At 43.9% G+C, this 115,343-nt stretch carries 97 protein-coding genes and 8 tRNA genes (2 of these 105 cut by a window edge); 46 read left to right on the top strand and 59 right to left on the bottom strand.

Going from position 1 to position 115,343, the window contains the following annotated elements; genetic code table 11:
* The 3 genes from MHM87_RS04250 to MHM87_RS04260 all read left to right on the top strand — a co-directional run.
* On the top strand, positions 1-824 hold the 3' portion of the coding sequence (locus MHM87_RS04250; RefSeq protein ID WP_239257846.1) for a LysR family transcriptional regulator. 82 nt of this gene lie to the left of the window's left edge; only the last 824 of its 906 coding nucleotides appear in the window; the start codon falls outside the window, past its left edge; it ends in the stop codon at positions 822-824.
* A gap of 103 nt (positions 825-927) precedes the next feature.
* Positions 928-1,725 (top strand): UDP-2,3-diacylglucosamine diphosphatase, encoded by a 798-nt coding sequence (locus MHM87_RS04255; RefSeq protein WP_075177070.1) that lies wholly within the window; start codon positions 928-930, stop codon positions 1,723-1,725.
* A 165-nt stretch (positions 1,726-1,890) separates the two neighbouring features.
* Positions 1,891-3,678 carry a lysophospholipid acyltransferase family protein gene (locus tag MHM87_RS04260; RefSeq protein ID WP_275443139.1) on the top strand — a complete coding sequence of 596 codons (1,788 nt, stop codon included), beginning with the start codon at positions 1,891-1,893 and terminating at the stop codon, positions 3,676-3,678.
* Between the two features lie 76 nt (positions 3,679-3,754).
* Here MHM87_RS04260 and dapE read toward each other — a convergent pair whose 3' ends face one another.
* The 15 genes from dapE to MHM87_RS04335 form a co-directional block, all read right to left on the bottom strand.
* Positions 3,755-4,930 (bottom strand): succinyl-diaminopimelate desuccinylase, encoded by a 1,176-nt coding sequence (gene dapE / locus MHM87_RS04265; RefSeq protein WP_239257847.1) that lies wholly within the window; start codon positions 4,928-4,930, stop codon positions 3,755-3,757.
* Positions 4,931-5,462: 532 nt separating this feature from the next.
* Positions 5,463-7,355 (bottom strand): SurA N-terminal domain-containing protein, encoded by a 1,893-nt coding sequence (locus tag MHM87_RS04270; RefSeq protein WP_239257848.1) that lies wholly within the window; start codon positions 7,353-7,355, stop codon positions 5,463-5,465.
* 313 nt (positions 7,356-7,668) lie between these two features.
* Positions 7,669-7,941 (bottom strand): nucleoid-associated protein HU-beta, encoded by a 273-nt coding sequence (hupB, locus tag MHM87_RS04275; RefSeq protein ID WP_012518978.1) that lies wholly within the window; start codon positions 7,939-7,941, stop codon positions 7,669-7,671.
* Positions 7,942-8,263: 322 nt separating this feature from the next.
* Positions 8,264-10,615, bottom strand: a complete 2,352-nt coding sequence (gene lon / locus MHM87_RS04280) for an endopeptidase La (protein ID WP_039228334.1) — start codon at positions 10,613-10,615, stop codon at positions 8,264-8,266.
* Positions 10,616-10,956: 341 nt separating this feature from the next.
* On the bottom strand, positions 10,957-12,231 hold the full coding sequence (gene clpX / locus MHM87_RS04285; RefSeq protein ID WP_014950146.1) for an ATP-dependent protease ATP-binding subunit ClpX: 1,275 nt from the start codon (positions 12,229-12,231) through the stop codon (positions 10,957-10,959).
* A gap of 74 nt (positions 12,232-12,305) precedes the next feature.
* Entirely contained in the window at positions 12,306-12,935 is a 630-nt protein-coding gene (gene clpP, locus MHM87_RS04290) for an ATP-dependent Clp endopeptidase proteolytic subunit ClpP (protein ID WP_014950147.1), read from the bottom strand.
* Between the two features lie 98 nt (positions 12,936-13,033).
* The gene (tig, locus tag MHM87_RS04295) at positions 13,034-14,338 is read right to left on the bottom strand and encodes a trigger factor (protein WP_239257849.1); all 1,305 of its coding nucleotides are present in this window, start codon (positions 14,336-14,338) and stop codon (positions 13,034-13,036) included.
* A gap of 346 nt (positions 14,339-14,684) precedes the next feature.
* A tRNA-Pro gene (locus tag MHM87_RS04300) sits at positions 14,685-14,761 on the bottom strand.
* A gap of 42 nt (positions 14,762-14,803) precedes the next feature.
* Positions 14,804-14,888, bottom strand: a tRNA-Leu gene (locus tag MHM87_RS04305).
* A gap of 7 nt (positions 14,889-14,895) precedes the next feature.
* Positions 14,896-14,971: transfer RNA gene (locus MHM87_RS04310), tRNA-His, on the bottom strand.
* A 169-nt stretch (positions 14,972-15,140) separates the two neighbouring features.
* Positions 15,141-15,217, bottom strand: a tRNA-Pro gene (locus MHM87_RS04315).
* Positions 15,218-15,259: 42 nt separating this feature from the next.
* Positions 15,260-15,344 (bottom strand) — tRNA-Leu (locus tag MHM87_RS04320).
* Positions 15,345-15,351: 7 nt separating this feature from the next.
* A tRNA-His gene (locus MHM87_RS04325) sits at positions 15,352-15,427 on the bottom strand.
* 88 nt (positions 15,428-15,515) lie between these two features.
* A tRNA-Arg gene (locus MHM87_RS04330) sits at positions 15,516-15,592 on the bottom strand.
* A gap of 24 nt (positions 15,593-15,616) precedes the next feature.
* Positions 15,617-15,693, bottom strand: a tRNA-Pro gene (locus tag MHM87_RS04335).
* Between the two features lie 345 nt (positions 15,694-16,038).
* Here MHM87_RS04335 and folD point away from each other — a divergent pair.
* The 6 genes from folD (at position 16,039) to MHM87_RS04365 (ending at position 22,368) form a co-directional block, all read left to right on the top strand.
* Entirely contained in the window at positions 16,039-16,893 is an 855-nt protein-coding gene (gene folD / locus MHM87_RS04340; protein ID WP_014950149.1) for a bifunctional methylenetetrahydrofolate dehydrogenase/methenyltetrahydrofolate cyclohydrolase FolD, read from the top strand.
* A 105-nt stretch (positions 16,894-16,998) separates the two neighbouring features.
* On the top strand, positions 16,999-17,577 hold the full coding sequence (locus MHM87_RS04345; RefSeq protein ID WP_239257850.1) for a DUF1415 domain-containing protein: 579 nt from the start codon (positions 16,999-17,001) through the stop codon (positions 17,575-17,577).
* A 238-nt stretch (positions 17,578-17,815) separates the two neighbouring features.
* A complete protein-coding gene (tsaA, locus tag MHM87_RS04350; RefSeq protein ID WP_014950151.1) occupies positions 17,816-18,535 on the top strand; it encodes a tRNA (N6-threonylcarbamoyladenosine(37)-N6)-methyltransferase TrmO in 720 nt (239 codons plus the stop codon).
* 182 nt (positions 18,536-18,717) lie between these two features.
* Entirely contained in the window at positions 18,718-20,436 is a 1,719-nt protein-coding gene (locus MHM87_RS04355; RefSeq protein WP_239257851.1) for a proline--tRNA ligase, read from the top strand.
* 37 nt (positions 20,437-20,473) lie between these two features.
* Positions 20,474-21,316, top strand: a complete 843-nt coding sequence (locus MHM87_RS04360; RefSeq protein WP_239257852.1) for an MBL fold metallo-hydrolase — start codon at positions 20,474-20,476, stop codon at positions 21,314-21,316.
* 35 nt (positions 21,317-21,351) lie between these two features.
* Positions 21,352-22,368 (top strand): phospholipase A, encoded by a 1,017-nt coding sequence (locus tag MHM87_RS04365; RefSeq protein ID WP_039231566.1) that lies wholly within the window; start codon positions 21,352-21,354, stop codon positions 22,366-22,368.
* 82 nt (positions 22,369-22,450) lie between these two features.
* On the opposite strand, the gene MHM87_RS04370 is transcribed toward MHM87_RS04365, so the two are convergent.
* The 4 genes from MHM87_RS04370 to guaB all read right to left on the bottom strand — a co-directional run bounded on the left by MHM87_RS04370 (position 22,451) and on the right by guaB (position 28,437).
* Positions 22,451-23,353 carry a histone deacetylase gene (locus MHM87_RS04370; protein WP_239257853.1) on the bottom strand — a complete coding sequence of 301 codons (903 nt, stop codon included), beginning with the start codon at positions 23,351-23,353 and terminating at the stop codon, positions 22,451-22,453.
* Positions 23,354-23,484: 131 nt separating this feature from the next.
* Positions 23,485-25,107, bottom strand: a complete 1,623-nt coding sequence (locus tag MHM87_RS04375) for a methyl-accepting chemotaxis protein (RefSeq protein ID WP_239257854.1) — start codon at positions 25,105-25,107, stop codon at positions 23,485-23,487.
* Between the two features lie 212 nt (positions 25,108-25,319).
* On the bottom strand, positions 25,320-26,897 hold the full coding sequence (gene guaA / locus MHM87_RS04380) for a glutamine-hydrolyzing GMP synthase (RefSeq protein ID WP_014950157.1): 1,578 nt from the start codon (positions 26,895-26,897) through the stop codon (positions 25,320-25,322).
* Between the two features lie 70 nt (positions 26,898-26,967).
* Positions 26,968-28,437, bottom strand: coding sequence for an IMP dehydrogenase (guaB, locus tag MHM87_RS04385; protein WP_014950158.1), 1,470 nt, complete (start codon positions 28,435-28,437; stop codon positions 26,968-26,970).
* Between the two features lie 100 nt (positions 28,438-28,537).
* Between guaB and xseA the strand changes: the two genes are divergently transcribed.
* On the top strand, positions 28,538-29,890 hold the full coding sequence (gene xseA, locus MHM87_RS04390) for an exodeoxyribonuclease VII large subunit (protein ID WP_239257855.1): 1,353 nt from the start codon (positions 28,538-28,540) through the stop codon (positions 29,888-29,890).
* A 15-nt stretch (positions 29,891-29,905) separates the two neighbouring features.
* Positions 29,906-31,063: a hypothetical protein gene (locus tag MHM87_RS04395; RefSeq protein WP_239257856.1), complete on the top strand. Its 1,158-nt coding sequence runs from the start codon at positions 29,906-29,908 to the stop codon at positions 31,061-31,063.
* Here MHM87_RS04395 and MHM87_RS04400 read toward each other — a convergent pair.
* The 23 genes from MHM87_RS04400 to trmJ all read right to left on the bottom strand — a co-directional run bounded on the left by MHM87_RS04400 (position 31,060) and on the right by trmJ (position 54,740).
* The gene (locus MHM87_RS04400; protein ID WP_239257857.1) at positions 31,060-31,239 is read right to left on the bottom strand and encodes an exodeoxyribonuclease VII large subunit; all 180 of its coding nucleotides are present in this window, start codon (positions 31,237-31,239) and stop codon (positions 31,060-31,062) included. The two genes, MHM87_RS04395 and MHM87_RS04400, sit on opposite strands and share 4 nt — an antisense overlap.
* Positions 31,240-31,598: 359 nt before the next feature.
* Complete coding sequence (der, locus tag MHM87_RS04405) at positions 31,599-33,044, bottom strand: ribosome biogenesis GTPase Der (protein WP_014979823.1); 1,446 nt, start codon at positions 33,042-33,044, stop codon at positions 31,599-31,601.
* A 290-nt stretch (positions 33,045-33,334) separates the two neighbouring features.
* Positions 33,335-34,594 carry an outer membrane protein assembly factor BamB gene (gene bamB, locus MHM87_RS04410; protein ID WP_080752359.1) on the bottom strand — a complete coding sequence of 420 codons (1,260 nt, stop codon included), beginning with the start codon at positions 34,592-34,594 and terminating at the stop codon, positions 33,335-33,337.
* 44 nt (positions 34,595-34,638) lie between these two features.
* The gene (locus MHM87_RS04415) at positions 34,639-35,259 is read right to left on the bottom strand and encodes a tetratricopeptide repeat protein (RefSeq protein ID WP_168463256.1); all 621 of its coding nucleotides are present in this window, start codon (positions 35,257-35,259) and stop codon (positions 34,639-34,641) included.
* 12 nt (positions 35,260-35,271) lie between these two features.
* Entirely contained in the window at positions 35,272-36,555 is a 1,284-nt protein-coding gene (gene hisS / locus MHM87_RS04420) for a histidine--tRNA ligase (protein WP_075177060.1), read from the bottom strand.
* Between the two features lie 82 nt (positions 36,556-36,637).
* The gene (gene ispG, locus MHM87_RS04425) at positions 36,638-37,756 is read right to left on the bottom strand and encodes a flavodoxin-dependent (E)-4-hydroxy-3-methylbut-2-enyl-diphosphate synthase (protein ID WP_014950167.1); all 1,119 of its coding nucleotides are present in this window, start codon (positions 37,754-37,756) and stop codon (positions 36,638-36,640) included.
* Positions 37,757-37,764: 8 nt separating this feature from the next.
* Positions 37,765-38,802, bottom strand: coding sequence for a RodZ domain-containing protein (locus tag MHM87_RS04430; RefSeq protein ID WP_239257858.1), 1,038 nt, complete (start codon positions 38,800-38,802; stop codon positions 37,765-37,767).
* A gap of 6 nt (positions 38,803-38,808) precedes the next feature.
* Positions 38,809-39,999, bottom strand: a complete 1,191-nt coding sequence (pilW, locus tag MHM87_RS04435) for a type IV pilus biogenesis/stability protein PilW (protein WP_239257859.1) — start codon at positions 39,997-39,999, stop codon at positions 38,809-38,811.
* Positions 40,000-40,023: 24 nt separating this feature from the next.
* Positions 40,024-41,142: a bifunctional tRNA (adenosine(37)-C2)-methyltransferase TrmG/ribosomal RNA large subunit methyltransferase RlmN gene (locus MHM87_RS04440; protein WP_239257860.1), complete on the bottom strand. Its 1,119-nt coding sequence runs from the start codon at positions 41,140-41,142 to the stop codon at positions 40,024-40,026.
* A gap of 313 nt (positions 41,143-41,455) precedes the next feature.
* Positions 41,456-41,887 (bottom strand): nucleoside-diphosphate kinase, encoded by a 432-nt coding sequence (gene ndk / locus MHM87_RS04445; protein WP_012519000.1) that lies wholly within the window; start codon positions 41,885-41,887, stop codon positions 41,456-41,458.
* A 272-nt stretch (positions 41,888-42,159) separates the two neighbouring features.
* Entirely contained in the window at positions 42,160-42,570 is a 411-nt protein-coding gene (locus MHM87_RS04450) for a SufE family protein (protein WP_014950170.1), read from the bottom strand.
* Positions 42,571-42,629: 59 nt separating this feature from the next.
* Positions 42,630-43,163, bottom strand: coding sequence for a putative Fe-S cluster assembly protein SufT (gene sufT, locus MHM87_RS04455; protein ID WP_239257861.1), 534 nt, complete (start codon positions 43,161-43,163; stop codon positions 42,630-42,632).
* A 50-nt stretch (positions 43,164-43,213) separates the two neighbouring features.
* Positions 43,214-43,570 (bottom strand): iron-sulfur cluster assembly accessory protein, encoded by a 357-nt coding sequence (locus tag MHM87_RS04460; RefSeq protein ID WP_014979828.1) that lies wholly within the window; start codon positions 43,568-43,570, stop codon positions 43,214-43,216.
* Positions 43,571-43,579: 9 nt separating this feature from the next.
* Positions 43,580-44,797 carry a cysteine desulfurase gene (locus tag MHM87_RS04465; protein WP_239257862.1) on the bottom strand — a complete coding sequence of 406 codons (1,218 nt, stop codon included), beginning with the start codon at positions 44,795-44,797 and terminating at the stop codon, positions 43,580-43,582.
* Positions 44,794-46,050 carry a Fe-S cluster assembly protein SufD gene (gene sufD, locus MHM87_RS04470; RefSeq protein ID WP_039228366.1) on the bottom strand — a complete coding sequence of 419 codons (1,257 nt, stop codon included), beginning with the start codon at positions 46,048-46,050 and terminating at the stop codon, positions 44,794-44,796. The genes MHM87_RS04465 and sufD overlap by 4 nt, the downstream gene beginning before the upstream one ends.
* Positions 46,047-46,808, bottom strand: coding sequence for a Fe-S cluster assembly ATPase SufC (sufC, locus tag MHM87_RS04475; RefSeq protein WP_014979831.1), 762 nt, complete (start codon positions 46,806-46,808; stop codon positions 46,047-46,049). The genes sufD and sufC overlap by 4 nt, the downstream gene beginning before the upstream one ends.
* A gap of 3 nt (positions 46,809-46,811) precedes the next feature.
* Positions 46,812-48,248: a Fe-S cluster assembly protein SufB gene (sufB, locus tag MHM87_RS04480; protein WP_239257863.1), complete on the bottom strand. Its 1,437-nt coding sequence runs from the start codon at positions 48,246-48,248 to the stop codon at positions 46,812-46,814.
* A gap of 394 nt (positions 48,249-48,642) precedes the next feature.
* Entirely contained in the window at positions 48,643-49,809 is a 1,167-nt protein-coding gene (locus MHM87_RS04485; protein WP_239257864.1) for an IscS subfamily cysteine desulfurase, read from the bottom strand.
* A gap of 18 nt (positions 49,810-49,827) precedes the next feature.
* Positions 49,828-50,313 carry a Fe-S cluster assembly transcriptional regulator IscR gene (iscR, locus tag MHM87_RS04490; RefSeq protein WP_014950178.1) on the bottom strand — a complete coding sequence of 162 codons (486 nt, stop codon included), beginning with the start codon at positions 50,311-50,313 and terminating at the stop codon, positions 49,828-49,830.
* 248 nt (positions 50,314-50,561) lie between these two features.
* Positions 50,562-51,473, bottom strand: coding sequence for an alpha/beta hydrolase (locus MHM87_RS04495; RefSeq protein WP_239257865.1), 912 nt, complete (start codon positions 51,471-51,473; stop codon positions 50,562-50,564).
* Between the two features lie 49 nt (positions 51,474-51,522).
* The gene (locus MHM87_RS04500; protein WP_239257866.1) at positions 51,523-52,977 is read right to left on the bottom strand and encodes an NAD(P)/FAD-dependent oxidoreductase; all 1,455 of its coding nucleotides are present in this window, start codon (positions 52,975-52,977) and stop codon (positions 51,523-51,525) included.
* Between the two features lie 168 nt (positions 52,978-53,145).
* Positions 53,146-53,970 carry a serine O-acetyltransferase gene (gene cysE / locus MHM87_RS04505; protein ID WP_239257867.1) on the bottom strand — a complete coding sequence of 275 codons (825 nt, stop codon included), beginning with the start codon at positions 53,968-53,970 and terminating at the stop codon, positions 53,146-53,148.
* Positions 53,971-53,975: 5 nt separating this feature from the next.
* The gene (gene trmJ / locus MHM87_RS04510) at positions 53,976-54,740 is read right to left on the bottom strand and encodes a tRNA (cytosine(32)/uridine(32)-2'-O)-methyltransferase TrmJ (RefSeq protein ID WP_014950182.1); all 765 of its coding nucleotides are present in this window, start codon (positions 54,738-54,740) and stop codon (positions 53,976-53,978) included.
* Between the two features lie 255 nt (positions 54,741-54,995).
* On the opposite strand from trmJ, the gene suhB reads away from it, so the two are divergent.
* Positions 54,996-55,772, top strand: a complete 777-nt coding sequence (gene suhB, locus MHM87_RS04515; RefSeq protein WP_014950183.1) for an inositol-1-monophosphatase — start codon at positions 54,996-54,998, stop codon at positions 55,770-55,772.
* Between the two features lie 147 nt (positions 55,773-55,919).
* Here the strand turns inward: suhB and MHM87_RS04520 are convergent, their stop codons facing one another.
* Positions 55,920-57,197 (bottom strand): acyltransferase family protein, encoded by a 1,278-nt coding sequence (locus MHM87_RS04520; RefSeq protein ID WP_239257868.1) that lies wholly within the window; start codon positions 57,195-57,197, stop codon positions 55,920-55,922.
* A gap of 109 nt (positions 57,198-57,306) precedes the next feature.
* Here MHM87_RS04520 and MHM87_RS19955 point away from each other — a divergent pair, with 109 nt between their 5' ends.
* Positions 57,307-58,203, top strand: a complete 897-nt coding sequence (locus MHM87_RS19955) for a LytTR family DNA-binding domain-containing protein (protein WP_239257869.1) — start codon at positions 57,307-57,309, stop codon at positions 58,201-58,203.
* A gap of 74 nt (positions 58,204-58,277) precedes the next feature.
* Here MHM87_RS19955 and secF read toward each other — a convergent pair whose 3' ends face one another.
* The 6 genes from secF to MHM87_RS04555 all read right to left on the bottom strand — a co-directional run bounded on the left by secF (position 58,278) and on the right by MHM87_RS04555 (position 64,531).
* Positions 58,278-59,219 (bottom strand): protein translocase subunit SecF, encoded by a 942-nt coding sequence (gene secF, locus MHM87_RS04530; RefSeq protein ID WP_014977044.1) that lies wholly within the window; start codon positions 59,217-59,219, stop codon positions 58,278-58,280.
* Between the two features lie 9 nt (positions 59,220-59,228).
* Positions 59,229-61,073 carry a protein translocase subunit SecD gene (secD, locus tag MHM87_RS04535; RefSeq protein WP_014950187.1) on the bottom strand — a complete coding sequence of 615 codons (1,845 nt, stop codon included), beginning with the start codon at positions 61,071-61,073 and terminating at the stop codon, positions 59,229-59,231.
* A 55-nt stretch (positions 61,074-61,128) separates the two neighbouring features.
* Complete coding sequence (gene yajC, locus MHM87_RS04540; RefSeq protein WP_014999069.1) at positions 61,129-61,464, bottom strand: preprotein translocase subunit YajC; 336 nt, start codon at positions 61,462-61,464, stop codon at positions 61,129-61,131.
* Between the two features lie 24 nt (positions 61,465-61,488).
* Positions 61,489-62,601, bottom strand: a complete 1,113-nt coding sequence (gene tgt, locus MHM87_RS04545) for a tRNA guanosine(34) transglycosylase Tgt (RefSeq protein WP_014950189.1) — start codon at positions 62,599-62,601, stop codon at positions 61,489-61,491.
* A 173-nt stretch (positions 62,602-62,774) separates the two neighbouring features.
* Entirely contained in the window at positions 62,775-63,821 is a 1,047-nt protein-coding gene (queA, locus tag MHM87_RS04550; RefSeq protein ID WP_049588006.1) for a tRNA preQ1(34) S-adenosylmethionine ribosyltransferase-isomerase QueA, read from the bottom strand.
* A 434-nt stretch (positions 63,822-64,255) separates the two neighbouring features.
* On the bottom strand, positions 64,256-64,531 hold the full coding sequence (locus tag MHM87_RS04555; RefSeq protein ID WP_014950191.1) for a DUF6471 domain-containing protein: 276 nt from the start codon (positions 64,529-64,531) through the stop codon (positions 64,256-64,258).
* A gap of 268 nt (positions 64,532-64,799) precedes the next feature.
* Here MHM87_RS04555 and MHM87_RS04560 point away from each other — a divergent pair, with 268 nt between their 5' ends.
* The 12 genes from MHM87_RS04560 (at position 64,800) to MHM87_RS04615 (ending at position 76,770) form a co-directional block, all read left to right on the top strand.
* Entirely contained in the window at positions 64,800-65,189 is a 390-nt protein-coding gene (locus MHM87_RS04560; protein WP_014950192.1) for a DUF2170 family protein, read from the top strand.
* Positions 65,190-65,212: 23 nt separating this feature from the next.
* Positions 65,213-65,893, top strand: a complete 681-nt coding sequence (locus MHM87_RS04565; RefSeq protein WP_014950193.1) for a PspA/IM30 family protein — start codon at positions 65,213-65,215, stop codon at positions 65,891-65,893.
* A 148-nt stretch (positions 65,894-66,041) separates the two neighbouring features.
* Entirely contained in the window at positions 66,042-67,097 is a 1,056-nt protein-coding gene (locus tag MHM87_RS04570; RefSeq protein WP_170826512.1) for a potassium channel family protein, read from the top strand.
* A gap of 11 nt (positions 67,098-67,108) precedes the next feature.
* Positions 67,109-67,753: a YjfK family protein gene (locus MHM87_RS04575; RefSeq protein ID WP_014979843.1), complete on the top strand. Its 645-nt coding sequence runs from the start codon at positions 67,109-67,111 to the stop codon at positions 67,751-67,753.
* Between the two features lie 16 nt (positions 67,754-67,769).
* Positions 67,770-68,186, top strand: a complete 417-nt coding sequence (locus MHM87_RS04580; protein ID WP_014950196.1) for a DUF350 domain-containing protein — start codon at positions 67,770-67,772, stop codon at positions 68,184-68,186.
* Positions 68,187-68,196: 10 nt separating this feature from the next.
* Positions 68,197-68,865: a DUF1190 family protein gene (locus tag MHM87_RS04585; RefSeq protein ID WP_014977050.1), complete on the top strand. Its 669-nt coding sequence runs from the start codon at positions 68,197-68,199 to the stop codon at positions 68,863-68,865.
* 2 nt (positions 68,866-68,867) lie between these two features.
* Positions 68,868-70,034: a glutathionylspermidine synthase family protein gene (locus MHM87_RS04590; protein WP_168463599.1), complete on the top strand. Its 1,167-nt coding sequence runs from the start codon at positions 68,868-68,870 to the stop codon at positions 70,032-70,034.
* Between the two features lie 19 nt (positions 70,035-70,053).
* Complete coding sequence (locus MHM87_RS04595; RefSeq protein ID WP_014950199.1) at positions 70,054-70,593, top strand: rhomboid family intramembrane serine protease; 540 nt, start codon at positions 70,054-70,056, stop codon at positions 70,591-70,593.
* A gap of 46 nt (positions 70,594-70,639) precedes the next feature.
* Positions 70,640-71,341 (top strand): VC0807 family protein, encoded by a 702-nt coding sequence (locus MHM87_RS04600; RefSeq protein WP_014950200.1) that lies wholly within the window; start codon positions 70,640-70,642, stop codon positions 71,339-71,341.
* Positions 71,342-71,690: 349 nt separating this feature from the next.
* Positions 71,691-72,413 (top strand): ABC transporter ATP-binding protein, encoded by a 723-nt coding sequence (locus MHM87_RS04605; RefSeq protein WP_239257870.1) that lies wholly within the window; start codon positions 71,691-71,693, stop codon positions 72,411-72,413.
* Positions 72,414-72,484: 71 nt separating this feature from the next.
* Entirely contained in the window at positions 72,485-75,409 is a 2,925-nt protein-coding gene (locus tag MHM87_RS04610) for an ABC transporter permease (protein WP_239257871.1), read from the top strand.
* A complete protein-coding gene (locus MHM87_RS04615; RefSeq protein ID WP_239257872.1) occupies positions 75,406-76,770 on the top strand; it encodes a lipocalin-like domain-containing protein in 1,365 nt (454 codons plus the stop codon). Before MHM87_RS04610 ends, MHM87_RS04615 begins: the two co-directional genes overlap by 4 nt.
* Positions 76,771-76,810: 40 nt before the next feature.
* On the opposite strand, the gene glsB is transcribed toward MHM87_RS04615, so the two are convergent.
* The 3 genes from glsB to MHM87_RS04630 form a co-directional block, all read right to left on the bottom strand.
* Positions 76,811-77,719 carry a glutaminase B gene (gene glsB, locus MHM87_RS04620; protein WP_014999079.1) on the bottom strand — a complete coding sequence of 303 codons (909 nt, stop codon included), beginning with the start codon at positions 77,717-77,719 and terminating at the stop codon, positions 76,811-76,813.
* Positions 77,720-77,820: 101 nt separating this feature from the next.
* Positions 77,821-79,299 (bottom strand): alkaline phosphatase, encoded by a 1,479-nt coding sequence (locus MHM87_RS04625; RefSeq protein ID WP_239257873.1) that lies wholly within the window; start codon positions 79,297-79,299, stop codon positions 77,821-77,823.
* A gap of 234 nt (positions 79,300-79,533) precedes the next feature.
* The gene (locus MHM87_RS04630; RefSeq protein WP_239257874.1) at positions 79,534-80,493 is read right to left on the bottom strand and encodes a chemotaxis protein CheV; all 960 of its coding nucleotides are present in this window, start codon (positions 80,491-80,493) and stop codon (positions 79,534-79,536) included.
* A 439-nt stretch (positions 80,494-80,932) separates the two neighbouring features.
* Between MHM87_RS04630 and MHM87_RS04635 the strand changes: the two genes are divergently transcribed.
* The 4 genes from MHM87_RS04635 to MHM87_RS04650 all read left to right on the top strand — a co-directional run bounded on the left by MHM87_RS04635 (position 80,933) and on the right by MHM87_RS04650 (position 87,339).
* A complete protein-coding gene (locus MHM87_RS04635) occupies positions 80,933-82,528 on the top strand; it encodes an isocitrate lyase (RefSeq protein ID WP_239257875.1) in 1,596 nt (531 codons plus the stop codon).
* Positions 82,529-82,810: 282 nt separating this feature from the next.
* The gene (locus tag MHM87_RS04640; protein WP_014950208.1) at positions 82,811-83,755 is read left to right on the top strand and encodes a LysR family transcriptional regulator; all 945 of its coding nucleotides are present in this window, start codon (positions 82,811-82,813) and stop codon (positions 83,753-83,755) included.
* A 98-nt stretch (positions 83,756-83,853) separates the two neighbouring features.
* Positions 83,854-86,049 (top strand): malate synthase G, encoded by a 2,196-nt coding sequence (locus tag MHM87_RS04645; protein ID WP_239257876.1) that lies wholly within the window; start codon positions 83,854-83,856, stop codon positions 86,047-86,049.
* 396 nt (positions 86,050-86,445) lie between these two features.
* Positions 86,446-87,339 carry a patatin-like phospholipase family protein gene (locus tag MHM87_RS04650; protein ID WP_076010962.1) on the top strand — a complete coding sequence of 298 codons (894 nt, stop codon included), beginning with the start codon at positions 86,446-86,448 and terminating at the stop codon, positions 87,337-87,339.
* A 24-nt stretch (positions 87,340-87,363) separates the two neighbouring features.
* Here the strand turns inward: MHM87_RS04650 and MHM87_RS04655 are convergent, their stop codons facing one another.
* The 5 genes from MHM87_RS04655 to MHM87_RS04675 all read right to left on the bottom strand — a co-directional run bounded on the left by MHM87_RS04655 (position 87,364) and on the right by MHM87_RS04675 (position 92,418).
* Entirely contained in the window at positions 87,364-88,380 is a 1,017-nt protein-coding gene (locus tag MHM87_RS04655) for an NAD-dependent epimerase (RefSeq protein WP_239257877.1), read from the bottom strand.
* 3 nt (positions 88,381-88,383) lie between these two features.
* The gene (locus MHM87_RS04660; RefSeq protein WP_239257878.1) at positions 88,384-89,475 is read right to left on the bottom strand and encodes a nucleotidyltransferase family protein; all 1,092 of its coding nucleotides are present in this window, start codon (positions 89,473-89,475) and stop codon (positions 88,384-88,386) included.
* Positions 89,468-90,334: an HprK-related kinase A gene (locus tag MHM87_RS04665; RefSeq protein ID WP_239257879.1), complete on the bottom strand. Its 867-nt coding sequence runs from the start codon at positions 90,332-90,334 to the stop codon at positions 89,468-89,470. Before MHM87_RS04665 ends, MHM87_RS04660 begins: the two co-directional genes overlap by 8 nt.
* A gap of 224 nt (positions 90,335-90,558) precedes the next feature.
* Positions 90,559-91,449: a hypothetical protein gene (locus tag MHM87_RS04670; RefSeq protein ID WP_239257880.1), complete on the bottom strand. Its 891-nt coding sequence runs from the start codon at positions 91,447-91,449 to the stop codon at positions 90,559-90,561.
* A 180-nt stretch (positions 91,450-91,629) separates the two neighbouring features.
* Complete coding sequence (locus MHM87_RS04675; RefSeq protein ID WP_239257881.1) at positions 91,630-92,418, bottom strand: serine protease; 789 nt, start codon at positions 92,416-92,418, stop codon at positions 91,630-91,632.
* A 175-nt stretch (positions 92,419-92,593) separates the two neighbouring features.
* Between MHM87_RS04675 and MHM87_RS04680 the strand changes: the two genes are divergently transcribed.
* Entirely contained in the window at positions 92,594-93,337 is a 744-nt protein-coding gene (locus MHM87_RS04680) for a YdcF family protein (RefSeq protein ID WP_239257882.1), read from the top strand.
* A gap of 2 nt (positions 93,338-93,339) precedes the next feature.
* Here the strand turns inward: MHM87_RS04680 and MHM87_RS04685 are convergent, their stop codons facing one another.
* Positions 93,340-94,158 carry a PEP-CTERM/exosortase system-associated acyltransferase gene (locus tag MHM87_RS04685; RefSeq protein WP_239257883.1) on the bottom strand — a complete coding sequence of 273 codons (819 nt, stop codon included), beginning with the start codon at positions 94,156-94,158 and terminating at the stop codon, positions 93,340-93,342.
* 125 nt (positions 94,159-94,283) lie between these two features.
* Here MHM87_RS04685 and MHM87_RS04690 point away from each other — a divergent pair, with 125 nt between their 5' ends.
* Both MHM87_RS04690 and MHM87_RS04695 read left to right on the top strand, forming a co-directional pair.
* Complete coding sequence (locus tag MHM87_RS04690; protein WP_239257884.1) at positions 94,284-95,141, top strand: ThiF family adenylyltransferase; 858 nt, start codon at positions 94,284-94,286, stop codon at positions 95,139-95,141.
* Between the two features lie 208 nt (positions 95,142-95,349).
* On the top strand, positions 95,350-96,465 hold the full coding sequence (locus MHM87_RS04695; protein WP_239257885.1) for a PEP-CTERM sorting domain-containing protein: 1,116 nt from the start codon (positions 95,350-95,352) through the stop codon (positions 96,463-96,465).
* A gap of 158 nt (positions 96,466-96,623) precedes the next feature.
* Here MHM87_RS04695 and prsT read toward each other — a convergent pair whose 3' ends face one another.
* On the bottom strand, positions 96,624-99,386 hold the full coding sequence (gene prsT, locus MHM87_RS04700) for an XrtA/PEP-CTERM system TPR-repeat protein PrsT (RefSeq protein WP_343213312.1): 2,763 nt from the start codon (positions 99,384-99,386) through the stop codon (positions 96,624-96,626).
* Between the two features lie 247 nt (positions 99,387-99,633).
* On the opposite strand from prsT, the gene MHM87_RS04705 reads away from it, so the two are divergent.
* The 14 genes from MHM87_RS04705 to MHM87_RS04770 all read left to right on the top strand — a co-directional run.
* Positions 99,634-100,761 (top strand): PEP-CTERM sorting domain-containing protein, encoded by a 1,128-nt coding sequence (locus MHM87_RS04705; protein ID WP_239257886.1) that lies wholly within the window; start codon positions 99,634-99,636, stop codon positions 100,759-100,761.
* A 192-nt stretch (positions 100,762-100,953) separates the two neighbouring features.
* Positions 100,954-102,072 carry a GNAT family N-acetyltransferase gene (locus MHM87_RS04710; RefSeq protein ID WP_239257990.1) on the top strand — a complete coding sequence of 373 codons (1,119 nt, stop codon included), beginning with the start codon at positions 100,954-100,956 and terminating at the stop codon, positions 102,070-102,072.
* Entirely contained in the window at positions 102,059-103,537 is a 1,479-nt protein-coding gene (locus tag MHM87_RS04715; protein ID WP_275443156.1) for an oligosaccharide flippase family protein, read from the top strand. Before MHM87_RS04710 ends, MHM87_RS04715 begins: the two co-directional genes overlap by 14 nt.
* Entirely contained in the window at positions 103,524-104,090 is a 567-nt protein-coding gene (gene gmhB / locus MHM87_RS04720; protein WP_239257888.1) for a D-glycero-beta-D-manno-heptose 1,7-bisphosphate 7-phosphatase, read from the top strand. The genes MHM87_RS04715 and gmhB overlap by 14 nt, the downstream gene beginning before the upstream one ends.
* A gap of 1 nt (position 104,091) precedes the next feature.
* Complete coding sequence (locus MHM87_RS04725) at positions 104,092-105,870, top strand: ATP-grasp domain-containing protein (RefSeq protein WP_239257889.1); 1,779 nt, start codon at positions 104,092-104,094, stop codon at positions 105,868-105,870.
* A 33-nt stretch (positions 105,871-105,903) separates the two neighbouring features.
* Positions 105,904-106,878 carry a hypothetical protein gene (locus MHM87_RS04730; protein WP_239257890.1) on the top strand — a complete coding sequence of 325 codons (975 nt, stop codon included), beginning with the start codon at positions 105,904-105,906 and terminating at the stop codon, positions 106,876-106,878.
* A 288-nt stretch (positions 106,879-107,166) separates the two neighbouring features.
* The gene (locus tag MHM87_RS04735) at positions 107,167-107,979 is read left to right on the top strand and encodes a hypothetical protein (protein WP_239257891.1); all 813 of its coding nucleotides are present in this window, start codon (positions 107,167-107,169) and stop codon (positions 107,977-107,979) included.
* On the top strand, positions 107,972-108,961 hold the full coding sequence (locus MHM87_RS04740; RefSeq protein WP_239257892.1) for a glycosyltransferase family 2 protein: 990 nt from the start codon (positions 107,972-107,974) through the stop codon (positions 108,959-108,961). The genes MHM87_RS04735 and MHM87_RS04740 overlap by 8 nt, the downstream gene beginning before the upstream one ends.
* A 9-nt stretch (positions 108,962-108,970) precedes the next feature.
* On the top strand, positions 108,971-109,957 hold the full coding sequence (locus MHM87_RS04745; RefSeq protein WP_239257893.1) for a glycosyltransferase family 2 protein: 987 nt from the start codon (positions 108,971-108,973) through the stop codon (positions 109,955-109,957).
* A complete protein-coding gene (locus MHM87_RS04750) occupies positions 109,957-111,174 on the top strand; it encodes a glycosyltransferase (RefSeq protein WP_239257894.1) in 1,218 nt (405 codons plus the stop codon). Before MHM87_RS04745 ends, MHM87_RS04750 begins: the two co-directional genes overlap by 1 nt.
* On the top strand, positions 111,171-112,160 hold the full coding sequence (locus tag MHM87_RS04755) for a glycosyltransferase family 4 protein (protein WP_239257895.1): 990 nt from the start codon (positions 111,171-111,173) through the stop codon (positions 112,158-112,160). The genes MHM87_RS04750 and MHM87_RS04755 overlap by 4 nt, the downstream gene beginning before the upstream one ends.
* Entirely contained in the window at positions 112,157-113,290 is a 1,134-nt protein-coding gene (locus tag MHM87_RS04760) for a glycosyltransferase (protein ID WP_239257896.1), read from the top strand. The genes MHM87_RS04755 and MHM87_RS04760 overlap by 4 nt, the downstream gene beginning before the upstream one ends.
* A gap of 1 nt (position 113,291) precedes the next feature.
* Positions 113,292-114,434 carry a glycosyltransferase gene (locus tag MHM87_RS19960; protein ID WP_239257897.1) on the top strand — a complete coding sequence of 381 codons (1,143 nt, stop codon included), beginning with the start codon at positions 113,292-113,294 and terminating at the stop codon, positions 114,432-114,434.
* Between the two features lie 236 nt (positions 114,435-114,670).
* A protein-coding gene (locus MHM87_RS04770) for a DegT/DnrJ/EryC1/StrS family aminotransferase (protein WP_239257898.1) crosses the window boundary here: on the top strand, positions 114,671-115,343 show its 5' portion. Its footprint extends 410 nt past the window's final position; the window shows 673 of its 1,083 coding nt (coding positions 1-673); its start codon is at positions 114,671-114,673; the stop codon falls past the right edge of the window.

The raw sequence follows: 115,343 nt of genomic DNA on the forward strand, positions 1-115,343 counted from the left end.
CACTGCATATCACTCAGCCTGCGGTGAGTCACGCCTTAGGTCGTCTGCGAGAGAAATTTGATGATCCGCTGTTTATTCGTCATGGACGACAAGTCGTGCCTACCCCATTTTGCCAAGGCATTATTGCATCGGTTGTGAAATCAATAGAAACCCTTGAAAGTACGTTAAAAGGTAAAGTGGGCTTTGATATAAGTGATAAACCCCGTCAGGTGAACCTTGGCTTAAGAGATATTTTAGAATCTATATTTTTTCCCGTGCTTATTCCTCAGCTTGTTAAACATACTCCCAATATCACGGTGAATAGCAGACAGGTTACCTGGCCCGAGCTTGCTCCCTCGTTAGCCGCCAAAGAGCTTGATATCGTAATTGACGCATTAGTTCCCACCAGCCGTGACATTCGTTCACAGTTAATCTGCGAAGAAACGTTTGTCGTGGTATGCGCGCCTAGCAATAGCTACGTAGATAACCCGAGTATCAAGAGCTACTCAGTTGCACAGCATGCGCTTGTATCTTTAAAAGACTCTAAATTAGATACGGTAGATCTAGCCCTTGCTCAGCACAATTTACATCGCAACATCGCATTGCAGTGTGAACACTACTTTGCCGCCGTTAACGTAGTTAGCCAATGCGATCTTTTGCTGACCATGCCAACGCGATTCGCCCAACAATTCAGTAATAAATTCGATATCGAAATTCTGCCCCTTCCATTTGACGTCCCCCCACTCCCCGTGCACATGTACTGGCACAAACACGCCGATGAAGACTTAGTGAATGTATGGATGAGAGAGAAGCTTTTAGACGTGGCGAATAAGTTGGGGTTGTAGCGCGTATTTGTGTTGCTGTAACACAATGGTCAAGCAAGCGTCACGGTAGTGTCAATTTGCAAACCTATAGTGGCGATCCAAGGCATCGCTTTGGGAAACCGCTATGAAAAAGACACACTATCGAACACTTTGGCTTTCTGATATCCATTTAGGAAATCGCGACTGCAAAGCTGAATACTTACTTTCCTTTCTGGATAGCATAACCGTAGACACCCTCTATTTGGTGGGAGATATCGTTGACATGTGGCAAATGACCAAGCAATTTCGCTGGCCACAGGCGCACAATCAAGTCATGCACAAATTCATGCAAATGAGCCAAGACGGCACGCGTGTGGTGTACTTACCCGGCAACCACGATGAACCAATTCAGTCTTATTCTGGTATGGCATTCGGTGATATAGAAATAGAACGAGAGTTGGTTCACACCACAGCACAAGGGAAGCGTTATTTAGTCTTACATGGCGATCAGTTCGATGGCGATGTAACTATGGGCAAATTCCATGCGTGGATTGGCGATAAAGGTTACGACCTTTTGCTTTTTCTAAATAGAGAGTTTAATCGCCTACGCGCGTGGCGCAAGCGAGAATATTGGTCACTTGCGGGCTATATTAAAAAACACATTAAGGGAGCGAATGAAGCCATCGCCCGTTATCGAGAAGCATGCTGCAGGCGCGCCGATGAAATGGGGCTCGACGGTGTTGTGTGTGGCCATATTCATCACCCTGAAAGCAGCTTTGAAAACGGCATTCACTACATTAATGATGGGGACTGGATAGAAAACTGCAGTGCATTGTCAGAAGACGTGAACGGTAACTTATCTCTTATTCATTACCTTGATTCATTAGAGTCAGCCACCGTAACACCAATTACAACCAAAACCTCTCGCTCAGAAGCAGCATAGCTGACATTACACAAATGGGGCTGTAACGGCCCCTGACTTTTGCTACTCACCAAGCAACAGGTGAATTCCAACCCCGTCCATCAAGGTTAGGGCCTGCTGACCTGTGCCTCATAGATTGGTCAGCAGGTCATAGTTACAACTTTTTAACACTGTCAAATAACTGCCATGAAACTGTGTGAAAAGCGTCACATTGCCCTGCTATTGTTCGCCAAAACCGGAAGAGAAACAGGTTCTATGTTTACTGTAAACGACGTACTGAACAAGCATTACCCTCAAGTAGCAAATAACCCCATTCTATTTAAGTCGCTGTCTTTCGTATTAAGGCACCTTCTTCACGAACGTGAAATTACCGAATTTGGTGAAACCTATCCGCATTACGAAGATATCGATTTCGTAGAGCAAGTGCTTGAATATTTTAATATCAGCTACTCCACGCGCGATGTAGAAAAAGAGCGCATTCCAAGTGAAGGTAGAGTGGTGATTATTGCTAACCATCCGATTGGCTCACTCGACGCACTTGCGCTTATAAAGCTGGTTAGTGAAGTACGTCACGACTTGAAAGTGGTCGCCAATGAAATGCTTATGGCCATTGAACCGCTTCACGATATGCTGTTACCTGTAAACAATATGCAGGGAGGCACACCAAAACAGCATTTATCGGCAATTCAAAAACACCTTAACAGCGACGGCGCCATACTGATTTTTCCTGCCGGTGAAGTTTCTCGATTACGCCCACAAGGTGTTCGCGACACCAGATGGCACACGGGTTTTTTACGCATTGCAAAGCAAGCAAAAGCACCGATATTGCCGGTTTATATAGACGCGAAAAATAGCCCGCTTTTTTACGGCGTGTCCATGGTGTACAAGCCATTAGCCACCGCGCTGCTCGTTAAAGAGATGTTCAAACAGCGTAAGAAGCATTTACCTATGCGCATTGGCGAACTTATTCCATTTGAAGCGTACCAGCAAACCAATATACCGTTAAAAGAGCAGGTAAAGCTGTTTAAGCGCCACTTGTATCGCATTGGCAGTAACAAGAAAGGCGTATTTGAAACCCAGGCTTCTATTGCCATGCCAGAAGACAGAAAAGAACTGGCCCGCGCTATGCGAGACTGCGAACATTTAGGTGAAACTGGCGACGGAAAATCTATTTACCTATACCAACACAAAAGCTGTTCACCGATTATGCGAGAGATTGGCCGCCTGCGCGAAGTGGCGTTTCGAGCCGTGGGCGAAGGTACCAACAAGCGTAGAGACATCGATCAATACGACTCCCACTATTATCACCTTGTACTTTGGGATGACAACGATTTAGAAATTGTGGGCGCCTACCGCTTTGGCGATGCTGAGCTTTTGACAGCGCCAAACCACCCTACCGGGCTCTACTCTGCGACCTTATTTAATTACGGTAAGGACAACGATAAACTCTTCAAAGAAGGCTTAGAGCTAGGGCGAAGCTTTGTCCAGCCTCGCTATTGGGGAAAGCGTAGTTTAGATTATTTGTGGTTTGGTATCGGGGCATTTTTAAGCCGCTACCCAAAGTATCGCTATCTGTTTGGTGCGGTGTCACTCAGTAATGCCTACCCTGAACCCGCTAAAGATTTATTGGTACAATTCTATTCCACGTACTTTCCTGCCAAGTTTGGCGAAGCGACCTGCAAGCGACCTTATCAAATGGCGAACGACGCGTTACATCAATTTACAGGTAACGATTACAAGGCAGAATTTACGCAGCTAAAGCATTTACTGGCTAACATGGGCGTAAACGTACCAACGCTGTATAAGCAGTATTCTGAAGTGGCTAAAGACGGCGGGGTGGCATTTTTAGGCTTTAATGTCGACCCAGATTTTAACGACTGTATCGACGGACTGGTGGTGGTTGACATGCAAACACTTACTGAGAAAAAGCGCAAACGCTATCTAACCGATATTCAGCTTAAAGCCACAGCCTAAGCGAAGAGGGAGCTTCTGACAAACGCTCCCTTTCTCATTTTACGGCCTTCCGCTTTACTGAAAATTTCAGAAGTCGTTATCGCTCGCCGACATACTTAAGAATGTCGGTATAAATATCTTCAAGAGTGAGCAAATCAGACACATGAATGTGTTCGTTTATTTGGTGAATGGTGGTGTTTGGCACACCCACTTCAACCACTTGTGTGTGCTCACTAGCAAAAAAACGCCCGTCAGAAGTACCACCAGATGTACTGATAACAGGGTAACGCCCTGTAGCGCCCTTTATCGCTTTTTCTACGCAGGCAATTAAGCAGTGCTCCGCATTACTGTTAGGCTTGCTCAAGTAAGCTTCACAGGGTCTTGAAAAGCTAACTTCGGCTTCTGTATCAATGCTATTGATAATACTGCGCAGCAATACCGATAAACTGTTTTGATTAAACTGCCACGAATATCTGACATTAAACTCTATACGAACAGCACTAGGCACTATGTTATCAGTGAAGCCTCCCGTGTCCATATGTGTTATTTGAAGCGAAGTACCAGGGAAATCATCACTCCCCTCGTCAAATGGGTGCTGTGTTAGCGCATTAATCACGTTACTCGCTTTGTGGATAGCATTTACCGCTGTCTTTGGATAAGCCACGTGACCTTGTTTTCCTGCAATATGGATAGTGCCGGAAAGTGAGCCTCTGCGTCCAATCTTAATCGTATCGCCGGTTGATGCAGATGCAGAAGGTTCACCGACTAGGCACATATCAAGCTGGACATTTTTAGATGCCAAATACTCAGCTATCCATTTAGAGCCCCACTCCGCCTCCCCTTCTTCATCACTGGTGATTAGCCACCAGAAAGAGACCTTTTCCTTATCTAACGAGGTAATGGTTCGCTCTGTGGCCGCTAGCATGGCTGCGATGCCTGTTTTCATATCGGCAGCACCACGTCCATATAATTTATTTTTGCTAATTACGGGACTAAAAGGCGGTGACTTCCACTTATCAAGAGGACCTGGGGGCACTACATCAGTATGGCCGCTAAATGCAAAGTGATTCGGGCCCTTCCCCCACCTGGCGATGAGGTTGCTCACACCATTAATTGTGTATTTTTCACAAAAGAAACCGAGCTTTTCGAGCTTGTATATCAGGTAACTTTGGCAACCAGCGTCCTGTGGGGTAATCGACGCTCTTGCCATAAGCACTTCGGCAAAATAAATACTGCGAGCTGGCGCTATGGAAGGTAAAGGCTGAATTGACATGCATAAGAAACCTTTATGAAACGTGAGTCTATTACACAAATGTAAAGTGACACGGCAATAACAGATTTACGACAATGCCATGACAGCGGACAAAGTAACCTGAAGCTAAAAATAATAAAGGGTGATAACAAGGAAGGCGACAATGGGTGAGTTGGCGACTAGGACTGGCTCGTTAAGATTTGTCTAAATCAACGCGCGTTGTTATAACTAGAACATAACTTAAAGAAAGGCATTACTGTGTTAAAAATCATTGTTTTAATACCCCTTATTTTGTCACTACTCTGGTTTGGCTATTTACAAGCCAACAAATACACTCTGGAGCAAGGCAAGCAAGGGTTTCTGTACATATTTGTGTTATCTGGTGTTATTGCGGCATTTTATACACTGATGCTGTTCTTAACGAACTAACGCACTTCAAATAAATAGCCAATCACTGTGTTGTAAAAAAAGCCAGCATCTATGAAAGAGGCTGGCTTTTTTGTAATTACCGGTGTCACTGTTAGTCGCAGCGACAGCTTTTATGCAGCAGTGCTTATAGCGTCTGTGAGATAGTCACTTCTGCATTTGCGCGAAGCGCATCAATATATTGTTGATAAACGCGCTGACCTTGTACCTGAGCAAGGCGCTGCTTCAGGCTTTCACCCAACTCATTCTCAAGCTCTGGTGCTGCGTTAACGTTTTCAAGCATAACAACAGCAACGTCACCGTTTACCGTTGTTGCAACATCAACTTTATCTTCGCCTTCAAGGGCAAGAGAGAAAAGCGTGTCAACGAGTGCACGTGCAAGTGTACCGCCCGCTCTCGGAACAGCAGCTGCTGTCTCCCAAGACACAGACTTTTCAGCTAGCTCGCCTTCAACGCTTTCTCCAGCACGCACTTTTTGTGCGATATCAAACGCCCAAGCTTCTGCAGCTTCTTTTGACTTTTCAGCCTTAACAGAGGCTTCGATGCCTTCGCGTACTTCTTCAAGAGATTGAGTACGCTGAGGCTGATGCTCAATAACACGCGCAACAACAACGGTTTCGTCGTCTAGTTCTATAATATCGCTATTAAGCCCTTCATCAATAAGTTCAGAAGAGAAAGCAACGTCTAGTAAACCAGGGAAGCTTAGATCAGCGGGTGCGGTGTTGCGACTAAATACCACTGACTCTTGCACAGGCAAATCAACCGCGTTCGCTGCATCTTCTAACGTATCAGGTACTTCAAACGCAATTTCAGCTAACGTATTTTGAAGCTCAAAGTACTTTTCCATAGCTGCGTCATAAAGAAGCGTATCGCGAATCTCACCCGCTACTTCATCGAAAGATTTAACTTGTGCTTCTTTTAAGTCTGTCAACTTGATGATGTGAAAACCAAACTCGGTTTCAACTACGTCGGATACATCGCCAACATTTTGTAAAGCAAAAGCTGCTTCATCAAACGCTGGGTCCATCATTTCTGGCGTAATGAAGTCTAGGTCACCACCGTTTTCGGCAGAGAATGTGTCATCAGAGTTTGCTTCTGCAAGAGCCGCAAAGTCTGCACCGTTGTCGAGTTCTGCTTTTAATGATTCTGCTTTTGCTTTCGCTGCATCGGCATCATCGCCCGCTTCGATAAGAATATGAGAAACACGGCGCTCTTCTTCTTTGCCGTAGCTTCCCAGGTTATTTTCGTAGTACGTGCGAACCGCTTCTTCATCAACCGAAACGCGATCTTTCAAGTCATCGACACTTAACTTAACGTAAGCAAGTTTAACCTGCTCGTCAGTATCGAAAGAGGCGATGTTGTTATTATAAAAAGCTTCAACATCCGCATCTGTCACTTCAATTGAGCCGGCAAATTCATCAGAGCTCACTAGCACGTATTTCGCATCACGAGTTTGGCGCTGTAGCGCATTCGCTTGCTGTACTTCACCGTCCAACGCAAATGAAGAATTCGTTAGCGCTGCAGCCAACTGGTTTTGTGTCATTTGAACGCGCAGATAATCACGGAAATCGGCTACTTGAAAACCGTTTTGACGAAGAATGGCTTGGAAACGTTCGTTATCGAACTGACCACCAAACTGGAATTCAGGCATTTGTGTTATGGTTTCGCGAATTTGTTTATCACTTACGCGCAATCCCATGCCCGTCGCTTGTTGCTGAATTAATTTTTCAGCAATAAGTCTGTCCAGTACATTTCTTCTGAAATCTGCGAGGTATTGCTCACTAGAGAAAAGCTGTGCGATGCTTTCGCCGTATTGTGACTCCATTTGTGCACGCTGATTCTGATATGCACGCTCTAGTTCTTGTGCCGAAATTTCTTCGCCATTAACAGTAGCTACTGCAGTAGTACCTGATGATGTTAGGTAGCTACCTACACCTGCGAATACGAAACTTAAAACGATAAGCGCGATAATCGCCATCGCCCATGGGCCTTGAGAACCTTCTCTGATTCTTTCTAGCATGATTGTTCTTCAACTCCGTTGCTTACTACAGTTACCTCAAACCATCACAAATCCGTGAGTGCGAGATAAAATAAGCGCTGATTATAACCCAATGCTGCCGAATATAAACGACCAAAACACACTATTTGTACTGTCTTTCGTTAAGTTCGAACGTTGCGAGGACATGTATAAAACTCATCAAGCCTCGTAGGGTTATTTCTACTCTTAAAATATTGGGGTCAGAGTCATTACTCTGACCCCAATATTGAATTCTTTGTTTTAGAAATAAAAAAGGCGATGGACTAGCCATCGCCTTTTTCTATAATTTTTGTGCTTAGTTACAAGCGTCTTTCAGTGCTTTACCAGCTTTGAAAGATGGAACTTTCGCTGCTGAAATCTGAATAGTCTCACCAGTTTGTGGGTTGCGGCCACTGCGAGCTGAACGTTCGCGAACTGAGAAAGTACCAAAGCCTACTAGTGCAACTTGGTCGCCGTCTTTAAGCGCCGCAGTTACTGAGTCAGTGAATGCGTCAAGAGCGCGGCCAGCAGCTGCTTTAGAAATGTCTGCACCAGCAGCGATTTGGTCGATAAGTTGAGACTTGTTCACAATTATGATCCCCTTCGATTGTTATTATACTGTTTGTCCAAAACGATTTTGCTTGAACGTTATAGCAAGCTTGATTGTTAACATCAAGCTTCAGTCACAAATAATTAACTTTATTAATGAATCGCTGCAATCCCTTTTGTGGCAAGGCTTCAAGCGAATACCACTTAAAGGTAACACAACTTTTGCGACTTGAAAGCCCTAATTTTAAAAAAATCAGTTTTTCTTTCGCGCAATGCACATTTTTTGTTCAATTATTGCAATTTTATAGCAAAAAAACGGCTACACGCCTTTAAAAACAAAGGATTGTAGCCAGTCGATTAAGTTATTTTTTAACCACCTTGACGCTTTCTACAGGTTCCTGCAGTGCAATATCAAGAACTTCATCAATCCACTTAACCGGATGGATTGATAAATCTTTCTTCACGTTGTCTGGAATTTCTTCCAAATCACGCTCGTTATCTTTTGGAATAACGACAGTTTTAATGCCGCCTCGATGCGCAGCTAATAGTTTTTCTTTAAGTCCACCAATAGCAAGCACCTCACCACGTAGGGTGATTTCACCGGTCATAGCTACATCGCACTTCACAGGGTTACCCGTAAGTGACGAGACAAGTGCAGTGCACATAGCAATACCTGCGCTAGGGCCATCTTTCGGCGTAGCACCTTCAGGTACGTGCACGTGAATATCACGTTTCTCGTAGAAGTCATCGTTTATGCGAAGCTTTTCTGCACGACTTCTTACCACCGTCATAGCAGCCTTAATAGACTCTTGCATGACATCACCTAAAGAACCCGTTGATGTCATTTTGCCTTTGCCCGGAACCGACGTTGTTTCAATGGTCAGTAAGTCACCACCTACCTGCGTCCAAGCAAGTCCTGTAACTTGGCCAATTTGATTGTCTTTGTCCGCTTTACCGTAGTCAAAGCGTTGAACGCCAAGATAGTCCTTAAGGTTATCCTGTGTTACGACTACTTTGTCTTTGCTTTTCTTAAGCAAAATATCTTTCACGGCTTTACGGCATACTTTCGACACTTCGCGCTCTAAGCTACGAACCCCGGCTTCACGGGTATAGTATCGAATCATACCGATAACGGCAGAATCGGTAATTTCCAACTCCTTCGCTTTAAGCCCATTGCGTTCCATTTGCTTACCAATTAAATGGTTCTTTGCAATGTTGAGTTTTTCATCTTCTGTGTAGCCAGATAGACGAATCACTTCCATACGGTCAAGTAATGGGCCTGGAATATTCATGCTGTTAGAAGTGGCTACGAACATAACGTCTGACAGGTCGTAGTCGACTTCCAGATAATGATCACTAAAGCTATTGTTTTGCTCTGGATCTAGTACTTCAAGCAGCGCTGACGCAGGGTCGCCTCGCATATCTGATGACATCTTATCGATTTCATCAAGTAAGAAGAGCGGGTTTTTAACCCCTACTTTCGCCATTTTTTGAACTAGCTTACCTGGCAATGAACCAATGTAAGTACGACGGTGACCACGGATTTCAGCTTCGTCACGCACGCCACCTAGTGCCATACGCACATATTTGCGACCTGTCGCTTTAGCAATCGACTGGCCTAGTGAAGTTTTACCTACACCTGGAGGGCCAACAAGACACAGAATTGGGCCTTTTAGCTTCTTAACACGCTGCTGAACGGCTAAATACTCAAGAATGCGCTCTTTCACTTTTTCAAGGCCGTAGTGGTCTTCGTTAAGCACACCTTCTGCGCGGGAAAGATCTTTCTTAACCGGCGAGCGCTTGTTCCACGGCACGTTAGTCAGCCATTCAATGTAGCTTCGAAGCACGGTAGCTTCTGCAGACATTGGTGACATCATCTTAAGCTTTTGAAGTTCAGCTTTCGCTTTATCTTCCGCTTCTTTAGGCATTTTAGCGTCGGCTATCTTTTTAGATAACGCTTCAAATTCGTCAGGTGCGTCATCCAGTTCACCCAACTCTTTCTGAATAGCCTTCATCTGCTCATTCAAGTAGTACTCGCGCTGGCTCTTTTCCATTTGCTTTTTAACGCGGGTACGAATTTTCTTTTCGACCTGCAGCAAATCAATTTCGCCTTCCATAAGCGCCATCAGATATTCAAGACGCTCATTGACGCCCTGCATCTCTAACACTTTTTGCTTTTCAGTAAGCTTAAGAGGCATATGTGCAGCCATGGTGTCGGCTAAACGAGGCGCATCTTCAATGCCATTTAGTGATGTCAGTACTTCTGGTGGAATTTTTTTGTTTAGCTTTACGTAGCCTTCAAACTGAGAAACCGCAGAGCGAATAAGCACTTCTTGTTCGCTCTCATCAATCTCTTCATCAGTTAGTTTGTCTACATTAGCAACAAAGAACGGCTCTGATTGCTTATAGCTTTCAATTTCACCGCGTACACTACCTTCTACCAGCACTTTAACCGTACCGTCGGGTAGCTTTAGAAGTTGTAGGATAGTAGCAATAGTACCGACGGTATAGATGTCGTCCGCTTCAGGCTCATCTACGCCAGCGTCTTTTTGTGCTACTAGAAAAATTTGTTTGTCATTATCCATTGCCGCTTCTAGACAACGAATTGATTTCTCACGCCCAACAAATAGGGGTATGACCATATGCGGGTAAACAACCACGTCCCGCAAGGCAAGCACAGGAATTTCAATGCGATTTTCACGCTCAACTGTCATACTTGTTCTCAATTAGTTTGAAATGTCATTTTTATATGGGGATGCAAGAGCAAAGTTCAATCGAAACTTATTAAAGTGCGTTAATTCCTTAACCTTACCTTCCCTGCTCTAGGGCCTGTTGACCTTAGTATAACCATTATCGATTTTGCCTCGAATGGCAATACTAAACGCAAAAATCTAGTAGAAAGGATAGCGAGATTTGTTTTAACCGCTCAAATATCACCCACTTTCAAGGTATACCCTTTGTTTAAACGTAGATCAGATTAGACAACGAAGTCTGAAACTTTGGCTGTTAAAAACAAAAAAAGGCCCTGAAGGGCCTTTTTTCACAAAACCAGCATCTATTCAGAGGCGGCTTTCTTTTCGTTGCTGTCGTAAATCAAGATAGGTTTTGATTCACCGCGAATAACGGTTTCATCAATAACAACTTTGCTCACGTCTTCCATTGAAGGAAGGTCGTACATAGTATCAAGCAAAACCGCTTCAACGATTGAGCGAAGACCACGTGCGCCTGTCTTACGATCCATTGCCTTTTTAGCAATAGCATTAAGTGCATCGTCACGGAACTCTAGCTCTACATCTTCCATCGAGAACAATGCACCATATTGCTTGGTGATTGCATTCTTAGGCTCGCGTAGAATTTGAATTAGTGCTTCTTCATTCAACTCTTCAAGGCTTGTTACTACCGGTAGACGTCCAATGAACTCTGGAATCAGACCATATTTCACTAAGTCTTCAGGCTCAACTTGCTTAAACAGTTCACTGATTTGTTTGCTGTTGTCTTTCGACTTAACCGTAGCACCAAATCCAATACCCGTGTCTTTTTGTGCGCGTTGCTCAATAACTTTATCAAGACCAGCAAACGCACCACCACAGATGAACAATATCTTAGAGGTATCAACCTGCAGGAATTCCTGCTGTGGGTGCTTACGTCCACCTTGCGGAGGAACAGACGCAACCGTACCCTCAATCAGCTTTAGAAGCGCCTGCTGTACACCTTCACCCGAAACGTCACGAGTGATAGATGGGTTGTCTGACTTACGAGAAATCTTATCGATTTCATCGATGTAAACAATTCCGCGCTGCGCTTTCTCTACGTCGTAGTCGCACTTCTGCAGTAACTTCTGGATGATGTTCTCAACGTCTTCGCCCACGTAGCCAGCTTCAGTTAGCGTGGTTGCGTCAGCCATGGTGAATGGAACATCAAGCAGGCGCGCTAGGGTTTCCGCTAGCAGCGTTTTACCACTACCGGTAGGTCCTATTAGCAAAATATTACTTTTGCCAAGTTCTACGCCTTCGTGAACGTCGCCATTGCGCAAACGCTTGTAGTGGTTATATACCGCTACTGATAATACCTTCTTTGCATGTTCTTGCCCGATAACGTAATCGTCTAGGTGAGCATGAATTTCACTTGGTTTAGGTAAAGCGTCCTGCTTTTGCTTAGGCGCGATTTCCTTAATTTCTTCGCGAATGATATCGTTACATAACTCAACACACTCGTCGCAAATGAATACCGACGGGCCTGCTATTAACTTTCTTACTTCGTGTTGGCTTTTGCCACAAAACGAACAGTACAGTAGCTTATTATCACCGTCACCGCTTTGCTTATCACTCATTACTTTTGCCTCTGCCTTGCCTGAGCCGAAAACCAAAACGTGCTATGCACTGGCTCAGGTCTACTATAACTATACTACTTAGTTGCGGCTACGTCAGATCGATTTGCTAAAACTTGGTCAACAAGGCCATATTCTTTTGCCTCAGTTGCACTCAAGAAGTTATCACGGTCTGTGTCACGCGCGACTTTTTCATAGTCTTGACCAGTATGGTCCGCCATAAGGCGATTCAATTTCTCTTTAATAGACAGAATTTCTTTCGCGTGTATTTCAAAATCAGATGCCTGACCTTGGAAGCCACCAAGCGGTTGGTGAATCATAACGCGCGAGTTAGGTAGACAGTAGCGCTTACCTTTTGCTCCTGCAGATAGTAGAAATGCGCCCATGCTTGCAGCTTGGCCCATACATACTGTACTCACGTCTGGCTTGATAAACTTCATCGTATCGTAAATTGCCATCCCAGCAGTTACGGAGCCGCCAGGTGAGTTTATGTATAGGAAAATATCTTTCTCTGGGTTTTCAGCTTCTAAGAACAACATTTGAGCAACGATGAGGTTGGCCATGTGATCTTCAACTTGTCCTACCAAGAAAATTACGTTTTCTTTCAATAGGCGAGAATAGATGTCGTATGAGCGCTCACCTTTAGAGGTTTGCTCAACAACCATAGGAACAAGTGCGTTCATTGGGTCAAACGGGGTATTAGTCATAGCTACCTTGATTATCTAGCGTTAAAAACAAAAATGCTCGGAAGGCTCCGAGCATTTAAGCAGTTGCTGACAAGTAATGTCAATCAGACAGTAAAAAATTACGCCTGTTTGTTCATAACCTCGTCAAAAGCCTTAGTTACTTCTGTAACTTTTGCTTGCTCAAGAACCCACTCAATAGCTTGTTCTTCTAGTGCAACGTTTTGCATTTGCTGCATAAGCTCTTGGTTATTGTTGTAGTAATCAATAACTTCTTGCGGATCTTCATACGCTGAAGCAGCAGTTTCGATCATCTCGTTAACTTTAGCTTCGTCTGCTTTAAGTTCGTTCTGCTTTATCACTTCACCTAGAAGAAGACCAATAGATACGCGACGTTTAGCGTTGTCAGTAAACAATTCAGCTGGTAGGTCTGGAAGGTTCTGACCACCGCCTTGCTGGCTGAAACGTTGCTTAGCTTGCTCGCGAAGTGCATTCACTTCTTGATCGATAAGCGCTTGAGGAATATCAATCTCGTTAGCTTCAACTAGCTTAGCAATAACGTCTTCTTTAACTTGCGCTTTTAGCGTCTGGTTTAGTTCACGCTGCATGTTCTTACGAACTTCTGCTTTAAGTGCGTCAACACCGCCTTCTTCAACACCGAATAGTTTAGCAAACTCTTCGTCAACTTTTGGAAGGTTTAGGCCTTCTACTTTCTTAACGGTAGTTTGGAAAACTGCATCTTTACCTTTTAGGTTTTCTGCGTGGTAGTCTTCAGGGAAAGTTACTTCGATAGTCACTTCTTCACCCGCTTTCGCGCCAACAAGTGGCTTTTCGAAACCAGGGATCATGCGATCTTTACCTAGCTCAAGAGCGAAGTCTTCTGCTTTACCACCTTCAAACTCTTCACCGTCGATAGAACCAACGAAGTCGATGATAACTTTGTCGTCTTTCTTCGCTTTACGCTTAACTTCTTTCCAAGTTGCGTGCTGCTTCTGAAGTGTTTCCATCATGTTATCTAGATCTTCGTCAGTAATTTCTACTACTGGTTTTTCGATTTCGATATCGCTAACACCTTTCACTTCTACTTCTGGGTAAACTTCGAAAGATGCTGTGAATTCTAGGTCCTGACCGTCTTCGTCTTTAGTCAGTTCAAACTTCGGCATACCAGCAGGCTGAATTTTTTCTTGAATCACTGCTTGGTAGAAGTTTTGCTGCATAACATCGCCAGCAACTTCTTGGCGAACAGCTTGGCCGAAACGCTTTTTGATTACGTTTACAGGAACTTTACCTGGACGGAAGCCGTTGATGCGTTGTGTTTTCGCCAATTGCTGTAGACGTGACTTAACTGCTGAATCAACCGTGTCAGCTGGAACGGTGATAGTAAGACGGCGTTCTAAACCCTGGGTCGTCTCGACTGAAACTTGCATTATGTTACCTCAACTATACGCCTTTACAGGCGTTTTGTTCTCAATCCCCTCTCCCGTCATGCAAGAGTTGCATATCACTCCGGGGTAGAGGTCGTTATTCGACGTTTATAAAATCAAAGTTAGGACACGAAATTGTGTCAAAAAGCCAACCTGAAACAAACGTACTGGTTAAAAAAAGACGCGGTAGTATACAGCCGCATACCACAAGAGTCGAGAGGCAAACACAAGTTTGTAACAACCATTTGAACGCATTTTGACCAAATAGCGAAACTAATAGCCTAAATAGCGAAAAAGACGGAATCTATGCGAATTTATTGAGCAATGAATAAAGAGGAGAGAAAGATAATGGTCGGTGAGACAGGATTTGAACCTGCGACCCCTTGTACCCAAAACAAGTGCGCTACCAAGCTGCGCCACTCACCGACAGATATATCTTTTTGAAAAGCCCTGCGAGAGCTTTAAATATGGTGCGGAAGGAGAGACTTGAACTCTCACGCCGTGAAGCACTGGAACCTAAATCCAGCGTGTCTACCAATTCCACCACTTCCGCGAAAAAGTGGGGTGGACGATGGGACTTGAACCCACGACAACCGGAATCACAATCCGGGGCTCTACCAACTGAGCTACGCCCACCACAGTAATCCTGTTCAGTCTTATGTGTGAATTGATAAACACATAAGCGCCTACCGAGCTGTCAGGATCTTACATAGCTACTCGATAGTTAAAGTCGACTCATACCCTAGCCCACAGATGATTTATCACTCTTGGCTAGAAGTATTTACTGAATCGAAGAAAGCATAAATGGTCGGTGAGACAGGATTTGAACCTGCGACCCCTTGTACCCAAAACAAGTGCGCTACCAAGCTGCGCCACTCACCGACTGAAATGCTTACATTAAGCTTTTGATAAAGCTTGAAAATATGGTGCGGAAGGAGAGACTTGAACTCTCACGCCGTGAAGCACTGGAACCTAAATCCAGCGTGTCTACCAATTCCACCACTTCCGCAAAAAAGTGGGGTGGACGATGGGACTTGAACCCACGACAACCGGAATCACAATCCGGGGCTCTACCAACTGAGCTACGCCCACCATAGGGTGTGTTTGCAATTTACACGCTTTATTTTAGCAGTGTAAATACGAAAATTCAGCCTTGCTATCAGGACCTACCTGACTCGCATGGCGCGCCCGGCAGGATTCGAACCTGCGACCCACGGCTTAGAAGGCCGTTGCTCTATCCAGCTGAGCTACGGGCGCTTGGCGAATCTTCGCTGCAAAAAGTGGTCGGTGAGACAGGATTTGAACCTGCGACCCCTTGTACCCAAAACAAGTGCGCTACCAAGCTGCGCCACTCACCGACTGTCGTACCGACCTTGAAGCGTTAGCCTCTGTGCCGTTACGGGGTGCGAATATTACTGACATCCCCCCACCTCGTCAAACACTTTTTTAAATAAAATCATCAACCGCTCACAAAGCATCCATTCTCACGTTTTTTTGAACAATTACCCTTGTATTTACCTATTTTTAGCCTAGGTTTGCGCTTCTTTTAAGGGTAAGCATCAGGCTTTCCATTAACGGTTGTTTACGTTGAACATTTGTGGCGAATAATTGCAGAGCAATAACTACTAGAGTATTAGTCCTATTTTATGAAACAATATAGGGCACTTGTTGACCACCCAACCATATAAGAATCGTACAAGACTATGACCGCCCATCTTATTGACGGCAAACTAATTGCCAAACAAGTTCGCCAACACGTAACCTCCTATGTTGAATCGCTTACGCAAGCAGGTAAAAGACAACCAGGCCTAGCCGTTGTCCTTGTTGGCAGTGATGCAGCTTCTCAAGTTTATGTTTCCAATAAACGTAAAGCGTGCGAAGAAGTGGGGTTCGTTTCTCGCTCTTTCGACCTTCCTTCTGATACTACAGAAGAGACCTTGCTAAATTTAGTGGACGAGCTAAACGAAGATAAAGAGATAGACGGAATTCTGGTACAGCTTCCTTTACCTGCAGGGTTAAATGCAGAAAAGGTACTTGAACGTATTCACCCTCATAAAGATGTCGACGGATTTCATCCATACAATATTGGCCGCCTTGCACAGCGTATTCCTGCACTACGTCCCTGCACGCCAAAAGGCATCATGACCATGATAGAGTCAACCAAGCGCCCTGTAAAAGGCTTAGACGCGGTCATTGTAGGTGCGTCGAACATTGTGGGGCGCCCTATGAGCCTGGAACTGCTTTTAGCAGGCTGCACCGTTACTACCTGTCATAAGTTTACTCAAGACCTTAAAAGTCACGTTCAACGTGCAGACCTACTGGTAGTCGCGGTAGGTAAACCGAACTTTATTCCTGGTGACTGGGTAAAACAGGGCGCGATTGTCATTGATGTAGGTATTAATCGCGTTAATGATGGTTCACTTGTTGGCGATGTTGATTTCGAAAAAGCGAAAGAGCGCGCAGGCTGGATAACCCCCGTTCCAGGCGGAGTTGGGCCGATGACAGTAGCCAGTTTGATAGAGAATACGCTGGAAGCTTACGTAAAATATCATTCTTAAAGCACAAATAGTTCAATCAAAATGTTAGGCAGAAATCAAATTTCTGCCTTTTTGTTTTATACTCCCCTCACGTTGAACACAGACTCAAACTGACCTACACCTTTTATGGCAGAACCAACATCTTCTTTATGGGAACAGCACGTAATTGATGCAACGCTTAAATGGGTTGACGACATTGTGATAAAGCACAACTTTTGTCCCTTTGCGCGCTATGTAAGAACACCTCATCAAATTCGGTGTGTGGTAATTGAGGGCGATGCGGGAAATGTCGTTCAATCTCTATACGATGAGTTGCGGCATTTAGAAGAGAACGACACCACCGCTACAACACTCATTGCACTCACGCATTCAACCCTTGCTGATTTCAACGAATATCTCGATGTATTGGCTATTAGCGATAATATGCTGCACGACTGGGGATACAGCGGCACTTACCAACTTGCCAGCTTCCACCCCAATTATGTATTCGACGGTAGCGACGTAGACGATGCTGAAAACTATACCAATCGTTCACCCTACCCGCTTTTGCATTTGATTCGTGAAGCTGATATCACACGCTACATGAAGAAAGAAGAAGATGCCGAAAAGATATTCAGCCATAACATTGAAAAAGCACGGACGCTTGGGTGCCCTTATTTTGAGGGCGTGTTAGACACGCTTAAAAAAGATAAGCCCGCTCGATAAAACACGGGAAGCTTACCTTTTTTGTACAAAGTAAAAAACACGCACTAAAAAGAGAATAAGCTCGTGATGCGAGCAGGCCTAAAGTATTGGATTACTCCAGGGAACCCAAATAAGCAGCTCCTTATAACAAGCAGGATGTTTATTTGGCTCAAGCTTTCACTTGAAACGTCACTTTACCTGCAAATTATGTGAGTAATATGACAACGTTACACATTTTTGACTTCGTTAGGGCTAAAACGTGAATACCCACAATTCATTTTCTCTCGAGGCGATAGCGACCGTCGCTACGCCTTTCAAGCAAAAGTTTGCTATTCCAAGGCAGCCCAACTTGGCTAACGCCGAAGGTGTTATTACCTTCGAAGAAGGCTTTAACGATATCAATTTGCTTAAAGGGATAGAGAATTACAGTCACCTGTGGCTGCTTTTTATCTTTCACCAAAACATTGAACGCGGTTGGAAAAATACGGTAAAAGCCCCTCGTCTAGGTGGTAATGCAACTATGGGCGTATTGGCAAGTCGCAGTACCCACCGACCTAATGGGATTGGCATGTCTGTGGTGAAAAACAAAGGTGTGGTTAGCAGTAATGGACAGACACAGTTAGTGGTTGAAGGGGTAGATTTAGTCGACGGCACACCACTTGTCGATATCAAGCCCTATATCGCGTACGCTGATAGTGTTCCTAGCGCCAGCGATAATCTTGATGACATTAACCCCATACCCAATCGCGACGTATCATTCGCCGATACAATCCAGCCCACGCTTGCTGAAATAGAGAAAAAGCACCGTGGTTTTTCTGCCTTGGTGACTGCGGTACTGTCCCAAGACCCTCGCCCAGCCTATAAACAGCATATTGAAAATGATGAGAAAACCTACCGCGTGACGCTATACGATATTGATGTAGGGTTTGAAATAAGAGATGCCGCCGTTAAGGTGACCGAACTGGTTCATTTAGGATAATTACACTATTAGTGTTAACAGTCTGTGGCGAAATAGCTCACAGTTAATTAGAATACGCCCAAACGTGTGACACCTTATCTCGGTTCAAGCATTTCGCAATGTTTTGTTTTGCGAATTGCCGTTTGCGAAAGAGCATCACACTAACCGTCATAAATACATTTATAACAGGATACCTGCTTTACATGCGCACTAGTCAATATTTGCTTGCCACGCAGAAAGAAACACCTGCAGATGCAGAGGTTATCAGCCACCAGCTTATGCTAAGAGCTGGTATGATCAGAAAGCTTGCCTCGGGTCTATACACATGGTTGCCATCTGGTCTTCGTGTACTTAATAAAGTAGCCAATATTGTTCGTGAAGAAATGAACAAAGCAGGCGCGATTGAAGTGCTAATGCCCGTTGTTCAGCCCGCAGATTTGTGGGAAGAATCTGGACGATGGGAAGAGTACGGCCCAGAGTTACTTCGTATTAAAGACCGCCACCAGCGTGATTTCGTATTAGGTCCAACGCACGAAGAAGTTATTACCGCGCTTGTGCGTAATGAAATTAGCAGCTATAAGCAGCTTCCGCTCAATCTATACCAAATTCAGACTAAATTCCGCGACGAAGTGCGCCCCCGTTTCGGCATTATGCGTGGTCGTGAATTTACCATGAAAGATGCGTACAGCTTCCACTTAGATGACAGCTGTTTAGAAGAAACGTATCAAAAAATGTACGACGCTTACTGCAATATATTCTCGCGTATGGGCTTAGACTTCAGAGCAGTCATTGCCGACTCTGGCTCTATTGGTGGTAATCACTCTCACGAATTCCACGTACTTGCCGCATCAGGTGAAGACGATATCGCTTTCTCAAGCGACAGTGATTACGCAGCCAATGTTGAAATGGCTGAAGCTGTTGCGCCTGAAAAAGCTGTCGCATCGGGCGCTGCAGTTGAGACTAAAGATGCCAAAGGCAAAGATTTCAATGCCATCTTAAAAAGCGTAGAAGCCGAAGTGACAAACGCGGTCAAAGTCGTAGTAGTGAAAGCCGCTAATGAAGTAGACAGTAAAGGCGAAGAAGTAGTTTCTGACAAATGGGTAGCCCTTGTACTTCGTGCTGATCATGAGCTTAATGATGTAAAAGCAGAGAAGTTAGACGGCGTTGCAAGCCCGCTTGTTGAAGCATCATTTGAACAAGCAAAAGATATTCTTGGCGTTTCACCATTGTTTGCTGATGCAACCAACCTGCCTGTACCCGCTTTTATTGACGCCAGTGCAGCTGCCCTTGCTGACTTCACTACAGGCGCAGGCGCAGGCGGTAAGATAAATATTAACGTAAACTGGTCTGAAGATATTACTGGCGTTGATATTCGCAACGTTGTAGCAGGCGATGCATCTCCTGACGGGAAAGGCACGCTAGATATTAAACGCGGCATCGAAGTGGGCCATATCTTCCAGCTTGGCAGCAAGTATTCAGAGGCCATGAACTGCGGCGTACTAAGCGAATCAGGTAAGCACCAAACCTTAACTATGGGTTGTTACGGTATAGGCGTATCTCGAATTGTTGCGGCAGCTATCGAGCAAAACCACGATAAATTTGGCATAAAGTGGCCAGATCCTATTGCACCGTTTAAAATTGCATTAATACCAATGAATATGCATAAGTCTCATCGTATTAAAGAAGCAGCGGAAGCGCTTTATGAAGAGCTTGTTGCCCTTGGCGTAGAAGTGTTGTTTGACGACAGAAAAGAGCGTCCGGGTGTCATGTTCAATGATATGGAATTAATTGGCATACCTCACAGCATTGTTATTGGTGAAAGAAACCTAGATAATCAACAGGTTGAGTATAAGAATAGACGTACTGGTGAAAAGCAGTTGTTAGATATTAGTGCAGCAAAGGACTTTGTAGCCGCACTCTAGCGCCTGATCTCGCCGATTAGATTAGAAAAGAGGGCGTATGCGGTTAACATTTTATGGCGTAAGAGGGTCAATCCCTACCCCGGGAGCAGCTTACGTCCGCTATGGTGGCAATACTGCATGCGTTCACATTGAGCTTGAGGATGGTACCGATATCATCCTCGACTCTGGCACAGGGATTCGCGTGCTTGGCGAGCGCCTTATTCAAAAAGATACCCCCATTAATCTGCTGTTGAGCCACAACCATTGGGATCATATTCAAGGCTTCCCTTTTTTTGCGCCTATCTATCAGGCTTCACGTGAAATCAACATATACCCAGGGCAAACCTTCCTTGATGAACCTGATCAAATTTTAAAGCAAATGGAAGGGTCGTTATTTCCAGTCCCCCGAAGTGCGCTGAAAGCTAACATTTCTATTGTCGATATTCCCAAGTCTACAAGCCGATTTTCAGTAGGAAGCGCAACCATAACTCGCTTAGCCATGAACCACCCCGGTCGTGGCAGTGCTTATTGTATTGAAGCCGATGACGCAAAGGTGGCTTACATAACAGATAATGAGCTTTACCCCCCCTACAAAAAAGAAACAGACTTTATCGATTTCGCAAAATTTGCACAAAATGCCGATCTGCTAATACACGATGCACAGTACATGTTGTCTGACATGCCAGCTAAGAACGGATGGGGTCATTCGGTCGCGGAAGAAGCGGTGAAACTAGCAATGGCATGTAACGCAAAAAAATTAGCTTTATATAGTCATGATCCAGAACGGACTGATGACGATATAGATGATGTTGTAAACCATTGTAATGTATACGTCACAGTGGCAGAGTCTAATCTACAAGTATTTGCATCTTCAGAAGGCCAAGCACTGGACTTCAGTTAAGCATAACAAAAACCCCACGTTACGGAGAATTAAAGGTGTCTGTGTTAAAGCCTTTTGTATTTTTGGCAGCATTTGCTGCTTGCACGCCTGTGTGCGCTCAACAATCACAAGAAGTGGTAAGCGAACAAGCATCATCTTCAGAAAATAGTGAACAAGAGCGCACTGTTGAAAATGAAGAAAATCAATCGTCTCAGGAAGAAAGCGGTATTGAAGTTATCGATATCATCAAACGTGACACCATCACGGAAAGTGCACTGGATAACCGATTAGAAGGCGATAAAGAAGCACTGGATAATGTGTTTGCTATCACTCAGCATAGACAAAACTACCTACTTCCAATCACTTACGTTTCCAACCCAAGCTCTGTAGCCAGTGAAGAACTCACAAACGAGAACATAGATAATAAAGAAGCCAAATTTCAGGTAAGCGCAAAGCTGCCGCTTTATTTGGAAGATACAGGATTCGACGGTGTTTACTTTGGCTTTACGCTTACCTCTTTCTGGCAGCTTTATAACAGTGAAGCGTCGAAGCCGTTTCGCGAGACCAATTACGAACCAGAAGTCTTTTGGCAAGAAACAGCCGATTATTCCGTACTTGGCTACAAATTTAATACCTTTCAAGTTGGTTTCAATCATATGTCTAACGGTCAAAGCGGGCTGCGCTCTCGAAGCTGGAACCGTATATTTGCCTCTATTGTCTTTAGCGACGATGACGATATCTACTACCTAAAGACGTGGTACCGTATTCCTGAAGACGAGAAAACAGACCCGCTTGATCCTACCGGCGACGATAACCCTGATATACAAGACTATTACGGTAGAATGGAACTTGGTTATGGAAGGAAAATTGGCGCGTTTAAAGTACTGGCGCTTTTACGAAATAACCTCGACGTAGATGAGAACCGAGGCAGCATCCAGCTAGACTTCACCTACCCTATCTCTGACCGCTATGAAGTCTTGCTTCAATACTTCAATGGCTATGGCGATTCGCTTATCGACTATAACCGCTCACAAGAACGTATTGGTATCGGTTTTCAGCTGCACTTTTTATAATAAATAACCACGTAGACACAGGATGGGTACGCCAAACCGCTTATGTATGGCGTGCTCTTTTCATTTTAGACATCACTGTTTGTTAATCAATCACGCCTGCCGCGCGATAAAGCTGAATATGCACATCTACCAGCGCTGCAATATCTCTTTGGTAGCCTCCACCAATTACCGCAGCAATCGGAACGCCCAAACGCTCGGCTAACGCAAAGACTTGCGTATCTCTTTCGTACACGCCTTGCGTAGAAATATGCAAATGACCAAGGTCGTCGTTTACATGCACATCAACGCCTGCGTCATAGATGATGGCATCGGGCTGAAATTGCCTCATTACCATCGTTAGCGCTTGTTCTAGCGTAGTTAGATACTCATCGTCTTCGGTGCCCTTATCGAGTCCTATATCAATATCGGAACGCTGCTTTCTGTGAGGGAAGTTCTTTTCACCATGAATAGATAAGGTAAAAATATCACGGTCGTTTTCGGCAAGTTTTGCTGTGCCATCGCCTTGATGCACATCCAGATCGACAATAAGCACATTTTCAACGGACGGGGTTTGCTGCATAGTTTTCGCTGCCAAATATAAATCGTTGAACAAGCAAAAACCTGAACCAAAATCAGCAAACGCGTGATGATACCCGCCCGTTAAATTCAATGCTTTTCCATGCTCTAGAGCTAGCTTGGCTGTTAAACAGGTTCCAGCAACGGCAGTACGGGTACGCTCAATCAGCTGCTGCGACCAGGGAAAGCCTATGCGGCGCATGGCTTTCTTATCTAATGCGCCAGTACTTAGTGCATCAACATAGTTCGCATCGTAATAGGCAGTGAGAAAAGAAAGATCAACCGGTGATGGAGTAACAAAACGCGATGCTTCCACACCGCGATTTATCAATTCATCACGAATACCCACATACTTCTCTATGGGAAATCGGTGTCGTTCGGGAAGGTCTAACTGACTGTATATGGGATGAAAAACGAGTGGCGTGGTCATTATTTTTAGTGCTACTTATTTATTACATTAGTCATGGAACGAGAAATAAGCAGCATGGCTTTAGAGCTACCTTGCCTCTTACTCCACAGCATTTTCGTTCCAACTTCACTACTAATACTGACAAAGCACACTTAGCGGGTCAAACTCTTCACCACCTTTTCAACGTTTTCTGACATACTTTTCATAGAACGTGACATATCATCACGCTGAGCAAGCTGATGGTATTTTTCAGATGATGTCACCACGTTACTTATGATTGTTTCTACTTGCTGAAGTACAGCCTCTTGCTCATCTGCGGCTTCGTTAAGCGCCACCACTACACTGGCCGTTTCTTGAATGTCCCTAACTACGTTATTTAGTGTTTCTAGCGCTGTTGCGGCTTCAGCCGCATTAGTATCGGATAACTGCTTGCCAGAAGACATAGCCGCAACGGCCCCTTTCGCTTCCGCTTCAAAGCTGCTCAAAATGTCGTTAATTTCTTTTGTAGACTGTTGTGTTTTAGCCGCAAGTGCTCGAACTTCGTCGGCAACTACCGCAAAACCACGGCCATGCTCGCCTGCCCTAGCCGCCTCAATTGCTGCATTTAAAGCTAGTAGGTTTGTTTGGTCAGCTATTTCATTGATTACATTTACCACTTTTAGAATATTGGTACTGCGGCTTTGCAGTTCAGACACAATATTACTAGATTCGGTTACCGTTTTAGCTAGCTGCTTAAAGCCAGCATTCGCGCTTTCAAACGTGGCATAACAACTCGCCACATTCTTTTCAGAATTATCGGTAGCGACAGCAACTTGGTCAGTAATAGCCACTAAATTCTGTACAATCTCTTTCAGTTTATCTGTGCTGCTATCAAGTGAGCGCGACGCATCACGCTGTCCATTGGCACCCTCCATAATGGATTGGCTGACGTTACCAAGGGTGCCGAAAGCCTTTTCCATTTCTCGCTCTGCCTGTTGAAGCTGCGCAATCGAATCTTTTAGCTTGTATTGCAACGCGCGAGCGGAATCAGCCAACATACCCAGTTCATGATCACTTGAATATGTTAGGTCATAGTCATAGCGGCTATTGGCTAAGTTGGATATGCACGCAGCAACCTGTTTTGTTGGTTTGATAACTTGAGAGCGCAAGCGAGCAATAACATACACCACTGAAAGTACAGACAATACAATAGCCGCCAACAGAATAATCCAAAGCATAGTTCGCGTATTTGCTTTAAGCTCAGCTATTGCATTCGCTGAGTCTGCTGCAATTTCGGTCGCAATACTTGTGAGGAGTTTTGCAGGTTCTCTATCTATACCTCGAACGAAGCTATCCCCAACCTTGGGGTCAAAACCTGAATTGATGAATGCGTCGTATCCTTCGCGATATTTTTTCGCCATTATTGCATGGGCTTTTTGAAACTCCCTGATATCAGACTTCACGCTTTCACTTATCACATTACTCGATATCATCAGGTCAAATTGACGAGTAATATCAGCCTCTCGTTGTTTGAATCGCCCCCAGTATTTTTCTCTGTCTTCTTCTTTGTGACCACGCAGCAGTACATTTTTCCACTCTTGGACTTGGGTTTTGAATGTACTTAGCGTGGTATTGACGTCGCGTTCTGATTGAACAAGGGTGTTTTCTAACTCATCAAAGGCATTGAGCAACGAGAAAGACTTTAGAATTGAGGCACCGTTTAGTAGTACAAGAATTAATAAACTGGCGAGAACAGGCGTCATCACCAAACGGCTGATGCTAGTGTAATTTAACACGTCTTAACCTTTAGTATAAGTTTGAAGAAGGACGTCGCCATTAAATGATATTTTTATGACGGTTTGGTTACAAATTTGGTATGAATCAACATACCAATATATGCGAAAATATACACCCTTATAGTAACAGGCTTATTAACTTGCTCTTTTTTAAGTAGATACAAAAAAAGAGCCCGAAGGCTCTCTTTTCATTTCGGTAAATTTACACCCGTTTATTCCCACTCAATCGTAGCAGGTGGCTTACCAGAAATGTCGTATACTACGCGGCTAATGCCGTCAATTTCATTTATAATGCGATTCGACACTTTACCTAGGAAGTCGTAGGGTAAATGTGCCCAGTGAGCTGTCATGAAATCGATGGTTTCTACTGCACGAAGGCTTACTACCCAGTCATATTTACGCGCATCACCCATTACGCCAACTGAGCGCACAGGAAGAAATACGGTAAACGCTTGGCTTACTTTTTGATACAAATCAGCTGCATATAGCTCTTCAATAAAGATAGCGTCTGCACGACGTAGTAAGTCGCAATATTCTTTCTTAATTTCACCAAGTACACGAACACCTAGACCTGGACCAGGGAACGGGTGACGGTAAAGCATGTCGTACGGTAAACCTAGCTCAAGGCCAATTTTGCGTACTTCGTCTTTAAAGAGTTCACGCAGTGGCTCAACAAGACCTAGCTCCATATCTTCTGGAAGACCACCTACGTTGTGATGCGATTTGATCACGTGCGCTTTACCCGTTGCAGAACCCGCTGATTCGATAACGTCTGGGTAAATAGTACCTTGCGCTAACCACTTCGCGTTTTCACGCTTACCGGCTTCTTCGTCAAATACACGAACGAACTCATTACCAATAGCTTTACGTTTAAGCTCAGGATCTTCAATGCCTTTTAGGCGATCAAGGAAACGCTCTTCAGCGTCTACACGGATAATGTTAAGGCCGAAATGGTCACCAAACATTTCCATTACCTGATCAGCTTCATTTAAGCGAAGCAGGCCATTGTCTACAAACACACAAGTAAGTTTGTCACCTATCGCGCGGTGAAGCAGCATAGCTGTTACTGAAGAATCTACACCGCCTGAAAGGCCAAGAATAACTTCTTCATCGCCCACCTTCTCTTTTATGCGCTCAATGGCATCGTCAATAATTGCGCCAGCTGTCCAGAGCTTTTCACACTTACAGATGTCCATCACAAAGTGAGTTAATAGACGCATGCCTTGGCGAGTGTGAGTCACTTCAGGGTGGAACTGCACGCCATAGAATTGCTTCTCTGCGTTATACATTGCAGCATGTGGGCATGAAGCGGTTTGCGCGATGGTTTCAAAACCTTCGGGAATAGCTGCCACTTTATCGCCGTGGCTCATCCATACATCAAGCAGCGCCGCGCCGTTATCGCCTATGGCATCTTCAATTTTATCCAGCAGCGGGCTTGGCTTAATCACTTCTACTTGCGCATAACCAAATTCACGCTTGTCTGAACCCAGTACGCCACCACCTAGCTGTTGTGCCATGGTTTGCATGCCATAGCACACGCCTAGCACTGGCACGCCGGCTTCAAATACGTACTCGGGCGCGCGTGGTGAACCTTCTTCGGTTACTGACTCTGGGCCACCTGACAGAATAATCCCTTGAGGATTAAATTCGCGGATTTGCTCTTCGGTCACATCCCAAGCCCAAAGCTCACAGTAAACGCCTATTTCGCGAACACGACGTGCTATCAACTGCGTGTATTGCGAGCCAAAATCCAAAATAAGTATGCGTTGGTCGTGGATATTTGTGGTCATGTTTTATTTTTACCCGTTAAATAAAAGAACAAAGGCTGGTGTAGTACCAGCCTCGCAGTCGTCGGTCGCCTTAACCTAAACGGTAGTTTGGCGCTTCTTTGGTAATGCTTACATCGTGAACGTGGCTCTCGCCCATTCCGGCTGAAGTTACGCGCACAAATTGTGCCTTGGTATTGAGCTCTTCAATCGTTGCGCAGCCCGTTAAGCCCATGGCTGAGCGCAAGCCGCCCATTTGCTGATGGATAATATTAGCAATTGGACCTTTGTACGCTACGCGGCCTTCAATACCTTCTGGTACTAATTTCTCAGCGTTATCAGAATCTTGGAAGTAACGGTCTGACGAACCGTGGCTTTGATCCATAGCGCCTAGTGAACCCATACCGCGATATGACTTGTAATAACGGCCTTGGAAAAGTTCTACTTCGCCTGGCGCTTCTTCAGTACCTGCTAGCATGCTGCCAACCATTACGCAGCTTGCGCCAGCAGCCAACGCCTTAGCAATGTCACCCGAAAAACGAATACCGCCGTCAGCGATTACTGGAATGTCAGTATCTTTAAGCGCTTCTACTGCATCTGATACCGCAGTAATTTGAGGCACACCGCAACCGGTTACGATACGGGTAGTACAAATTGAACCAGGGCCAATTCCCACTTTAACAGCATCTACGCCGGCATCGGCAAGTGCTTTCGCGCCATCGCCCGTCGCAACGTTACCCGCAATAATTTGTACATCTGGATAGTCTGCACGTACCTTTTTCACGCGGTCAATAACACCTTGCGAGTGACCGTGAGAGGTATCGATAAGTAGAACGTCAACGCCTGCATCTACAAGTAGTGCAATACGTTCGTCAGTACCTGGTCCAACGCTTACCGCAGCACCAACACGTAGGCGACCAAGCGAGTCTTTACATGCGTTAGGCTTGTTTTCTGCTTTCTGGAAGTCTTTAACAGTGATCAGGCCTGTAAGCTTAAACGCGTCGTCGACGACAAGAATTTTCTCAATGCGGTGTTCGTGCATAAGATCTAACACCACATCAGAGCTTGCACCTTCTTTAACGGTAACCAGATCATCCTTACCGGTCATTACGTTTCTAATAGGCAAATTCAAACGCTTTTCAAAGCGAAGATCGCGGCCTGTCACAATACCAATTAGGTTATTATCTTTGTCAGTCACCGGGAAGCCAGAGTAACCAAGACGCTTAGAAAGCGCGATAACTTCACCAATGGTCGCATTCTCTTCAACCGTTACCGGGTCAGATACCACACCACTTTCGTATTTCTTAACTTCACGTACGTGTTTGGCTTGCTCTTCGGGCTTCATGTTTTTATGAATGAAACCAATACCACCCTCTTGGGCTAGCGCAATAGCTAGACGGGCTTCAGAAACCGTGTCCATGGCAGCAGACACCATTGGAATATTTAACGTTACGCCACGCGTAAGGCGTGTTTGTAAGTTGGCTGTGTGAGGGAGGACGGTCGAGTGGCCGGGAACCAGCAACACATCGTCGAACGTCAGGGCTTCTTGGATGATACGTAGCATGCAACAACACCTATTCAGTTGAGGGTTAATTGCGGCGCAATTGTAGTGTTTTTTAGTTTTCAGGTAAACTCTAAATGTATTAAACCCAGTGATTTTTTTTATGTTTACAAATTCGCCATCTACGTCTCGACAAATTTTAACAGTTACCAAGCTAAATCGCTTAGCCAGAACCGTACTGGAAGGCGAAATTGGCCTTATTTGGCTATCGGCTGAAATATCCAACTTTGTGGCAGCCGCATCAGGGCATTGGTATTTCACGCTGAAAGACAACAAAGCCCAAGTTCGCGCGGCCATGTTCAAGGGATCAAACCGCAATGTTCGCATTCGCCCTAAAGAAGGCGACAAAATTTTAGTGCGAGCGTCGGTTGGCCTTTACGAAGCACGCGGCGACTATCAACTGGTTGTCGAACACATGGAAAGCGATGGCGAAGGTGCGCTTAAGCAAGCGTTCGAAGCCTTAAAGTTCAAACTCAACAATGAAGGCTTGTTCGATACTGCTAACAAGCGTGCGCTACCTGAACGTATTAATCGCATCGGCGTAATAACTTCATCAAGCGGTGCAGCGCTTCACGATGTATTAAGTGTATTAAAACGACGCAGCCCACAAACCGAAATCATTGTTTATCCGTCGATGGTTCAGGGTGAAACCGCACCTTTACAGTTAATTAATGCGTTAAGAACGGCTAACCGCCGCGCAGAAGTGGATGTGCTGTTACTTACGCGAGGCGGCGGTTCATTAGAAGACTTGTGGTGTTTTAATGATGAAAGCTTGGCAAGAGAAGTCGCTGCAAGTGCTTTACCCATAGTTAGCGCCGTAGGCCATGAGGTAGACTTCACCATTAGTGACTTCGTCGCTGATGTTCGCGCCCCTACCCCATCTGCTGCTGCCGAAATCTTAAGTCAGGATTCTGCCGCTCTCTACCAAACGCTAAGTCAGCAAAAACAACGCTTAGCAAGGGCAATACATCAGTACCTTCAAACGAGTAAACAACAACTTGTTTTAAAGAAACAACGGCTAAATGCGTTGCATCCACAAAGCCGCATTCAATCACAGTGGCAAACGTTAGACAGACTACAACTTCGTTTAGCGCATAAAATGCAAAACGACTTGGCAAAAGCAGAGAAGCAATTACAAGGTCTTGATTACAGACTAAACAAACAATCGCCATCAGCAAACGTAGCGCGTGCAAAAGACAAACTGAATTACGCTAGCACCAAGCTCTTATCAAGCATGAATACACTTATTAGAAGCAAAAAAAATGAACTTGGTGGTAATGTTAGCCTCTTACAATCTGTAAGTCCTCTTTCAACGCTCGCCCGTGGTTACAGCATTACTTTGTCCGACAAAACAGCCATTAATAGCGTGAATAAAGTAAATGTAGGTGATGAGATAAAATCTCGGGTGACTGACGGAGAAATAACCAGTACAGTGACACACATTCAGCGGCAATAGGTAGCCTTAAGTATTATGCCCGTTCATGTAAACGCGTTTTCCTTTTCCAGTATTTACCAGCGGGCCTGTGCATTTTGGAGCCTAAAGTCACAGCGGTTCGCTATATCAAAAATTTTAACACCTTTGTGCGTTTTTGTTCTGTTACTAGTGCCTGACTTCACCTTTGCTTCTATGGTCAATCAACCTGTCTCTGTTTTTTCTACCTACCCGAGCGAGACGTTACTCAGGGCTTGTGGAGCCCAGCGAGCATTAAGCGAAGCTAATGCTTCTCAATCCACTAATTTGTGTTTTGAAGATGCGATTTCGCCCGACAGCTTTATTAAACTCCTAAGCGAATCAGGAGAGTTCAGTCATTTGTTCCCTTATGGCGAAGGAAACGACTACGAACTATTGATTGCTAATGTTGGCGCAGCGCCTGGCATGCATCGACAGCACGCAAAACAATTTGCAGAATTCACTTTACAATGGCGAGGGATAGAAATTGACTCATCTTCATTTGATGCGAGTGCCGCAGAAAACACAGATGTGAAAACGGAAACCGCTTTAGCCGAAGAAGAAGCTCAATCGTTGATTGCGCGCTGGATTCAACATGCCAAACATTCTGGATTATTTACCAGCCAGTTTTTGTTCGATGCGCTAGAAGCTAGCGACTATAAGGGTGGATTACAGGTACCAAACGCCATTGGCGACTTCACTAAATTAGATACTCAGTTATATCCAGACCCGTTTAACGGTGCAATTACTCGCTATATACACCCTGAGTTTGAAGATGCGCTCGTTGATGTCACCGTATATCCCTTTTTAGATCAGCTTTCTTCAGATGAAAACGAGCTACTTCCTAAGCAACTAGAAAGTGATCTGCAACGAGCTAGTGCTACAGCCGATTTACAGCAGTTAACGTTGTCTCAAATCAGTCCAGCCTCACGCTACGAAGTTAACAGCGCATTAAGAGGATGGAGATTGGGGCTGAGCGCGGCATCTGAAACATCACCAACAATTTACGCGACAACCTATGTCTTTAAGCTACAAGATAAAATCGTAAAAGTGTCTACGACTTTTCCTCCTGACTTTTCAGACAATATTGTCAATCAATTGATTGTTAACGTAGAAGTTCCGCAAGAGTCTGAAATGATGAAAAAGGTTCGCTCTCTGCTTTTGGAAAGCGCGCGTTAAGCTTTTTTCGCAGAACGTCGTTTAACTAGCGGCAAACTCAACGTTGGCTTTTCTTCTGTTTTGGCGGTGAGAATATATACTTTTTGCTGCTCTTTTGGTTTATACCTATCAAACCAGTTATACATTTGATTTTTTTGAAGTGGTGAGGCGACTTTAACCAATTCTTCTACTGACACTTTATCTCCCAAAAACACTGCTGGCTGTCTGCTAAACAGGTAGTGTCTGCAAAAACAGCTCCAAATTTCACATCCGTGGTAACCTCCCGAATTCAAAGGTACGTACCTATAAATGACTGAATGTGTGAACAAAGAGAAAGTGGGAATAGCAGGAAAAGAATACAATCTAAGTGTAATAATGACCTAGCAGATTAAATCAAGAAAACCGTAGAGTTGAATACGACTGGCAAAATGCAATTCACGCTAAAGCGAGTCTAATTGGGGATTTCATCATGCCACAATAGTGGGGAAATTGAGTAATGTAAAAGCATGGACGCTATCGCCACTTGGTCAGAAATAGCGCCCAATCCTCAAAAAGGCTACTTTTTATCTTTGTAATAAGACATCATACGACGGCGCTTACGCTGCTGCGCCAAGGTCAAATTAGCCTTTTTACCTTCAAACGGGTTGTTGCCTTCTCTGAATTCTATCTTGATAGGCGTACCCATAATTTCTAGCGCTTTTCTGAAATAGTTCATCAAGAAACGCTTATAAGAGCTTGGTAAGTCATCCACTTGATTACCGTGAATAACAATAACCGGTGGGTTGTAACCACCTGCGTGAGCATACTTCATTTTAACTCGGCGACCACGCACCAGCGGAGGTTGATGGTCATCCTGAGCCATTTCCATAATTTGCGTAAGCAGCGCGGTATTAATACGCTTGGTCGCGCTCATATACGCTTCTTGTACAGACTCAAATAAATTACCAACACCCGAACCATGAAGAGCAGAAATAAAATGAATTCGAGCAAAGTCGATAAAGCCTAAACGACGGTCCATCTCGCGCTTTATGTCGTCTTTCACGTCAGTACTTAATCCGTCCCATTTGTTCACGGCAACTACTAATGAACGACCTGAATTAAGCACAAAGCCTAATAGGCTAAGATCTTGGTCGGTAATACCTTCTCTGGCATCAATAACCAATAGCACTACGTTAGCTTCTTCAATTGCCTGAAGAGTTTTAACAATAGAGAACTTCTCTACGGCTTCACTAATTTTCTTACGCTTTCTCACGCCCGCGGTATCGATTAGGATATATTCACGCTCATCCCTTTCCATTGGAATGTACACGCTGTCACGGGTGGTGCCTGGCATGTCGAATACCACCACGCGCTCTTCACCTAAAATGCGGTTTGTCAGTGTCGACTTACCCACGTTGGGCTTACCTACGATAGCAAGTTTGATAGGTAACTCTTGAAGGCGTTGACGCTGCGTTTCAGCATCCTCTTCTTCTTCAGGCTCCTCATCGACAATTTCCATGTCCGGGAAATCAGATTCAAGTGGCTTTAAGGCGTCCTGCAGCAATTGGCTAACACCGCGACCGTGCGCCGCAGCAATTTGCTTAATATCACCTAAGCCTAAGGAATAAAATTCCGCACTTTCGCTATCGCCGTCAATTCCATCAACCTTGTTCGCCACAACAAACACTTTTTTGTTTATGCGTCGAAGATGATCAGCAATACCTTGGTCGGCTGGCAGCATACCTGCTCTGGCGTCAACCAAAAACAATACGACATCAGCCTCTTCTATAGCTAACAAAGACTGTTGTGCCATTTCAGCATCAATGCCCTCTTCATCGCCCGTAATACCGCCGGTATCCACTACTATGAACTGGCGCTTTTCAAATTTCGCTTGGCCGTATTTACGGTCGCGAGTTAGCCCCGGATAGTCAGCAACTAGTGCATCACGGGTATTTGTAAGGCGATTAAACAAGGTTGACTTACCAACATTAGGGCGGCCAACCAAAGCAACAACGGGTAACATTTATCAGATCCTAGGGGTCATGAAAGCTAAAAAAGCACAAGCCGCATACACCATCTATTACAACTAACGTTCGGGAGCTGTATTCTCTAACGAGAGGTGAATTACTATGAGGCTTTTGAGAATGGGCGCATTATACCTTGTTCACTACCTAATACCAATGGCGTTCAATAACACGAAGAGAAACCGTCTACCCATTGATAATTGCCAAGTTTAGGCCCCAAAAAACCGCGGGGTATAAAAAAAGGCGCTTTAAGCACCTTTTCTGTTTAAATATTAGCGAAACGTTCCTGTTACTTTGGAACTTGCACCGACGCTATTACGCCATTACGTGTTACCGCTATAATCTTATCATCCACCTTCAACGGCGCAGCATAGATTGAATCATCTTCGTCATCGCCGCCAACATCTAGGCGTGCAACAACTTCACCTGTTTCTTGTTCAATCCAGTGTAGAAAGCCCCAGTTGTCACCAACAACCACATGGTCGCCTACTGGAGTAGCAGCCGTTAATGAGCGATGCTTAAGTGAACCTTGAGACCAGAGCTCTACGCCGTTTCGTCTATCAAGGGCATAAACGTTAGAGTTGTTGTCTACAACAAAAATTTTATTGCCGTCGATATTCAAATTGCGAAACGATGCATATTCACGTTTCCAAATTACACGACCTGAACGTAACTCTACAGCAGCTAATGTTCCGTTGTAAGAAACCGTGTAAACCGTGCCGCCAAATAAAACAGGCGTTGTGTCGATATCAACAATACGCTCTAACTCTGTTGCACCAGAAGGCGTTGCAATTACCGTTTCCCACGCAAGTACACCTGTTTCGATAAGATTAACCTGAATTTTACCTGTAGGTGTACCGATGATAGCACCACCATTAGATGCGATTGGGCCAGAAATACCGCGTAGTGTTAGCGGAGGAGTATCACCTTCGTGTCTCCACAACTGTTCACCAGTGCGGGTATTGAAACCAAATAAGCTACCAGCACCCGTGTTAACCACTAAGATGCCTTCATCAGCTGCCGGAGCCGCTAAAACCTCACCGGGAACAGACGCATCCCAAACCAACTCTCCGGTTTCTGCATCCATTGCAGCTACATAGCCGTTTTCTGTACCAATGAATACGTGTCTGTCTGCTACGGCGATACCACCAATACGAGCAGTCTCACCGCTACGCCACAAATTAGTGACTGAGCTTAGCATGCCCTCAGAGCGAAACTGTGCGAAATCTTTCTCCCACAACACCTTACCCGACTCAGGGTCCATCGCGACAACGGCGCCATGGCGATCGGCAGCATAAAGCTTGTCATAGGCATAAACAGGGCGAAGACGAGAGAAGTAATGATTAACGCCATCACCAATATCGCGATCCCACACTAATTTAGGTGTGAATTTAGCCTCAATAGGCTTTAAACGACGAATCTCTAATTCTTCATCATCTGCAAACCAGTCTGAAATAGTTGAGCAGCCAGACATTGTGATAGACACCGCGAGTGCCATACCTATCGTGCGAGCAAATCGACCTTTACGGCCACACGTGTTGTGAAACAAATTGCGTACCTCTTTATTATTTATACCAGCCCTAAGGCTTTCGCTTATTGCGCAGCAGATACCGATAGGTTATCTAACTTCATTTGTAAAAGCGGATTGTTGGCATTTTTTTCTAACGCATTTGAATAAGCTAAGCGAGCATCATCAAACTTGCCTTGTTTTTGATACACATCGCCTTTTAATTCAGAAACTTCTGCTGCAAATGCGTCGTTTGTTACATTGCTAAGCGTAGACAACGCCGCGTCCAGCTGGTTCATTTCAATTTGCACACGCGACAAACGAAGAGAGGCAAGCACTTTCAATTCATCATTTTCGGCAAAGGTTACTACGCTATTTAGATGAGAAGCTGCAGCATCTAAATCACCGGCATCTACCGCTTGCTTAGCAGCAAGAAGGCTGGCAATGCTCGCATAACCACTCTCTTTGTTCTCTTCGATAAAAGCTTTAACTTTTGCGTCGCTGCCTTCTGTACCGAATGTTTCTACGGCATTTTGATAGGCAACCGATGCCGCTTCTTTAGTTTCAATTTGCGCTTCTGAATACGCTCTCCAGCCCCAAAGGCCACCTAGACCAAGCGCTGCACCGACAATAATTGCAGTACCGTGCTCTTTCCAAAAACGTTTAATCGCTTCTACTTGTTGTTCTTCTGTTGCGAACTGTTCCATGATGTCCTCTTTTTATTTTGCGCTCAGCATCTCTGCAACCTTATCAGATAAAGTGTCGAAGCTGACTGTAACTTGTTCTTGACCATCGCGCAGTGGTTTAACACCTACTTCGCGAGACTGCATTTCGTCATTGCCTAAAAGCAGCGCTAAACGTGCACCTGTTTTATCTGCACGCTTTAATTGTTTTTTAAAGTTGCCGCCGCCACAGTGCATCATTATGCGTGTATTAGGAAGCGTATTTCGAAGATGTTCTGCTACCTCAATAGCGTATGACTGTGCCTCTTCTCCCATCGCCGTTACGTAAACATCTGCGAAGCTCGAGTCCTGACCTTCTTCGGTTAACGTGGTTAGCAACAGTACCAAACGTTCAATGCCCATAGCAAAACCAACCGCAGGCGTTGCTTTGCCACCCAGCTGCTCTACCAAGCCATCGTAACGGCCTCCAGCACACACTGTACCTTGGGCTCCCAGGCTGTCTGTCACCCACTCAAACACGGTACGGTTGTAGTAATCTAATCCGCGCACTAGTCGAGGATTTATTTCAAACTCAATACCTGCTTGCGTTAAGCGCGAACACAAGGTTTCAAAATGTACTTTAGATTCTTCATCAAGATGATCGATTAGCGCTGGCGCATCGGCAATAGCAGCTTGAACATCAGGGTTCTTTGAATCGAGTACGCGAAGTGGATTCGTTTCAAGTCGACGCAGGGAATCTTCGTCGAGCTGGTCTGCACGCTGTTTTAAGAATTCAACCAGCGTATCGCGATATGCAGCACGAGCTTCGTTTGAACCTAAGGTATTGATTTGAAGTTTTACGTGCTGCTCAATACCAAAAGCTTTCCAAAAGCGTGCACTAAGAAGAATCACTTCTAAGTCGATGTCAGGGCCGTCCATACCGTAGGTCTCTACACCGAACTGATGGAACTGGCGATAACGCCCTTTTTGTGGACGTTCATGACGGAACATTGGCCCCATGTACCACAGGCGTTGCTGCTGGTTGTACAATAAGCCGTGCTCGTTTCCTGCGCGCACGCAACTTGCCGTACCTTCTGGACGTAGCGTTAAGCTGTCGCCATTTCTATCTTCGAAGGTATACATTTCTTTTTCAACGATATCGGTAACTTCACCGATAGAGCGCTTGAACAAGTCGGTGCTTTCAACGATGGGAGTACGTATTTCTTGGTAACCATAACTCGCCACAACCTGACGAAGTACAGATTCTACCTTCTGCCATGTACCGGAAATCTCCGGTAGGCAGTCATTCATGCCTCGAATTGCCTGAATAGTCTTAGCCACGTGAAATTCTCATACTGCTAAATAGTGAAAAGCCCCGCATTATAGGGGCTTTGGGAGTAAACAACAATGAACAAAAAATGTCTTAGTCTTTAACCGAGACCTGAATTTTATTTTGTTCACTCATACGCGATGCTTTGGCGCGAATCTTAGCTTCAAGCTTATCCACTAGATCGTCGTTAGGAAGACGTTCTTTAACGCGCTTACCGTCCTCGTATAGGCCGCTCATGTTACGTGCGCCAGTGAGGCCCAAATCAGACACTTCTGCTTCGCCTGGGCCGTTAACCACGCAACCGATGATAGAGACATCCATTGGCGTAAGAATATCTTCCAATCGCTGCTCAAGAGCATTCACCGTGCCGATTACATCGAATTCTTGTCGTGAACAACTCGGGCAAGCAATAAAGTTTATACCGCGCGAGCGAATACGCAGTGACTTAAGAATATCAAAGCCTACCTTGATTTCTTCCACCGGGTCAGCGGCTAACGATACGCGCAACGTATCACCAATACCTTCAGCCAATAGCATACCTAAGCCAACTGCACTCTTCACGGCGCCGGCGCGCTGACCACCGGCTTCGGTAATACCTAAGTGAAGCGGCTGGTCTATTTTTTGTGCCAATAAACGATAGGCGCCAACAGCTAAGAAAACATCTGACGCTTTAACGCTGACTTTGAATTGATCAAAGTTAAGTTTATCGAGAATATCCACATGACGCATTGCGGATTCAACCAGCGCTTCTGGCGTTGGCTCACCGTACTTCTCTTGTAAGTCTTTTTCTAACGAGCCACCGTTCACACCAATGCGGATAGGAATATTTTTGTCTTTTGCACAATCGACCACAGAGCGCACACGCTCCATATTACCTATGTTACCTGGGTTAATGCGCAGACAATCCACTCCGTATTCAGCAACCTTAAGTGCGATACGGTAGTCAAAATGAATGTCTGCAACGAGTGGCACACTCACCTGCTTTTTAATTTCTTTAAATGCTTCAGCCGCTTCCATCGTGGGCACAGACACTCGAACGATCTCGCCACCCACTGCAACAATACGGTTTATTTGATCGACGGTCGCTGCCACATCTGTGGTCCGCGTATTCGTCATAGATTGAACAGCAATGGGAGCGCCATCACCAATGGGGACGTTACCTACATTAATACGCGTAGACTTTCTGCGTTTAATAGGACTTTCTGCAAACATCTAATTACCTATAAAGGAAGTGCGAAGCGAGCTGTTTTACCGTTTTGGTATGAAGAAATATCAACAGACTCGCCGTTAACTGATATGCGCACATTATCCGGTGCACCGAGCGTAACTTCAACAGGAGGAACGCCTTGAATTTCCATAACTCGTCCTTTTAGCTTTACCCCATAGGCAATAGCTTCTCCAGACGCGTCTTTAATATTAACCCAACAGTCATCATCGAAAGTGAAAACCATAGCAATTGGCGCTGCATCAGACTGACTATTCACATTAAGGTTGGGTTGGGGTTCGTTACTACTCGCAGAATTAACCAGAGCGGTTAGGTTATTGCTATCATTTACCTCTGTATCGGGTGCTGAGATTGCACCATCATTCAAGCTACCGTCTTGGTTAAAACCGCTATCTTGGTCGCTGAACGCACCGCTGGTTTCTGAGCTTGTACTATTGCTCACGCCCGTGTCTAGCTGATTGTTTCCAGCCGTATCACCCTGCGACGACGAGGCGTCAGTAGTTACATTGTCGGTATCTGTGCCCGCCGATGGGACAGGCGTATTAGCGGCTTCTCGCTCAACAGCCTCACTAAGTGGCAGTTCAGCTACCGTGTCGTCACTAGGCTGTTGATACCACCACACGACAACGGCGGCAATGATAAGAAGTAAAATAACATAAGTTACCATCATCCACCTGTCATCGTGTGTCTGTTTTGCGACACGCTTTGAAAAGCTCTGTAATCTATCGGAAGATGGTACAGATGTTTGATTGTGGAAGCGTTCGAATGCCTCAATAACTTCTTGAGAATTCATGCCTAATTGCTTGGCATAATTTCTCACGTATCCTTTTGTAAAAGTCACCGAAGACTTTTCATCAATGACATCATTTTCTAAATCATTGATTTGTTTAGCTTTCAAAAACAATTTATCAGCAATATCTTGTTGAGACAAACCTAGCGTTTCACGGCGCGCTTTTAGCATTGCCCCTGGACTTGGCGTGTTTTCTTGTTGTTGCGAAGTAACTTCTTGATTCGCTTTTTCTTCCGACACCATTAAACCTTATTCCTCCTGCATACTCGGTGGTACTAACCAAAGCGTCTGACCAGCAATAATAGCGCCAGTATTTTCAAGGTTATTCCACTCTTGCAGTGTTGCCATTTTGATATTGTGCAATAAAGAAATACGATATAAGTTTTCACCTTCTTTTACTACATGGAATTTATCACTTTGCACAGATAATTCAGTATTTTGTGCTTTTTCCGGTGTGTTAGCTGTGGCTGTAGGAGCGCTGTCGGTGTTATTGCTCTGAGATTGACGCTGAGCGTCGTTGTCTTGGGCGACGCTCTTTTCATTTTCTTTATCGTTTGATGATGTTTGTGTAAGCCCGTCGGTATTTGTTTGGTTTTCGCTTATTTGTGTTTCAGAATCGTTTGGCTGTGTAGATTTGACGGTTTTAACCACTTTGTTTTGCATACTTTCACGTTGCACTAAGTAACGTTTAGTAAGCTCACTTTCAGGGAACAATGACATCATCATTTCGCCATACCCCTTTGCAGTCTCTAGATCCCCTTTCCCTTTGGCTATTTCATAAGCTAACCACAATGAATCTGGCGTAACTTTGGCAACACGTTCGTATTTTCGTAACGTAGATTCAGCAAGTTCCCACTGTTCTGAAACCGTGTAAAGTTCACTGAGTAAGAACAGGCTTTTGCCCCTAGCAGGCTGATGTTTTAATGCGTCTTGAAAATAGCCGATCGCTTCATCTAGCTTACCTTGACTTTGCGCGCACAAAGCCAAGTTCTCGTAGGTTTGCGCTGCGTTAGCGTAAAGCCTGTTATTTATCGCATCAAAGAAATACGCTTTGGCTTTTTCGTATTCGCCGTTTTGGCACTTAAACGCGCCATAACTGTTGGCAATATCGCCATTGTTAGGCGCAAGGTCAATAGCAGTTTCATAGTACTCTTCCGCTCGAAGGTTATCCCCCACCAGCTGATAGTAATATGCCATCGCAAACTGAACATCTGCAGAGCGTGGATTAAACTCAAGCGCTTTGTCGAGGTTCTTTTTTGCCTGCGTGTAGTTGTTATTTTGAAGGTAGGTAAGACCAAGGGACATGCGTGTTTTGGCGGCTTCTTCGTGATCGAAGTTACCGCCATACAACCCTGACTGGTTATTACTGACGCAGCCAGAAGTGAAAATAATCGCGCTTAAAAAGCCAATTTTAAGTGACGTTCGCAATCCCGCAACCATAGTCTTACCCTAATATCTTAATGATTATTGGGCCATTTTTACTGAAATTGCTTCGCCCTTCACCTGTTTTTTTAACATTCTTTTCGTTCTGTCTACCACATCACCCACTAATTGACCGCATGCTGCGTCGATATCATCACCTCGCGTTTTACGCACAACGGTTGTAAACCCATATTGCATAAGCACTTTTGCGAATCTATCAATACGCGAATTGCTTGAACATGTATAAGGCGAACCCGGGTAAGGGTTAAATGGTATTAAGTTTATTTTACTAGGTGTGTCTTTCAATACCTTTGCCAACTGGTGCGCTTGTTCAGTACTGTCATTGATGTTTGAAAGCATAACGTATTCTACCGTTACACGGCCTTGGTTCGCTTTAGATTTGGCCAGATAACGACGTACGCCTGCTAAGAAGGCTTCGATATTGTACTTCTTATTGATAGGCACGATTTCGTTGCGCAACTCATCGGTGGGTGCGTGTAATGAAATAGCTAAAGCTACGTCTATTTGGTCACCCAACATATCTAGCGCTGGAACCACGCCCGATGTACTTAGCGTAACGCGGCGTTTAGACAGGCCGAAACCGAAATCGTCCAGCATAATATCCATTGCTGGTACAACGTTTTTAAGGTTAAGCAGTGGCTCACCCATACCCATCATTACTACGTTAGTGATAGGGCGTTTGCTTGAGTCTTTTGAAAGACCAAGGAAAGTAGCTACACGCCAAACCTGACCAATAATTTCACTTACACTTAGGTTACGGTTAAACCCCTGCTGCGCGGTTGAACAGAAAGTACACTCTAGCGCGCAACCTACCTGTGATGACACGCAAAGCGTTGCACGGTCAGTTTCTGGGATCCAAACAGATTCAACTTCCTGACCACCTTCAAGGGTAAGTGCAAACTTAATCGTGCCGTCGCTCGCTTCTTGAAAGTATGCAATTTCAGGCGCTTTAATTTCGCAATTTTCAATGAGCATCGCGCGAAGGTTTTTATTGAGGTTACTCATTTCCTCGAAATCGCTAATACCGTGCTGGTAAATCCATTTCATCACCTGATCGGCACGAAACGGTTTCTCGCCCATTTCTTTAAAGAAATTGCGCAAGCCTTCGCGATTTAAGTTTAATAAGTTAGTTTTTGCCATGAATAAAATGACCCTTTTACCTTCGAGGGATGCCCCTCTTACTACTGAATACGGTGTAAAAACCAGCGATTCGACTATGTCTTGAACGACATTTAAGAAAAAGAAAAGCGCTGATTAAAATTTGCGCGGATTTTACCACAGATGAGATTTGAGAAAAAGCCGATTTAACGCAGAGAAACGTTAAGTTTGGCAATGCGCGAGAAGCGTGGTTTAGCTCGCCTAAATGAGCGCCGAGCAAAGCAGCATAAAGCGTGCTCAGACGCTCAGAAACAAAAAACGGGGCTTATAGCCCCGTTTATCTACCTATGTAATCTTAGCGAGTACGTGGGCAGATTTCTTCTTCAGAGAAGAAGTAAGCAATTTCACGTGCTGCTGACTCAGGTGCGTCAGAACCGTGAACTGCGTTTTCGTCGATTGACGCAGCGTAGTCTGAACGTAGTGTACCTGCAGCTGCATCAGCTGGGTTAGTTGCGCCCATGATTTCACGGTTAGCTAGAACTGCGTTTTCGCCTTCTAGTACTTGAACCATAACAGGACCAGACGTCATGAAGTCTACAAGTGCGCCGAAGAAAGGACGCTCTTTGTGTTCTGCATAGAAGCCTTCTGCTTGCTCTTTGCTCATGTGGATCATCTTAGATGCCACGATGCGAAGACCTGCAGATTCGAAACGGTTGTAAATTGCACCGATTACGTTTTTAGCTACCGCATCAGGCTTGATAATCGAAAAAGTACGCTCAAGAGCCATGTTCTCTCTCCAAACAAATAGTGTGTGTATCTTTAAAATTTTGGCCGCGAATTATAGGCAATAAATAGCAGCTTGACCAGAGCCTTTATCAAATCAGATATAAAGTACTGTTTTTATGCGCAAATGTAGAGAAAGGTTAGCCTGTTGGCGATGACAATATGATGACAACGTACAGATTATTTTGCACAGAACTAATTATCGAGGACTCACCTGCCCCACTGCCTTTACTATGAAACCCTAAAACGGCTTAAAGAAACCAACGCTTAAAAAAATTAAGCGTTGGCTTTTGCTAATTCTTGAATTTTACCCACAATGGCGCGTAAGCCATTACCGCGGGTTGGCGTTATATGACGCTCTAGGTCTAGTGCTTCAAAATAGCCGTCGATATCAAACGCTAAAATATCTGTTGGCGTTTTGTCATTATAAGCGGCAAGTACTAACGCGAGCAGCCCTTGAACGATAACTGCATCGCTGTCTACGTCAAAGTTGATTTTATTGCCGTCGTAAGACTCCACCAGCCAAACGCTGCTCTGACACCCTTTGACCAAACGCTCGGGTGTTTTAGCATCTTCAGGCAAGCCCGGAATAGATTTCCCTAAATCAATGATGTACTGATAACGCTGTTCCCAATCGTCGAAGAACGCTAAATCATCAATAATTTCGTCACTGCTAGGTAGTTGCATTGCTATTTCCGCTTAATTTGTTTGAAAAATTGTGTGATTAAATTTCACTGTGTGGATGATTAGAAGAACAGGCCTGCTTCAAGCTGTGCTTCTTCACTCATCATATCACGGGACCATGCAGGGTCGAATACAAGCTCTACTTTGACGTTTTTAACATGGGGAACCATGGCAACGCGGTATTCAACGTCGCCAACCAATACTGGGCCCATGCCGCAGCCTGGTGCGGTCAGGGTCATATCAATATTAACGCTGCTAGTATCTTGATCAATTTCCACTTTGTAGATAAGACCAAGGGATACGAGATTGATAGGGATCTCAGGGTCAAAGATAGTTTCTAACGCGTCCCACACTTGCTGTTCGCTTATGTTTCCGTCTTCTGGCGCGTCAAAGCTCAGAGTCATCGCTTTTCGGCCAATAGCACCTGCATCAGTACCATCGATGCGGTACATGTTGCCACGCCACGTTACCGTATAGTTACCACCGAGCTCTTGGGTGATATTCACAAACTCGCCTTCAGGGATCACGGTAGGATTGCCCGCTGGAACCAAGCGCGCTTTACAGTCGCGCTCGGTGGTCACCATTTTTTGCTTCATAAACTACTTAGTACTCTTTGTTCTACCACTGATGGCCTTTGACGTGGCACTTAGCCAACGTTAAAGCTTTCACCGCATCCGCACTCATCAACCACGTTCGGGTTGTTGTATTTAATGACGCCGTTCACACCTTCTGTAACGTAATCAATTTCAGTATTACGCAGTAGGTCGGTGGCATCTGCAGCCACGGCTACGTTAAGTACTGGCGAAATTTCAACAATTTCGTCATCGGCTTGCGCACTATCTGCGAAATCAAGCACATAGGCGTAACCTGTACAGCCGCTTACTTTTGTCGATAAACGAATTAACTGACCTGGCTTGTCTTTAAGCTTACTTTCGAAATGCTTAACGGCACTGTCAGTTAGCGAAATGAGTTTTGTACTAGGTACGAAAGTTTCAACACTCATAATGCCTCCTTAGGCCAACATTATTTTTGCTTTTTTAAGCGCAGCAAATAGGCTGTCTACTTCTTCAAGCGTATTGTAAATTGAGAACGACGCACGGGCAGTACCCGGAATACCAAAGCGCTTCATTAGCGGCTGTGCACAGTTATCACCGGTACGGATCGCAACGCCTTGTCTATCGAGAATGAAGCCCACGTCCGCCGGGTGCGCACCTTCCAGTAGAAAACTCAGCACGCCTACCTTGTTAGGTGCTGTACCGATTATCCGCATACCGTCAAACGCTTCGGCCTGCTCGGTAGCATAGGCAAGCAGCTTTTGTTCATGTTCATGCAAAGCATTGACATCAAGGGCACTAAACCAATCTACTGCAGCGCCCATACCAATGGCACCTGCGATGTTTGGCGTACCGGCTTCTAAGCGATTTGGCAACGCACCCCATGTGGCTTCATGGTAAGTCACGTCTTTGATCATCTCGCCGCCTACCTGCCAAACAGGCCAGGTTTCTAGCACCTCTTTTTTGCCCCACAGACAGCCAATGCCCGTTGGGCCGAATAGCTTGTGGCCTGAAAACGCGTAAAAATCACAGCCAATGTCTTGTACGTCAACACCGCCGTGAGCAATGCCCTGTGCGCCATCAACCAGCACCCATGCGCCTACCGCTTTCGCTTTTTCAGTAAGCAGTTTAATTGGGTTAACCGTTCCTAATGCATTCGATACGTGAGGAAACGCCACCAGCTTAGTGTTTTCAGACAGCAGCCTATCGAAAGCGTCTACGTCTAACTCTCCGCTGTCGAAAATAGGTACAACATTTAGCGTTGCACCAGAACGGCGACACGCTTGTTGCCAAGTCACCAAGTTTGCGTGGTGCTCAAGCTCAGTCACCATCACTTCGTCACCTTCGCTTAGTAGCTGTCCGAGACCATTGGCGACTATATTAATGGCTTCTGTGGTGCCCGACGTCCAGATAACTTCTTCACGCGCTTTCGCGTTAATGAACTTTGCAACGCTGGTACGTGCATTTTCGTAACGTCGCGTGGCTTCATCCGATAAATGGTGCGCACCGCGGTGCACGTTTGCATTCGTCCCCGTGTAAAAATCTACTAAGGCGTCGATAACGGCCTGAGGTTTTTGTGTTGTTGCCGCATTATCTAGGTAGACCAGCGGCTTGCCGTCTACCGTTTTAGATAAAATAGGAAACTGGGCACGAAGTGCTGCAACGTCTAAGCTCATTTCACCTCCATTTGGGCGAAGCGCTCACTTAAAATTGGTGCTAGCCATTCACGGACTGCCGCATTAGGCACGTCATTTATAAGCTCTTGAATGAAGCCAAAGTTGAGCATTACCAGTGCTTTACTGCGAGAAACGCCGCGGGTAAGCATGTAATACAAGGCTTCTTCTTCAATTTCAGCAACCGTTGCACCGTGAGCACATTTTACGTCATCAGCATAAATTTCAAGCTCAGGCTTGGTGTTGATAACGCCGCGACGAGATAGCAACAAGTTGCGGTTATTAAGTTCAGCCAATGTCTTTTGCGCATCACGATGAATATGAATGCGACCATTGAACACGGCACGTGCTTTATCGCCTACAATCCCACGCGCGTTTTCTTCTGTTGTGCCATTAGGCATCGCGTGCTCAATGGTGGAGTGAAGGTCAAATAACTCGCCTTCCGCCAGAAGATAAATGGCATTCATTTTTGCATCGGCAAATTCGCCGGCGTGATGAATGTCTACATCTAAACGGGAAAGCTCACTTCCATAGCCCACCATGGTGCTGTTAAGCGTGGTGCGGTTATGAAGTTTGAAGTGGCTGCCGCCTAATTGCTTGGCTTTGCCAGTAAACATAGCAAAACGATAGTGCTCTAGATGTGCATCATCAGCAAGGTCATATTCAGCAAACGCTGTGGTTAAGCTTTCAGTATCGCCAAAACCTTGCTCGATAACAGTAGCACTTGCGCCTTCAGCGACCTTCACCACCACGCGGGTATGGGCATCAACATTTTGCGACGCCATGTTCACAATGCGCACTGGCGTGTCGATTTTCGCGCCTGCTTCAACATTAATAAATATACCGTGTTGGCACAGCGCATCGTTAACTAGGCCAAACATATGACGGGTTGGTTTAACCTGACCGTATACACTGCTGATCGCTTGCTGCGTGGCAGTATCATCATTATTAAGCGACGTGATGCTCATGCCCGCTGGCACATTTAGCGTGTTAACCTGCGTGACCAAGACACCGTCTACAAATACAAGGTCGATAGCATTTAGGTTATCGATAGCGGGTACCGGTAAACTGTCTGCCTGAACCGCTTGCTTAGCTTCACGCTTTTCAACGGGTGTTAGCGGCGTAAAACGCCAGCTTTCGTTTCTACGGGCTGGCCAACCATCAGCTTTTAACTTTTCTAAGGCCTGCTGACGCACGGGCGCTAAGTAATCGGAGATTTGCGCCGCATCAATGACCTGTTCTAGCCATTGACTCATGCTTCAGCCTCCTCGTACGCTTTACCTAGGAATGCGTATCCGCTCTTCTCAACTTCTAGCGCTAGTGACGCGTCACCGCTTTTCACGATTTTGCCGTCGGCAAGAATGTGAACAAAGTCAGGCTTGATGTAGTCTAGAAGACGCTGGTAGTGGGTAACAACGATGAAGCTACGCTCACCGTCGCGCTGGCTGTTAACACCGTCGGCAACGACCTGAAGTGCATCAACGTCAAGGCCTGAGTCTGATTCATCTAGAATACAAAGCTTTGGCTCTAGCAAAATCATTTGCATGATTTCGTTACGCTTCTTCTCACCACCAGAGAAACCTTCGTTTACACCGCGCTTCAAGAAATCCAATGGAAGCTGTACCTGCTTGCACGCTTCTTTTGCTTTCTTTAAAAACTCAGCAGCTGTTAATGGCGCTTCGCCGCGCTGTTCGCGCATAGCGTTAACTGACTCTTTCATGAATTCCATATTGCTTACGCCAGGAATTTCAACTGGGTATTGGAACGCAAGGAAAAGGCCTTCACGGGCACGCTCTTCTACTTCGAGCTCTAATAGGTCTTTACCGTTAAGCGTGGCTTCGCCTTCGCTTACTTCGTAACCATCACGACCAGATAGGACGTAGCCTAGTGTACTTTTACCGGCTCCGTTGGGGCCCATGATAGCGTGTACTTCACCAGGTTTAACTTCAAGGTTAAGACCTTTAATGATGTTTTTCTCTTCCACGCTGGCATGTAAATTCTTGATACTAAGCATTGATTACCCCACTGAACCTTCAAGACTAATTTCGAGCAGCTTGCCGGCTTCTACGGCAAATTCCATTGGCAGCTCTTTGAATACTTCTTTACAGAAACCGTTAACAATCATAGAAACGGCCTTTTCTGTGTCTAAGCCACGTTGCTGACACAGGAATAATTGTTCGTCGCTCACCTTCGATGTAGTTGCTTCGTGCTCAACAATGGCTGAAGGGTTGCGGCTTTCGATATACGGGAATGTGTGCGCGCCACATTTGTCACCGATAAGTAGAGAGTCACACTCGGTGAAGTTACGTGCTCCGTCTGCGCGAGGGCCCATTTGAACCAGCCCGCGATAGGCGTTGTTACTGTTACCCGCTGAGATACCTTTAGAGATAATGGTCGACTTGGTATTTTTACCCACGTGGATCATCTTAGTTCCGGTATCAGCCTGCTGGCGACCGCGCGTTAGCGCTACTGAATAGAATTCACCTACACTGTTGTCGCCTTTAAGTACACAGCTTGGGTACTTCCACGTAACCGCAGAGCCGGTTTCAACCTGCGTCCACGAGATTTTCGCATTGGTATGCGCTACACCACGTTTTGTCACGAAGTTGTAGATACCGCCTTTACCGTTCTCGTCACCTGGGTACCAGTTCTGTACCGTTGAGTATTTAATTTGCGCATCGTCCATTGCCACTAGCTCAACCACTGCCGCATGCAGCTGGTTTTCATCGCGCTGTGGCGCGGTACAACCTTCAAGGTAGCTTACATAGCTGCCTTCATCAGCAACAATCAAGGTACGCTCGAACTGACCGGTGTTCATTTCGTTAATACGGAAATAAGTAGAAAGCTCCATTGGGCAACGTGTGCCTTTTGGAATATAAACAAATGAACCGTCAGTAAATACAGCGCTATTAAGCGCAGCAAAATAGTTATCTGTGCGCGGCACTACCGAACCGATGTATTTCTTTACAAGGTCTGGGTACTTCTGTACTGCCTCAGAAATTGGGCAAAAGATCACTCCCGCTTCTTCAAGCTTATCGCGAAACGTAGTTACAACCGATACCGAGTCGAATACCGCATCTACCGCAACGCCTGCCAGCATTTCCTGCTCGTGTAGAGGAATGCCCAGCTTTTCATAGGTGCGAAGTAGCTCAGGGTCAACTTCATCTAGCGACTTAGGCTTATCTTTGATACTCTTTGGTGCCGAGTAATAAGAAATGGCCTGATAATCGATTTTCGGATAGTCGACATGCGCCCAATCAGGCTCTTCCATTTCTAGCCATGCATGATAAGACTTCAAACGCCATTCAAGCATCCATTCAGGCTCGTTTTTCATTGCTGATATGCGGCGGATAACCGACTCGTCCAGGCCGCTTTCAAACGTTTCCGATTCGATTTCTGAATAGAAACCCGCATCGTACTTTCTTTCTAACGCCTGTTCGATCTGTTCACTCATGTTGGGATCTCACTTGTTTGCCTGCATTTGCTGCCACTAACCTTTCTATTTAACTGGCAAATAAATCACCCCACGGTCTTGGTAATTTATATCGACTTTCAACTTCAACAACGTCATTTATTTGGGTTTACGCCCAAAAGAGTTGCCAAAACTGCCAGTTACATTGCGGACAGCCTAAAATTTTGGTGCCGTAGTATATAATACCCGACTATTTCACTCAAATATTCAGCCATTAATTTATGGCCACTTACGCGTTTTAAACGCTGCTTAAAGGTCAATTTCCTTCAAACGCGCATTAATTTTCTTCCACATTCACTAAAATAAAAAAGAATGCGCTAACACTAACTACGCTTTGCCTACTACAAAAACCCGCGCTCAACGACGGTATAGGCGTTTATGCTGAAACCGCTTGGCGTAGTCTTGTTGTTACATCCACTACTTTTTGTATTACGTAATCGATGTCTTCTTGGGTCGTAAAACGCCCCACACTGAATCTAATTCCTGCATGCGCCAATTCGTTGCTGCGGCCAATCGCTTTTAACACATACGAGGGCTCTAGACTCGCTGACGTACATGCCGACCCTGAAGATACGGCAATATCATTTAAGCCCATCATCAAGCTTTCGCCGTCTACACCCGCAAAACTCACATTTAGAATGCCTGGGATTCGCTGTGTGGCGTGGCCGTTTAAATAGACATCGTCGAGCTGCTGAAGGCCTTGCCACAGCGATTCACGCAGCGTTAATATGCGCGCACTATCCTCTTCCATTTTTGAAGAAGCTAGCGCGATGGCTTCACCCATTCCAACAATTTGGTGGGTGGCTAATGTACCCGACCGCATGCCGCGCTCGTGGCCCCCGCCATGAATTTGTGCCACCAGATTAATTTTGGGACGGCGACGCACATATAGCGCCCCCATACCTTTCGGGCCGTATATCTTGTGCGCCGATATAGACAGCAAATCTATAGGAAGCTCAGCTAAATCAATGGCAATTTTGCCCACACTTTGCGCACCATCCACATGAAAAAGAATGCCTTTGTCACGACAAAGCTGGCCAATAGCTTGAATGTCTTGGATAACCCCAAGTTCATTGTTAACGTGCATCACCGACACCAAAATAGTGTCGTCGCGCAACGCATTTTCAAGCGCATTTAAATCAATTAACCCGTGCGGCTGTACTTCAAGATACGTAACCTCAAAGCCTTGGCTTTGTAAGAACTCACAGGTATCCAACACCGCTTTGTGTTCGGTATTAACGGTAATGATATGCTTGCCTTTATTGGCATAACCTTGGGCAACGCCTTTTATTGCAAGGTTGTTCGATTCAGTGGCCCCCGAAGTAAAAACAATTTCTCTAGGGTCGCAATTAAGCGCGTCGCTGATTTGATTTCTAGCAACATCAACCGCTTCTTCTGCCATCCAGCCGAAGCGATAACTACGAGAAGCTGGGTTACCAAAGTTGCCATCCAGGGTTAGGCATTTTGCCATTGCCTCGGCCACACTTGGGTCTACCGGTGTTGTTGCTGCGTAATCTAAATAAATGGGTGTTGATAAAGCCATGCGTTACTCAATACCAATTTAAAGTTGGATACTAACTTCAATATCTTTGGTGATATGACGAAGTGAGGCATTACCGTCTTGACGGTCGGCTACCTCTTGCACATCACGCTTTGCCATTAACTCGCCCAACGTAATTGAATTCAAAAACGCCGCAATGCGATCACTTAGGTCTTGCCACAAGCTGTGCGTTAGGCAGCGATCGCCGCCTTGGCAATCTGCTTGTCCTTGGCAACGTGTCGCATCAATGGACTCGTCGACGGCGCGAATGACTTCGCCAATCGCAATTTTGCTTGCTTCACGGCCTAACAAATAGCCGCCGCCAGGCCCGCGGACGCTGTCTACCAATTGCTCTTTACGCAATCGAGAAAAAAGCTGTTCAAGGTAAGATAAAGAAATTTCTTGTCGTTCTGAAATGTCGGCAAGAGGCACTGGACCACGCTTTGAATGCAAAGCGACATCAAGCATTGCGGTAACCGCATAGCGCCCTTTCGAAGTGAGTTTCATTGGATTCTCCCGCCGTTTTATAGTGCGGGAATTTTCACATACCCGACTAAAATGGTCAAGTATAAGACCCAGTAAATTAGTCAGGTATTATTGATTCGAGTAATCGCTTTTTTGTATCAGGACTTTCGTTTCGTATAAGCACCATCCTATTAAGCACTATTAGGCGCAAAATTTGCGCGGAAAGGTCTGCTAATAAAAGGCGATGAATGGCTTATTTGAAGGGTAAATAATATTGGCGACCATAAGCGCTATTTGTTTGCATTTAAGTGAATATGAGCAAGAATACTGTCTGCTATCCGATGTGATTGAACGGTATCAATTTGATGGCGCAACCCACGCAACACTTGATGTTTAGCACCTGATATAGCTCTGGCTGTTGCAACACCGCCACTGGGATGCACCATGTGATCAACATCTCCGTGAATCACTAATGTTGGAGCTTTGACATTTTGAAGCATTGGCGTTCGGTCCCCGGATTTCATAATAGCACCGATTTGCCGGAACATCGCTTTTGCATCACTTTTGCCACCATTGCGCTGCCATGCCAAACGCGCGTACTGATGCCATTGGTTTACGGCTCCGTTTGCAGCTACATCGCCAATATGCGTCATCATTGCCTGATAGTTTTTTACTGCGTCATTTTCGTTCATTGGCGCTTTAGCTCTTGCCATTCGCCATAGCGTTGAATAAGAGGGTTGCCCTACGCGGCGATTCCCTGTCGTCGAGAAAATAGACGTCATAGATATCACTTTTTCAGGATGTATACTTGCAAGGGTCTGTGCAATCATCCCTCCCATAGACATTCCTGCGATATGTGCGCTTGTTATATTTAGCGCCTCTAACAACTGTGCAGTATCTTCAGCCATCCGCTCAAGTCCATATGCACCTTTCGGCGACCTTCCTCTTAACTGCTGTAATAGGCTGGGATGCGGTGTGTCGCTGCGTACTGACCTTCCTGCATCACGATTGTCAAAACAAATAACGCGAAATCCACTAGCAACTAAACGCTCAATAAGCGCGTTTGGCCAATAAACCAACTGAAGACCTAAACCCACAATAAGTACAATGGTATCGGTATTTCCGACACCATGTTCGGCATAGCAAAACCTATCACCGCTTTTAAGCGTTACGTATTGCTCATGATGCTGGGCTAAACTCATTTAAAGCTCTCGTGATTTAATAAAAGTAAGTGTGCGTCTATTAAAATTTCTATTCAAACTTAAGCGCTGGATCGTCCACACGGCCTTTCCGAAAAATTTTCACGTCTTGTGCATGATTGAACGACATAGACCAAGGAAACTGCATGCCTTGACGTGGCAACTGTTCTAAAGAGCGTTGGATGTAGCCAGCGCCAAAGTTTAGCAACGGTTGTGTTTCCATATTTGGGTCTGCTACAGGTGTACACTGTGTAAAGCCGTGCTCTTCCATATGATTAAGCAATCGCGTGAAATGTTCACATAGAAGGCCAATTTTTAGTGTCCACGATGAAGCTGTATAGCCCACCGCAATAGCAAAATTAGGCACGCCACTGAGTAACATACCTTTATACGTGACGCATTCTGGAAGCGAAACAGCTTCACCATCAATTTTTGGCACTATCCCTCCTAAAGGCTGAAGGTTTAATCCAGTGGCTGTTACTATAATATCTGCTTCAATATGCTGGCCCGAATCAAGTTTAATGCCCGTTTCAGTAAACGTATCTATAGTATCTGTTGCAACCGACGCCTTACCTTTCGAAATTGACTCGAATAAATCTCCCCCCGGAACTGCACACAGTCGCTGCTCCCAAGGATTGTAAGGAGGGTTAAAGTGTATATCTACTGGATATCCTTCGGGTAACATTTTTGCATTAAGACTGCGTATTATTTTGCGCGCACGATGCGGAAAGCGCTGACAAAATGCGTACACCCAACGCTGTTTCGCTATGTTAAACCAACGCGCAGCTTTAAACGCTGTATCCTCGCTAAACCACGCGCGTAAATGTTTTGCGATTGGGTCATCTACGGGAACAGGCAATACGTAGGATGGCGTTCTTTGCAGCATAGTCACGTGCGATGCGCTTTTCGCTAGTGCGGGAACCAGCGTTACCGCCGTTGCACCGCTTCCGATTACCACGACGCGTTTGTTTTCGTAATCCAGATCTTCAGGCCAATGCTGTGGATGTACAATCTGACCGTTAAATTGTGATTGCCCTTTGAAATGTGGTGCATAACCTTTATCGTATCGATAATAACCCGAAGCGTTAAATATCCATCTGGCGGCAATGTGCTCATGCTGCCCACTCTCTTCTGACTTTAACGTAACCCGCCAATAGTGTTTATCGCTTTGCCAATCTATATCTACCACACGAGTTAAAAAACGTAAGTGCTCTTTAATACCGTTTTCAGCCGCGGTTTCTTCTACGTAAGCCTTTATTGAACGACCATCAGCAATGGCCTTTTTCTCTTTCCAAGGTTTGAATTCGTAGCCAAAGGTGAATAAATCAGAATCTGAGCGTATTCCCGGGTATTTGAATAAATCCCATGTGCCGCCCAAATCACCGCGGGCTTCTATAATAGAATATGAAAGGTCAGGACATTTTTTTTGAATGTGGTAGGCGCAGCCGATACCCGAAATTCCGGCTCCAACAATTAGTACGTCGAGTAACTGCGCGGTTTCTTGCATAACGTCCCTGAAAAGTGATGATCAACCTTCCATCTCAATGTATGTTGGAGTTATGCATGAGTCAATGTGCTTGTTAATGTTTTGTAAAAACAAGCCTTTGTGAATTTTTACTATATAAGGGTGAAGGTTCTCGGCCTTAGCACCCGAAAATAGTATGCGGAATTAGAGTTAAATAGCGGGGTCGAAAGAAGAATGAGCCTTCTCTCGCTCTTGGGTTTCCTTTAGGTCGAAACCCGTTTCTACGAAATCTTCAGCGCTAATATTGTGTAAATTATCGGTACACACATCGCCACCTAGCGACTGAATGACCTTGCACATCTCTTCCACTTTGGTGTCCATTTGGTGCATGTGCTCTAGCATTATGCCCATCGCATTGGCCACAGGATCAGGGTTATCTGGCGCGACAGCATAGGCATCAAAACCATATTTCTGGGCAATTTTATCTCGCTCGGGGTTTACCGACGCATTCATCTCTTTTTGCTTCGAGATAATGATACGACCCGGGATCCCCACCGCCGTAGCGCCATCAGGAATATCTTTTACGACCACAGAGTTAGACCCTACTTTAGCGTTTTCACCTATAATAATAGGCCCTAACACTTTGGCACCAGCCCCAACTACAGCGCCTTTTTTAAGGGTTGGGTGGCGCTTACCTGCTCTCCAGCTAGTGCCTCCAAGAGTAACGCCGTGGTAAAGGGTGACATCATCGCCAATTTCTGCTGTTTCACCAATGACCACACCCATACCGTGGTCGATAAATACCCGTCGTCCTAACGTGGCACCAGGATGAATTTCAATCCCCGTAAGCCAACGGCTAAAGGTTGATAAACTGCGTGCCAACCATTTCCATTCAGCCTTCCATAGTTTGTGACTAATGCGATGCAGCCACACTGCATGAAGTCCAGGGTAGTTGGTTAGCACTTCAAAGGTGTTTCTGGCCGCTGGGTCGCGATGAAATACACCTTGAATATCATCTTTTATACGGGCGAACATAGTGTTTACTCTTTTTCTTCTATCGCTGGTGCAGGGTCTGCATCGCCTGAGTTAGCATTCTTCACCGATTTATCGATAGACGCCAATATACCGCGCAATATATTAAGCTCTTGAGACTCAGGGCGTGCTCGGTTAAACAAGCGGCGCAGCTTAGTCATAACCACACCTGGGTGACTTTTGCGAATGAATGACGTGCCTTCCAGCGTGGTTTCCAAATGCGTATAAAAACGCTCTAAATCGTCATTCAGTGGATATTCTTCCTCAACACTTGGATAGGTTTCGCGATTTAGATAGGCCATGCGAATCTCATAACAAAGGGTTTGCACTGCTGCTGCTAAATTAAGTGAGCTGTATTCAGGGTTGGCTGGAATACACATATGGAAGTGACACTGCTGCAGCTCTTCATTAGTTAAACCACTGTTCTCACGCCCAAACACCAAGGCTACCGGGTACTTTTCTACTTCTTGGACCAGCTTTTCGCCACAGTCGCGCGGGCCTAACATAGGCCATGAATGAGTGCGAGAGCGTGCAGACGTCCCTACTACCAAGCCACAGTCTTTAACTGCCTCTTCCAGCGTGCTTACAATTTTCGCGTTAGCAAGCACATCACCTGCCCCTGCCGCCAATGCACTGGCTTGACCGTCTGGCTCATTTACTGGGTCGACAAGATATAAGCTGCTCAGCCCCATGGTTTTCATAGCTCTTGCTGTCGAGCCGATGTTTCCCGTGTGAGACGTGTTAACTAAAATAATGCGAATATTCTCGAGCATGCGTGTAATACCTACGTACTTATTTGGATAGCGTCTTTAATTCGATATTACGCGTCATTGGCGTACTATCTTACAGACCTTAATAGCGTGAAGTTTAACACAGTGGCAGTATAGATGGCTATTCACGCTATTGTGCTGGGATTTCATTTGCATCGCGCATAGATTCTGGTAGACTCCGCCCGTTTTCGAAAACAATTAGCTATTTTTTGTACAGCTAGTTTGTTTCATTGGTCTTTTACAATTGGTGGTTTATCTATGCATCCTATGCTGAATATTGCGGTGCGCGCTGCGCGTGCGGCTGGAACAGTTATTGTTCGTGGTTTTGAAAAACATAATGAGGTAGCAACAGAGTCGAAAGGCTTAAATGACTTCGTTACTCAAGTTGATAAAGAAGCAGAACAAGCAATTATTGCCAAAATTCAGCAGTCTTACCCGAACCATTGCTTCCTAGGTGAAGAATCGGGTGAAGTATTGGGCACAGAAACTGATTATCAGTGGATCATCGATCCACTAGATGGCACCACTAACTTTGTAAAAGGCATTCCTCACTTTGCCGTTTCAATTGCACTTCTTCACAAAGGTCGCTTAGATCAAGCGGTTGTTTTCGACCCAATTCGCAGCGAACTATTCACCGCTAGCCGTGGTCAAGGCGCGCAGCTTAACGGTTATCGTATTCGTGCTTCTAAGCCTCGTGACCTTTCTGAAACCATTATTGCTACTGGCTTACCGTTTAAGAACAAGTCTCAATTTGGCGAGTACGCACTAAGCTTAAACAAGATTTTCCACGAAGTGGGTGACATTCGCCGCGCAGGTAGTGCTGCGCTAGACCTTGCTTACGTTGCAGCTGGCCGTCACGACGGTTACTGGGAGCGCGGTATTAAATCTTGGGATATCGCAGCAGGTGAGCTTATTGTTCGTGAAGCTGGCGGATTGGTAACAGACTTTAAAGGCGGAAACGACCCGCTTCACAAAGGCGAAATTGTTGCTGGTAGCGTGAAGGTGGTTCAAGGCTTAGTGAAGCATCTTAAGTAAGAAGCACCTTAAATAAGAAGCATCTTAAGTAAAAGCAGCTTAAATAAATCGCCCGTAAGCACATAAACTGAGCCGATAAACCAAGCACAGTTAGACAGTAAAGGCGCTATGACACGAATGACGTGACATAGCGCCTTTTTCTTTTTCTCATTTATAGTTTTCGTTTAACTTTAGGCCAAATAAAAATCTAAGTATTAAAAAGCGCTTGGCGACTTCGTATGTCAGTGCGCACCCCACAACGGTTATTAGCGTTATTAAAATAAATTCTCCGAGTGTCGACGATACACGGGAGCTCAAAAAGAACGCCGCCACCACAATTATCGTTTGATGCACCATATAGTATGGCAACACGCCTTTGTTCAAATAGCTCACCACCTTACTCGGGTTAGACAAATATTTTCGACCGAACCCCAATATTGCTGCCAACCATGCCCAGTGATTAAGTACAACGATTACACCAACCAAAACACGAAACCCAGGCGACGACTCCATTAACTGCCCTGTAGGGCCTAGCAAGTCGTGACGGTCTAAAATTATGACGCTGTAAAGTACTATCGCAATGGTTAAGCTTACGTAACGGGACCTCATAATTGCAGCATACAATGCGGGTCTAAGCGCGACCACAATACCTACCAGCATCACAAAAAAGTACTTTGCATGACTATACCAATCATTAAGCAAGTCGTGAGACGTGGGATATGCTACTCGTAGCTCCAGCCATATGGCAGTCATGATCGTAACCACTAACACGCTAAACAGCGCCAAACTATCGAGTACTCTCAACGCCCTTACTTCCACAAATCTGATAAGCGGGAAAAACAGCAATATGAAAGCGCTATACACAAAAAGGTAAGGTAAAAACCAAAGGTGATTCCATGTCAGTAAGCCAATTACCGATTGTTTGTCGATAAACAAGTCAGTATTTGGATTGATGTAAGCAACGTAGAACTCGCTAAACGGCATGGCTAGTGCTCCGCTGACTGTCCACTCTGCATAAACTTGTGGCGCGACGATAACAAACATACCGAATACAAGAGGAATTAATATCCGCAACGCCCTCTTCCCCAGTAGTGAAAGGGATACACGCCAGCGAGAGGTCGTTTGGCCATAAGCGCGGCGCAGCACGACGGTAAATACCATGGCAGAGATCAAAAATAATAAAGACATACGCCATTGGTTGGTCAATATCATCACATCTTGTAAAAGTGGAAATTGCACGTCGCTTTTTATATGCCAGCCCCACTCTAAAACGTAATACATTCCGATGTGATAAAAAATGAGTACACCAAACGCGATGACACGCAGCGCATCCAACTCGAAATAACGCTGAGTGACAGGACTCTCGACCACGGCCTTCTCTTTCGCCTCCCCCTTTGAAGTTCTGTTAACAAACGTTGCTTCCTGACCAACATATGCTTGCGTCAATGTCCTCACTCCTATTCAATAGTGTTTAACTAACGTGTTGCATCTAATGTGATAGACGTCCGACAGCAAACGCCTAAGTGACGAGAATTAAGGGAAAAAGGGTTAAGCGGTGAATAACTGGGATGAAAAATGGAGTCAGTTTCTTAGGGATTCTGAATCAAAACATAAATACGCTGCATTTGTTTTGCTTACAGCCTATTTGTTTATAAACAATTCAATCAATGCTGCGTCTAGTTGGACTGAATTCTCTCGAAGCGACAATAACAGCGTAGCACTTTGGGAGCCGTACGTTTGGGAATACTCGAGTGCTTTGAGCACCGCTTTGCTCGTCATCCCATTAATTATCGCTATACGTATACTCGATCAGAAGGTAAAAGTGGGAGCGACATGGCTTGGGTGGCATTTTGCCTTCGCCAGTTTATTTTCAGTAGCCCATGTATCATTAATGGTAGCATTTCGAAAGCTCGTCTATTTATTCTCTGAACGCAATTATGACTTTGGGATATGGCTCAATGAGTTCATCTACGAATATCGAAAGGATGTATGGGGCTATATTACTCTGATTACTTTTTACTATATTGCACGGTTTGGCTATCAACGCTTAATTGGTGAAGCATCACCTATTATACGCGACACATCACAGATAACGAATGACAACGTGGCCAGCACCTTACCTGACTATTTATTGGTGAAAAAGCTCAATAAGGAGTTTTTGGTTCAAGTCACTGACATACAGCGAGTAGAAGCCTCAGGAAACTACATTAACCTTCATACTCACGTGGGCGTTTACCCCTTGCGTTATACCCTTGGCCGGTTTTGTGAAGAAGGAGCGCATCAAGGCTTTATGCGAGTGCACCGATCGCACGCAGTGCGAATACCTGCCATTGTGTCTATAAGTTATGAAGAAACAGGGGATGGAACAATAATGCTCAATAACGGTCAATCAGTAGCGCTTTCCAGGCGATATAAAGATGATCTGAAACAAGCATTAGCCCCCAATCAATAGTAAATTCCACTTTTGATAAAGCGTAAAAAAACCGCATCGTAGATGCGGTTTTTGTACGTTTCAAGCGTGTAAAACTAAGGCATAGGATCTAAATCTGCGCCTTCCTTTTCCACTTGTGGTGGCATTAGGTCTTCTTTACTAATACCCAATGCAAGTGCCACTGAACTTGCGATATACACCGATGAGTAAGTACCTACCACTACACCAAACAGCAATGCTGTTGCAAATCCGTGAATAAGTGCACCACCCTTGTAGAATAATGCAACCAATACCAACACCGTGGTTAATGAGGTGATGATAGTACGGTTTAGGGTTTGCGTTAGCGAGATATTGATAATCTCAACAGGCTCACCTTTACGAATTTTGCGGAAGTTCTCACGAATACGGTCACACACAACGATGGTATCGTTAAGTGAATAACCAATTACCGCTAGTACCGCTGCAAGTACCGTAAGGTCAAACTCGATTTGAAGTACTGAAAACAAACCCAGCGTAAGTATAACGTCGTGAGCTAGTGCCGACACTGACCCTAGAGCGAATCGCCATTCAAATCGCATCGCGACATAAACTAGAATACACAAGAGTGCAACTAGCATCGCAAGGCCGCCCTGCTCAGTAAGCTCTTCACCTACGTTAGGACCTACGAACTCGATTCGACGCATATCAACCTCAGTACCGTCAGCGCGCAAGGCAGCTAGTACCTGTTCACCAATAGTCACGGCTTTAACGCCATCACGAGGAGCAATGCGGATAAGTACATCTTGGCTGCTGCCAAAGTTTTGTACTATGGCATCTTCAAAATTCGCTTCGTTTAGCTGGGCGCGAATGCCTTCTAAGTTAGCAGCGTCCTCATAGCCAACTTCAATTAGCGTACCGCCAGTGAAGTCTAGCCCCCAGTTAAGGCTATTAACGCCTAGCGACACGAACGAACCTAAAATGAGTACCGTTGATAACACCATCGCAGGAATGCGAAGGCGCATAAAATTGACGGTATCGGATAGTTTTAATAATTGCATGTTACTTCCTTAAATCGCCAATTTCTCTACGCGTCGACCGCCCCATACTGCGTTAACAATAACGCGCGTAACTAGGATTGCGGTAAACATCGAGGTTGCTATACCAATCATCAGTGTAATCGAGAAGCCTTTAATTGGGCCTGTGCCCACGGCAAACAGGATTAAGCCTGCAATGAAGGTGGTAATGTTAGCATCTAGAATGGTAGAAAAAGCACTGTCGTAACCCTGGTGAATGGCATGCTGTGGGCTGCGGCCATCACGTATCTCTTCTCGTATACGCTCAAAGATAAGCACGTTTGCATCTACCGCCATACCAACGGTCAGTACAATACCTGCCATACCCGGTAGCGTAAGCGTTGCACCAGGGATCATCGACATAATGCCCACAATCATAACCAGGTTTGTAATCAGAGCGATGTTCGCTACCACACCAAACGCTTTGTAGTAAATCAACATGAAAACAAGTACCGCTGCCAGACCATACATAATAGCCTGCATGCCCAGCTCAATGTTTTCTTTACCCAAGCTTGGTCCAACCGTACGCTCTTCAACAATTTGAATTGGCGCAATCAGTGCACCTGCGCGAAGTAGCAACGCTAAGTCACGGGCTTCTTTCGGTGAATCAAGACCTGTGATTTGGAACTTGCTACCCAGCTGCGCACGAATAGTCGCAACCGAGATAACTTGCTCATGTTTTTCAAACACTAGCTTGCCGTCTTTGTTACGTTCGCCAGTTGACTTGTATTCGATAAACACCGTAGCCATTGGTTTACCAATGTTCCCACGGGTTGAGCGAGACATCTTATTACCGCCTTCAGAATCAAGCGAGATGTTTACGTTCGGAAGTCCATATTCATCAACACCGCTATTCGCATCAATAATATGGCTACCGGTAAGCATAATACGCTTTTCAAGCAGCTGAGGAATGCCTTGCTGATCTTCAATCACTTGAGAGCCAGGAGGAACGCGGCCGTTCAATGCATCACGGATGTCGTTCTTCTGGTCCACCATGCGAAATTCTAGTGTTGCTGTAGCATTAAGAATCTCTTTCGCACGGGCGGTGTCTTGAATACCTGGAAGCTGCACAACGATGCGATCAGCACCTTGCTTTTGTACAAGCGGCTCAGCCACACCAAGTTGGTTTACACGGTTGCGAATAATGGTAATGTTTTGCTTAACCGCGTTGTCGCGAATTTCTTGAAGCTTGCTTTCAGCAAAAATAGCGCGAAGTGTTAAGTCGTCCACCTGATTAAAGGTAAGGTCGCGACTTTGGTTGCGCAAAAAGAACTCAGCCTTGTCTAGCGCATCTTCATCACGGAACGTAATGTCGATATGATCGTCAACTTGTTTTACACCGCGATAACGAATGCCTTCTTCACGCAGTGATGTACGGAAGCCACCCTCTGCATCTTCTAGCGACTTAGCAATCACTTCGGTCATATCCACTTCCATCAAGAAGTGAACACCACCGCGAAGGTCAAGACCTAGCTTCATTGGCGCGCCACCTAGGCCTTCAAGCCATTCTGGCGTGTCAGGGGCAAGGTTCATAGCCACGTAGTAGTCATCACCAAGCGCCTTTTCAAGCGTTTCGCGCGTTACAAGCTGGGTGTCAGAATCCGAAACGCGAACTAATATTTGTTCGTTCTCAAACTCAACACGTTTTGGAGAGATATTCTTTTCACTTAGCGCGGCTTTTACTTGTTCCACTGTGGCGTCAGTTACCACAGCGTCACGGCCTGCTGAGATTTGTACGGCGTGATCTTCACCGTAAATGTTAGGAAGCGCATAAAGTGCACACATTGCAACCACAATGAGTGCACTCAGTACTTTCCAAATAGAGTTTTTGTTTAGCACTGGATAATCCTTTCGTGCCAGTACCGGGAAGCGTCCCGGCCCCGGCTTTTGTTACTTACAGTGACTTCATCGTGCCTTTAGGCAGCACAGCAGTTACTGAAGACTTCTGAACAACGATGTTGTTTGAATCGTTAAGTGCAACTTCAATGAAGTCTTTTTCTTCTGACACTTTAGTGATTTTTCCAACCAAACCACCTTGTGTTAACACTTCATCGCCTTTGCTTAGTGACGATACTAGGTTTTTATGCTCTTTTACACGCTTAGCCTGTGGACGGTAAAGCAAGAAGTAAAAGATTAAACCAAATACAGCTAGCATGATGATCATTTCCATGCCGCCACCTTGCGGCGCACCAGCAGACTGTGCGTAAGCGTTAGAGATAAATAGGCTCATAAAATTCCCCAAATATTATCGTTGTTATAGTGCCGGAACCGGCAACCCTTTTTGTTCATAAAATTCTTGTACAAACTCATCAAGCGTACCTGCGTCAATCGCATCGCGAAGACCCTGCATCACGCGCTGATAGTAGCGAAGGTTATGGATGGTGTTTAAGCGCGCACCCAAGATTTCGTTACACTTGTCCAAATGATGTAGATAAGAGCGAGAATAGTTTTTACAAGTGTAGCAATCACAATTCTCATCTAATGGCGAGGTGTCGTTTCTGTGTTTCGCATTGCGAATCTTCACTACGCCTTCAGTCACAAACAGGTGACCGTTTCGGGCGTTACGCGTGGGCATTACACAGTCAAACATATCGATACCGCGACGCACAGACTCTACCAAATCTTCAGGTTTACCCACGCCCATTAAATAGCGAGGTTTATCTTCCGGAATTTTAGGCGCGGTATGATCGATAATGCGGATCATATCTTCTTTCGGCTCACCTACTGAAAGACCACCAATGGCGTAACCGTCGAAGCCAATAGCTTCAAGGCCAGCAAGTGAAACGTCGCGCAGACCTTCGTACATACCGCCTTGAATGATACCAAACAGTGCTGCTGGGTTATCGCCATGGGCTTCTTTACTACGTTTGGCCCAACGTAGCGACATTTCCATTGAAACGCGCGCTTCTTGTTCAGTAGCGGGGTACGGCGTGCACTCATCAAAAATCATCACGATGTCAGAGCCCAAATCGCGCTGAACTTCCATCGATTTTTCAGGCGTAAGTAAAATCTTTTCGCCGTTTATCGGAGAGCGGAATGTTACACCTTCTTCGGTAATTTTACGCAAATCACCCAAGCTAAACACTTGGAAGCCGCCCGAATCCGTAAGGATTGGCTTGTCCCAATTCATGAAGTCGTGCAGGTCGCCATGCTGGCGAATAATGCCCGTACCAGGACGAAGCATCAGGTGAAACGTGTTTCCAAGACAGATGTGTGCACCGCTGTCTTTTAATTCTTCAGGGGTCATTCCCTTAACGGTACCGTATGTACCTACGGGCATGAACGCTGGGGTTTCTACAACACCGCGTTCAAACACCAAACGACCGCGTCGTGCTCGGCCTTCGGTTTTTAACAACTCAAATTGCATGTGAAAGCATTCCCACTTTGTTGCGCTTTTGCGCTGGGTATAAAAATAAATTGGCGGCGATTATACCAGTAATTCGGCTGAGATCATGCCCCGTATCTATGTTTATCTGTAACTAAGCTAGAAAGGCCTGCAAAACACCGATTTAAACGCCTAATGTCCTCGGGCGAATGTGCTTAGGCGCGTTCAATAAACATAGAATCACCGTAGCTAAAGAATCGATATTCTTTCTCTATCGCTTCTTGATACGCCTTCATGACATTCTCTTTGCCAGCAAATGCGCTAATTAACATCATTAGCGTGGACTCTGGAAGGTGAAAATTGGTGAACATTGCGTCTACCACTTTAAACTCAAAACCAGGGTAGATAAAAATCTCAGTATCTTCGTTAAATGGCGCAATAACTTCCTCGTCACCGCGCTCTGCACTTGCCTTTGCCGCTGACTCCAAAGAGCGTACAGAGGTTGTACCCACTGCAATAACGCGTTTACCGTTGGCCTTTGTGGTTAAAACAGCGTCAACAACGTCTTGTGGTACTTCAGCGAACTCTGCGTGCATCTTGTGCTCTTGAATATTATCAACGCGCACAGGCTGGAACGTACCCGCGCCAACGTGCAAAGTTACAAAGGCCAAATTCACGCCTTTTTCTTTTAACGCAGCCAGTATTGCATCGTCAAAGTGTAGTCCTGCAGTAGGCGCCGCTACCGCGCCCGGCTTTTGATTGTAAACGGTTTGATAGCGCTCTTTGTCTGAACTTTCATCGGGACGGTCGATGTAAGGAGGTAGCGGCATGTGGCCATGGGCTTCTAGCAGCGTTAATACGGTCTCATCGTGGTCAAACTGTAAAATAAATAGCGCATCGTCTCGCCCTGTCACCGTAACATTCACTTTTTCTTCAAGAATCAGCTTAGATCCAGGCTTAGGCGCCTTGCTCGCGCGAACATGCGCTAACGCTGTATTGTCTGATGTGATGCGCTCGATCAGCACCTCAACCTGACCACCCGTTTCCTTTTTGCCCAGTAAACGTGCAGGAATAACTCGCGTATTGTTGAACACCAAGAGGTCACCCGGCTCTACAAATTTCAGCATGTCAGCGAACATCGTGTGCGCTACATTGCCAGTCTTCCCATCTAAATGTAACAAGCGACTCGCTGTACGTTGCTGAGTTGGGTATTTGGCGATAAGTTTTTCGGGTAGCTCGAAGCTAAAATCTGATAGTTTCATAAATACGACTAAATTACGGCATAAAAGTTAGACAAAAGTAGAATATTAAGTGCTATTTAAGTTGCAACTAAAGGCTAATAAAAATAGATCTACAGATTAAGCCAAAGTCAAAATAAAAACAAAAAATGTTGATTATCAACAAATTAAAAGTTAACGTATATTATAAAATAACTTTATATTGAACAATATACGTACAATTCAATTTATTAAATAGCACTTAACTCCTTAAACGGTTAAGATACCTGCAGATAGTGATGATGTTCTCCCATAAACATTCCTTATCATTCGTACCCAGCACTTGCTGGGTATTTTTTTATCTGCTTATTTTCCCTGCCTACCTTCACTCATCGCAACGTTATTGCGAAGCTTCGATTCCTCTGCGCGACAGGTTAGTTGAATATCGATATCTTATGAACGGCGGTATTTTACGCTGTTTATTGCTGAAGATCAGTTAAGATTTCCTCTAAAAGCGCCGCATCTAATGGACGCGCCTTCAACACGTACAAAATCTGCAGAAGTAAATCGGCGCCCATAATACCTTTATTTACCTTATTTCTAAGATTATCTGCGCTTTGCTCCACGCCAATCTCTTCCAGCCTTTGGCTTAACGCTTGATATTTTACGCCGCGCACAGACATCTCAGATTTCACAACTCTTGCTACCGTTTGCCGCCACGCATTTTTAGCACCTTGCGTATTTCCAGTGTTCACACAGCCTCCAAAAACCACACAAATGTGATATATATTTTACAAAAACACACTTTTTTACACTTATAGCATGTATTTAATGTTGACGATTATGGCACAACAGGTCTACACTGCAAGTCTAGATATTGGCGAAGATGAAAATAGTCGTTACAGTAACTTCGGTGGTTAATACAGCAAAGTATCTGTTTTTAATAAAGTGCAGTTGTATAACACACCACTTACACGACATTCATTTTCACAACTATCGCTTCAATAATTAAAGGAGAAAGGTATGAGCTGGGAACTGGAAAGCATCGAAGCCTTATTTAAAGAGCATGATGACTTTGTGGTAACACGTGAGGAAAACTGCTTACTTATTGCTAATCAAGACGGCATAGATGCCTGGCTTGCTATCAGCGGAGAGCAGATTTTAGTAGAGAGTCTTTTGTTTGCAGCGTCGGAAGTAAAAGATAAGCCAGCGCTAGATCATGAAATATTGTCTACTCATATGGTGTTCCCTTTGACCACGGTAGGCATTTCAAACATTGGTGGTGAAGAGTACTACACTGCCTTTGGTGCGCTAAGTGCCCAGTCAAAAGCCGAAAGTATCGTTATTGAAGTGGAAACCCTGTTTCAGAATGTTGCATCTTTCTTAGATGCCTACGAAACACACCTTAACTAAAATTTACTTCTAAGGAGAAGCGAATGTCAGTGTGGAAAAAATTAGTAACTGCAGTAAAAGGTGGTGCAACCGAAGCTGCTCAATCTGTCGTAGACAGTCAGGCTATTCGAATTCTGGAACAAGAAATTAGAGAAGCCAAAGAAGAATTGCGTAAGTCAGACCATGCACGTACCCAAATCTTGGCAAAGTGTAAACTTTCTCAGCAAAAAGTGGATAGCTTCAATTCGTCAATTGCGGAATACGAAGCTCACGCGCGCAAGGCCATCGATAGCGACCGCCAACTCGCGCTAGACTGTGCGCAAAAGGTGTCTGAACTTAAAGAAGAACGAGACCAAGAACAAACTTATCTTGATCAGTTCCAGCAGTCAGAAAAGCAGCTGGCACAAAATATCCAACAGGCGAAAGCGAATTTACGTCGCTTAGAGCAGCAAGTGGATATGGTAAAAGCCACTGAAAGCGTTCAGAAGGCGCAAGTAGCGGTTTCTTCACGCCACATGGGTGCGAATAGCAAAATGAAAACGGCGACAGAGTCACTGTCACGTATTCAAGATAAGCAAAAGATGCGCAATGCTGAACTACAAGCTGCAGAAGAGTTAGCAAATAATGAATCGAGCAGCGATCTAGAAAAACGTCTAGCCGAAGCGGGCATTAAAGGTGGTAAAACCTCGGCCGATGACGAGCTAGCGCGAATTCTAGGCAAGTAAGTTAGAAAAATGGGAGCTACGCGCTCCCATTTTTAATTCTTGTTACAATAATTTCCTGCGTAAATTACCGTTAAGTAAAGCGCTAACCTAGACAAATCAAGTACTTCAAGGCAGAGTAAGGGCACGCATAACAAGGGCTGTTTCTTTTATGTCTCCATGGATAAAACTGCGAAAAATCATGCTGCAATATTTTGCAGAATCACGCTGGTACACTATTGTCGGTGCCACCGCCTTTTACGCAGTAACAAGCTATTGGCTACTTTACGCTGCAGACGAGCACGATTTAATTACCAACGCCGACTTTATTTACTGGCTGGCGGTCACCGCCTCTACAGTGGGCTATGGTGATTTATCTCCCGTCACGCCAGCGGGAAAACTGGTTGTAGCGCTTTACGTCATACCGCTTGGTTTGAGTATCTTCGCCATGGTAATTGGCCGGATTGCAGCTTGGGTTTCATTAACGTGGAAGAAAGGATTGTTGGGTATGAACAGCTTGATGCTAGATGAACATATCTTAGTAATTGGGTGGAATGAGCAGCGTACTATGCTGCTGCTTGATTTAATACTTCAAGAACGCGATGCCATGCCAGAGCGCCCCGATATTGTGCTGTGCGTGAAGGCCGATATCACTAATCCCATGCCTGGCGTGATTGAGTTCGTGAAGGTAGATTCGTTTAACAAAGACGAAGATATGGATCGCGCCTGCGTGTCCACCGCCCGAACTATTCTTATCGATAACCCACAAGACGATGTCACCATGACTACCGCGCTGTATTGTACTAAGCGTAACCCTGATGCACATCAGGTGGCTTATTTTGATGATGATAGCCTAGTCAGCTTACTTCAGGATCACTGCCCTAAAGTGGAGTGTACACCGAGCGTGGCAATAGAAATGTTAGTTAAAGCCGCTTTTGATCCTGGTTCAAGTATGCTTCATCACGACTTGCTGAGTATTGAAGAGGGCCAAGCGCAATTTTCAGTAAAAATCCCAGAAAGTAGCCACGCCATTTCTGTTGCTAAGTTATTTATTAATTTGAAACGTAAACACGATGCCATCTTTATTGGTTATGCGCCAAATGGCCTTGTGAAAGAAATGGTGGTAAACCCACCGTTGGACGTTACGTTAAACCCGGGCGACACTTTGTTTTACATTGCTGAGCGCCGCATTAACGCAATTAACTGGTCTTCTCTAGACGCTGATTAAGAGGCGTAAACATGTTTAGTAAATTATTTAAAAAATCAGAACCTAAAAAACCTAAGTCGCCAGAAATAATGGGGCTTTATTTAGGTGGCTCTTTCGAGTTGGATAACTTGAAACTTTCGCTATTAGAACCGGAGCTCACTATTGAAGGTGCAGCCCGTTCTCAATTAATTCAAGCGGTAGGTGAAGCGCCCTTAGATACAGGTGGCACTCTGCTTCGCTTTTACACCGACGACGATGGATTTTTACAGGTGGTCACCGACGGCGGCTTGTCTGAGAATCACATTACCGATGTTAAGCTGTGGCACTTTTATGAAACGAAAACCATTGGTAATACTGCTCAGTGGAACGAATGTTTGAAAAACGTTATCAGCCAGCCCACCTATGAGCTTGACGGTAAGGTCTATACCCGCGTATGGGGGGCAGTGGGCGATGAGTCACCGCCTGTTGCCGTCACTGAAACTACCTATGAAGAAGATGGTGATGTGAGTACTACTGATCAGTTTATGATGCTGTATGAACGCCCAATCAGTAATGACAGAGTTGAAACACTGCTTGTTGTGGGTGAAGAGAAACAAGTAGGCAATAATTTAGATAGATGTTTGGTGATTTCAACGGGTTTTGATGTTGAACCTGCTGATATCACTATAAACGGTTAATAAAAAGGGAATAACTATGGATACCATCATGCAATCTTTGGCTGGCCTGGATAACTTTGCGCTTTACTTCGGCTTGTCGATTGTTTTTTTGTTTATCTTCAAATTGGTGTACGCCTTGGTCACACCTCACGATGAATGGAAGCTGGTAAAAGAAGAGAAAAACGTTGCCGCTGCCATCGGCTTTGGTGGTGCTATAATCGGTTTTGCTATCGCCCTTGGCAGCGCAGCTTCAAACTCGGTTGCTGTAGTAGATTTTGCTATTTGGGCGCTTGTTGCTGTGATTGCACAATCCCTAGCGTTTGCCATTTTGCGTTTCAGCTTTATGCCGAAAATCGCTGAGCGCATAAACAATAACGAAGTTTCTGCGGGTGTTATGCTTGCCAGCATGTCTATTGCCGTAGGCTTACTCAATGCCGCTTGCATGACCTATTAAGGGGGCAGCGATGACTGATAAACGAAACACTCAGCTTGATGTTGTTGATAGCGTGCAAGGTGAGAAGCCCGCTTTAAAACGCACCAAACATATTGACCTTGGTCGCATGCGCAAAGGTTTTAGCGTGAAGCCTTTAGCATTGGGTGTGGCCAGCGTTATTTTAAGTGGCTGTGGTGGCGAAAAAGAAGACGCCACCATTTATACCTCGCTAGAAGACTGTAAACAGGATTTTCCTGATGCAGTAGAGCGTTGTGAAGCTGCCTACCAGACAGCGGTCGACGAGGCCATGCGCACTAGTCCGCGCTTTAGCTCTGAGTACGACTGCGAACACGAATTTGGCCCTAACCAGTGCCAATATGTGAATAATAGTAGCGGCAGCTTTTTCATGCCGTTCATGGCAGGCTACATGGTGAGCTCTCTGCTATCGCCAAATCGCTATTACTCACAGCCCTTATATACTTCCTATTCATATAATTCACCGTTTCGCTCACGCTGGATAACGGCAGACGGCTATGTGTTCGACGGCGACATTCGCAAAAGAAAATATCGCGTAAACAAAGACGTTTATAAGCCTAAGCCTACCGTGAACCGCACAATGAAACGTGGCGGGTTTGGTAGCAGCGTTCGTGCAAAATCGTCTTGGGGTAGCAGCAGCCGTAAAGGCGGCTGGGGCGGATAACTATGTTTAGAATGCCTTGCCAGCCTCGCAAGGGCTGGCAGCAGTTGGCTAACGAGTTTGGTTTTCATTTCCACACCATGTATGGCGAGCCGTATTGGGATGAAAGTGCCTACTACCAATTCACGCTAGCGCAAATTGAAAACGACATTGAAGACCCCACAGCCGAACTACATCAAATGTGCTTGGCAGTGACAGAAGATGTGGTTAATAGTGAGGAATTACTTACTCGTTTTCGAATTCCAGAGCAACATTGGGACTTAGTAAGAAACAGCTGGCAGGAAAGAGCCCCCAGTTTGTATTCACGCCTTGACCTTGTCTACAGCGGCAAAGGGCCAGCTAAGCTGCTAGAAAACAATGCAGATACGCCCACCAGCTTGTATGAATCTGGCTTTTGGCAGTGGCTGTGGCTTTCACAAAATGTGGATGCCGGCAAACTTGCCCTGCACGCTGATCAGTTCAATAGCTTGCAAGAAAAACTAGTTCATCGCTTTCGCGAAATAGCATTGCACTACAACATTAATCAACTGCACATGGCGTGTTGTAAAGATACCGTAGAAGACCGCGGAACAGTGCAGTACCTACAAGACTGCGCTACAGAGGCCGGGCTTTTAGCTGACTTCGTTTTTATTGAAGACATTGGGTTAGCGGACACGGGCGTTTTTACCGATCTTCAAGACGCGCCAATTACAGACTGCTTCAAGCTTTATCCTTGGGAATTTATGCTGCGCGAAGAGTTTGGCGACGTGTTAGAAGACGCCCAAGTTAATTGGATAGAGCCCCCGTGGAAATCGATAATTTCCAATAAAGCCTTGCTTCCTCAGCTTTGGAAGAAATTTGAAGGCCACCCTAACCTGCTTCCCGCTTATTTTTCAGATGAAATAAACACAAACACACTATCAGGAAAGTGGATTAAAAAGCCTCTATTTTCTAGGGAAGGCGCGAATGTTTCTATCATTGAAGGTGGAATTGAGAATAGGCTTAGCGATGGTCCTTACGGCGAAGAAGGCTATATTGTTCAAGCATTTGAACCTTTACCCGTTTTTGAAGGTAACCATACACTCATAGGTAGTTGGTTGGTGGATGACATGCCAGCAGGTATTTCAGTAAGAGAAGATGCATCTGCTATTACGCAAGATCTCTCTCGCTACCTTCCTCATATTATTTTGTAATCTACTTTAGGGGCGTTCGATGAAGCCGCTTTCTTTCCAAATTCGCGTTCTGCTGACGCTAGGTGCATTGTTAATCGTAATAGAAGTAGCAAACTTACTTACAGGCAATGCACTTAATCAGTTTGGTGTAGTGCCTCGTACACTGTCAACCTTGCCATATATATTCACAGCCCCTTTCCTTCACGGTACACCCACGCATTTGATGGCTAACTTGGTGCCTCTTTTGCTGTTCATGTGGCTTACTATGCAGTGGGGAAAACGCACGTTTCTTATCGCTACGCTAAGCGCACTGCTTATAGGTGGTTTGGGCGTGTGGCTGTTCGGTAGAAGCGCTACGCATATTGGCGCGAGCGGCATGGTATATGGCTACTTCGGCTTCCTCGTGCTAGCAGGGTTTAGAAGTAACAAAGTGCGGTATTTGCTTATTTCACTAGTAGTTGCAGCGCTATACGGAGGAATGCTGGTTGGTGTGCTTCCCACATCCAAATTTATTTCCTTTGAATATCATCTGTTTGGCTTTATTGGTGGCTTATTTGCCGCATGGCACTGGGCACGCTAATTAGTTTACGTATAATTAGCCTCAAGATAAGACGTTGTAATTAGATATGTCAGCAGTACAAGAACCTACACAAAAAAACCAAGGCTTTTTCGGCAACCTCGCGTTTAACATTGTTATTCCTGTGGTGCTAATGAGCTATGCAAGTTCGGAAGATTACCTAGGCCCTGCGTGGAGCATTGTGGCGGCACTCAGCTTTCCTATTGGTTATGGCCTATGGGATTTAAAAGAGTCGGGAAAGGTCAACGGCTTTTCCATTTTAGGCATTATCAGCGTTCTACTTACCGGCGGGTTTAGCTTACTTAAACTGCCTGCCGAGTATATTGCGATAAAAGAAGCCGCTATCCCAGGCATTATCGGTATTGCTGTACTGGTAACCCAATACTCTAATAAACCCTTGGTCAAAATGCTTATTTTGAACGACCAAATCATAAACTGGCCACACCTAAACCAAGTTCTTGATGCGAAAGGAAAACAGAGCGAGTTTAAAAAGAAAGTCGCGGTTAGCTCTTACATCGTAGCGAGTTCGTTTTTCCTCTCTTCTGCACTAAATTATATCTTGGCAAAAATGATATTGGTCAGTGAGCCGGGCACTACGGCATACACTGAAGAGCTTGGCCGAATGACTGCGCTTAGCTATCCAGTCATTGTGATCCCGAGCATGATTTTACTTATTGCAGCGCTCTGGTATTTGTTTGCCCAAATCAAAAAAATTACTGGCGAAGAACTCGATAACTTTATTAATCAGTAAAAAGACAATCGATAAGGGGCTTAACGCCCCTTTAACATGCCCTTCCCTACGACTGAAGCTATTACATATCTCGTAATTTAGGCGACTAAAGCATTTTCCTGAAACGCAGAAGAATACTAACCATCAAATTTCCGCACCGCTTTTAACCAAAAAGCGTGGGTATTACGTATACTCTCAATTATAAAAATACCCCGTTCTATTAGAACATGTAGGCGCTAATTGAAGGCGCGCATAGCACCTCTAGCATTACGCCATAAACGCTGCTAATTGCGTATTGAGTATAGCGTATTGCGCGCATTCTCGCTCCTTCATGTTCACACTAAGACGGTTCAATACGAAACGGCGAATTATGCTGACCATAAAAGACTTAAAGAAATCCTTTACACAGACAGGGGCTCCGCTCATCAACAACCTTAACCTTACCGTAAAGACAGGTGAATCGGTGAGTATTCAGGGGGCTTCAGGCTGCGGTAAATCTACCTTGCTGTCGCTTATTGCTGGATTTGAGACGCCCGACGGAGGAGATATTTCGGTAAATGGATTGTCGATTGCTGGCAATAGCAAACTCGATAATACATTTAAAGCGAAGGATATTGATAGTTTTCGCAAACAGCATTTAGGTATTGTGTTTCAAAGCTTCAATCTATTCGACTGCTTTAATGCGTGGGACAACATTGCCTTTACTGCAAGGCTAAAAGGTAATGTAGATAACGACTACCAATTAGCGTTAATGGAGCAGCTTGGGATATTACCCCTAGCGCAAAAGCCGCTAAGTCAGTTATCTGGCGGTGAACAGCAGCGCTGTGCCATTGCTAGAGCACTTGTACATCGCCCCTCGCTTATCTTGGCCGACGAACCCACCGGCAATTTAGACGAAACCACTAGTGAAACCGTGTCTGACTTACTCTTTAAAACGTGTAAAGAGGCCAATACTTCTCTTGTTGTGGTAACTCATAGCCAAGACGTCGCAGTAAAAGCAGACGCCGCTTTGCGACTACATAAAGGGGTATTAGAGAGTGTGAAATATAAAACTAAAGAACAAACCTTATCTTCACCAGTAGCAGCAAGCTAATTACAGGTGAAAAACGTTAGCGATATGCGCCCTGTGAAAAAGACACCGAAAACAGCAAGTAGGAAAATAACGTGCTACGCACTCTACTGTTAACACTTTCTAGCTTACTTGCAATGGCAAGGCACAGGCCGTGGGAGCCATTACTCATTATGGCCGCAATTATACTGGCCAATGCTGGTTTGGTTACCGTTTTGCTTATAAACGAAGGCGCTACACAAGGTGAACTGTTACAGTCAAAGCAAGGGCTTACCTTGGGCAGTATCATCACCCCAGCAGACAGCCGAGCTCGCCTTACACAGAGCGATTATGCCACGGTTCGCAAGCAGGGGTTTACCCAGCTTGTTGCGATAGCTGAACGAGACATCACCCTATCGTGTAATGCCAGCAAGCCCACAACAACTCTCACATTACTCGGTGTTGATACTCAGCCTCTTTTAGGAAGTGCATTTAGAACGAGAGGTTTTGAAGCCCCAGCGGAAAACGATAGTGCTTTTTCGCTATCCTATTTATCGCAAAATGCGAAGAAATTTAGTGAAATGGAAAACCAGCAGACGCCAGCGGGACGCGAATTGCGCTCAAATTCTGGGGGCGACTTCGCTGTAAATGGGCTTATTCACCCCTTAACGAACGCAAAACTGGCCTGTCACGACACGCTCAATGAAATCGATAGAAAATCCGCGCCAAGTCCCTATTGGCCTGCAACGGTAAGCGCGTATGTGAGCAGCTTTGCTCCGCAAAATACAATTTTGATCTCTATCGATGAGTTTTACAGAGGCGGGGTAACGATTGAGAATGATGAACCTGTTAAGCCTGTTATTCCTGACAATGCTAAACGCGCGCAAGAGAAACAAGCAAAGCAACAGAAAGCTTACGTCCCTCTTTCCGGGTTTATTGCACTTTCACCGCTATCACATCAGCATTTAACCCAAATAGAAACCCTACTTGGAATACCTGTAAAGCAAACCACTAGCAATACAGACAATGACACCGGTTCGTTGCCAGATAGTTTTAGACTAAATCTTTGGGCGATGAGTGGACTGATGGGCGTTGTGGTGCTTTTTATAGTACTTAACGCGCTAAACTTGATGTACCGCACGCGGCTACCCAATATCATTCGTTTACGGCAGCTGGGCATATCTCAGCGAATTTTAAGCGTTGCCTTATTCACCGAGTTGCTTGTTTACTGCGTAATAAGTATTCCAATTGGTATGTTCATCGGTTTTCAAGCGGCGTCATGGTTGTCACCTGTGATAAACGGTACATTTACGTCGTTGTTTAACGCCGTATTTGTTAACCCCAACGTTAATCTGCTTTTCACCTTCGGCTTCGCATTAACAACGACCTTTATATCACTAGTTGTTTTTTCGTTAGTTTCTATAGTTAAGCTTTCAAATGCCCTAACCGTAGCGCCTGTCAAAAAAGAAAATGCGTTAGGCCAATTTGCCGTAGGTCTTATCTCATTATGTGCCCTACTACTGTTATTTATCGCTGAGGGGCTCGTATCTTCTACAGCTTCAGCACTTTTCTTTGTTGCACTGTTACTCCTTACCAGCTGCGCGCTTATTCTTCTTTGGTTACCTATTTTGTCTAAGCTACTGACTAGATTTGTACCAAGACAGTGGCCCGTGTTTCACTACGTCATTGCTAATATGCATTTACTGTCTAGCAAAACCCGTCTCGCCGTTTGTGCATTCTTTATCGCGCTAACCGCAAATATTGGTATGAATACCATGACGGACAGCTTTAGAGACGCCACTGAACAATGGTTAACGCAAAGGCTTTACGCGCCTTTCTATCTGTACACCGACGCGCCACTTAGTCGTATCGAAACGTTATCTACCAAATCGTTACCTCCGCTTGCTTTAACTCCTTTACTTAAGGCCGAGGGAGCTGTCAATAGCTCACATACTCAAGAAGAAACACATAAAGAGACACGTGAAGTCAGTAACAGCTCGCCCACTTACGTTTCTATCAGTAGCTACCCCATTCACCAAAGCGGTAAAAAGGCGCTTGTCCTCGATGATGTAATAAACAACGACCTCAACACAGTGTGGCGTGAGTTTACAGAAGGGAAAGGGGTATTCATCAATCAGCAATTAGCGTTTGCCCTTAACGCAAAGTTAGGACACACGCTAGATATAGAAAATATTCGCCTTCGTAAAACTGCGAATTCAAGTTCTTTGGCGATTAATACATCTAACGAGGCGTATAGCTCGCCACAAGATAAAACTACTGACCCAACACAAGGCTCACAAAGCAGTTCGTCGAACTCAAACGTATTTGCAGCGACGCCTCAATGGAAAGTACTGGGTATTTATCCCGACTACGGTAACCTGAACGGGCAAATATTAGTGCCTCTTCCCTCATTTAATCGAAACGATGTCCTTATCAGGGATCAACTTTTTTCCGGTGTAGTGGCTATTTACCCAGAGCCGCCTATTGAGACTAACGTGATAGGCGACAACAAACAAAGCACCTATGGAAAGAACATCCTCGAACAGCAGCTAAAATCACAGTTAGGGGAACACCGCGAAATTGCCCTTTATACCCGACAAGCGCTGTTAGATACCTCTATGCAGACCTTTGATCGTACCTTTGTATTAACCGACGGCCTTAACATTACCACCCTATTGGTTGCGGGCGTCGCCTTCGCTGTTTCGCTGACGGTACTAACCATAGGCAGCGCAGCGCAGTTATCTGTATTGCGTGCCCTTGGCGTTAGTCAGCTTAAAGTAAAAGCATCCCTGTTTGCGCAATATTTGCTGCTTTGTTTTATCTCAGCCTTGCTCGCCATTCCTTTTGGCGTGTACTTGGCCTATGTCTTTATTCAACAAGTAAACCGGCATGCATTTAACTGGGTGTACCCGCTTTCAATTAATGCAGAGGTTATTCTCTCTAGCGTGGGGTTATCGCTGCTTATCGTTTCACTGGTGCTGTTGTTACCTTTAGGGAAACTTAAGCCGAAAATTGATTTAAGGCAGGAAGTTCAGCTATGACAAACCAATTACGTAGCACCAACACCACGTTTTTGCGATTTAAAGCCAACATCTTTTTAGTACTTGTAGCTGTTTGTTTCACGTTGAATGCATGTACTGAAAACCCAAAAGATGAAAACGAAACTCTGGGAACCTCCACGCCAAACGGCTTTTTTGGAAACATGCAGTCGAGCGACGCCTTTACGCCAGTAAAGCGGGGCAATACTGTTGAATTACCACGCGATCACATGAGTCATCCCGATTTTCAGTTAGAGTGGTGGTACCTCACGTTTGTGTTAAGCGCTGAAGACGGGCACGAGTTCGGCCTTCAATATACGCTTTTTCGTTTCAATACTGAGCTAGACGCCCCTCAAAGCACTAAGGCTAATGCTGAAAATAGTGCTGAAGTTAACGCCAACAACCATATCGCAAAAAACTGGAGCAATGGCCAGCAATGGATGGGACATGCTTCGCTACATACCGCTGAACAGCATTATTTCGAAGAACGATTTGCAAGCGGCGGTGTAGGTAATGTCTATGTGAATCAAAAACCCTATACGACAGTTATTGACGATTGGGTTTGGAAAGCGGCACAGGCGGAGGTCCAAACAGGTGCAGAAAGCAAAGCCATGTTCCCGTCCGTATTAACTTTCTCTTTCGGGCAAAGCAGCACGCTTCATCCGCTTAAAACACGTGAAAAAATCCCCGCTACCTCTGCAGACAGCTTATCAGAATTAAATGACGCGCCAAGCGTTAGCGCCGTCAAAATAGCGCTTAACCTAAACACCTCTGGGCCTTTCATCAAACAGGGTGATAACGGCTACAGTAAAAAAACACAAGACGAACGCCTTCGCTCCTACTATTACAGCCAGCCGTTCATTAACGCGGAAGGTACGTTAAACATAGAGGGCAATAGCGTAAAAGTTGCGGGTAAAGGCTGGTTTGATCACGAATGGACGAGCCACCTAGCCAACAGTGAAGCCATGGGATGGGATTGGTTTTCGCTGCATTTAGACGATGGAAGTAAATTGATGGCGTTTCGCATGCACGCCATGAATGAAAACATGAAAAATAGCAAAAGCAAACACAGCGAAATATTCACAACGGCTAGCTATATAGCGGAAAATGGCACGAAAGAAACTATCGACCAAGCCTACGTATCAATTACGCCAACGGCCTATGAAACAATCAACGAGGGAGAGTCAGCTCGCTCTGTTCCCACCGCTTGGCGCATTCAAATACCAGAAAAAGATATCGACCTATCCATTCGCCCGTTCAAGGAAAGCCAATGGAATAACAGCTTATTTCCCTATTATGAAGGGCGAGTGGATATAAAAGGCTCCCATTCAGGGAGCGGCTTTATGGAATTGACAGGCTACTAAGGCCTGTTGACCTTTGATATACAGCGAAGCGTAATAGCCCCTAATAAATAGACCAATTGATGCGTTCACTTAGCGATGTCAAAGCCGCCACACCTAGCTGAGAATTCCCCACGCTATTAAGGGCCGGTGAAAATACACATATTGAAAAGCGCCCAGGCACAACGGCTACAATACCACCACCCACGCCACTTTTACCCGGTAAGCCTACTTTAAAAGCGAAACTCCCCGCTTCGTCATACATACCACTGGTTGCCAAAAGTGCGTTCACCTGTTTAGTTTGATATGGGGTTAGCACACGTTGGTTGGCACAGGTTGAAAACCCTGCATTGGCAAGAAAGCTAGTTGAACGCGCCAAGTCTTCACAACTCATTTCTAATGCGCAGTTGTGAAAGTAGTTTCGTAGCACATCTTCAACGTCATTTTCGAAGTTTCCATAGGCCTTCATCAAATACGCCATTGCCGCATTGCGAGAGCGGTGCTCGTACTCCGATTCAGCCACCACCTTATTCACCACTATGTCACCGTTACAGCTTAAGCGCCTTACAAAATCTCGCATGGCAATATAGGGCGAGGCAAACCGAGATTGCACCATGTCACTTACAACCAGCGCACCTGCGTTTATAAAAGGGTTACGAGGAATGCCGTTTTCGTATTCTAATTGCACTAAAGAGTTAAACGGCAGGCCAGATGGTTCGCAGCCAACTCGCTCCCACATGGTTTCACCATAGTGGTTGATGGCCAGCACAAGATTAAAGACTTTTGAAATACTTTGGATAGAAAAAGGAACACTCGCATCGCCTATAGAGGTGATTTCACCGTTAGTATCGCAAATTGAAATGCCAAACTGTCTTGGGTTGACGGTGGCCAGTGCTGGAATATAGTCGGCAACTTTCCCCATACCCAACATAGGTTCAACTTCATCGTATATGTCTTGAAGTAAAGCCAGCATTTCGTTGTTCATTGTACCCCTTTCCTGTTTACTACAGATAAAAATAAAGCGCCTGTTATATCAACGTCGGCGCTTTAGCTTTTATACTTACTTTGCAGTGATTAGTTACAGCGCCAATCTTCCTTAAAGTCACACAGACCATCGTCATCTTCATCTGACGTAAGCTCTATGTTGGTCGATGTCTCTTTTGGTACTGAATTTAAGTTAGAATCGATTTTTACTGGCTGCTTTTTATCGATAAAATTGAAAATTGTCTTTGCAATATCTGTATTATCAATTTGGCCCATAAGCGATTGATAGCCAGCACCAAAAGCAAATACTTCAACATCTACCCCAGTGTGACCAACGGTAGTCCAACCTGTATTTGTTTTTGTATCTAAAAAAGTCTTTACTGCCATAAAGCGCGTTTTGTCATCCTGATTTGATACGCTATCTAGTGTGGCCAGCTCTTCGTCGCTCAACGTCAACCCAAGTTTTTGTGCAACGAACTCACCAGGGTTTTCCTCATTTGCCATTTCAAGAGCAATCGTCATTACCGAGGCTGACATCGATTTAAGGTGCTCTGGGCTCCAGCGGTAGTCACCGTTAGCGCCAATAGTTAAGCCACCTGTACTGTGATCTGCTGTCAAGATTACCAAGGTGTCAGGGTTTGCCTTTACATAATCACGCAAATATTCCATGGTTAGCGCGAGGTCGTGCATTTCGGCCATGGCAGAAGCAATGTCGTTTGCGTGACCAGCCCAATCTACTTGGCTTGCTTCAACTAAAAGGAAAAAACCGTTGTCATTTTCTAAGTGCTTAATGGCGTGTTGAGTTAAATACTCTAGACGGTTTTTACGCTTATCATCTAGTACCGCAGGCAGCGCTACTGGCGCAAACAGACCAAGCACATTGCTTCCTACAGGTACCGAAGCTAAACGGTTATATGAATCAGCGTATTCGTAGCCAGCATTGATAAACTGCGCAAGAATATCTCTATCATCACGCTCAAAGTAAGAAGTACCGCCACCTAACATTACGTCAGCAACAAATTTACCGTCGACACGAACATCAAAGAAATCTTCTGCAATTTCATTGTAGTTCTTACGGCTTTCGTTGTGTGCAATGTACGAAGCTGGCGTTGCATGAACAATTTGAGACGTTACCGCCAAACCTGTACGCATGCCTTTACTTTTCGCATGGTACATAACTGAATTAACCGGCTGTTTATTTACATCGACACCAATGGCACCGTTGTATGATTTAATGCCTGTAGCAAGAGCAGTTGCGGCCGCTGCTGAATCGGTAACATAACCAGAGACGCGAGCAGGATACGTGGAAGCATTGCCCACCAAAATGTCGTCGAAGACAACATGCTCTATTTTCGGTGTTGACGGGTCATCTACATAGTTGCGATATGCCGTGGTGTAAGCTGGCCCCATACCGTCGGCAACGACCATAATAATATTTTTCGGCACGCTTTGAGTTTGGGTACCGTTTACACTTGCTGATTCGGTTGTAGATTCAGTGATACCACAACCCGCAAGAACAGCAATAGACGCACAACTTACTAATGATGTGCGAACAAATTGTTTAATCATTTAAACTTCCCTGAGTAAGTAAAGGTATCCACTGGGATTTTTACCCGCAGATACTACAAAATCGAAACTATCGCGAATGATTCTTTGGTGATCATAAAGGTGTTAGCAAAGCGATAAGATGCAATAGTGTAAAACAGGCAGGCAAGATGCTCAAAGCTTTTGGATAAAATAACCAGGGGGTGAGATGACTAGGTCGTCATCTCGTTAAATAGGTAACTTACTGAATGGGGAGACTTACTTGTTCTGTGCCTCAAGGTATTCACGCATGCGCTGTTGAGCAACATCCACCAGCATGTCTGGCTGAAATTTTGAGATAAATCTGTCACACCCTACCTTTTCTACCATGGCATCATTAAAGCTTCCGCTTAGCGAAGTATTAAGTGCTATAAATAAATTGCTCATGCGGGGGTCGTTGCGCACTTCTGAAGTAAGACGATAACCATCCATTTCTGGCATCTCTGCATCAGTAAACATGAGCAGCATCTCGTCGGTAGGATTTTTACCTTCATCGGCCCACTGTTTAAGCAGCGCTAACGCTTCAGCACCATTTTTACGTTCAATGATGCTTATGCCCAGCTGCTCTAGAGTGTCTTTAATTTGCTTTCTGGCTGTGCTTGAATCGTCAACGATCAGGACCTTTTTGCCCAAAAAGTGATTAACAATCTCTTTATCTAAGACTTCTTCAGAGATTGAGGTGTCGTAATCGATAATTTCCGCGAGTACTTTTTCAACGTCGATGATTTCTACCAGCTCTTGTTTACCCTCAACATTCACCTGAGTTATGGCGGTTAAATAATTGGATTTTCCAATTCCGCTCGGGGGTGGCTGAATAGTTCCCCAAGAGGTATTTACGATGTTTTTTACTTCACCGATAATAAAGCCCTGCACACTTCTATTGTATTCAGTGATAATAACATTCTTCGCTGTTGCCTGTGTGGCTGCACCGCGCATTTTTATTGCCTGACGCAAATCGATAATTGGGATGGAACTTCCGCGATAATTCATCACCCCTTTAAGGTTGTGATGTGAGCCAGGCATTATATTGAGCTTGGGTACGTTTATGACTTCTTTTATCTTGAAGACGTTCATTGCGAAAATGTGTCGCGTTCCAAGCTGAAACATCAAAAGCTCAAGCCTGTTCTCGCCCACAAGCTTGGTTCTTTGGTCAACCGACGACAATACACTGCTACTCATAACACCCACTTTTCATATTATAATCAACAAGCTGTAGTGAATATGGCGAACACTTCAAGGCCAATTCGCCTAGCATGATGTTTTAGACCTAAATTTACCTTGCCCAAAGTGGCAAAGCTATTACCCTTTTAGCTAATAGACAGACGAAATAACCAGCGCCTGTAAGACTTCATGCCTAATGTAGAAGCCCCCCTTCACTTCGTAACTTCATCCCTAACATCAAACAACCAATGTAAAGCGAGCGAATACCTCTCTCTCGCAGAGGATAGTTCAAGCATACGCCAGAACCAAACATTCACAAAATAAATGACCGCAATGCAAAATATATATTTCTATTATTCCAAATCCGGCACTAGGATGAAATGGAATCAACGGGAACGCCCTACAGCGTAAACACAAACAACGTTAAGTATTTTAATTATAGTCGGGAGAGACGCTCATGTCGCAATATCAACAAGACATTGATAACTTCGCCACATTAAAGGCAGCACAAAACGGAACTTGGGAAGGTATCAACCCAGAATTCGCTGCACGCATGAAGGTTCAGAACCGTTTTAAAACTGGTTTAGATATTGCTCGTTATACAGCAAGTATCATGCGCAAAGACATGGCTGAATACGACGCAGATTCGTCTCAGTACACACAGTCGCTAGGTTGCTGGCATGGCTTCATAGGCCAGCAAAAAATGCTTTCAGTTAAAAAGCATCAAGGCACAACGAATAAAAGCTACCTTTACCTTTCAGGCTGGATGGTAGCGGCACTTCGCTCTGAATTCGGTCCTCTTCCAGACCAATCAATGCATGAGAAAACGTCAGTTTCTGCACTTATTGAAGAGCTTTACACTTTCCTTCGTCAAGCAGATGCGCGTGAATTGGGCGACCTTTTCCACAAGCTAGATGACGCTAAGAAAAATGGCGGTGATGTTGCTGCTATTCAAGCTGAAATCGATAACTACGAGACTCACGTAGTTCCAATTATCGCAGACATCGACGCTGGCTTCGGTAACGAAGAAGCAACGTACCTACTTGCAAAGCAAATGATTGAAGCGGGTGCGTGCTGTATACAAATCGAAAACCAGGTATCAGATGCGAAGCAATGTGGTCACCAAGATGGTAAAGTAACCGTACCACACGAAGACTTCCTAGCTAAGATCAATGCAGTACGCTATGCATTCCTTGAATTAGGTGTTGATGAAGGTGTAATTGTTGCACGTACTGACTCACTAGGTGCTGGTCTGACTCAAAAGATCCCAGTATCTACATCAGAAGGCGATTTAGCTGCTCAATACAACGCTTTCCTTAAAACCACCGAAGTTGCGGGTGTTGAAGACCTAACTGAAGGTGACTTAGTGCTTAAACAAGGTGGCAAACTGGTTAAGCCTGAGCGTCTACCAAACGGCTTGTTCCGCTTTAAAGAGAACACAGGTTTTGACCGTGTAGTACTTGACTGCGTAACATCACTTAAGCACGGCGCTGACTTGCTTTGGATTGAAACTGAAAAGCCACACGTTGGCCAAATCGCTGAAATGGTTAACGCTATTCGCGAACAAGTACCAAATGCTAAGCTGGTATACAACAACTCCCCGTCTTTCAACTGGACGCTTAACTTCCGTCAGCAAGTGTTTGATGCTTGGACAGAAGAAGGCAAAGACGTATCTGGCTACGACCGCGCGAAACTTATGTCTGCTGACTATGATGACAGCGAACTTGCAGCAGCAGCGGACGAGAAGATTAAGAGCTTCCAGGCTGACGCAGCACGCGAAGCGGGTATCTTCCACCACCTTATCACGCTACCGACTTACCACACTGCAGCGCTGTCTACTGACAACCTTGCAAAAGGTTACTTCGGTGAAGAAGGTATGCTTGCTTATGTTCGCGGTGTTCAGCGTCAAGAAATTCGCCAGGGTCTAGCGTGCGTTAAGCACCAAGCGATGGCAGGTTCTGACCTAGGTGATACACACAAAGAGTACTTCTCTGGTGAAGGTGCACTTAAAGCGTCTGGTGAAGATAACACCATGAACCAGTTCGACGTATAACGCGAACAGGCAATGAGTTAAACGGAAAGTATCCCAACCTTTCCTACAGGGCACCTTCGGGTGCCCTTCTTTGTGCACGCTATTCACTGCATTTATGCTTGTTTCAAAAAATAAAGAAACCCATATTTTTCTAAAACCCATAAAAAACTCATATAACATATAATATTCAATGACTTATAGAGATAAGCCTAGGTAAGTTAAGACTAAACGCTTATCTGACATTGAAATAAAAAAGCTTTATAATAGCTGTGTTTAATTAGGTTTAAAAAGAGCATTAGAATAATGAATATAGCGAAGGTCGACCTGAATTTATTGGTTTATTTAGATGTGCTGTTACGCGAAGGCAGTGTAACAAAAGCTGCTAATCAGCTAAGTATTACTCAGCCTGCAATGAGTAACGGCCTAAAGCGCCTTCGCGATCTGTTCAAAGATCCGTTATTAGTTCGCACCAGCGATGGGATGACCCCCACTAAGCGCGCGCTTGAACTACAACCCATTATTCGCGATGTACTCAGCCGATTAGAAAGCTCTATTCAGCCTGAAACAGACTTCGACCCGTTAACCAGCGATAGAACCTTCCGCATCATGACCAGTGACTATGCAGAGAGTACCTTGTTACTTGAACTCGTTGGAAGACTGGCCGATTTAGCGCCCAATATTACGCTTGACCTTATTACACCAAGTGACGTGACCTTTCACGATGTAGAGCAAGGTAAGGTTGATATGGCTATTAACCGCTTCGATGAACTGCCTTTGTCGTTTCACCAAAAAGTTATCTGGTATGACACCTTTAGCTGCGTTATGAGTTCCGACCATCCGCTAGTAGAAAAATGCAACCTAGAAGGCTACTTGAGTGCCCAGCATATTTGGGTGAGTAAAACTGGGTTTGGTGTGGGCGTAGGTATTGACCCGAATGAAGTGCAAAAGTTGGGTTGGGTTGACGCTGAGCTAACCAAAATTGGAAAGCAGCGTGCAATACGCGTGTTTACTCGCCACTACCATGCAGCGCTTCAGATTGCGAAAAAGCAGAAGCTTATTGCTACCTTACCTAGTAAAGCTGCCCGTTTGTTTAAGCACGACCCAGATGTGGTGATTAAAGAGCCACCTTTCGACATTCCACCGATTGCGCTAAAAATGGCGTGGAGTGCTCTACTTCACCACGACGCAGGACATATTTGGTTGCGCCGGTTGATCAGCGATGTAGCTAGTGAAATGAACGCGGGCTAAACATTCACAAAAAATATGGCAAAAATACAAACCATAAATTAAAAAACTATCTCTATACACACTACACTGGGTTAACAGATAAATGTATAGAGGTAGTTATGCAAGGATATATTACTAGAGGCCGACTACAGGTTGCCGAACAGCTCGATAACTTTATTAATGAACAGGCACTTCCTGGTACAGGCGTAGATAAAGACACCTTTTGGCAAGGTGCAGAAACCCTCTTTGAAAAATTCATTCCTCAAAATCGCGCATTATTAGAAAAGCGGGAGCAGCTTCAGCGCGCTATCGACGATTATCACAAAGCCGGCAATCCGGTAAATGGAAACGAATATACCGACTTTCTTAGAAGCATTGGTTACCTTGTGGAGCAGCCATCACAAGTAAGCGCACAAACACAAAATGTAGACGCAGAGATTGCGACTATGGCAGGTCCTCAGTTAGTGGTGCCAATTAATAACGCTCGTTACGCGCTCAACGCTGTAAACGCACGATGGGGAAGCCTTTATGATGCACTATACGGCACTGACGTTATCAGTAATGAAGGTGGCGCAGAGGCAGGAAAAAGCTATAACCCTGTACGCGGCGCTAAAGTTGTAGCTAAAGCGAAAAACTACTTAGATAGCATGATACCGCTAGCAAAAGGCAGCCACGCTGACGTTACTGAATATAAGATTGAATCTGGTAAATTGGCGATTACTCTTGCTGACGGCGATGAGACTACTTTAGCAAATACGGAGCAATGGCAAGGATATCAAGGCGATATTAGCGCCCCTTCTAGTCTGCTTTTCGCCCACAACGGTCTACACTTTGAAATTCAACTAGACCCGACCCACCCGATTGGCGAAAGCGATGCCGCAAACGTAAAAGACGTATTGGTTGAAGCAGCACTGACTACCATTATGGATTGCGAAGATTCGGTTGCCGCTGTTGACGCTGAAGACAAAACCTTGGTGTATAGCAATTGGCTTGGCTTGATGAAAGGCACGCTAAGCATTGAAATGACAAAAGGTGGTAAACAGTTAGTTCGTGCTATGCATGAAGATAGAAGCTATCAGCCGTCTAAACACGCTTCACAAGACGAACTAAAAGACGGCAAACTAGTACTTTCTGGTCGCAGCCTTATGTTTGTTAGGAATGTGGGTCACCTTATGACCAACAATGCCATGCTCTTCGACGGTGAAGAAGTACCCGAAGGCATCATGGACGGTTTAGTCACTTCTCTTATTGCAAAGCATGATCTATTAGGAAACAGCAAATTTAAAAACAGCCGCGAAGGTAGTATTTATATTGTTAAACCTAAAATGCACGGACCAGAAGAAGTTGCATTCTCTAACGCGTTGTTTGGTGCTATCGAAGCGATTATCGATGTTCCAGCCAACACCCTTAAAATGGGCATAATGGATGAAGAGCGCCGTACGAGTATCAATCTACAAGCTTGTATTGCCGAGGCTACTTCACGCGTCGTGTTCATTAACACGGGTTTCTTAGACAGAACTGGTGACGAAATTCATACCTCAATGCTTGCGGGGCCTTTCGCAGAAAAAGCCGCGCTTAAATCAATGGCGTGGATCAAGGCTTATGAAACTGCCAACGTTGCCGTAGGCCTTCGTTGTGGCCTTTCAGGCAGAGCACAAATCGGTAAAGGCATGTGGCCTATACCTGATGAAATGCAAAATATGATGAGTACTAAAATCGGCCACCCGAAGGCCGGCGCGAATACTGCCTGGGTACCCTCTCCTACTGCTGCGACACTACATGCGCTTCATTATCACGATGTAAATGTATTTGACGTTCAAAAGTCGTTAGATCAAAACTTCGATGGTCTTTCCGATATTTTGACCATTCCACTTTTGGAGGATGCTTCTACGCTAACACGTGAAAGCATAAAGCGTGAGATTGATAACAACGTTCAAGGTATCTTGGGCTACGTAGTTCGTTGGGTTCACCAAGGCGTAGGCTGTTCGAAAGTTCCTGACATCAACAATGTAGGCTTGATGGAAGACCGCGCGACGTTACGTATTTCATCTCAGCACATCGCTAACTGGCTTGAGCACGGTATTGTAAGTGTCGATCAAGTGAAAGAGTCTTTGGCTCGTATGGCGACTCTGGTAGATGAGCAAAATGCCGGCGACCCTGAATATATCCCGATGGCACCTGACTTAGACAGCTCAATTGGCTTTTTGGCCGCGAGCGACCTTATCTTTAAAGGTAAAGAGCAGCCTAGCGGTTACACTGAACCTTTACTTCACGCTCGAAGACGTGAGATGAAGGCAAAGCTTGCGGCGAGCTAATACAGAAATCGAAAGCTGGAAATTGAAAATTGTAAGCTCAACTCACTGCAATAGCGCATGTGAAAGAGTTTAGTCAATTTTTAGTCCAGCAAACTTTTAGAATAAGAAGCTCACTCCTGAAATAGGTCAGAAGTGAGCTTTTTTATGCCTGCTGCTAAGGCTTATCCAAAGCTAATCGATTTCTATATCCTCGTTTCAATTTACTGTTATAAAACAGCCTCGCATTACATTATGTAGCTAAATAGCAACAGCTTAGACTAAAGATATTGCATATCTCCCCCTCATATTTTGCTGATAGTCTTTCAGTCAACTACGCTTTTACTACGAGGTACTGTGTTTTGTTGTCCACATGAAGTAGACAGAGAACGGATAGCCTCGCCAGTTTGGAGTATGCATATGCAGATAGCTTCGGCCACAATCCCGAATAACCTCTTACAGCCTGATTTCACACAAATTGTGCCTATCTTTTCTGGTGGGGGAACGCGCCTGAGCGCTCATATCGGTATTATAAAGGCGCTGCACGATATGAAGGTGAGTTTCGACACATTGGTGGGTGTCTCGGGCGGCTCCATTATCGCATCGCTGTACGCCAAAGGTTATAGTGTAGAACAAATGCGAGAGCTGGCTCTGGTCACAGATTTCAAGCAGTTTACTGAATTCTCTCTCGTACGGTTACTTCGTGAAGGCGGATTATCGTCTGGCGATGTATTTCAACGGTGGATTGATGACCAGCTAGAAGGTGCAGTGTTTAGCGACCTCCCCCTTGACCTACACATACTTGCTACAGACGTAAACGGCGGTGGGCCAGTTCTATTCAATAAGCAAACGGCTCCTGATATGAGGGTTTCTGAAGCGGTACGTTACTCTATGTCGATACCACTCATCTTCTCATTCAAACCATTTAAAGAGCATTTGTTAGTGGACGGCGCAATATTGTCTGAGGATGCACTTTTTGAAGATTGGCGCGGCGATGGCACACCGTCAATATGCTTCAGGCTGCAAAGTACTGAGCAAAAGCGTAAAGCCATTAAGAAAAACTTACTTCAATTACCTCAGTACGTAAGTATGCTTATTCGCACGTTTATGACCGCAATATCCAGAGAGTATGTAAATGCAAAGTATTGGCATAATACGGTAGTGGTGAATACTGGTGAAATATCTGCGGTTGATTTTTCGCTGTCACCTGAGATTAAAAACACACTTTTTGAACTTGGTTATTCAACCACGAAAGAGTTCTTGCCCAAAAAGTGTGCGGGATTTATGAGAGGCAGTGCAATTGAAGTCCCCTAGAAGACCTCTGTGAGGGACGAACGGTTAAACGTTATAAAAATTGCGATACCAATCAACAAATGCTTTAACACCCGTTTCTACATTTGTAGAAGGTTGATAGCCAGTATCCGCAACTAATGATGAAACATCGGCATAGGTGTCAGGCACATCGCCCGGCTGAATGGGAAGAAGTTCTTTTTTCGCCTCTATACCCAGAGCGCTTTCAAGAGTTTCTATAAACTTCAAAAGGTGTACGGGCGTTTGCGCGCCAATGTTATATACCTTATATGGTGCTTTACTTGTGCTTGGGTCTGGATTGCTACCGTCCCAGCTCTCGTTAGGTTTAGCTACATTATCCAATGAGCGAATTACGCCTTCAACGATATCGTCTATATAGGTGAAATCACGACGGTGGTTTCCGTAGTTGTATACCTGAATTGTTTTCCCTTCCAAAATAGCTTTGGTGAACTTGAATAGTGCCATGTCTGGACGCCCCCAAGGGCCGTAAACAGTGAAAAAGCGTAGCCCAGTGGTAGGCAAGTTATACAAATGGCTGTAAGTATGCGCCATTAACTCGTTCGCTTTTTTAGAAGCGGCATACAGGCTAACTTGGTGATCTACATTGTGCTGCTCTGAAAACGGCATTGTTTCATTCGCACCGTAGACTGAGCTAGATGACGCATACACCAAATGCTCGACTTTATTATGGCGACATCCTTCCAGAATATTCACAAAACCAACAATATTTGAGTCGACGTAAGCATTAGGATTTTCAAGAGAATAACGCACGCCTGCTTGGGCAGCTAAATGGACTACCCTATCGAACTTGTGTTCTTCGAAAAGCGCAGCTATTTTGTCGCGCTCTTCAACCCCCATCTCAACGAATGAAAATAAATCAGCAGCAGTCGATGACTTAATCTCGTTTAGGCGGGCGTGCTTTAAATTTATATCGTAATAATCGTTAATGTTGTCAATCCCGACAACTTGGTCACCACGATTGATAAGGTATTGCGATACAGCCGCACCAATAAAACCAGCTGCTCCGGTGACTAAGATTTTCATAAACTAACGCTTTTCCTGTTCAACAAACATTTTCGCTCTTTTTTGGCTTTTTACGAGCAAGTGCTTCACAAGTAATCCAAATGGCATTTTAATTAAGTGACTCTTGAGGTACAGAATACTTGACGCGAAATAATGCTTGAACCTCCATTCTGAAGTCACTGGCTGAGTCAACATAGTAATGTAACAATACCTTTCTAGAGGCCAAAAAAAACTATTCCCTAGCTCATTTTGAATAAGCGACTTCTCTCCCTCAAGTAAACATCGTTTAAAAATAAAATTCATCAATGAAAGCGTCTTTGCAAGATCATTACTAAGATTGAGCTCTTTTGACCGAACAATCAATGCGCCTGTTGATTCATGATTCTCTGTGTACTCTTGTAGTAGCCAAAATTGGTCACTTAAATCTCGCAGTGTCCTGTTGAAAACACTATCTTGAATCAAGTGTACGGCAGAATGAATAAGCAAATCTTCATCGCAGGGTAAAAATAAGTTTGTATCAACTTCTCGCGCTTTTTCAAAAAACAACTCTGAATCGATATGACGCTTGGATGTTAATGGCAATAAATTGTGATGAAGATCGAGTGTCATGCCGCTTACAGAGTTTACAAATGGTGGAAGCTCATGCATCCATTGACGATAGTAAAAATCATCGTATTCGTCAGACACAGAAATCGTAAATCCATTGAGAAAAAGCCACAATTCAGCGTCGCTTATGGCCTCTTTAAGTACGAGTAAATCAATATCAGATAACAGACGATAATTTGCATTAGGCTTATTCGCGATAATATAGGCAGCACCTTTGAGCAATACACTTTTTATTGGCTGTGGATTATTGGCAGACAACTGTTTCAAATGCCACTTTATTGATTCTTGTTGCTGAGAAACCTCTAAGCTCGCGCTTTTAAGTTGACTTAGAACGCTTTTGGGAAGAAATTCAAGGGCCTTTTCACCACGAGCTTTTTCAAACAAAAAGGGTAAAAAGCCAAGCTGCCTTGAAAGCGCTATAACATCACACCAATTACCAAAAGACAATGAAGACACTGAAGCTCTATCACAAATCAAGTCGATCAATAAACTGGAACTACTTTTATTCATAAAGGCTATTAACGAACTCAATGGCATCTTCTGTGCGAGAATACCTAATTTCGTATGCTGGCGCGTTTTCACAAATATGTTGTAAACAGCTAATTGCCTGGGCCCCCAAGATATGAATATTGAAGCTCTGCTCAACCAGTCTGCTCAACGCCTCTAGAGGCTCAACAATCCGTATAGACGGGCTCTCACAGGTGCTATCGAATTTAGGAAATAAGATATTACCTATGAATGCATTTTCACGCATATTGGACCAACTTTCGTCTGTAGGCCTACAATGACCAACAGTCCCCTTATGCGTATTTTTAGAAACCTTTCCTAATAAAGATTCGGGATATAAGTTTTTTATCACATCAATAGCTCCATTCTTAAGACTCACTGGCCGAACGAATGGAGTAACTAAATTGTCACTTAAATTAATCAGTGTTAGCTCATCTGTAAGTAAACGATAAGAATTATGCATTAGTGCGCATGAGAGCGTACTTTTACCACTCCCTGAATCACCAGACAATATAACCCCTCTCTCATCGCGAGCAACACACGCTGCATGAATGACCAGCCTGTCCGTGGCATATTGTGAAACGCACCAATTCATTCCCCACTCCAAAAGAGCACAGCTATGAACTTTGGAACCACGAGTGAACGGAGAAAAGCCGTCCAAGTTAAACAATGCACGATTGAGAAGGGGAAAGCCGAAAATGCGCGGGTAAGAAATTGATACGTTGAAATTGGCATAAGCGCTTTCAGACAACAAAGGTGCGTAGTAGATAGAACTGAGGTTGTCTAAAACGAATGAAAAGTCTGATGATACTTTAAACGAGAACGGATAGGTATCGACTACTATCGTACTACTGTTTAGCAACGAACAACCTCCATTTATCGATCAATTCTCTAGCATTTTGTGTTTTCGAAGAGTAGATAAAAATTCTTTATCACATTCTAAGTCATGACTTAAATCACTACGCAAAGACTGCAGTTTGAGCAATTCCTCCTCTGCAGCAGCGTTAAAAACCAGCAACTGCCCTGTTCCCCTGTGGAACAAAGCAATTGATGACTTTGATTTTATAATTTCAACAAACTCACTTATCAAAGCGCTGATTGGAACATTGGATAATCTGATTTGCCCCCAAGAATATCACTTGCATCAACACTGAGATCCTCACTATCGTTCTCTTGAGCTTTTTTGCCCTTACCTTTTCTACCTGATCTCTTCGTTGAAGAGTCAGTTATTACATCACTTTCCAAGTCGGCCAAACCCTCTGAGGGGGTCAAACCAGGGCTGTAACACATAACTAAATCGTCACTATCGTATGTGGCTAAGTTCGGTGCTTCGATCCCCCCACGTTCATTAAGTTCTACTAACGAGGAAACGAAACGATCAAATACTTTAGGATCGCTATGTTGCTCCGCCTTCTTACAATAATCTAGTAGGTGAAATACATCATAACCGTATTCAACTTCTGGGTGCATGGCGTTTAGTAGCGCGGCAGCTAAGTGATACTCTGCTTCTTTTTCTCCGCCAGCATATTTGCCCGTAAGTGATTCCCATATCGTGTTATTTTTCACAAATCGAGGACACATGTCGCCGAGTTTACTCCAAGAAGTCGCGTAAGACCCATAATTGCTACTTTCAGCGCTTTCAATAGACCGTGACCATCCTAAATAAAACCTATTACCCATAAGTTTAGAAGTCGTACCCTGGGTCCAGTCCCACACCACCCCAAACTTTTCATCTTTAAATAACATTAAGCCAGCGAAGATTCCAGAAGGCCAACACTCCACGTGATTCTTCCAAAAGCCGGGGGTAGCGCCTTGCCTGCCTGCGCATGAGTATGACACATTAGAAAAATTATTTGACAACGCTCCAGACGGAGACAAGCATCCAGAAGCCCACACGGATTTAGTGCTTGCAAGCGCTAACAATGGCGCAACCTTCGCCGTTCCTGTCAATAACTTCCGTCTTGATAACTTTTCCATAAATAAAACCTAAAGATTAGATGAATGGTGAATAAAACGATTACTTTTTATCACCACATTCGCACAACACAATGCAACAAGCAAAAAACGAACCACATAAAATAAGCCCAACAATTCAGAATGTTAGAATATCATAGAAAGTGCAATGTAAAAAAGATCGACACATAGTCTAAACGCAACTCAATCAAGTAATATGTTATTCCTTGCCGCCAAATTTCGCAAATGTTTCACCGGTATTGCATAGGTGATCCCACTTGGTGACGAGAGTGCGTACTCTTTTCCACCTTGAACCATGACTTTGTTAATAACGCCGATCACTTCACCTGAATTTGCGTCAAATAAAGCGCTTCCGCTATTACCTGGAAATGCCGTTGCATCAAGTTGATAGACGTTGAACGCACGTTGCAAGCGATCTATCAAGCTTACTGTCAATTGATTGCTGCTTTTCGCTGGGGTAGAACTAGGTGTAACGGCAGCAATAATACCTTTATGAACCGCGGGAAAAAGACCGAGTACAGAGCCAATCGGAAAACCAATGAACGCAATATCTTCGCCAGGCCTTTTAAGCTCATCGCTTGCAAACGTAAAAACAGGATCCAAATATGCCTGTTCCTCTACCACCTCAAGTATAGCCAAATCAAATATTGGATCAAAGTCTACCAACTTAACTTTGTGGAGCTTGGAACGTTTACCCTTCCCAGTATAAACCACTCGAAACTGTACCTTACTAGTGTCAAGTTCCCTTTCTACAACATGATAATTGGTCGCAATATACTTTCCATTGCCAATAACAAAACCACTGCCTTCTAACGTGGCTTGATTTCCATCTATGGGACTGAAAACACCTACACCTACCACGCCAGGCTGTAGCATTTTAACCAAATTAGCAAGACGCTCTCCCGCAAAAACAGTGCCGGCAAATAAGAAACATCCAATTAAGAAAAAACCTTTGCATAAAAAATGCCTCATACTTTATCTCCCCAGTATTAGCGCCATTCGAACTCTTTCTCTGTGGAACCGGTTATGTTTTACCTTCTAACCACTTAGAATGCCAGTCGCGCAACATTAAATAAACGCTTTATCAATGTCCCGTACTTTAGTTAAATAGAGTACTTCTCATGTCGATCAATGCGATTTAAGAATCATGCTCAGCTACTTAGCCAACTTTTTATCTTCTGCAACGGTAATATTATCACTGCTGTTTGCAGCATCAGTTATCCATGTCTATAAAACAAGGAAAATAAAAGTATTACTAATAAGCACCTTATTTTTTTTTATAGCAACCCAGCAGCTGATTGCCAACTTAATAATTTTTCCACTTGAGCATGGAGTACTGAGTGGTCAAAAAATGCAGGGGAAAATGTTACACAAATACGAATATATTGGAGTACTTGGCTGCAACTATCGGGAGTTCAAAGCACTGCCTGAACTCGACCGTTGGCCTCGCTGCTCTCTTCTTCGTTTATTAACAGCCGAATCTCTCATAAAAACTACCCCACATTTAAAAATTATTCTTTCAGCAGGTGATTTTGGCAATTGGGGAGAAAGTTTTGCGCACAAGTCAGCAAAGTTCCTAGTTAACAGAGGAGTACCTGCCGATAAAATTAGGATCGTGCCTCATGGCTTTGATACTGAGAGTGAAATAGCGGCTGTTGCTACATTTCTAGGTAACAAAAAACAAATTGCGCTGATAACATCAGCATCTCATCAATACCGCGCCCAGCTTTATTTTTCGAACCATGGCATTGATGCTGTCGGTATTCCAACTGATTTTTTTTCAAACGGTGAACTCACAATCGAAGTAACTAGGCCTGACATGAGCGCCTTACTTGCAATTAATCGCGCTTTACATGAATATTTGGGTATTATTGAAGTAATAGCCTTTTGATATTATTTTTTTAAACTCTTGGCAATGTCCCGCTCAATATGTAAATAGAGTTTTTTTAAACCTTTCGACATATACTTAAAAAGAATGTCTTTATTGATGTAGTAAGGAGCTCTTAAGCCGTGATAGTCGACTGGTTCCCCGAGTTGAATAAAACGGATACCTACTAACCCCATACTTCTCGCTATCTTAGGCTCTGTCATCACGTAAATATGACGTCGTTTCGCAATTACGGTTAATGCGGCAACCGCAAAATAAAGACCTACAGATATGAAGGGAAAACATCTAAATTCTTCTTCTGTGTAAGTAGCTTCATATATTCGCCCTTGCGCTGCACCGTCCACCTTATCAACTTTCCGGCGCCGAAACTCAGGCAGTACTGCTAACCTAGAGATTTCCCCTACGTCTTCACGAGCAAAATTTGAAGGGTGATATTGTTTATTGGTAATTGAAGCACTGCAATATTTTTCTATAGGTAATAACGCGCTCGGTTCAGAGGGTGCAACCATCCTTACACATCCCACCAATGTATCTCTACCTATATGTCTCAGTACACAATATTCACTATATTCATCAAATTCGTCAGATTCTTTTTCATCGACATTTGGCGGCTCAAATTTTAGTTCTTCGCAATACACCTTGTGTCGAATGTTTTGCACAGCATCGCGGGTATTTTTAGTAACTGCTATTTCCGCTTTAAAGTAGGTTTTGAAGTGACCGGCTATGCTACTTGCCTCTTTCTTCATGGCGTGAGCAATTAACCATCTGAATATGCCGCCGTAGATAGGGTTTCGACTTAACCTCCGTATTTTTGCTACGTTCATCTGTACTCCCTATCCAACATTTTTTATTAATGCTACTTTTGAGATAGCCATTTTGTATGGATACCATACACTACTTTTTATAGCGTATACTATTTTAAAGGCAAAACAAATTGAAGGATTTCACTGTGTTCGACTATTTCAATGCTTTCTCAAGAAATATTGGGTGGGTCTCTAGAAAAGAGCAACTTTTACTAAGAGAGAAAAAGATTGCTATTGCGGGATTGGGCGGAGCCGGTGGTGAGCATTTACTGACGCTCGCTAGGACAGGTATCGGTCGTTTTGCAATTTCTGATTTTGATTATTTTGATATTCACAACTTTAATCGCCAGGCAGGGGCAGCAATGTCTAACGTAAAGCGAGATAAGTGTGAAGTTATGAAAGAAATGGCATTAGATATCAATCCAGATTTGGACATTGTGACCTTTGAGCAAGGGATAAATGCTGAAAACATTGATGACTTTTTAGATAGTGTAGATGTCTACGTGGATAGTCTTGACTTCTTTGCATTGGAAGCTCGCGAACTAGTCTTTCGAAAGTGTACAGAAAAGAAGATTCCCATTGTTACCGCAGCTCCGCTTGGGATGGGCACAGCGATACTTTGCTTTTTACCTGGTAAAATGACTTATGAAGAATATTTTCGATTTAGCGATAAAGTGACGAAGAAAGACAAACTGATTCAATTTCTCATTGGATTATCACCGTCAATGTTGCAACGTGACTATTTAGTTGAACCGAACACCGCAAACTTTGATGAAGAAAAAGGTCCATCATTAGGCTTAGCAATAAAATTAGGAGCAGGAACGGCAGCTGCGTACGTCCTTAAAATCATTTTGAAAAGAGGAAAAGTTATTACTGCTCCCCGTGGCATTCATTTTGACGCCTACAAGAATACTGTGAAGATAACGTGGCGTCCTTTTGGAAATCGAAACATTATTCAAAAAATTATGTTTAAAATTGCTAGAAACATCGTTAACAGCGAATAATATTGAAAGCCATACACTCTCTCTGACTTCATGTCGAATTTTTTTACAACTATTCCCACAACAAAAACAGCTCAAACATTAACCACTGTTTTTACTTGTAATTTCCATTCTGGCTTTATTTTTGCTGCGGTGCATTTCGTTATTAGTTGTTCGTTCGACAATTACTTTCCGCTCCGCTGTATCGAGCTAAACTTACTAAGGGAATATTATGAAAAAACTTTATGCAGCTTTGTTAGCAACAGGGCTAATGTCCAACGCCTACGCTGGGCCATTTAATATCGACGCCGGTGATAACAACGGTTTTGTTACCTCTATAGGCCCAGGTCAACGCTTCGAAAGTGATGCCGAATGTACAGCAAATTCGGGAACTGTAACGGCAATACCTTTTGCACCATCCGTATGTACTGGTTATAGTTTTAGTCAAAGCGGCACGAATGTAAGCAACCTTGGCTACCAAATTGATGAGGCAACATCAGTGTATTACGACGTGGTCGCCCCTGGTTCAAACGTGGGAGCCGGAGACTTTTTTACTGATGTTGGTTCCGGAGAACTCATCACACTTGAGGGTGGCAGCGACTTATCTGATAGTGGTTATAATGAAGAATGGTCCTTAACCTTTGATTACAGTCTTTACGGGTTCGTTGCACCGGTAGATGGCACTCTCGCGGGGGTTATTTCAGGCGGTTTTATCAATATTTTTTATAACGATTTATCCGCAGCTGATGGCAGCATGCAGGTAGAAGGTACAGATTCGACACAGGTACTTAGCGTTGCTATCGATAATTCCAGTGGCCCATTAACGGTATCCGTTGGACTGAACCTTTTCGGTTATGTAGATTACTCAGGCTCAGTAAGTGGATCGCTTGACACTAGCGACCCTTTTGTTACAGATTTTTTTAACTTCGTAGACCCAGTGTCCTTAGGTGGTGTCTCTTCCTCCAATTTTTATGATCTGTGGGTTGCTGGGGTGGGCACAACGCCAAACGAATATCTTACTGCATTAGCTGTAACTACACTAAATGGTCTAGCTGATAATAGCCTTGATGATGTCTCTAATATTGCTTATGGACCTTTAGCTTCTATCAATATTGACCAGAATGAGTATTCCAGTGCACAGAACACTAACCTCAATCAAGATGTTCTAGCAGCTTACGGCATTGATGCAACTACCCTACTAGCAGGCAATTACGCTTCTGGACAACGGACGGGTGAGAAGCTGAGTGGTAATTTGTCTTTCGCTGTAGTGCCAGAGCCATCGAGTATCGCCATCTTTGCTATTGGATTAATAGCGTTATCCAGCTTTAGTCGAAACAAAGCTAAATAGAACAATGAAAACTTTAAACCACCACTCCCATGTGGTGGTTTTTTTATGCTGTATTCGGTTAAGTCCCAAACTGAGCCTAAATTAACCTGGCATAAGGCTTCGTGTATCTACTACACCGCAACACCAAAAGTTACTCGATATACACTACTCTTGTATGGTTATGAGCCTTGTTTTTCTAATCCCTCTTTCATAGCCGTAAAAAGAGGGTTGTTTCGATAATAAGCATCTAAAGCTTTTGACCTAACGATGCTTCGAGCCTCTGACAAATTCCCCATTTTAATTAGGGTATCAATTTTATTAATTAAAATGGTGACAGACTTTGGTTTTTCGTTGAGTGCACGGTTAAAGAACCCTAATGCTGTTTTAAATTCTCGTTTTTTTGCATGAATAAGCCCCATTGTGTCTAGTAACTCTGCACTATTAGGGTAGAACTCTAAGCCATTTTGCGCAAAACGCATTGCTTCGCCGAGCTCATTCCTCTGTAAGTTGATCCATGCTAAATTTCCTAATGCAACTTGGCTTTCGGGGGCTTTCGATAGAATGTACTTGTATTGAACTTCTGATACTTCAGGCTCCACAGTCAAAAAGTCATTTGCATAAATCAATCTAAGTTTTAAATCATCTGGCTTATGTTCGATATACTGCTCGTAAACTTGTCGTAAACCTACCCAATCAATTAGTGATTTATAGTATTTGGCCAGTAAAAGCGTTCCCTCAATATGTCCTTTAACTTCGGCTACTTTTTGTAGTTTCTTCTCGCCTTCCTTATATTCGCCTAACGCAAAGTGATTAGCTCCCTTGATAGCGAGATATTCGGTGCTTTCTTTTGTTGAGTTTTCCAAAGACGCTAGCACTGTTTTAGCTTTACTTGGTTGTTCAGTGAAGTTTAAAAACTTCGCATTCAACAGCTTAAATCGGTCGGATTTAGGCCACAATTTCAATGCCTCTACTGATGTAGCTAACGCGCTTCTCCAAGTCTTCATCAAGTCTTGCACCATAATTAGGCGAAGATAGGGTAACTCAGAATTTTTATTGTGGTTACTCCAGCGCCTGAAGACTCTCTCAGCATTGGTTAATTCCCCTAATGCCGTTAACGAGTCTCCATACAATAGATAAAAGTAATCTGGCACTTTTTCGTTTTCAAAATCCTGTAATACATTTACAACATCAGACGGACGCTTTAAACCTTTTAACACGTTCGCGTGCAACATCGCATATCTAAGATCTTTTCTGTTTAACTCGAATGCAGCCGCAGTGAACTTAACAATATCTCTTTCGTTTGCTCCACTAGCTTGCATTAAAGCTTGTAGACCGGGTAAATATGAGGGATTACTTGTTAGCAATTTGTTTAATAGAGCAACTTCTTTTTCAAAATCTCCATCTTGCTTCGCTTGAAAGGCTAACAATTCGAGCGAGGCCGGATTGTTAGGCTCTAGCTCTTTTGCAAATTCTAGTAATTCAAAAGCTCTCTCCTCATTACCCAACGCTATGTGCGCTTTTGCGCCCAAATTCAGAGGCGCTACGTCGTCTGGCGAAGCTTTCAACCAAAGTTCAGATAATTCCGCTAGGCTCCCATAATCTTCATCCAACAAATAGCCCGCTGCCAGAGATAATTTTGAGGCGCGATCGGTTTCTCCATCTCTTACTGCAGCTTCAAGATTTTCAACTCCCCCCTGCAGGTTGTTAAAGACTTGTAGTGCGCCTAACTTAGCTTGTAATTTTGAAGATTCTTCAGCATAAGGCGCAAACAAATCAATCATTTGCACCGCATCGGCTTTTCTGTTGCTCAAACTCATTTTCATTGCGGCTATTGCATACAACTCTGACTCATCACTGCTAAGCGACTCAATAGTTAAAAAGCTATCTTTGGCTTCAGGTAAATAGCCTAATCTCAATTCGAGAATAGCAATTAATTTTAAAGCTGGATGTGTAGGCGGCAATACATCTTTAAGAGGAGATAGGTATTTAAATGCTACCTCATCATTTTCGAGATAAGCATTACTTAGGCCAGCAATAAATTTAGCTTGAAGCAAGCCAAGATCGGACTGTACAGCAACCTCAGCATAATCAGCAGCACTCTTAAAATCTTTACGCCTAAAGTGCTCTTCGGCTAACAGCATGTTTACAACTGGTGAGCGAGGGAACTTAGCGTAAAGTTGCTGTATTTCACTAGAGACTGCACTAATTTTGTCTGCACTTGAGGACGCAATCACATAATAAAGTAAGGCTTCATTATCTTGAGGCGCTAAATCTATTAGCGCTCTGTAAAAATGTCTTGCATCATTAAATTTGCCAGCTTGCAGATTCAGCGCACCCATGAGCTCTAAGATATCTCTGTTTTCGCTATTGCTTTTGTTTAGTATCTCAAGTTTTCTAAGTGCTTCATTTATATCTTTTTGGTCTGCTAATGTTTTCATAACGCTCAACAAACCAGCGTACGAATCTTTGTTCTGCTCTTCTATAACAATGTTGTCAATAAGGCTTTTAAAAGCAGTCTGTTCACCTGTTCGCAGCAACATTGCCGAACGGTAGAAAACAGCTTGGTAATAAAAGGGAGAGTTAGGTGAAGCGTTATCAACAACCTTGTCTAATTCAACATAATTCTCCGATTCAAAGTACGCTTTTAACAAAGGTTCAATAAACTCTGACGGTACGTCCTCGAAGTTCGGGTAGGCACGTTCGAATTCTTTAACCGCAGATTCATAAGCCCCCATTTTATAGTAAGCAAAGGCTAAAAGCTCTCGTGCTTCTAACTCGTTATTCTGAGCTAAATAGGTTTTAAAATGAATTACCGCCTCGTCGTAATTCTCTTGCGCCATTGCCTGTATTGCTTTTTCTTTGCTTAAAGTATTTTCCACGTCCATGCACGCACTGCTCACGGTAAGTGATGCTGCAACAAGACCAAATTTTATAACATTCACAATTGCGTCCTTTCGTTGAATAAGATGAGGATCGGAGATTCAAATCTATTTGAACCTCAAATCTTTTGCAACCATTTACAACCTTTCACTTACAATATGTCCGTATTTTTTACATCATTTGGAATGAAACAAAAATAATCCTTAAATATCAGAATGTTAAGATGTGGCACCAAAAATGCTTGGTCACATACGAAAGTTTAACGCAATTAATACCCCCCTGCGTAGTCGACGTAAAATGAGGTACAGGATGAAAGATTTAGTAAAAATTAGCGCGTTATCGGGCTTACTGCTTAGCACAACAGTTCTTGCAGGTCCGTTTAATATCGATGCCGGTGACAATAATGGACCAGCGGTTCAAATTGGTTCGGGGCAAACAATTGAATCTGTTGGACAGTGCACAACAGCGGGAGGCACCGTCACTACCATTCCTGGTGCATCTTTTTGTTCAGGATACTCACTATCCCAGAAAGCAATAAATGTCAGTAACTTAGGCTTCCAGATCAATGAAGCCACGTCAGTTTATTACGACGTACAAGCGCCAGGTGCAACATCAAATGTAGGCGTTGGCGACTTTTTCACCGATACTGGCCGTGGTGAATATATCACGCTAGAGGGTGGCCCAGATTTAAGTGAAAATGGTTATGGCGACAAAGATACATGGGCGCTCACGTTTGATTACTCACTTTACGGGTTTGTTATCGAAAACGGTGGTCAGCTTGCAGGTGCAATCACTGGTGGTTTCATCAATATTTTTTACAACGATCTAACAGCGTCAGACGGTTTAAAACAAGGGTTAGGTGATGACACTACGCAAGTCCTTAGCGTAGCAATTAGTGGCTCAAATGGTCCTCTTTCAACTAGTATTGGTTTGAATTTGGACGGCATGATAGACTACTCTCCAGCTGCAAATGGTGGTGTAGACGTTGGCAATAGTTTTGTCACGGATTTCTTTAATTTTGCCAAGCCTCAGTCGGTTGGTGGTGTATCAAGCACTAACTTCTATGAGTTATGGGTTGCAGGCATGTCTGTTTTGCCAAATGAATTTATAGATACGTTAGCAGTGACGACACTTAACGGCCTTGCAGATAGCGCTTTAGATGACGTATCCAATATAAGTTATGGCGCATCGTCGAACATAAATATTGATACCAATGAATATACTGCGGTTCAAAATGGGATTCTAGAAGAAAGCATCAGCTCAGTCTATGGAGTTAGCGCTGCTACATTGCTAGGTGGTAACTATGCCACTGGACAACGCACTGGTGAGAACCTCAGTGGTAACCTTTCTTTTGCTGTAGTACCTGCACCTTCTTCATTGGCATTATTTGCCCTTAGTATTTTTGGACTTGTGGCCTTTGGTCGCAAAAAGAAATAACTTTTCTTTTAATTAGAAAATAGCCACAACGAATGTGGCTATTTTTTTATGTATAAGTCTATTGATTTCAATCATGCATCCATCTAACAGAAAGCGTAAATTTACTAGCGACTGTCATTGCCTAATGTCGCTAATATCTCTAAACTTTACTGACGACCAAATGGAACTGTTAAGCAAAAGACTGCACATTTGATGAACGCTCTTGTTGTAAAAACAAATAAACTAGAAAAAGATCAATTACCGGCAATAGCAGTGGAATGGAATCGGCTAGAAAAACTTTCCAGTAAAAGTTTTTTTACCAGTTGGCGATGGATTGGTTGCTGGTTGAAAATGATTAATTACAAGTCAAACGTGATTACTGTTTTCGATAAAGAAGAACTTGTTGGTTTAGCTTTTTTTAATCAGCATAAAGAGCAACGCACTGTTTATTCTACAAATCAGTTATGGATCAACAGAACCGGAGAACGTACTAAGGATCAGATTTGGTCTGAATATAATGATATATTGTGCCCCAGAGGCAGAGAATGGGCAGTTCGAACTGCTGTACTCGAGCATTTAACCAAAAAACTTCCAGAAATGGACGAATTCGTTCTAGGAGTGAGTAGAGAAGAAATTTCTGAAACTCCCTGCCCCTCGTCTTTATTTCCTCGCACTATTTGGGAAACTGAAAGCTACTCGACTCAATTAACGCCCGAATTTTACAATCTTGACAACTATCTAGCTACACTATCCAAAAACACAAGACATCAAATCCGTCGCTCTTTAAAGCTACTACAACAGCGTGGCGTTGTGTCTCTCAAACGTGCCAACTCATTAAAAGAAGCTTGCTCTATGTTAGAGCATGCAGGGGAGTTACATCGCCAGCGTTGGTGTGGAACAAAAAGCGGCTTTAATAATCCTTTCTTCCTTGAGTTTCACAACGAGTTGATAAAACGTAATTTCTACAGCGGTTGCATTGATATTATTTGCCTACTGGTTGGTGAAGAGCCCATTTGTTATCTTTATAATTTTGTACACGATGATTATGTGTACTTTTACCTATCAGGTATAAAGTACGAGCGCGATAATAGGATAAAGCCTGGTTTAGTAGCTCATGCTCAGGCTATATCAATGTATGCTAGAGAAGAGCGCAAAACATATGACTTTATGGGTGGCAGAGGTCAGTACAAAGCGTCTCTATGTAACCACCGTGAACACCTAGTCATTACTAGTTTTCAAAGAAAACGCCCATTGCTTCTTCTAAAACATTGGGTAAATGAAGCAAAATTATACTGGAGTCCTTCGGGTACATTTCTTAATGAGCGAGAGTAGTTTACTAATAAGAAGCTCATCGTGGGTGTTAGCTGTGGCTTGGTTTAACCGCTTTTTGGGGTTTGCTTCTGTTTTCGCCCTTGCAAGGCTCCTCAGCCCTGAAGACTTTGGCGCATTCGCCATATTACTGCTTGTTGTGCAACTCGCTAGTGTGCTGACAGACATCGGCGTTGAACAATATTACATTCAACAACCACATGTTACGCGAGCAGACTTAAATTCATGCTGGACACTGAATTTACTGGTAAAAGCCTCTTTGACTTTTGCGCTCGTTATTTCATCCCCAGTAATATTAGCGTTTTTTGAGCGTGAAACGTACCTTATAGCTATGATAGTGATGAGCTTTCTCCCTCTGATAAATGCGCTAGGCAACGGGTATATCATTCATCTAAAACGGAGTATGGCATTTCACCGTTTCGTTAAGCTTGCTGCATTTGGACAAATACTAGGCAGCGTTACCTCAATAGCTATTGCTTGGTATTTTGAAAGTTACTGGGCATTAGTTGTCGGCATGTTAATAAATGCCATATCGCAATCTCTAATGAGTTATTTTTTGCTTTCCGAGCGCACAGTATTCAGCTTCGAACAATTTGGCAAACTATGGTTATTTGGAAAATGGTTATTGTTAAGAAATGCTGTTGCGCACGTACGTGCCAAGTTTGATGTCTGGTTTGCTGCAGGCATGTTTAACTTATCTAATGTGGGAGGCTACAATACGATAAAAGACGTAGCTATGCTTCCCTCTAGAGAAATAGTAGGTCCTTTACTCCAAGTTTTCTTCTCTTTTATGTCGCAAGATAACAGAGCGAAAACAAGTTTTGAGCGAATTTATGCTACGTGCCTCGCTATGCTGCTTTTATGCTCTCCTATGGCCGTCGGCCTATATTTGATCGCTGAAGACGTGACGCTAATTTTACTTGGGGAGCAATGGGTAAAATACGCGCCAGTATTAGCCAATTTGGCAATACTCATATTAAGTGCCACTGCCGGAGACTTTGCTAGCGATGCGTTAGTATCGAAGGGAATGGTAAAACATGTTTTTGCTTATGACCTACTTACCCTACTGACAACTTTGCTTTTCTTATTATTTACTTATCAGTTGTTAACGTCTCCAAGCTCACTATCAGTGTTTAGGGCGATATTAAGTATTTTCATGTTCAGTTCCAGCATACTTTGGCTCTACTTTAGTTTAAAATTAAACGCACTGCGTTTAGTTAGAATGTTTAGTGGAGCGGCGCTGTGTGCTTCTTTTATGGCAGTTTGCGTATTCATAGTGAAATCAGCAATAGATGAAACATTTACTCGAGCCGTAGCCTGTGTTTTCGCTGGTGTAATGAGTTATCTTGCTGCTTTGTATGTGACTACGGCGCTTCCTGTTTTTGCACATCAAGAGCAACTTCTTCTAAAAAAAGCAACTAGCGATTTAAAAACAAGGCTTCTGGCAAGGCACCATGATGGAACGTAAACATAAAGCCATATTTTTGGATAGAGATGGCGTGATAAATAAAGAAGTAAACTATTTACATAGAATAGAAGACTTTACCTTCACTCACAACTGTATAATTGCCATAAAAATGCTTCGCGAAGCAGGCTATAAAATTCTTATAGTAACGAACCAAGCTGGAATTGGGCGGGGGTATTATACCGAAGCTGATTTGAACAAATTGATGCATTGGCTAAAAATCGAACTTCAAAAAAATGGTGCCGATCTCGATGACTATGCTTTTTGCCCTCATCATCCCACCGACGCAATTGGAAAATATAAAAGACACTGCAAATGCAGAAAGCCTGAACCTGGTATGCTTTTATCTTTGATAGAAAAGCACGGCGTAGATGTTGCAAATAGCATTATGGTGGGCGATAAATTCAGCGACTTAGAAGCTGCGCAGGCAGCAGGTATCCAAAAGCACATATTGGTAAAGACAGGACATGAATTCGATGAAAATAACGTGCCCAGTCAGTGGCATATTTTTGAAAGTCTGCATTCCTTTGCGCTCCATTTGACAAAGGAAAAATAAGGTGATTCGTTTACTTGCTCGAAAGCGCGTGCTTGTTTTAGGTGAAGACACCAGAAGCTTTCTTTCTGTTATTCGCTCTCTAGGTGAAGCGGGTATGGTAGTTGATGTTGTCACACTTATAAACACTACCCCTACCCTGTCATCAAAGTGGATAAACAAGATTTTCAAGCTTAATTATCAAGCATACTCACAAAACGATTGGCAAACGACATTATCTAGAATAATCGATAGTGGAAACTATGATTTAGTTATTCCTTGTGATGAACGCTCTCTATACCCACTCCTTGATATTAAAGAGACAACGCTTTCAGATACTATTTTTGCCATACCTGAACGCGACATATTGGGCCCCTTATTTGACAAAGAGCAAACTAAACAGCTTGCACAACAGCTTGGTATTAGCGTCGCACGGGGTGAACGCATTGACCTTAACGATACTTCGCCTAAGAAACTGATTGACGAGTTTGGCCTCCCAGTAGTCCTAAAGCCATCAATGTCATATGAAAGCGAGCAGCTTAATCATAGAAATAGCGTAATGATTGCTTGGTCAGCAGAAGATATTGAGACATTTAAACAATCCAACTCCCAGTGTTTGATAGAAGAGTATTTTGATGGTACTGGTATGGGGGTGTCGGTTTTTTCATCCAAAGGAAAAATTCGCGCCGCCTTTGCGCATAGAAGGGTCTCGGAGCCTGAAAAAGGTGGCGGTAGCTCTTACCGCAAAGCATGGCCCTTATCTCCAGATATGCTAGATGCTTGTCAAAAGATATGCGTAAACTTGAACTACACTGGCGTTGGAATGTTTGAATTCAAATACAACGACGCCACCCACCGCTGGATCTTAATTGAAATAAATGCCCGTTTTTGGGGCAGCTTACCCCTTGCTATTTTCGCAGGTGTTGACTTCCCCAAGTTGCTTGCCATACATCTTTTAACAGATCAAAGGCCATACAAACTGACCTATAATTTAAAAGCCCATGCTAGAAGCCTGACGTCTGATTTTTACGATATGAAAGCCAGTTTCGACGCAAAGCGTCAAACAATGGGCAATATAAAAGCACTTTTCAATACGCTACCACGTCTAACAAGTTTCTTACGCTTATTAACCGGTAACGACACTATAGATTCTTTCCACTGGAAGGATAAAGCGCCTTTCTACGTTGAATTAAAGCAATTATTTGGCGACAAATTACACCAACTAGTTACTTTCAATAAAGTTGGGGGGTTAACCTCTGTAGGTTGTAAAACACTATCATGTGCCCCGTTAGACGAAATACTCGTAATCTGCTACGGGAACATTATGCGTTCCCCATTTGCCGTTGCGCTTATTAAAAGGGCACTTGAAAAACACAATATCAATATCGAAGTTAAGGGTGCAGGTTTTCACCAAAATTCAGGAAGAAGTTCGCCTGAGCGCTGTATTGTTCAAGCTCAAAGGTGGGGTATTGACCTTAGTTATCACCGCTCGGTATGGCTATCACAAGCAATGATAAAATCGCGGGGGCAGCTGATTGTTTATTTTGACCTAAAACACCGCTATTTACTTGAAAGTTATTATGAAAATTACAATGCGATTAACCTTGCTCATTTCGTTCCTAAACCGAAAGGACCTCTACGAGAAATAGCCGATCCCTATGATGAAAGCGAAGAAGCGCTACGTGTATGCTATGAAAATATCGACAATGCTGTAGATGCACTTATTGCACAGATCATAAAATGTGGGTTAATTAGAACGAACAAACACGATTCTACGCGTGATAGTTTAGTGTCTACTCATTGAGCATATTAGAATGGAATTAAATGGGGATATTGGATGGCGCGCTGGCAGATAAACCTCGCATTCGGGTCTTCAACTGGACTTAAGCAGGACGCTAAAATAATTGCAAACATTGTTAATGCGCATTTTCCGAATATAAAAATTCGCGAGTTTGATGGAACCAAGCATAAGCTTATGAATGGTTTGATATTGCTTGAAAAGTTACTTAGCACCTTAGTGTTGCAAAAAAAACAAATGACCTTTCACATAGAAGAAGTGTATAAGGAAGTTGCTTTTTATTCCGCCTATAATGCGCTTTTTCCCAACCAAGAATGGCTAAGAAGTGGCACGCAAGCCGCAATAACTGAAAAAATACATATATTTTGTAAAACCCATTATGCTGTTGAGCAACTTCAGAAGCGCTGGCCTCATTGTGAATTTACTGGCTTCACCTCAATTGATTATTTTTCTCCAGCTGCACGCAAAGATTTTAGTATGTTTTTGCACGTCGCTGGAAAAAGCGAGCAAAAAGGCACCTTACCATTGCTTAAAGCGTGGCATAAAAACCCACAATGGCCACAGCTTTTTGTTGTAAGCAGACAGCCTGAGCACGCGTCTTTCTCGGGAAACAACGTAAAAGTAATCAGCGAATTTTTACCACAAAAAGAGCTAACCTTGTTAATGAACAGGTGTGGAATACACCTTTGCCCCTCTGAAGCAGAAGGATTTGGTCACAGTATTAATGAGGCATTATCGACAGGTTCCGTCATAGCCGTCACCGATGCTGCACCTATGAATGAGTTTGGTGACGAACCTTTTTTATTCAACGTTTCTGAGCGCGCTTCACGCTACATGAGCAGCTTAAATAGATGCTCTGTAAACGATATAGAGAATACAATAGAACGCATTCTTGCCGCTGACTATCATGTTTTAGAAACCATGGGCTCTCGAAATAGAACGCGTTACTTAGAAACAAAAAAGTCATTTGAAAACAGATTGATAAATAAGCTAAAAGAGGTTTTTGCCCAGTAGAACGATATCCTGGCTCATCGCTCCAAAATATACAGTACTCTGGAGTCCGAACGCTTTACTACTATTTAAAGAATAGATACGATTACAGTTCATTTAGATATACGGAATTAAACTAACGTGAACGTTGGCAAAGTATGCCCTCCCAAATTAGCAATAGTCATTCACACGGAAGAAGAGTTTGACTGGAATGCCGACTTCAATGTTAATTCAACTGCGGTTACCCATGGTAACGAGTTGTTTGATTTTGTTAAGCGCCTTTCAGAGCATGGCGCAAAAAGCACCCTTGCTATGGACTATGCCTTTGTGAACAGTAAACAGGGCAAAGCGTGCATAACTAAAATAAAGCAAGATGAAAAAACATTTAAAAGCATTGAATTTGCAGCTCATTTACATCCTTGGGTGAATCCTCCTTGGGGGGCAGGAGAAAAAGACACCATTCAAGAGCCACTGTCATACCCTGGCAACCTGCCCTATGAGCAAGAATTCGCAAAACTTAGCTCTTTAACTGAAAAAATCAAAACAGAAACAAATTCCTCGCCATTAACTTACCTAGCAGGCCGATACGGTATAGGTAAAAATACAGACAAAATACTTAAACAACTTGGGTATGCCGTGGACGTTAGCATTAGCCCGTTCGCTGACTTTAGGCATCAGCACGGCCCAGATTTTCGTAAATACAATAACAACACCACTTTAAAAGACGGTTTGCTTCATTGGCCGCATACTAGCGCGGTTGTCTCACCATTTAGTTTTGTCCGTAAAGTATTTAATTCATCTCCTTCAGCTTATTCATCATCTGCGTTAACAATGCGGCTTTTTAAAAAGCTGACAAGAGCAAGATTACACCGATTATCGCCAGAAGGTTTTTCATTGAGCGATATGCAAAATGTCACCAGATATCAATATGCTTTAGGCCAGCAATGTTTTATATTGTCTTTTCACTCTCCGAGTGTTAAACGTGGACTAACGCCGTATGTAACAAGTACCAAACAGCTAGAAGAATTTAATGAAAAAACATTTAAATTCGTAAACTGGTTTAAAACTTCAATGAACGGCGAATTTATAACTGTGAAGGAACACCCTCAGGTACAACATGACTAGCGTAGAAGACGAGCTGTTTTTCAGCGTTATAATACCTACACGAAATAGGGTTAAGCTATTTAAAAAGGCGCTAGATTCTGTGCTTGCGCAGAGCTTTACCAACTTCGAAGTAATTGTAGTTAACGACGGGTCTGATGCGCCTTCACTTGAGGAATACAAGCAGCTAGAAAAAAACACACCATCTAACGTAAAGTTTCGCTATCAAGTAAAACGCCCTAATGGCCATGGTCAAAGCTATTCCATGAATACTGGCGCGTTAGTGGGGAAAGGCAAATATCTGTGTTTTTTAGATGATGATGATGAATGGATAGATAAAGAGCACCTTACCCGCGCCCACACAAGCATAAGTGAAAGCGTAAAAGAAGTTGACGCTTACTATACAAACCAAAAAGCCGTATATGTTGATGGGGTAGTAAAAGAAGGCCCCATTTGGTTAGATGACCTACCTGAGCAACTTATCAATAAGCCCACTGACTCTCAAGGGAGCATTAAATTAAGCATTGAAGAGCTCTTGCGCAGCCATGGCTTTGCACACTTGAATTGTTCTATAGTAAGGCGAGAGTTATACCTTGAAATAAAGGGAATGGACGAAAATATTCGCTGGGAGTGTGACCGCGATCTGTATCTTCGTACTCTAGATAGTGCACAAACTTTACTTTATAACCCTAGCTACATTGCACTGCACCTTATCCCCGATACCAGCAAAAAAGAAAACATGACCACTATGGTAAATATGCTGGAAAAACGGCTATACCAGGTCACGGTCTATCAAAAAGGTACCCTATTATCGAAACGCAAAGCCGTGCGCAGTTATTGCCGCGCGAGCCTAGGCTTTATTTTTCAACACATTACGCACGAATTACTTTCAACTAATAGAACAAAAGACGCCGCAGTATACGCCAGTAAAGCACTGGCCTGCCGATTTAGCATAAAGTGGTTCATACGAACTTATTGGCTGAAAATAAAAGCAATGCTTAGCTAAGTGGAAATTATGAAATTAATTATTCAAATACCTTGCTACAACGAAGAACATACGTTACCCCAAACCGTGAAGGACTTACCGGAACATATTGATGGTATTGACGTTATCGAATACATGATAATTGATGACGGTTCTACCGATAATACCGTTGAGGTAGCGAAATCGCTTGGTGTGCACCATATAATAAAAAATAAAAATAACAGAGGGCTTGCACGCACCTTCCGCAAAGGCATAGACGAATGTTTGAAACGTGGCGCTGACATTATTGTCAATACTGACGGTGATAATCAGTATGCAGGCTGGGATATCGCTAAGCTTGTTGTTCCGGTACTTGAAGGCAAAGCCGACGTAGTAGTAGGTGACAGAAACACGCAAGATATTCAACACTTCTCGCCGCTTAAAAAGTTGTTACAGAAAGTGGGCAGCTATGTGGTAAAGAAGGTGTCGGGCGTTGAAGTACCCGATGCGGTAAGCGGTTTTCGTGCCTACAGCAGAGAAGCAGCACTGCAGCTTAATATCATAAGCCCTTTTAGCTATACCATTGAAGCGCTCATTCAATCAGGTAAAAAGCACATGGCTGTTACCCATGTTCCCGTAGAGACCAATGCAAAAACCAGAGAGTCTCGCCTTTTTACCAGCATTCCTAAATTTATAGAACGCCAATTGACCACCATAGTACGCATGTACACTATGTATCAACCGTTAAGAGTTTTTGTGCTAATTGGCGCAATAATTACCTTAATTGGCATTATACCCATTATACGCTTTCTTATTTTTTACATGATGGGTGACGGCAATGGCCACATTCAGTCTTTGATATTGGGTGGAATACTTACCTTATTGGGCATAATTACATTTTTGATTGCTATATTAGCTGACCTTATTAACTTTAACCGCCAGCTTATAGAGCAAATGCTAGAAAAAGTGCGGCGGATGGAGCTACAAATGCTCGATGACAAGCAAGAACGTGATATTGAGCGCAATTCTAAGCCCTAATGAAAATTTTAATCGTTACCTCTAACTACCCAAGGTGGCCTGGCGATAGCACTACGCCGTTCGTTCATAACTTTGCCCGTGAATTGGTAAACCAAGGGGTAAAAGTAAGGGTGTTAGCGCCGCACTTTGAAGGAGCTAAACGCAAAGATATTATGGACGGTGTGGAAATTCGCCGTTTTCGGTATTGGCTGCCTGAATCTGGTCAAACAGTATGTTACCAAGGTGGCGCGCTCGGGAATTTAAAGAAAAGCTGGGTTAATAAGCTTAAGTTACCTATTTTAGTGGTTTGTGAACTGTTTTTTACGCTACTACAAACATTATCATGGAAGCCTGATTGGATTAACTCGCACTGGCTTATTCCACAAGGTTTCGCTTGTGCGCTCGTAAGTAAGGTAACGAGAACAAAGCATGTGGCCACCATTCACGGTAGTGATGTGATGGCACTTGATAGTAAGTTATTGAGAAAGTTCAAAGCGTTCACTTTGCAGTGCGCAGACATAGTAACGGTAAATAGCTCTGTCACAAGAGCAAAAACACAAGAAATCTCCCAAAAGAACTCACACAAACTAATGCCATTGCCAACCGGCATATTGCCTGTCCCACCTTTTAAAGTTGAAGACGTAATTAAGTTGCGCACCTCGCTCATAGGTGAAAACAAAAGTGGTAAGAAATTACTTCTTTTCGTTGGGAGATTGAATGAAGAAAAGGGAGTTTCAGAGCTACTTGAAGCTACAAAAATACTGATTGGTGAAGGTCTTGACCTCGCTCTAGTGTTAGTTGGCATAGGCCACGAAGAGAATATTTTTAAGCAACAAGCAGTACGGCTAGGTATTAACGAAAGCGTGAATTTTGTTGGTTGGGTAGAGAGCAAAGATATCTATAGATACTATGCTGCTGCTGATGTTTTTGTGGGCCCGTCGAAACGTTCGTCATCAGGTGGAGTGGAGGCGCAAGGGCTCACATTTGCAGAGGCCATGCTTGCTGGTTGCAAGGTCGTGGGAACCAATAGTGGAGGCATACCAGACGCCGTTATAGATGGAAAAACCGGATGGTTAGCGGAGCCAGGTGATGCCCTAGACCTCTCAAAAAAAATTAAACTAGCACTAGAACATGAAGATCGGCATTGGATAGAACAAGCAGAGACTTTTTCTCGAAACAATTTTTTGGTGACGGCAACAGTTAGCAAGTTTTTGCAATATATAGAAGGACGAAGATGAAATTTTGGTTACCTCATACTATTGGCAATAGTGGAAGCGATGTGTCCATTCACCAATTAGCTGATTGTTTGAAAAGGCTTGGTCATGAAGCTGAGGTGACAAGTTACCCTTACTTTTACCAATACTGCCCTCACTTACTAAAAGGTAAGGCGGCTCCAGCAAACACTGACTGTGTTATCGGGAATTCATGGAACGCCTTTGCATTTAAAAGAGCTGGTATTCCTTTACTTACCGTCGAGCGTCTCTTCGTTCTAGACCCAGAGTACAGCAAGTATAAATCTCACGCTCAGAAGATATTTCACAACACATTGTTAAAGCGTTGGCTCTATAAAAGTTATACTGAATCAGATGTAAACATAGCGCTTAGCCAAAACTCGGCTGACGCGCTAACAAGCTACTTCCCAGATATTAAACCAAACGTTATATTAAACGCCGTAAACACACAATTTTTCGCTCCAGCTGCAAAAGAAACCAAAAATGCTACAGAATTTAGGCTTTTGTATGTAGGCAATATTTCGAAAAGAAAAGGCTGCGACATGCTTCCAGCAATTCTTGATGGGACTTCAGAAAATGTGCACCTTTACTACACTGCAGATAGAGACCCTAGCAAAACGATTTCACACTCAAGAGCACATTGCTTAGGTCGCCTAACGTTAGACCAAGTTAAACGAGAATATCAGAAAGCCGACGCAACTATTTTACCCTCGCGCCTTGAAGGCTTGCCAAGAGCCGTAATGGAGTCAATTTCCTGTGGTACGCCAGTGATATCCAGCTCAGCATCTTCTCTTCCTGAAATTGTAAAAGAAAATGTATCTGGCATACCTTGTGAAACAGACAACCCACTGTCTTACGCTACTGCAATAAACAAACTTGCTAACGATGCTAGTTTTACAAATATGCTGGAACAAAATTGCCGCGCCTTTGCTCTGGAATACCTGGACTTGGACAAGATGGTTCAGCAATACGTAAACCTTGTTTCGAGTTGAAGAAAAGCATGGAAAACAAGAGAATTAAAGTAATGTTTTTGGTAGGTAGTTTAGGAACTGGCGGAGCAGAACGATTCGTCGCCAATGCTGCGATAAACCTAGACAAGTCACAATTTGAGGTGCTAGTTGCGCTGTATCGTGATGATCGACAATATGCAATACCGAAAGACGTAAAGGTAAAAATACTCGGCAAATACAAACCTATTGACAATTTAAAAGCCGTTTGGCGTTTTAAAAAGTGGATAGATAGCGAGAAACCAGATGTGGTTTTAAGCGCATGGTCTGTTCCGAACATTTTTACTTCAGAAACTTTAAGGTGGACTAAACACAAGCCCAAATGGATTGCGAGGATTGCTAACGACCCTACGAAGCAAGAGCTTGGCCTTTATGGCAGATGGGCCGCTATGAGCTATAGAAAGGCCGATAAAATCATTTGTGTTGCTAATGGGTTGAAGGATACATTTGTAGAAAAATACCCATTCTGTGCAAATAAAACCGACGTGTTATTAAACGCGGTAGATGCTGAAACGATAAACAATAAAGCTAATGAGCATGTTGTTTTGGAACCTAAAATACAGGCTGCGATAGACAACAATAGACAGATCATCATGGCTGTGGGACGTTTAGAGCCTCAAAAACGCTTTGATCTGCTTATTGAAGCCCATAGCCGATTAGACTCTTCAAATCGCCCGCTATTAGTCATAATGGGAGAAGGTAGCCTTAGAGGTGAATTAGAGAACCAAATAAAGGAGAAACAAACATCTGATGATGTTTTATTGCCAGGCTTTGTCGAGAACCCTCATGCTCGATTAAAACATGCGACTGTGTTTGTATTGTGTAGCGATTATGAAGGGATGAGTAATGCGCTTTTAGAAGCGCAAGCATTAGGTTTGCCTACTATTGCAACGGATTGTCCATTTGGCTGTTCAGAGATTATTGAGCATGGGTATAATGGCTTTTTAGTTAGTACTAATTCCGATGTTCAACTGAACAAATGGCTAGCAACCCTGCTGCAATCGCAAAAAACACGTACAAACTTTACAACCAACGCCCGTGAAAATGTTGTACACCAATTTTCAATAGAAAGAAGTGTAAATAACCTAGAAACACTACTTAAAAAGACTTTTTAATGTGAATAGTATACTTTTTGATCTAGCCGCAACACAACCAGACGACCAAGGGTCTGTTCATGGCGGGGGCATCTACGCTGAAGTGGTATTCCATAAACTTCTTGAACTTAAAAAAAATTCAGATGTTATTGAGGTCTATTATTTTAAAAATAAAAGGCTACCTAATGAGATCATAGAAACCCTAGAAAATGCAAAGATTAAGAGGCATGAAATAAACAAGCTCTCTGAACTTCAAAAGATATTAGACATGGGGAAATATAATGTATTGTATTCAGCGCTCCCTTACTCTATGCCAAGAGATCTTGATTTTAAAGCTACGCGGTTTGTACAAACTATTCATGGGCTACGTCCGATAGAACAACCGTCTGACTCACAACAAAAGTTTTATTTAAATAGCTTCACTCAATTCAAACGGTGGGTTCGAGGAGTGTTGTTACGGTCCTTTACTGTAAAAAAACATATAGATAACTTTAATAGTCTAATTAATATCTCCAACAGTAGCATCTGGGTCGTATCGAATCATACAAAGTCTAGCCTTTTGAAACACCTGCCTGATGCAAATTCAAAAAAAATAAGAGTGGCATACAGCCCCCTTATGGAAAAGCACTTTGAAAGCGAACTTACTCCCCCTATTCCGGAGGATTATTTTTTAATAATCAATGCTAACCGTTGGATTAAAAACTCCAGACGAGGCATCCTTGCAGTTCAAAAATTCTTTAAAAAACATCCTGATAGCAAGACCAAAGTCATTGTCTTAGGCGCAAAGCCCCTGCCCAATATGCTTAAACTTGATGAACGCTTTATTGTCAAGGGGTACGTTTCGAGGCATGACTTAGAGTGCCATTTAAAATTCGCAAAAGCACTTATATACCCGACCCTGAATGAGGGTTTTGGTTACCCTCCATTGGAGGCAATGAAATATGAAACCCCCGTAATTGCAAGTGACATTTGTTCTGTACCTGAAGTTTGTGGGTCTGCTGCTATTTATGTCAACCCTTTCAGTGTTGAATCTATTGCTGAAGGTATAGAACGCTTGGGATCACACGAAAGTATGGGTCTAAAGCAATACACAAAAATCAAAAAGCTACAGGATGAAATGTTGTTGTGGCTTTGCAATGATATTCTGTCACAACATAAGCCTTAGACTTTACGAATTAGGTAGTATGGTCTTGCCACAACTTCTATCAATAGAGCTGAAAATACAAGACGTTAAATCTTGTTCAAATGAATCGCACTTCATTTTTGAGTTTTTATTTAGTATTTAAAAGGGTTGAAAGTCTTGAACTTGAAAAGTGTTGTAATACTGATCGTAAAACAGGCAGAATAGACGATGATAAGCGGTATTGGATTGACGAGAACTTAACGAGCTTAGTAGATTAAATGATTGCACTGAATAGCCCCCTCAAGCCTGACTTGAAAAGATTGAATCAATATTTAGAAACAATAAATGAAAGGGGTTGGTTTACTAATTTCGGCCCTCTGCATGATGAGCTGACAGAAAGATTGCAAGACTACCTTGGTGTTGAAAATTTACTTTTAGTCGCGAATGGTACAATCGCATTACAATTAGCTGGAAGGGCTCTTGGAGTAGATAACCTAATCACTACACCTTTCAGCTTTGTAGCTACGACAAGTGCATTTCAATGGCAAAAAGACACACTCTCCTTTGCCGATATCGATCGCAAAAGCTATAACTTGTGTCCAAATTCTGCTCGTTCGGCAATCGTTCAAGATGAGAGCATAAATGCTGTTTTAGCGACCCACGTCTATGGTAACCCATGCGATGTGGAAAATTTTGACTCTCTCAGCAAAGAAAAAAATGTAAAAGTCATCTACGACGCAGCCCACACTTTCGGCGTTAACGTTGGAAACAAATCAGTGTTAAGTTTCGGAGATGCTAGTACTTTGAGTTTTCACGCAACAAAAGTTTTTCATACAGTTGAAGGGGGAGCGATAGTCTTCAAAAGTAAAGAGAGCTATGAAAAAGCTAAACACATGATCAATTTTGGTATAGACCCAAGCAACGGTATAGTAGAGACTGGCATTAATGGAA

The organism is Alteromonas sp. Cnat3-28, assembly GCF_022348265.1.
Lineage (GTDB): Bacteria > Pseudomonadota > Gammaproteobacteria > Enterobacterales > Alteromonadaceae > Alteromonas > Alteromonas macleodii.

Excerpts from the sequence above, each read along its gene's own strand:
- MHM87_RS04255 (WP_075177070.1), top strand. The coding sequence starts at position 928 with ATGAAAAAGACACACTATCGAACACTTTGGCTTTCTGATATCCATTTA.
- MHM87_RS04260 (WP_275443139.1), top strand. The coding sequence starts at position 1,891 with ATGAAACTGTGTGAAAAGCGTCACATTGCCCTGCTATTGTTCGCCAAA.
- dapE (WP_239257847.1), bottom strand. The coding sequence starts at position 4,930 with ATGTCAATTCAGCCTTTACCTTCCATAGCGCCAGCTCGCAGTATTTAT.
- MHM87_RS04270 (WP_239257848.1), bottom strand. The coding sequence starts at position 7,355 with ATGCTAGAAAGAATCAGAGAAGGTTCTCAAGGCCCATGGGCGATGGCG.
- lon (WP_039228334.1), bottom strand. The coding sequence starts at position 10,615 with ATGACAGTTGAGCGTGAAAATCGCATTGAAATTCCTGTGCTTGCCTTG.
- clpX (WP_014950146.1), bottom strand. The coding sequence starts at position 12,231 with ATGAGTGATAAGCAAAGCGGTGACGGTGATAATAAGCTACTGTACTGT.
- clpP (WP_014950147.1), bottom strand. The coding sequence starts at position 12,935 with ATGACTAATACCCCGTTTGACCCAATGAACGCACTTGTTCCTATGGTT.
- tig (WP_239257849.1), bottom strand. The coding sequence starts at position 14,338 with ATGCAAGTTTCAGTCGAGACGACCCAGGGTTTAGAACGCCGTCTTACT.
- folD (WP_014950149.1), top strand. The coding sequence starts at position 16,039 with ATGACCGCCCATCTTATTGACGGCAAACTAATTGCCAAACAAGTTCGC.
- MHM87_RS04345 (WP_239257850.1), top strand. The coding sequence starts at position 16,999 with ATGGCAGAACCAACATCTTCTTTATGGGAACAGCACGTAATTGATGCA.
- MHM87_RS04355 (WP_239257851.1), top strand. The coding sequence starts at position 18,718 with ATGCGCACTAGTCAATATTTGCTTGCCACGCAGAAAGAAACACCTGCA.
- MHM87_RS04360 (WP_239257852.1), top strand. The coding sequence starts at position 20,474 with ATGCGGTTAACATTTTATGGCGTAAGAGGGTCAATCCCTACCCCGGGA.
- MHM87_RS04370 (WP_239257853.1), bottom strand. The coding sequence starts at position 23,353 with ATGACCACGCCACTCGTTTTTCATCCCATATACAGTCAGTTAGACCTT.
- guaA (WP_014950157.1), bottom strand. The coding sequence starts at position 26,897 with ATGACCACAAATATCCACGACCAACGCATACTTATTTTGGATTTTGGC.
- guaB (WP_014950158.1), bottom strand. The coding sequence starts at position 28,437 with ATGCTACGTATCATCCAAGAAGCCCTGACGTTCGACGATGTGTTGCTG.
- xseA (WP_239257855.1), top strand. The coding sequence starts at position 28,538 with ATGTTTACAAATTCGCCATCTACGTCTCGACAAATTTTAACAGTTACC.
- MHM87_RS04395 (WP_239257856.1), top strand. The coding sequence starts at position 29,906 with ATGCCCGTTCATGTAAACGCGTTTTCCTTTTCCAGTATTTACCAGCGG.
- der (WP_014979823.1), bottom strand. The coding sequence starts at position 33,044 with ATGTTACCCGTTGTTGCTTTGGTTGGCCGCCCTAATGTTGGTAAGTCA.
- MHM87_RS04415 (WP_168463256.1), bottom strand. The coding sequence starts at position 35,259 with ATGGAACAGTTCGCAACAGAAGAACAACAAGTAGAAGCGATTAAACGT.
- ispG (WP_014950167.1), bottom strand. The coding sequence starts at position 37,756 with ATGTTTGCAGAAAGTCCTATTAAACGCAGAAAGTCTACGCGTATTAAT.
- MHM87_RS04430 (WP_239257858.1), bottom strand. The coding sequence starts at position 38,802 with ATGGTGTCGGAAGAAAAAGCGAATCAAGAAGTTACTTCGCAACAACAA.
- pilW (WP_239257859.1), bottom strand. The coding sequence starts at position 39,999 with ATGGTTGCGGGATTGCGAACGTCACTTAAAATTGGCTTTTTAAGCGCG.
- MHM87_RS04440 (WP_239257860.1), bottom strand. The coding sequence starts at position 41,142 with ATGGCAAAAACTAACTTATTAAACTTAAATCGCGAAGGCTTGCGCAAT.
- ndk (WP_012519000.1), bottom strand. The coding sequence starts at position 41,887 with ATGGCTCTTGAGCGTACTTTTTCGATTATCAAGCCTGATGCGGTAGCT.
- MHM87_RS04450 (WP_014950170.1), bottom strand. The coding sequence starts at position 42,570 with ATGCAACTACCTAGCAGTGACGAAATTATTGATGATTTAGCGTTCTTC.
- sufT (WP_239257861.1), bottom strand. The coding sequence starts at position 43,163 with ATGAAGCAAAAAATGGTGACCACCGAGCGCGACTGTAAAGCGCGCTTG.
- MHM87_RS04460 (WP_014979828.1), bottom strand. The coding sequence starts at position 43,570 with ATGAGTGTTGAAACTTTCGTACCTAGTACAAAACTCATTTCGCTAACT.
- MHM87_RS04465 (WP_239257862.1), bottom strand. The coding sequence starts at position 44,797 with ATGAGCTTAGACGTTGCAGCACTTCGTGCCCAGTTTCCTATTTTATCT.
- sufD (WP_039228366.1), bottom strand. The coding sequence starts at position 46,050 with ATGAGTCAATGGCTAGAACAGGTCATTGATGCGGCGCAAATCTCCGAT.
- sufC (WP_014979831.1), bottom strand. The coding sequence starts at position 46,808 with ATGCTTAGTATCAAGAATTTACATGCCAGCGTGGAAGAGAAAAACATC.
- sufB (WP_239257863.1), bottom strand. The coding sequence starts at position 48,248 with ATGAGTGAACAGATCGAACAGGCGTTAGAAAGAAAGTACGATGCGGGT.
- MHM87_RS04485 (WP_239257864.1), bottom strand. The coding sequence starts at position 49,809 with ATGGCTTTATCAACACCCATTTATTTAGATTACGCAGCAACAACACCG.
- iscR (WP_014950178.1), bottom strand. The coding sequence starts at position 50,313 with ATGAAACTCACTTCGAAAGGGCGCTATGCGGTTACCGCAATGCTTGAT.
- MHM87_RS04495 (WP_239257865.1), bottom strand. The coding sequence starts at position 51,473 with ATGAGTTTAGCCCAGCATCATGAGCAATACGTAACGCTTAAAAGCGGT.
- MHM87_RS04500 (WP_239257866.1), bottom strand. The coding sequence starts at position 52,977 with ATGCAAGAAACCGCGCAGTTACTCGACGTACTAATTGTTGGAGCCGGA.
- cysE (WP_239257867.1), bottom strand. The coding sequence starts at position 53,970 with ATGTTCGCCCGTATAAAAGATGATATTCAAGGTGTATTTCATCGCGAC.
- trmJ (WP_014950182.1), bottom strand. The coding sequence starts at position 54,740 with ATGCTCGAGAATATTCGCATTATTTTAGTTAACACGTCTCACACGGGA.
- suhB (WP_014950183.1), top strand. The coding sequence starts at position 54,996 with ATGCATCCTATGCTGAATATTGCGGTGCGCGCTGCGCGTGCGGCTGGA.
- secF (WP_014977044.1), bottom strand. The coding sequence starts at position 59,219 with ATGCAATTATTAAAACTATCCGATACCGTCAATTTTATGCGCCTTCGC.
- yajC (WP_014999069.1), bottom strand. The coding sequence starts at position 61,464 with ATGAGCCTATTTATCTCTAACGCTTACGCACAGTCTGCTGGTGCGCCG.
- tgt (WP_014950189.1), bottom strand. The coding sequence starts at position 62,601 with ATGCAATTTGAGTTGTTAAAAACCGAAGGCCGAGCACGACGCGGTCGT.
- queA (WP_049588006.1), bottom strand. The coding sequence starts at position 63,821 with ATGAAACTATCAGATTTTAGCTTCGAGCTACCCGAAAAACTTATCGCC.
- MHM87_RS04560 (WP_014950192.1), top strand. The coding sequence starts at position 64,800 with ATGAGCTGGGAACTGGAAAGCATCGAAGCCTTATTTAAAGAGCATGAT.
- MHM87_RS04565 (WP_014950193.1), top strand. The coding sequence starts at position 65,213 with ATGTCAGTGTGGAAAAAATTAGTAACTGCAGTAAAAGGTGGTGCAACC.
- MHM87_RS04570 (WP_170826512.1), top strand. The coding sequence starts at position 66,042 with ATGTCTCCATGGATAAAACTGCGAAAAATCATGCTGCAATATTTTGCA.
- MHM87_RS04575 (WP_014979843.1), top strand. The coding sequence starts at position 67,109 with ATGTTTAGTAAATTATTTAAAAAATCAGAACCTAAAAAACCTAAGTCG.
- MHM87_RS04580 (WP_014950196.1), top strand. The coding sequence starts at position 67,770 with ATGGATACCATCATGCAATCTTTGGCTGGCCTGGATAACTTTGCGCTT.
- MHM87_RS04585 (WP_014977050.1), top strand. The coding sequence starts at position 68,197 with ATGACTGATAAACGAAACACTCAGCTTGATGTTGTTGATAGCGTGCAA.
- MHM87_RS04590 (WP_168463599.1), top strand. The coding sequence starts at position 68,868 with ATGTTTAGAATGCCTTGCCAGCCTCGCAAGGGCTGGCAGCAGTTGGCT.
- MHM87_RS04595 (WP_014950199.1), top strand. The coding sequence starts at position 70,054 with ATGAAGCCGCTTTCTTTCCAAATTCGCGTTCTGCTGACGCTAGGTGCA.
- MHM87_RS04600 (WP_014950200.1), top strand. The coding sequence starts at position 70,640 with ATGTCAGCAGTACAAGAACCTACACAAAAAAACCAAGGCTTTTTCGGC.
- MHM87_RS04605 (WP_239257870.1), top strand. The coding sequence starts at position 71,691 with ATGCTGACCATAAAAGACTTAAAGAAATCCTTTACACAGACAGGGGCT.
- MHM87_RS04615 (WP_239257872.1), top strand. The coding sequence starts at position 75,406 with ATGACAAACCAATTACGTAGCACCAACACCACGTTTTTGCGATTTAAA.
- glsB (WP_014999079.1), bottom strand. The coding sequence starts at position 77,719 with ATGCTGGCTTTACTTCAAGACATATACGATGAAGTTGAACCTATGTTG.
- MHM87_RS04625 (WP_239257873.1), bottom strand. The coding sequence starts at position 79,299 with ATGATTAAACAATTTGTTCGCACATCATTAGTAAGTTGTGCGTCTATT.
- MHM87_RS04630 (WP_239257874.1), bottom strand. The coding sequence starts at position 80,493 with ATGAGTAGCAGTGTATTGTCGTCGGTTGACCAAAGAACCAAGCTTGTG.
- MHM87_RS04635 (WP_239257875.1), top strand. The coding sequence starts at position 80,933 with ATGTCGCAATATCAACAAGACATTGATAACTTCGCCACATTAAAGGCA.
- MHM87_RS04640 (WP_014950208.1), top strand. The coding sequence starts at position 82,811 with ATGAATATAGCGAAGGTCGACCTGAATTTATTGGTTTATTTAGATGTG.
- MHM87_RS04645 (WP_239257876.1), top strand. The coding sequence starts at position 83,854 with ATGCAAGGATATATTACTAGAGGCCGACTACAGGTTGCCGAACAGCTC.
- MHM87_RS04650 (WP_076010962.1), top strand. The coding sequence starts at position 86,446 with ATGCAGATAGCTTCGGCCACAATCCCGAATAACCTCTTACAGCCTGAT.
- MHM87_RS04655 (WP_239257877.1), bottom strand. The coding sequence starts at position 88,380 with ATGAAAATCTTAGTCACCGGAGCAGCTGGTTTTATTGGTGCGGCTGTA.
- MHM87_RS04660 (WP_239257878.1), bottom strand. The coding sequence starts at position 89,475 with ATGAATAAAAGTAGTTCCAGTTTATTGATCGACTTGATTTGTGATAGA.
- MHM87_RS04670 (WP_239257880.1), bottom strand. The coding sequence starts at position 91,449 with ATGGAAAAGTTATCAAGACGGAAGTTATTGACAGGAACGGCGAAGGTT.
- MHM87_RS04675 (WP_239257881.1), bottom strand. The coding sequence starts at position 92,418 with ATGAGGCATTTTTTATGCAAAGGTTTTTTCTTAATTGGATGTTTCTTA.
- MHM87_RS04680 (WP_239257882.1), top strand. The coding sequence starts at position 92,594 with ATGCTCAGCTACTTAGCCAACTTTTTATCTTCTGCAACGGTAATATTA.
- MHM87_RS04685 (WP_239257883.1), bottom strand. The coding sequence starts at position 94,158 with ATGAACGTAGCAAAAATACGGAGGTTAAGTCGAAACCCTATCTACGGC.
- MHM87_RS04695 (WP_239257885.1), top strand. The coding sequence starts at position 95,350 with ATGAAAAAACTTTATGCAGCTTTGTTAGCAACAGGGCTAATGTCCAAC.
- MHM87_RS04705 (WP_239257886.1), top strand. The coding sequence starts at position 99,634 with ATGAAAGATTTAGTAAAAATTAGCGCGTTATCGGGCTTACTGCTTAGC.
- MHM87_RS04710 (WP_239257990.1), top strand. The coding sequence starts at position 100,954 with ATGAACGCTCTTGTTGTAAAAACAAATAAACTAGAAAAAGATCAATTA.
- MHM87_RS04715 (WP_275443156.1), top strand. The coding sequence starts at position 102,059 with ATGAGCGAGAGTAGTTTACTAATAAGAAGCTCATCGTGGGTGTTAGCT.
- gmhB (WP_239257888.1), top strand. The coding sequence starts at position 103,524 with ATGATGGAACGTAAACATAAAGCCATATTTTTGGATAGAGATGGCGTG.
- MHM87_RS04730 (WP_239257890.1), top strand. The coding sequence starts at position 105,904 with ATGGCGCGCTGGCAGATAAACCTCGCATTCGGGTCTTCAACTGGACTT.
- MHM87_RS04735 (WP_239257891.1), top strand. The coding sequence starts at position 107,167 with ATGGACTATGCCTTTGTGAACAGTAAACAGGGCAAAGCGTGCATAACT.
- MHM87_RS04740 (WP_239257892.1), top strand. The coding sequence starts at position 107,972 with ATGACTAGCGTAGAAGACGAGCTGTTTTTCAGCGTTATAATACCTACA.
- MHM87_RS04745 (WP_239257893.1), top strand. The coding sequence starts at position 108,971 with ATGAAATTAATTATTCAAATACCTTGCTACAACGAAGAACATACGTTA.
- MHM87_RS04750 (WP_239257894.1), top strand. The coding sequence starts at position 109,957 with ATGAAAATTTTAATCGTTACCTCTAACTACCCAAGGTGGCCTGGCGAT.
- MHM87_RS04755 (WP_239257895.1), top strand. The coding sequence starts at position 111,171 with ATGAAATTTTGGTTACCTCATACTATTGGCAATAGTGGAAGCGATGTG.